This is a genomic window from Massilia sp. Root133 (assembly GCF_001426525.1).
Classification (GTDB): Bacteria; Pseudomonadota; Gammaproteobacteria; order Burkholderiales; family Burkholderiaceae_D; genus Telluria; species Telluria orientalis.
Map to the genome: position 1 here is coordinate 1 of NZ_LMEW01000007.1, position 112415 is coordinate 112415.

At 65.2% G+C, this 112415-nt stretch carries 106 protein-coding genes and 1 tRNA gene (1 of these 107 running past the window's edge); 55 read left to right on the forward strand and 52 right to left on the reverse strand.

What is annotated here, in order from left to right; genetic code table 11:
• Positions 1-113: 113 nt before the first annotated feature.
• Positions 114-797: a beta/gamma crystallin-related protein gene (locus tag ASD28_RS07475; RefSeq protein ID WP_156403914.1), complete on the reverse strand. Its 684-nt coding sequence runs from the start codon at positions 795-797 to the stop codon at positions 114-116.
• A 174-nt stretch (positions 798-971) separates the two neighbouring features.
• Entirely contained in the window at positions 972-1430 is a 459-nt protein-coding gene (locus ASD28_RS07480) for a MerR family transcriptional regulator (protein ID WP_371831757.1), read from the reverse strand.
• On the opposite strand from ASD28_RS07480, the gene ASD28_RS07485 reads away from it, so the two are divergent.
• Entirely contained in the window at positions 1429-1893 is a 465-nt protein-coding gene (locus ASD28_RS07485; RefSeq protein ID WP_056125951.1) for a hypothetical protein, read from the forward strand. The two genes, ASD28_RS07480 and ASD28_RS07485, sit on opposite strands and share 2 nt — an antisense overlap.
• Here ASD28_RS07485 and ASD28_RS07490 read toward each other — a convergent pair.
• A complete protein-coding gene (locus ASD28_RS07490; RefSeq protein ID WP_056125953.1) occupies positions 1818-2711 on the reverse strand; it encodes a LysR family transcriptional regulator ArgP in 894 nt (297 codons plus the stop codon). The two genes, ASD28_RS07485 and ASD28_RS07490, sit on opposite strands and share 76 nt — an antisense overlap.
• Positions 2712-2809: 98 nt before the next feature.
• Here ASD28_RS07490 and ASD28_RS07495 point away from each other — a divergent pair, with 98 nt between their 5' ends.
• A complete protein-coding gene (locus ASD28_RS07495; RefSeq protein WP_056125955.1) occupies positions 2810-3427 on the forward strand; it encodes a LysE/ArgO family amino acid transporter in 618 nt (205 codons plus the stop codon).
• Here the strand turns inward: ASD28_RS07495 and ASD28_RS07500 are convergent.
• Complete coding sequence (locus tag ASD28_RS07500) at positions 3424-4413, reverse strand: XdhC family protein (RefSeq protein WP_056125957.1); 990 nt, start codon at positions 4411-4413, stop codon at positions 3424-3426. The genes ASD28_RS07495 and ASD28_RS07500 overlap by 4 nt on opposite strands.
• A 180-nt stretch (positions 4414-4593) precedes the next feature.
• Between ASD28_RS07500 and ASD28_RS07505 the strand changes: the two genes are divergently transcribed.
• The gene (locus tag ASD28_RS07505) at positions 4594-5658 is read left to right on the forward strand and encodes a nitronate monooxygenase family protein (RefSeq protein WP_056125959.1); all 1065 of its coding nucleotides are present in this window, start codon (positions 4594-4596) and stop codon (positions 5656-5658) included.
• On the opposite strand, the gene ASD28_RS31685 is transcribed toward ASD28_RS07505, so the two are convergent.
• Positions 5643-6074: a hypothetical protein gene (locus tag ASD28_RS31685; protein ID WP_056125961.1), complete on the reverse strand. Its 432-nt coding sequence runs from the start codon at positions 6072-6074 to the stop codon at positions 5643-5645. The two genes, ASD28_RS07505 and ASD28_RS31685, sit on opposite strands and share 16 nt — an antisense overlap.
• 71 nt (positions 6075-6145) lie before the next feature.
• Here ASD28_RS31685 and ASD28_RS07515 point away from each other — a divergent pair, with 71 nt between their 5' ends.
• Positions 6146-6916 (forward strand): glutaminyl-peptide cyclotransferase, encoded by a 771-nt coding sequence (locus ASD28_RS07515; RefSeq protein ID WP_056125963.1) that lies wholly within the window; start codon positions 6146-6148, stop codon positions 6914-6916.
• Between the two features lie 3 nt (positions 6917-6919).
• Here the strand turns inward: ASD28_RS07515 and ASD28_RS07520 are convergent, their stop codons facing one another.
• The 3 genes from ASD28_RS07520 to ASD28_RS33165 all read right to left on the reverse strand — a co-directional run bounded on the left by ASD28_RS07520 (position 6920) and on the right by ASD28_RS33165 (position 9915).
• Positions 6920-7936, reverse strand: coding sequence for an NAD(P)-dependent alcohol dehydrogenase (locus ASD28_RS07520; RefSeq protein ID WP_056125965.1), 1017 nt, complete (start codon positions 7934-7936; stop codon positions 6920-6922).
• A gap of 115 nt (positions 7937-8051) precedes the next feature.
• Positions 8052-9806 carry a DUF885 domain-containing protein gene (locus ASD28_RS07525; RefSeq protein ID WP_156403915.1) on the reverse strand — a complete coding sequence of 585 codons (1755 nt, stop codon included), beginning with the start codon at positions 9804-9806 and terminating at the stop codon, positions 8052-8054.
• A gap of 37 nt (positions 9807-9843) precedes the next feature.
• On the reverse strand, positions 9844-9915 hold the full coding sequence (locus ASD28_RS33165; RefSeq protein ID WP_307167732.1) for a hypothetical protein: 72 nt from the start codon (positions 9913-9915) through the stop codon (positions 9844-9846).
• A gap of 14 nt (positions 9916-9929) precedes the next feature.
• Here ASD28_RS33165 and ASD28_RS33170 point away from each other — a divergent pair, with 14 nt between their 5' ends.
• Positions 9930-10142, forward strand: a complete 213-nt coding sequence (locus ASD28_RS33170; protein ID WP_162252924.1) for a hypothetical protein — start codon at positions 9930-9932, stop codon at positions 10140-10142.
• Between the two features lie 38 nt (positions 10143-10180).
• On the opposite strand, the gene ASD28_RS07530 is transcribed toward ASD28_RS33170, so the two are convergent.
• The 3 genes from ASD28_RS07530 to ASD28_RS07540 all read right to left on the reverse strand — a co-directional run bounded on the left by ASD28_RS07530 (position 10181) and on the right by ASD28_RS07540 (position 14618).
• Positions 10181-10819 (reverse strand): glutathione S-transferase family protein, encoded by a 639-nt coding sequence (locus ASD28_RS07530; RefSeq protein ID WP_056125966.1) that lies wholly within the window; start codon positions 10817-10819, stop codon positions 10181-10183.
• A gap of 68 nt (positions 10820-10887) precedes the next feature.
• The gene (locus tag ASD28_RS07535; protein WP_056125967.1) at positions 10888-13368 is read right to left on the reverse strand and encodes a TonB-dependent siderophore receptor; all 2481 of its coding nucleotides are present in this window, start codon (positions 13366-13368) and stop codon (positions 10888-10890) included.
• Between the two features lie 320 nt (positions 13369-13688).
• A complete protein-coding gene (locus ASD28_RS07540) occupies positions 13689-14618 on the reverse strand; it encodes a DUF808 domain-containing protein (protein WP_056125969.1) in 930 nt (309 codons plus the stop codon).
• A 200-nt stretch (positions 14619-14818) separates the two neighbouring features.
• On the opposite strand from ASD28_RS07540, the gene ASD28_RS07545 reads away from it, so the two are divergent.
• The 8 genes from ASD28_RS07545 to ASD28_RS07580 all read left to right on the forward strand — a co-directional run bounded on the left by ASD28_RS07545 (position 14819) and on the right by ASD28_RS07580 (position 22518).
• A complete protein-coding gene (locus tag ASD28_RS07545) occupies positions 14819-15028 on the forward strand; it encodes a BrnA antitoxin family protein (RefSeq protein WP_036239616.1) in 210 nt (69 codons plus the stop codon).
• Positions 15029-15135: 107 nt separating this feature from the next.
• Positions 15136-15420 (forward strand): HU family DNA-binding protein, encoded by a 285-nt coding sequence (locus ASD28_RS07550; protein ID WP_036239618.1) that lies wholly within the window; start codon positions 15136-15138, stop codon positions 15418-15420.
• 92 nt (positions 15421-15512) lie between these two features.
• Positions 15513-16148 (forward strand): LysE family transporter, encoded by a 636-nt coding sequence (locus ASD28_RS07555; RefSeq protein WP_056125972.1) that lies wholly within the window; start codon positions 15513-15515, stop codon positions 16146-16148.
• 130 nt (positions 16149-16278) lie between these two features.
• Positions 16279-18261: a DUF6600 domain-containing protein gene (locus ASD28_RS07560; RefSeq protein ID WP_056125974.1), complete on the forward strand. Its 1983-nt coding sequence runs from the start codon at positions 16279-16281 to the stop codon at positions 18259-18261.
• Between the two features lie 55 nt (positions 18262-18316).
• Positions 18317-18583 (forward strand): DUF493 family protein, encoded by a 267-nt coding sequence (locus ASD28_RS07565; RefSeq protein ID WP_056125976.1) that lies wholly within the window; start codon positions 18317-18319, stop codon positions 18581-18583.
• A 100-nt stretch (positions 18584-18683) separates the two neighbouring features.
• On the forward strand, positions 18684-19379 hold the full coding sequence (lipB, locus tag ASD28_RS07570; RefSeq protein WP_056125979.1) for a lipoyl(octanoyl) transferase LipB: 696 nt from the start codon (positions 18684-18686) through the stop codon (positions 19377-19379).
• A gap of 8 nt (positions 19380-19387) precedes the next feature.
• A complete protein-coding gene (gene lipA / locus ASD28_RS07575; protein ID WP_036239623.1) occupies positions 19388-20392 on the forward strand; it encodes a lipoyl synthase in 1005 nt (334 codons plus the stop codon).
• A gap of 137 nt (positions 20393-20529) precedes the next feature.
• Positions 20530-22518: a helicase-related protein gene (locus ASD28_RS07580; RefSeq protein WP_056125980.1), complete on the forward strand. Its 1989-nt coding sequence runs from the start codon at positions 20530-20532 to the stop codon at positions 22516-22518.
• A gap of 10 nt (positions 22519-22528) precedes the next feature.
• On the opposite strand, the gene ASD28_RS07585 is transcribed toward ASD28_RS07580, so the two are convergent.
• The 8 genes from ASD28_RS07585 to ASD28_RS07620 all read right to left on the reverse strand — a co-directional run bounded on the left by ASD28_RS07585 (position 22529) and on the right by ASD28_RS07620 (position 27662).
• Entirely contained in the window at positions 22529-22735 is a 207-nt protein-coding gene (locus ASD28_RS07585; protein WP_056125982.1) for a hypothetical protein, read from the reverse strand.
• A 26-nt stretch (positions 22736-22761) separates the two neighbouring features.
• Positions 22762-23463 (reverse strand): MgtC/SapB family protein, encoded by a 702-nt coding sequence (locus ASD28_RS07590; protein WP_056125984.1) that lies wholly within the window; start codon positions 23461-23463, stop codon positions 22762-22764.
• A gap of 66 nt (positions 23464-23529) precedes the next feature.
• Positions 23530-24162, reverse strand: a complete 633-nt coding sequence (locus ASD28_RS07595) for a hypothetical protein (RefSeq protein ID WP_056125986.1) — start codon at positions 24160-24162, stop codon at positions 23530-23532.
• A gap of 79 nt (positions 24163-24241) precedes the next feature.
• On the reverse strand, positions 24242-24754 hold the full coding sequence (locus tag ASD28_RS07600; RefSeq protein WP_056125988.1) for a peroxiredoxin: 513 nt from the start codon (positions 24752-24754) through the stop codon (positions 24242-24244).
• A 24-nt stretch (positions 24755-24778) separates the two neighbouring features.
• Positions 24779-25435 carry a BON domain-containing protein gene (locus ASD28_RS07605; protein ID WP_056125990.1) on the reverse strand — a complete coding sequence of 219 codons (657 nt, stop codon included), beginning with the start codon at positions 25433-25435 and terminating at the stop codon, positions 24779-24781.
• Entirely contained in the window at positions 25425-26021 is a 597-nt protein-coding gene (locus ASD28_RS07610) for a phosphoheptose isomerase (protein ID WP_056125992.1), read from the reverse strand. The genes ASD28_RS07605 and ASD28_RS07610 overlap by 11 nt, the downstream gene beginning before the upstream one ends.
• A gap of 56 nt (positions 26022-26077) precedes the next feature.
• A complete protein-coding gene (locus ASD28_RS07615; RefSeq protein WP_056125994.1) occupies positions 26078-26437 on the reverse strand; it encodes a YraN family protein in 360 nt (119 codons plus the stop codon).
• A 1-nt stretch (position 26438) separates the two neighbouring features.
• The gene (locus ASD28_RS07620; protein WP_162252925.1) at positions 26439-27662 is read right to left on the reverse strand and encodes a penicillin-binding protein activator; all 1224 of its coding nucleotides are present in this window, start codon (positions 27660-27662) and stop codon (positions 26439-26441) included.
• A 13-nt stretch (positions 27663-27675) separates the two neighbouring features.
• On the opposite strand from ASD28_RS07620, the gene rsmI reads away from it, so the two are divergent.
• Positions 27676-28584, forward strand: coding sequence for a 16S rRNA (cytidine(1402)-2'-O)-methyltransferase (gene rsmI, locus ASD28_RS07625; protein ID WP_056125999.1), 909 nt, complete (start codon positions 27676-27678; stop codon positions 28582-28584).
• Between the two features lie 132 nt (positions 28585-28716).
• On the opposite strand, the gene ASD28_RS07630 is transcribed toward rsmI, so the two are convergent.
• Positions 28717-29337 (reverse strand): hypothetical protein, encoded by a 621-nt coding sequence (locus tag ASD28_RS07630; protein WP_156403918.1) that lies wholly within the window; start codon positions 29335-29337, stop codon positions 28717-28719.
• Between the two features lie 80 nt (positions 29338-29417).
• On the opposite strand from ASD28_RS07630, the gene ASD28_RS07635 reads away from it, so the two are divergent.
• A tRNA-Pro gene (locus ASD28_RS07635) sits at positions 29418-29494 on the forward strand.
• 44 nt (positions 29495-29538) lie between these two features.
• Here the strand turns inward: ASD28_RS07635 and ASD28_RS07640 are convergent.
• The 10 genes from ASD28_RS07640 to ASD28_RS07685 form a co-directional block, all read right to left on the reverse strand.
• Positions 29539-30453, reverse strand: a complete 915-nt coding sequence (locus ASD28_RS07640) for a hydroxymethylglutaryl-CoA lyase (protein WP_056126002.1) — start codon at positions 30451-30453, stop codon at positions 29539-29541.
• Between the two features lie 9 nt (positions 30454-30462).
• Positions 30463-31404, reverse strand: a complete 942-nt coding sequence (locus tag ASD28_RS07645; RefSeq protein WP_056126004.1) for a glyoxylate/hydroxypyruvate reductase A — start codon at positions 31402-31404, stop codon at positions 30463-30465.
• Between the two features lie 82 nt (positions 31405-31486).
• On the reverse strand, positions 31487-33496 hold the full coding sequence (locus ASD28_RS07650) for an acetyl/propionyl/methylcrotonyl-CoA carboxylase subunit alpha (RefSeq protein ID WP_056126006.1): 2010 nt from the start codon (positions 33494-33496) through the stop codon (positions 31487-31489).
• 161 nt (positions 33497-33657) lie between these two features.
• On the reverse strand, positions 33658-34686 hold the full coding sequence (gene bioB / locus ASD28_RS07655) for a biotin synthase BioB (protein WP_056126007.1): 1029 nt from the start codon (positions 34684-34686) through the stop codon (positions 33658-33660).
• 19 nt (positions 34687-34705) lie between these two features.
• Positions 34706-35500: a dethiobiotin synthase gene (gene bioD / locus ASD28_RS07660; RefSeq protein ID WP_056126009.1), complete on the reverse strand. Its 795-nt coding sequence runs from the start codon at positions 35498-35500 to the stop codon at positions 34706-34708.
• Complete coding sequence (gene bioF, locus ASD28_RS07665; RefSeq protein WP_056126011.1) at positions 35497-36684, reverse strand: 8-amino-7-oxononanoate synthase; 1188 nt, start codon at positions 36682-36684, stop codon at positions 35497-35499. The genes bioD and bioF overlap by 4 nt, the downstream gene beginning before the upstream one ends.
• Positions 36685-36686: 2 nt before the next feature.
• Positions 36687-38030 (reverse strand): adenosylmethionine--8-amino-7-oxononanoate transaminase, encoded by a 1344-nt coding sequence (gene bioA, locus ASD28_RS07670; protein ID WP_056126012.1) that lies wholly within the window; start codon positions 38028-38030, stop codon positions 36687-36689.
• Between the two features lie 21 nt (positions 38031-38051).
• Complete coding sequence (locus ASD28_RS07675; RefSeq protein WP_056126015.1) at positions 38052-38837, reverse strand: enoyl-CoA hydratase/isomerase family protein; 786 nt, start codon at positions 38835-38837, stop codon at positions 38052-38054.
• A gap of 10 nt (positions 38838-38847) precedes the next feature.
• Complete coding sequence (locus ASD28_RS07680) at positions 38848-40455, reverse strand: carboxyl transferase domain-containing protein (RefSeq protein WP_056126017.1); 1608 nt, start codon at positions 40453-40455, stop codon at positions 38848-38850.
• 40 nt (positions 40456-40495) lie between these two features.
• Positions 40496-40939: a YchJ family protein gene (locus ASD28_RS07685; RefSeq protein ID WP_056126019.1), complete on the reverse strand. Its 444-nt coding sequence runs from the start codon at positions 40937-40939 to the stop codon at positions 40496-40498.
• A gap of 409 nt (positions 40940-41348) precedes the next feature.
• On the opposite strand from ASD28_RS07685, the gene ASD28_RS07690 reads away from it, so the two are divergent.
• From ASD28_RS07690 to ASD28_RS30930, 5 genes are all read left to right on the forward strand, one after another.
• Positions 41349-43886, forward strand: coding sequence for a type VI secretion system Vgr family protein (locus ASD28_RS07690; RefSeq protein ID WP_056126021.1), 2538 nt, complete (start codon positions 41349-41351; stop codon positions 43884-43886).
• Positions 43883-44803 (forward strand): DUF4123 domain-containing protein, encoded by a 921-nt coding sequence (locus ASD28_RS07695; RefSeq protein WP_056126023.1) that lies wholly within the window; start codon positions 43883-43885, stop codon positions 44801-44803. Before ASD28_RS07690 ends, ASD28_RS07695 begins: the two co-directional genes overlap by 4 nt.
• A 197-nt stretch (positions 44804-45000) precedes the next feature.
• A complete protein-coding gene (locus tag ASD28_RS31695; RefSeq protein WP_156403919.1) occupies positions 45001-45372 on the forward strand; it encodes a hypothetical protein in 372 nt (123 codons plus the stop codon).
• Entirely contained in the window at positions 45373-47418 is a 2046-nt protein-coding gene (locus ASD28_RS30925; RefSeq protein ID WP_082577516.1) for a DUF2235 domain-containing protein, read from the forward strand.
• Between the two features lie 2 nt (positions 47419-47420).
• Positions 47421-47687, forward strand: coding sequence for a PAAR domain-containing protein (locus ASD28_RS30930; RefSeq protein ID WP_082577517.1), 267 nt, complete (start codon positions 47421-47423; stop codon positions 47685-47687).
• 164 nt (positions 47688-47851) lie between these two features.
• Here the strand turns inward: ASD28_RS30930 and ASD28_RS07705 are convergent, their stop codons facing one another.
• Both ASD28_RS07705 and ASD28_RS07710 read right to left on the reverse strand, forming a co-directional pair.
• A complete protein-coding gene (locus ASD28_RS07705) occupies positions 47852-49084 on the reverse strand; it encodes a D-amino acid dehydrogenase (protein ID WP_056126027.1) in 1233 nt (410 codons plus the stop codon).
• A 99-nt stretch (positions 49085-49183) separates the two neighbouring features.
• Positions 49184-50467 (reverse strand): serine hydrolase domain-containing protein, encoded by a 1284-nt coding sequence (locus ASD28_RS07710; protein WP_229412231.1) that lies wholly within the window; start codon positions 50465-50467, stop codon positions 49184-49186.
• A gap of 175 nt (positions 50468-50642) precedes the next feature.
• Here ASD28_RS07710 and murQ point away from each other — a divergent pair, with 175 nt between their 5' ends.
• The 9 genes from murQ to ASD28_RS07755 all read left to right on the forward strand — a co-directional run bounded on the left by murQ (position 50643) and on the right by ASD28_RS07755 (position 59864).
• Complete coding sequence (gene murQ / locus ASD28_RS07715; protein ID WP_056126029.1) at positions 50643-51524, forward strand: N-acetylmuramic acid 6-phosphate etherase; 882 nt, start codon at positions 50643-50645, stop codon at positions 51522-51524.
• Between the two features lie 46 nt (positions 51525-51570).
• Positions 51571-52836, forward strand: a complete 1266-nt coding sequence (locus ASD28_RS07720) for an MFS transporter (RefSeq protein ID WP_056126031.1) — start codon at positions 51571-51573, stop codon at positions 52834-52836.
• Positions 52833-53969, forward strand: coding sequence for an acyltransferase family protein (locus tag ASD28_RS07725; RefSeq protein WP_056126033.1), 1137 nt, complete (start codon positions 52833-52835; stop codon positions 53967-53969). Before ASD28_RS07720 ends, ASD28_RS07725 begins: the two co-directional genes overlap by 4 nt.
• 69 nt (positions 53970-54038) lie before the next feature.
• The gene (locus ASD28_RS07730) at positions 54039-55571 is read left to right on the forward strand and encodes a family 10 glycosylhydrolase (RefSeq protein ID WP_082577519.1); all 1533 of its coding nucleotides are present in this window, start codon (positions 54039-54041) and stop codon (positions 55569-55571) included.
• Between the two features lie 73 nt (positions 55572-55644).
• Complete coding sequence (locus ASD28_RS07735) at positions 55645-56601, forward strand: N-acetylglucosamine kinase (RefSeq protein WP_056126039.1); 957 nt, start codon at positions 55645-55647, stop codon at positions 56599-56601.
• The gene (locus ASD28_RS07740) at positions 56598-57554 is read left to right on the forward strand and encodes an N-acetylmuramoyl-L-alanine amidase (RefSeq protein ID WP_056126042.1); all 957 of its coding nucleotides are present in this window, start codon (positions 56598-56600) and stop codon (positions 57552-57554) included. Before ASD28_RS07735 ends, ASD28_RS07740 begins: the two co-directional genes overlap by 4 nt.
• A gap of 10 nt (positions 57555-57564) precedes the next feature.
• Positions 57565-58473, forward strand: a complete 909-nt coding sequence (locus tag ASD28_RS07745) for a LysR family transcriptional regulator (RefSeq protein ID WP_229412232.1) — start codon at positions 57565-57567, stop codon at positions 58471-58473.
• Positions 58470-59078 carry a M15 family metallopeptidase gene (locus ASD28_RS07750; protein ID WP_056126206.1) on the forward strand — a complete coding sequence of 203 codons (609 nt, stop codon included), beginning with the start codon at positions 58470-58472 and terminating at the stop codon, positions 59076-59078. Before ASD28_RS07745 ends, ASD28_RS07750 begins: the two co-directional genes overlap by 4 nt.
• 126 nt (positions 59079-59204) lie before the next feature.
• Positions 59205-59864 (forward strand): hypothetical protein, encoded by a 660-nt coding sequence (locus tag ASD28_RS07755; protein WP_056126044.1) that lies wholly within the window; start codon positions 59205-59207, stop codon positions 59862-59864.
• A gap of 51 nt (positions 59865-59915) precedes the next feature.
• On the opposite strand, the gene dacB is transcribed toward ASD28_RS07755, so the two are convergent.
• A complete protein-coding gene (dacB, locus tag ASD28_RS07760) occupies positions 59916-61496 on the reverse strand; it encodes a D-alanyl-D-alanine carboxypeptidase/D-alanyl-D-alanine-endopeptidase (RefSeq protein ID WP_082577520.1) in 1581 nt (526 codons plus the stop codon).
• A gap of 29 nt (positions 61497-61525) precedes the next feature.
• Positions 61526-62764: a nucleoside recognition domain-containing protein gene (locus ASD28_RS07765; RefSeq protein ID WP_056126046.1), complete on the reverse strand. Its 1239-nt coding sequence runs from the start codon at positions 62762-62764 to the stop codon at positions 61526-61528.
• A 212-nt stretch (positions 62765-62976) separates the two neighbouring features.
• Here ASD28_RS07765 and ASD28_RS07770 point away from each other — a divergent pair, with 212 nt between their 5' ends.
• The 3 genes from ASD28_RS07770 to ASD28_RS07780 all read left to right on the forward strand — a co-directional run bounded on the left by ASD28_RS07770 (position 62977) and on the right by ASD28_RS07780 (position 68832).
• Positions 62977-64779 (forward strand): ABC transporter substrate-binding protein, encoded by a 1803-nt coding sequence (locus ASD28_RS07770; protein WP_056126047.1) that lies wholly within the window; start codon positions 62977-62979, stop codon positions 64777-64779.
• Between the two features lie 142 nt (positions 64780-64921).
• The gene (locus ASD28_RS07775; protein ID WP_056126049.1) at positions 64922-67684 is read left to right on the forward strand and encodes a TonB-dependent receptor; all 2763 of its coding nucleotides are present in this window, start codon (positions 64922-64924) and stop codon (positions 67682-67684) included.
• A gap of 191 nt (positions 67685-67875) precedes the next feature.
• The gene (locus ASD28_RS07780; protein ID WP_229412233.1) at positions 67876-68832 is read left to right on the forward strand and encodes an LD-carboxypeptidase; all 957 of its coding nucleotides are present in this window, start codon (positions 67876-67878) and stop codon (positions 68830-68832) included.
• A gap of 92 nt (positions 68833-68924) precedes the next feature.
• Here the strand turns inward: ASD28_RS07780 and ASD28_RS07785 are convergent, their stop codons facing one another.
• On the reverse strand, positions 68925-69827 hold the full coding sequence (locus tag ASD28_RS07785) for a LysR family transcriptional regulator (protein WP_056126052.1): 903 nt from the start codon (positions 69825-69827) through the stop codon (positions 68925-68927).
• A gap of 95 nt (positions 69828-69922) precedes the next feature.
• On the opposite strand from ASD28_RS07785, the gene ASD28_RS07790 reads away from it, so the two are divergent.
• Positions 69923-70444, forward strand: a complete 522-nt coding sequence (locus ASD28_RS07790; RefSeq protein WP_056126053.1) for an ester cyclase — start codon at positions 69923-69925, stop codon at positions 70442-70444.
• 10 nt (positions 70445-70454) lie between these two features.
• Complete coding sequence (locus ASD28_RS07795; protein WP_056126054.1) at positions 70455-71249, forward strand: SDR family NAD(P)-dependent oxidoreductase; 795 nt, start codon at positions 70455-70457, stop codon at positions 71247-71249.
• Between the two features lie 4 nt (positions 71250-71253).
• On the opposite strand, the gene ASD28_RS07800 is transcribed toward ASD28_RS07795, so the two are convergent.
• A complete protein-coding gene (locus tag ASD28_RS07800; RefSeq protein WP_056126056.1) occupies positions 71254-71853 on the reverse strand; it encodes an FMN-dependent NADH-azoreductase in 600 nt (199 codons plus the stop codon).
• 113 nt (positions 71854-71966) lie between these two features.
• Between ASD28_RS07800 and ASD28_RS07805 the strand changes: the two genes are divergently transcribed.
• Together ASD28_RS07805 and ASD28_RS07810 are read left to right on the forward strand one after the other, a co-directional pair.
• The gene (locus tag ASD28_RS07805) at positions 71967-72875 is read left to right on the forward strand and encodes a LysR family transcriptional regulator (RefSeq protein WP_056126059.1); all 909 of its coding nucleotides are present in this window, start codon (positions 71967-71969) and stop codon (positions 72873-72875) included.
• Between the two features lie 50 nt (positions 72876-72925).
• The gene (locus tag ASD28_RS07810; protein ID WP_056126060.1) at positions 72926-73351 is read left to right on the forward strand and encodes a MarR family winged helix-turn-helix transcriptional regulator; all 426 of its coding nucleotides are present in this window, start codon (positions 72926-72928) and stop codon (positions 73349-73351) included.
• Positions 73352-73379: 28 nt separating this feature from the next.
• Here ASD28_RS07810 and ASD28_RS07815 read toward each other — a convergent pair whose 3' ends face one another.
• Positions 73380-73922 carry a PaaI family thioesterase gene (locus ASD28_RS07815; RefSeq protein ID WP_056126062.1) on the reverse strand — a complete coding sequence of 181 codons (543 nt, stop codon included), beginning with the start codon at positions 73920-73922 and terminating at the stop codon, positions 73380-73382.
• Between the two features lie 131 nt (positions 73923-74053).
• Here ASD28_RS07815 and ASD28_RS07820 point away from each other — a divergent pair, with 131 nt between their 5' ends.
• Complete coding sequence (locus tag ASD28_RS07820) at positions 74054-74497, forward strand: MarR family winged helix-turn-helix transcriptional regulator (RefSeq protein ID WP_036233287.1); 444 nt, start codon at positions 74054-74056, stop codon at positions 74495-74497.
• A gap of 99 nt (positions 74498-74596) precedes the next feature.
• Positions 74597-75784, forward strand: a complete 1188-nt coding sequence (locus ASD28_RS07825; RefSeq protein WP_056126064.1) for an acetyl-CoA C-acyltransferase — start codon at positions 74597-74599, stop codon at positions 75782-75784.
• Between the two features lie 348 nt (positions 75785-76132).
• Here ASD28_RS07825 and ASD28_RS07830 read toward each other — a convergent pair whose 3' ends face one another.
• Complete coding sequence (locus ASD28_RS07830; RefSeq protein ID WP_200951819.1) at positions 76133-77032, reverse strand: LysR family transcriptional regulator; 900 nt, start codon at positions 77030-77032, stop codon at positions 76133-76135.
• Between the two features lie 95 nt (positions 77033-77127).
• On the opposite strand from ASD28_RS07830, the gene ASD28_RS07835 reads away from it, so the two are divergent.
• A complete protein-coding gene (locus ASD28_RS07835) occupies positions 77128-78141 on the forward strand; it encodes a zinc-binding alcohol dehydrogenase family protein (protein ID WP_056126068.1) in 1014 nt (337 codons plus the stop codon).
• Here ASD28_RS07835 and ASD28_RS07840 read toward each other — a convergent pair whose 3' ends face one another.
• From ASD28_RS07840 to ASD28_RS07875, 8 genes are all read right to left on the reverse strand, one after another.
• Positions 78142-79170 carry a hypothetical protein gene (locus tag ASD28_RS07840; protein WP_056126069.1) on the reverse strand — a complete coding sequence of 343 codons (1029 nt, stop codon included), beginning with the start codon at positions 79168-79170 and terminating at the stop codon, positions 78142-78144.
• Positions 79171-79215: 45 nt separating this feature from the next.
• Positions 79216-79779 (reverse strand): GNAT family N-acetyltransferase, encoded by a 564-nt coding sequence (locus ASD28_RS07845; protein WP_229412234.1) that lies wholly within the window; start codon positions 79777-79779, stop codon positions 79216-79218.
• Positions 79780-79783: 4 nt separating this feature from the next.
• The gene (locus ASD28_RS07850) at positions 79784-80911 is read right to left on the reverse strand and encodes an acyl-CoA dehydrogenase family protein (RefSeq protein ID WP_056126070.1); all 1128 of its coding nucleotides are present in this window, start codon (positions 80909-80911) and stop codon (positions 79784-79786) included.
• 29 nt (positions 80912-80940) lie between these two features.
• The gene (locus ASD28_RS07855; protein WP_056126071.1) at positions 80941-81609 is read right to left on the reverse strand and encodes an SDR family oxidoreductase; all 669 of its coding nucleotides are present in this window, start codon (positions 81607-81609) and stop codon (positions 80941-80943) included.
• Positions 81610-81700: 91 nt separating this feature from the next.
• On the reverse strand, positions 81701-82900 hold the full coding sequence (locus ASD28_RS07860; RefSeq protein WP_056126073.1) for an acetyl-CoA C-acyltransferase: 1200 nt from the start codon (positions 82898-82900) through the stop codon (positions 81701-81703).
• Positions 82893-84722 (reverse strand): bifunctional isocitrate dehydrogenase kinase/phosphatase, encoded by a 1830-nt coding sequence (aceK, locus tag ASD28_RS07865; protein WP_056126074.1) that lies wholly within the window; start codon positions 84720-84722, stop codon positions 82893-82895. Before aceK ends, ASD28_RS07860 begins: the two co-directional genes overlap by 8 nt.
• Positions 84723-84890: 168 nt before the next feature.
• Complete coding sequence (locus ASD28_RS07870; protein WP_056126077.1) at positions 84891-86075, reverse strand: isovaleryl-CoA dehydrogenase; 1185 nt, start codon at positions 86073-86075, stop codon at positions 84891-84893.
• A gap of 89 nt (positions 86076-86164) precedes the next feature.
• The gene (locus tag ASD28_RS07875; RefSeq protein ID WP_056126079.1) at positions 86165-86599 is read right to left on the reverse strand and encodes a MerR family DNA-binding transcriptional regulator; all 435 of its coding nucleotides are present in this window, start codon (positions 86597-86599) and stop codon (positions 86165-86167) included.
• A gap of 136 nt (positions 86600-86735) precedes the next feature.
• Between ASD28_RS07875 and ASD28_RS07880 the strand changes: the two genes are divergently transcribed.
• The 3 genes from ASD28_RS07880 to ASD28_RS32420 all read left to right on the forward strand — a co-directional run bounded on the left by ASD28_RS07880 (position 86736) and on the right by ASD28_RS32420 (position 88947).
• Positions 86736-87788 (forward strand): MBL fold metallo-hydrolase, encoded by a 1053-nt coding sequence (locus tag ASD28_RS07880; protein WP_056126081.1) that lies wholly within the window; start codon positions 86736-86738, stop codon positions 87786-87788.
• Between the two features lie 336 nt (positions 87789-88124).
• Complete coding sequence (locus tag ASD28_RS07885; protein ID WP_036233319.1) at positions 88125-88538, forward strand: transcriptional regulator; 414 nt, start codon at positions 88125-88127, stop codon at positions 88536-88538.
• A 235-nt stretch (positions 88539-88773) separates the two neighbouring features.
• The gene (locus ASD28_RS32420) at positions 88774-88947 is read left to right on the forward strand and encodes a hypothetical protein (protein WP_200948981.1); all 174 of its coding nucleotides are present in this window, start codon (positions 88774-88776) and stop codon (positions 88945-88947) included.
• On the opposite strand, the gene ASD28_RS07890 is transcribed toward ASD28_RS32420, so the two are convergent.
• The 3 genes from ASD28_RS07890 to ASD28_RS07900 all read right to left on the reverse strand — a co-directional run bounded on the left by ASD28_RS07890 (position 88948) and on the right by ASD28_RS07900 (position 92291).
• The gene (locus ASD28_RS07890; protein ID WP_056126082.1) at positions 88948-89541 is read right to left on the reverse strand and encodes a UbiX family flavin prenyltransferase; all 594 of its coding nucleotides are present in this window, start codon (positions 89539-89541) and stop codon (positions 88948-88950) included. It lies immediately after the preceding gene.
• The gene (grxD, locus tag ASD28_RS07895) at positions 89534-89851 is read right to left on the reverse strand and encodes a Grx4 family monothiol glutaredoxin (protein ID WP_056126084.1); all 318 of its coding nucleotides are present in this window, start codon (positions 89849-89851) and stop codon (positions 89534-89536) included. Before grxD ends, ASD28_RS07890 begins: the two co-directional genes overlap by 8 nt.
• Before the next feature lie 79 nt (positions 89852-89930).
• The gene (locus tag ASD28_RS07900) at positions 89931-92291 is read right to left on the reverse strand and encodes a Tex family protein (protein WP_056126087.1); all 2361 of its coding nucleotides are present in this window, start codon (positions 92289-92291) and stop codon (positions 89931-89933) included.
• A gap of 138 nt (positions 92292-92429) precedes the next feature.
• Between ASD28_RS07900 and ASD28_RS07905 the strand changes: the two genes are divergently transcribed.
• Positions 92430-92612, forward strand: coding sequence for a hypothetical protein (locus tag ASD28_RS07905; RefSeq protein ID WP_056126088.1), 183 nt, complete (start codon positions 92430-92432; stop codon positions 92610-92612).
• Positions 92613-92623: 11 nt separating this feature from the next.
• Here ASD28_RS07905 and ASD28_RS07910 read toward each other — a convergent pair whose 3' ends face one another.
• Entirely contained in the window at positions 92624-93379 is a 756-nt protein-coding gene (locus ASD28_RS07910; protein WP_056126209.1) for an SDR family oxidoreductase, read from the reverse strand.
• A 196-nt stretch (positions 93380-93575) separates the two neighbouring features.
• Here ASD28_RS07910 and ASD28_RS07915 point away from each other — a divergent pair, with 196 nt between their 5' ends.
• The 8 genes from ASD28_RS07915 (at position 93576) to ASD28_RS07950 (ending at position 108265) form a co-directional block, all read left to right on the forward strand.
• The gene (locus ASD28_RS07915; protein WP_056126090.1) at positions 93576-94493 is read left to right on the forward strand and encodes a LysR family transcriptional regulator; all 918 of its coding nucleotides are present in this window, start codon (positions 93576-93578) and stop codon (positions 94491-94493) included.
• Positions 94494-94670: 177 nt separating this feature from the next.
• Entirely contained in the window at positions 94671-97781 is a 3111-nt protein-coding gene (locus tag ASD28_RS07920; RefSeq protein WP_056126092.1) for a DEAD/DEAH box helicase, read from the forward strand.
• A gap of 182 nt (positions 97782-97963) precedes the next feature.
• Positions 97964-99109, forward strand: coding sequence for a PAS domain-containing sensor histidine kinase (locus ASD28_RS07925; RefSeq protein WP_056126094.1), 1146 nt, complete (start codon positions 97964-97966; stop codon positions 99107-99109).
• A 49-nt stretch (positions 99110-99158) separates the two neighbouring features.
• Positions 99159-99842, forward strand: a complete 684-nt coding sequence (locus ASD28_RS07930) for a response regulator transcription factor (RefSeq protein WP_056126096.1) — start codon at positions 99159-99161, stop codon at positions 99840-99842.
• 42 nt (positions 99843-99884) lie between these two features.
• Positions 99885-100583 (forward strand): transposase, encoded by a 699-nt coding sequence (locus tag ASD28_RS07935; protein ID WP_056126098.1) that lies wholly within the window; start codon positions 99885-99887, stop codon positions 100581-100583.
• A 339-nt stretch (positions 100584-100922) separates the two neighbouring features.
• On the forward strand, positions 100923-105638 hold the full coding sequence (locus ASD28_RS07940; RefSeq protein WP_056126101.1) for a glutamate synthase-related protein: 4716 nt from the start codon (positions 100923-100925) through the stop codon (positions 105636-105638).
• 176 nt (positions 105639-105814) lie between these two features.
• Positions 105815-107278: a glutamate synthase subunit beta gene (locus tag ASD28_RS07945; RefSeq protein WP_056126103.1), complete on the forward strand. Its 1464-nt coding sequence runs from the start codon at positions 105815-105817 to the stop codon at positions 107276-107278.
• A gap of 72 nt (positions 107279-107350) precedes the next feature.
• Entirely contained in the window at positions 107351-108265 is a 915-nt protein-coding gene (locus tag ASD28_RS07950; protein ID WP_056126105.1) for an NAD(P)-dependent oxidoreductase, read from the forward strand.
• Here ASD28_RS07950 and ASD28_RS07955 read toward each other — a convergent pair whose 3' ends face one another.
• Both ASD28_RS07955 and ASD28_RS07960 read right to left on the reverse strand, forming a co-directional pair.
• Positions 108266-109273 carry a CapA family protein gene (locus tag ASD28_RS07955; protein ID WP_056126107.1) on the reverse strand — a complete coding sequence of 336 codons (1008 nt, stop codon included), beginning with the start codon at positions 109271-109273 and terminating at the stop codon, positions 108266-108268. It abuts the gene before it with no gap.
• A complete protein-coding gene (locus tag ASD28_RS07960; RefSeq protein WP_056126109.1) occupies positions 109263-109907 on the reverse strand; it encodes a dienelactone hydrolase family protein in 645 nt (214 codons plus the stop codon). The genes ASD28_RS07955 and ASD28_RS07960 overlap by 11 nt, the downstream gene beginning before the upstream one ends.
• A 367-nt stretch (positions 109908-110274) precedes the next feature.
• Between ASD28_RS07960 and ASD28_RS07965 the strand changes: the two genes are divergently transcribed.
• The 4 genes in view from ASD28_RS07965 to ASD28_RS07980 are tightly spaced (at most 22 nt apart) and all read left to right on the forward strand, a layout consistent with a single transcriptional unit that may run on beyond the window.
• Positions 110275-111078, forward strand: coding sequence for an ABC transporter ATP-binding protein (locus ASD28_RS07965; protein WP_056126111.1), 804 nt, complete (start codon positions 110275-110277; stop codon positions 111076-111078).
• A complete protein-coding gene (mlaE, locus tag ASD28_RS07970; protein ID WP_056126113.1) occupies positions 111075-111854 on the forward strand; it encodes a lipid asymmetry maintenance ABC transporter permease subunit MlaE in 780 nt (259 codons plus the stop codon). The genes ASD28_RS07965 and mlaE overlap by 4 nt, the downstream gene beginning before the upstream one ends.
• Before the next feature lie 22 nt (positions 111855-111876).
• Positions 111877-112350 (forward strand): outer membrane lipid asymmetry maintenance protein MlaD, encoded by a 474-nt coding sequence (gene mlaD / locus ASD28_RS07975; protein WP_056126115.1) that lies wholly within the window; start codon positions 111877-111879, stop codon positions 112348-112350.
• Positions 112347-112415 carry the start of a VacJ family lipoprotein gene (locus tag ASD28_RS07980; RefSeq protein ID WP_082577524.1) on the forward strand. The gene runs 795 nt beyond the window's last position, so 69 of the gene's 864 nt are visible here — the first part of the coding sequence; its start codon is at positions 112347-112349; its stop codon lies beyond the right edge, outside the window. The genes mlaD and ASD28_RS07980 overlap by 4 nt, the downstream gene beginning before the upstream one ends.

The following is a 112415-nucleotide window of genomic DNA, read 5'->3' on the forward strand; positions in this document are numbered from 1 at the left end:
TGCGTACGACCTCAGTTGGATCACCACGCCTTCCAGCTCGCCCTACTTACACTGATCAATTTGGTGCAGGTTGTGAAAATTTGAGGGGAAGGGTCAGGCTCTGACCCCGGTTTTCAGCGCACGCGGCGCATCGACGAGATGCGGTTGTTCATGCGGTCGAGGACGTCGTAGCGGCCCGGCCCCAGGACGACGCATTCGCCGCGGAAGTCGGCGTGCTCGCAGAATTCCCAGCGGCCCTCGCGGATGATGAGCGAGGTGGCGCGGTCGTTGAAGCCGACGTCGCTCAGCGCGCGCACGTCCTGCGACAGTTCCACTTGCTGGCCTTCGAAGCGCTGGCCGGCGAACATCACGACGTCGGCACCGCCCCGGTCGCCGCGCCAGCCGCCGCGGTCTCCACGGTCGCCACGGTCGCCACGGTCGCCGCGGTCGTCACCGCGCCAGCCACCCCGGTTGTCGTCACGGTCGTGATCGCGCCAGCTGCCACGGCCGCCGCGGTCGACCTGGCGTGCGGAGGAGATGGCGTCGTTGAAACCCGGAAGCTCGCGGTATTCGCCCGGACCGAACTCCTGGCAGCGGCCGCCGAAGTTGGCGTGCTCGCACAGCAGCCACGTGCCCGAGCGGATGACGGCGCTCGACGCGCGGTCGTTAAAGTTGACATCGCCCAGACTGGCGGCGTCGCGGTCGATGGTCACGCGTTGGCCGCGGAAATTGCTATCCGAGAACAGCGTCAGTTCTCCGGCAAAGGCGGCGTGGGTGAAGGTGGCCAGCACGGCGGCGGCGGCAAGCAGGCGTTTCATGATCTCTCCATGGGTGTGCGCCATCCGTCGGCGCCTGTGCTGTTAACGCGGGCGCCGTACGGACGGCTGACAGTTTCCTTGTAACAAAATTTTACGCGAACGGCACGCGCATGGCTCGATGTCTTCGGCCCGCAGCAGGTCGGCGATCCGCCGGCCCAGGCCATCGAGACCTCCTCACGCGGCCGCTTGTTCCTCCAGCACGGGGCAGCCGAACCCTGGCCGCGCCAGTTCGCGCGCCAGATCGGCACGCAGGGCGGAGAGCCCCGCGATGCGTGCATCGATGTCCTCCAGCTTGCGCACGAGTGCATCGCGCAGCAGGGGCGCGGCGGCGGCCGGATCGTCCAGCAACGGCAGGCCGGTCTCGATCTCGGCCAGGGTAAAACCAAGCGCCTGGGCGGCGCGCAGGTAGCACAGCCATTGCACGGCCTCGGGGGGATAGTCGCGGTAGCCGTTGGCGAGGCGGCGCGACAACAGCAGCCCGCGTTTCTCGTAGAAGCGCAGGGTGTCCCGGGTGAGGCCGGTGGCGGCGGCGAGTTCTCCGATCTGCATGGCGGTGGCTGCGATAAATACCTTGACCTTGGAGTGTACTCCAGGGTCGATGATGCCGGAACCTTCATCCCGGGAGATTTCCATGCAACTCAGCCGATCCGCTTTTCTCACCGTCGTGCGCGCCAGCGCCGTGTACGACCTGCTGCTCACGGTGCCGTTCGCCACGCCGTGGACGTTCGCCCTCGCGCACGCGCAGCTCTCAAGCCTCAACCGCAGCCTGGGCGGCGATGCGTTGCCGGACTTCGGCCCGTTCCACGTGCTGTTCGCCTGCCTGATGGGCAGCATCGTGCTCGTGTGGTCCGTGCTGCGCCTGCGCGCCACCAGCGTCGCCCTGGGCCGCTACGATGGCGTCGGCCGCTTCCTGTTCTCCACCTGGATGGCGTGGGCACTCGCCGCCAGCGGCGCGCCCTTGCTGTGGCTGTTCCTCGTGCCGGAGTTCTGCTGGGGCGTCGCGCAGTGGCTGCCGGTTGCTCAGGGCGACGGCAGCAGCGCCGCGCGCGCGCCCTTCACCAGCGCCGCGCCCATGCGCTCCAGCCGCGGCGGCTGAATGCGCCAGGCGTGCCAGTACAGCGTCACGTCGACGAACAGATCCGGCGTCAGGTCGACGAGGGCGCCGCTGGCGAGCATGTCCGCACACTGTTCCAGCGGCAGCAGGCCGTAGCCGAGACCGAGGCGGATCGCCTGCACGTACGGATCGCTGGACGGCACATAGTGAAACGGGTACGCGCCTTCCGGCAGGCCGAAGTGCTGCAGCAGGAAGGCCGTCTGCAGGCGGTCGTTGCGGTCGAAGACCATCACCGGCGCCCGCCGCGCAGCGTCGCGCGTGATCCCGCCGGGGAACCAGCGCGCGGCGAAGGCGGGCGCCGCCACCATCCGGTAGCGCATCACGCCGAGCGGACTCACGGTGCAGCCGCGCATCGGTTCCGTCTCGCCCGACACGCAGGCGAGCGCAAGACCCTGTTCCAGCAGCGCGAACGTGTGCCTCTGGTCACCCGTGACGAATTCCACGAGCAGCCCTTCCTCGATCAGCACCGGTGCCAGCACGGGCAGCAGCCACGTCGCCAGCGTGTCGTTGTTGACGGCCAGCGCCACGCGCACCGGGCCCGGATCGGCCTGCTGCTCCGCGAAGAATTCGTCTTCGAGCAGCGCACGGCGGCGCAGGAATTGCAGCAACCGCATGCCGGGCGCCGTCGGCCGGCAGGGACGGGCGCGCACGAGCAGCGGCGTGCCCAGGTCGTGTTCCAGCGCGGCGATGCGTTGGGAGATGGCGGACGGCGTCACGTTCAGCAGCGCGGCTGCCTGCTCCAGGCTGCCGCTGTCGACGGCGGCGACGAACGCCTCGCTGCGGCGCGGATCGATGGTCATTGGATTAGTCCAGCTTAATGAACTTTAGAAGTCATTAATATAATTGATGTAGCCGCGCGTACAAGGCATGCTGCTCCGCAATAACAACAGGAGGTAGCATGTTTTCACAACCGATTTTCTTGCAAGGCCTCGGCATGGGCGCGAGCCTGATCATGCCGATCGGCGCCCAGAACGCGCATGTGATCCGCACGGGCGTCGCCGGCCGCCACGTCGTGCTGACGGTGCTCACGTGCGTGCTGATCGACGTCACCCTGATCGCGCTGGGCATGTCCGGCTTCGGCGCGCTGATCGAGCATTCCCCCGCACTGCTGCTGGCTGCCCGCTGGGGCGGCGCCGCGTTCCTGCTGTGGTACGGACTGCGGTGCCTGAAAAGCTGCCGGCAGGGCGCCGCGGCCCCGCATGCGGGCGAAGGGCAGGCGGCGGCGACGGCATCGCGCGCGCTGGGCATCGTGCTGGCGATGTCGCTGCTGAATCCGCACGTGTACCTGGATACCGTCGTGCTGCTGGGCGCCGTCGGCAGCAGCCTCGCGGCGCATCACCGCGTGTCGTTCGCGGCCGGCGCGATGACGGCGTCGCTGCTGTGGTTTTCCGCCCTGGGCCTGGGGGCGCGCCGCTGCGCGTTCGTGCTGGCGCGGCCCGCCGTCTGGCGCAGCATCGAAGGTTTTACCGGGACGACGATGCTCGTGCTGGCGGCCTTGCTGCTGCTCGAGAACTAGGCCGCGAGCGCCTTCCCGTGCTCGACCGACATCTGCGCCGGCAGCGCGACGCCGTTCTTCACCGCGGTCAGTTCGGCGAGGATGGAGACGGCGATCTCGTACGGCGTCTTGCTGCCGATGTACAGGCCGATGGGGCCGTGCAGCTTCGCGATCTGGTCTTCGGTGAGGTCGAATTCGCGCAGGCGCTCGCGCCGCCGCGCATTGTTGGCGCGCGAGCCGATGGCGCCGACGTAGAACGCGTCCGTCTTGAGCGCTTCCATCAGCGCGAGGTCATCCAGCTTGGGGTCGTGGGTGAGGGCGATGACGGCGCTGCGGCTGTCCAGCTTCATCTCCAGCACGAGATCGTCCGGCATCGCATGCACGACCTCCACGCCCGGCAGGCTCCAGCTTGCGCGGTATTCTTCTCGCGGGTCGCACACGGTCACCTGGTATTCCAGGCCGACGGCGATCTGCGCCAAAAACTGCGACAGCTGGCCGGCGCCGATGATCAGCATGCGCAGGCGCGGACCGTGGATCGTGACGAGCGCCTGGCCGTCCATGCGCAACTGCTCGTCGGCCTGGCCCTGCGCCAGTTCGACCGCGCCCGTCGTCAGGTCCAGCGTGCGCCGGGTCAGCACGCGGCGCTGGGCCAGCGCGAGCAGTTCGTCCATGCGGCTGTGCGCCCCGAGCGGTTCGACGACCAGCTGGATCGTGCCGCCGCAGGGCAGGCCGAAGCGGTGCGCTTCGTCGGCCGAGATGCCGTACGTGATGACTTCCGGCGCCGTACGTACAATGCCGTTTTCGCGCACGGCCGCGATCAGGTCGTCCTCGATGCAGCCGCCCGACACCGAGCCGACGACGACGCCGTCCGCGCGGATCGCCATCGTGGCGCCTTCCGGCCGCGGGCTCGATCCCCACGTCCGTACGACGGTCACGTACTCGCAGCGCCAGCCGGCGCGCAGCCACTGGTCGCAGGCGTGCAGCACTTCGAGGTCGATACTGTCCATTGCCTTCCTTTGTTGCCAATCGATAATTCTTGAGCCCACAGGGTAGCATGCATCCTAACGCAAAAACACGAACCGCGACGGGCTGCGGCACCCGGCAAGACTGCAGGGGGAAACGGTATAAATCGTTTCCGCGCCGGCGGCGCTATACTCGCCGGATCGCGACCCGTGTTGGAGACCATCATGAAGCCAGACCTGTTGTCCCTGCTGCGCATCGATCTTCCCATCGTCCAGGCCCCGATGGCCGGCGTCTCGACGGCCGCGCTGGCGGCGGCCGTGTCGCAGGCGGGGGCGCTCGGCTCGATCTCCGTCGGCGCGGGCGACGCCGCGCAGGGCCGCGCCGCGATCGCCGACGTGCGCCGCCTGACCGACCGGCCGTTCAACGTCAACGTGTTCTGCCACCGTCCCGCGCAGGCCGACGCCGCGCGCGAAGCGGCCTGGCTCGACTATCTGTCTCCACATTTCGCCGCCAGCGGGGCGCAGCCGCCGGCGTCTTTACGCGAAATCTATAAAAGCTTCCTCGACGACGATCCGATGCTGGACGTGCTGCTGGAGACGCGCCCTGCCGTCGTCAGCTTCCACTTCGGCCTGCCGGATGCGCGCCGCATCCAGGCGCTGAAGGACGCGGGCATCGTGCTGCTGGCCAGCGCGACGTCGGTCGATGAAGCGCGCCAGGTGGAGGCGGCCGGCATCGACGCCGTCGTCGCCCAGGGCTACGAGGCGGGCGGCCACCGCGGTGTGTTCGATCCGGAGCGGGGCGATCCCGCCATCGGCACGTTCGCGCTCATGCAAGGGGTGGCGCACGCCGTGCGCATTCCAGTGATCGCGGCCGGCGGCATCATGGACGGGAACGGCATCGCCGCCGCGCTGCGTCTCGGCGCCAGTGCCGCCCAGATGGGCACCGCGTTCATCCTGTGTCCGGAGTCGTCCGCGACACCGCACCACCGCGCGCTGATGCAGGCCGGGGAGGGCGTCATCACGGCCGTGACGGACGTCGTTTCCGGCCGGCCCGCGCGCGGCCTCGTGAACCGGCTGTTCAGCGAAATCGGCGCGCCCGGCCACCCGCCGCTGCCGGATTATCCGATCGCCTACGATGCCGTGAAGGCGCTGAACGCGGCGGCCACGAAGGCGGGCAACAACGATTTCACGGTCAACTGGGCCGGCCAGGGATTTGCGCTCGCGCGTGCGCTGCCGGCGGGAGAACTGGTGCGCCTGCTCGGCGCGGAACTGGCTCAGGCGTCCGCGTAAGCCGTCTCGATGGCTTCCTTGCGCGGCCTGGACGCGATGTGCACGACCAGCACCGCGTCGAGCGGCAGGGCAGGGTGCGCGGCGCGGTGCTTCGTGAACCAGAACACCTCGTCCACGTCCTCGTCGCCGGCATCGTGCGCGGTCGCGAGCACGCGCTGGTCCTCGGGCGCGTCCTCGTAGTCGACGGCTTCCAGCGCCGCGTCGTCCACGGCTTCGATCCAGGCCTCGGCATCCTTGCCCCAGGCCTGCACATAGCGGGCGCCGGACGCGACGAGCCAGCGCGCGACGTCCCACAGCCACATTTCCGCGACCTCGTCCTCGGCCAGCACGATGGCGAGGAAGGGCGGGCGCGCGCCCAGGTCGGGCAGGTCGGCGTCGGGCGGCAGGTGCAGATATGTAAGAGTCTTTCGTTGCATGGCGCTAGCTTACCATCCTGCGTTACTATCTTGCTCGCGCCGGGACGGTCCGGCCCGATCCGTGGAGTCCCATGAAAATCCTTGCTTCCCTCGCGCTTGCCGCCGTTTCAATCACGTCCGCCCACGCCGCCATTCCCGTGTACGGCTTCTTCGTCAAGAACACCTATCCGCACGACCCGCAGGCGTTCACGCAGGGGCTGTTCTTCAAGGACGGCCAGCTGTACGAATCCACGGGCCAGAAGGGACACTCGTCGCTGCGCAAGGTCGATCTGAAAACCGGCAAGGTACTGCAGAAGAAGGACCTGGCGGACGAATACTTCGGCGAAGGCTCCACGGCCATCGGCGACACCATCGTCGGCCTGACGTGGCAGTCGAACGTGGGCTTCCTGTTCGACGCGAAGACGTTCGCCCTGAAGGGCCGCTTCAACTACAAGGGCGAGGGCTGGGGCCTGGCCAGCGACGCGAAGCACGTCTACATGAGCGACGGCACCAACGAGATCCGCGTCCTCGAGCCGAAGACGCTCGACGAGCAGCGCCGCATCCGCGTGACGGCCGAGGGCAAGCCGATCACCCAGCTCAACGAACTCGAAATCGTCGACGGCCAGATCTTCGCCAACGTGTGGGGGACCGATGTCATCGCCCGCATCGATCCGGAGACCGGTAACGTCGTCGGCTGGATCGACTGCACGGGCCTGCTGCCGCCGGACCAGCGCGGGACGACGAATCCGGACGCGGTCCTGAACGGCATCGCGTACGAGCCCAAGCAGCACCGCCTGTACGTGACGGGCAAGCTGTGGCCGAAGCTGTTCGAGATCGAGCTGGTGCCGATCAAGCGCCCGTGACCGTCACGTCACGGTGATCACGACCTTGCCGAAGTGCGAGCCGGATTCCATGTGCCGGTACGCTTCGCGCGCCTGGTCGAACGTGAACACGCGGTCGACGACGGGCTGCAGCCCGGTCGCCTCGGCGAAGCGCACGACTTTTTCCAGCATCGCGCGGCTGCCGACGTAGACGCCCACGAGCCGCTTGGCGGTCGCCAGCAGGGTGGCCGGGTTGACTTCGCCGCCGAAGCCGCTGACGCCGCCGATGATGGCGATGCTGCCTCCCATCGCGGTGGACGCGATCGAGCGGTTGACCGTCCCCTGGCCGCCCACTTCCAGCACCACCTGTGCGCCCGCGCCGTCCGTCGCGCGCAGCACCTCTTCCTGCCATTCCGGCGTCGTGCGGTAGTTGATGACGTGGCGCGCGCCGAGCTCCTTCGCCCGCTGCAGCTTGGTGTCGCTGGACGACGTGATGATCGCGTTCAGCCCGGCGGCCCGGGCCAGCTGCAGGCCGAGGATGCTGACGCCGCCCGTCCCCAGCAGCAGCACGGTGTCGCCCGGGCGGACGGCGTTGCTGGATTCGAAGATCGCATTCCACGCCGTCACGCCCGCGCAGGGCAGGGTGGCCGCGTCGACGAAGCTCATCGCGTCCGGGATTTTCACCAGCGCGTCCTCGTCCAGCACGACTTCTTCCGCGAGCATGCCGTCGACGTCGCCGCCGAGCGCGTGACGGACTTTCTCGGGGCTGGTCGGGCCATCCTGCCAGTACGGGAAGAACGAGGCCGCGACGCGGTCGCCGGGCTGCACGCGCGTGACGCCGGGACCGGTGGCGACGACTTCGCCGGCGCCGTCCGAGCAGGGGATGATGGGGTCGTCGACGGTGACGAGGTAGTTGCCGCTGGCGACCATCAGGTCGCGGTAGTTCAGCGAGACGGCGTGCACGCGGATGCGCACTTCGCCATTGCCCAGTTCACGGTGAGGAAAATCCACGCATTGCAGCCCGTCGATGCCATCGCCGGGTAAGATCTGGTAAGCCCGCATCGCTGTCCTCCATCGGTTGGTCGGCCGCCCACGCCGGGCGGGACGATATTGTCGCCGCAAGACCGGCGCGCGTGGCGCACGCTTATCTGGCGCTTATTTGGCGCTTATTTGGCGCTTATCGGGCCGCCACCTTGCCCCGCTGGCTCGGGATGAACTCCTCCAGCACCGCCTGTTTCATCAGCGCCGGCGGCAGGATGCCCTGGGCGATGATGAAGTCATTGAAGGCCTTCAGGCTGAAGCGGTCGCCCAGCGCGATCTCGGCCTGCGTCTTCAGCGCGCGCAGCTTGACGTAGCCGTAGTAGTACGCGGTGGCCTGGCCCGGCATGCGGTACGAATAGCGGTCGACTTCCGACTGCGCGAACGGTTCAGACAGCACGACTTCGCGCATCAGGAAGTCCTTCGCCTGTTCCGGCGTCATGCGGCCCAGGTTGATCTGCGGGTCGAGCAGGGCGCGCGCCATGCGCAGCAAACGGGCCTGCAGCGAGACGAGCTGGCCTTCCGGCGGCATGTACGGCAGGATCATCGCCTCCGAATACAGGCCCCAGCCCTCGACGTTCGTGCTGTTGAAGGCGAACCGGGCGCGCGCCACCGACATGCCTTGCTCCACCATCGACGCGAACTGCAGCTCGTGGCCCGGGCGCGCCTCGTGTGCCGTCAGCGTCCAGGCCATCGCTGAAAAATCGAAGTCGTTCATCTTGTCCTTCGACTTCGCGTTCGGATTCGCCAGCGGGATCACGAACTCGCCATACTCTCCCGTGTTGCCGATCATGCGCGGTGGGCTCATGAACGGCGCCGGCGAGCGGGCCGCCTCGGCCGGCGTCGCGGTGCGGATGTTCGCCTCGCGCGACGGCAGGGTCACGAGATCGTGGGCGCGCACCATGCCTTCGATATCCTTTAAACGCTCGCGGTAGTACGGCATCAGCTGGTCGGGGGCGATCGAGGATTTCTTCAGCTCGCGGATCACGTCGCGGTAGTCGGACGACGGCAGCCGGTTGCGCGCGGCGATGATGCCCGCCACGACCTGCATCTCGTCGCGCACTTCCTGGAAGTCGAAGCCGGCGCGCTCGATCATCTGCTCCGGCGCGATGTCGACGCCGACGTTGGCGAGGCGGTTCACGTAGATCGCTTCCGGCAGGCGCACTTCCTTGCGCGTGCGCGGCATCAGGCGATTGCGCACCCAGTCGTCGTAGTCCTTCACCTGGGCCTTCAGCGCCGCGAAGTCGCTTTCCCAGCCGCTGATGTTCGCTTTCTTGAACAACTCCTCGATGCCGTCCAGGTAGGTCGCGTTGTTGTTCAGGCCTTCCTCGACCTCGCCCACGTACGGGCCGATCAGCGTCTTGCTGGCGAGGCGCTCCTCGCCGCGGGCGCGCGCCAGCGTGGCGATCGGAGCGTAGCCGGCTTCCTTGCCGGCGTAGCGCTTCAGGCGCACCAGCGCCAGCTTCTGGCGTTCCGGCTTGTTGCGCGGGTCGAGCAGGGCGCGCAGGCCGCCGTACACGACTTCGCCCACGTTGACGTACTCGAGCAGGTACTTGTGCTCCAGCTTCATCGTCGCGATCTTTTTTTCGCGCGAGTCGATCAGGATGTCGAGGTCCTGGCGCACCTTCACGTCCTGTTCCTGTGCGCGCTGGCGGCGCAGTTCCGTGAGGCGTTTTTCGGTGTCGGCCAGCTCGCGCTCCCAGACGCGCGGCTTGAAGTCGGCGACCTGGGTGTCGACACTTTCGTCGCCCAGTTCCGTGGATTCCTCGGGAACGTATTTACCGGTGTCCTTCAGGACCGGCTGGGTGTAGGCGTCGCTGCGCGCGACCCAGGCGGGTGCGGCTGCGCAGGCGGCGCCGGATGCGAACAGGAGGGCGAGGCCGAGACGGATCATGATGCTGCCTTTCAGTGGTGAAGCAGGCATTCTAGAGCTAGATCGGCTTCACCACCATGAACCAGAAGATGAAGACGAGCGCGATGAATGCGGGCACGCCGAGCGCCACCCATGTGCGCAAGTATGTCCAGTACAGGGCAGGAAGCGGCGTGCCGTGCGGCGTCCGCCGCCATGTCGCGCAGGCGCATCTGCAGCCACACGACCGACTACCCGCTGACGCCCCAGCGCTTCCAGCCCGGCTACGAGGTCCACCTGTCGAAGCCGTCGCTGGCGGTCGTCTACGGCGCGTTCGGCGTCGGGCTGGCGCTCGGTGCGATGCTCAGCCGCCGTTCCTGATTTCCTTCGAGTGTAAGCGAGGCGGCGACATCGTGGCGTCAGGGTGCATTCACGGCCAGCTGCGCCGCGAACGCGCGCTGGTAGGCGGGGCGCGCCTCGCCGCGCGCGACGTAGGCGGCCAGGACGGGGAATTCGTCGAGGATGCCGGACGGCCGCAGCCGGAGCAGCACCGACACCATCATGAGGTCGCCCGCGCTGAAGTCGCCGTCGAGCCAGTCGGCATCGCCCAGGCGCGCCGACAGCTGCTTCAGGCGGTCGCGCACGCGTTCCTCGACGAGCGGGATGCGTTCCTTGCTCCAGGGCTTGTCGCCTTCGAAGATCCGGGCCGTGACCAGTTCCAGGATGGGCGGTTCGACGGTGTTGAGCGCGGCAAACAGCCACGTGATGGCGCGTGCCCGCGCGTGGTCGTCGGCCGGCAGCAGGGCGCCGTGGTGCGTGGCGATATGAAAGACGATGGCGCCCGTCTCGAACAGCACGAGGCCGTCTTCCTCATACGTCGGGATCTGGCCGAACGGGTGCAGGGCCAGGTGCGCGGGCTCCTTCATCGCGCGGAACGACACGAGGCGGACGTCGTACGGCAGGCCCGCTTCTTCCAGCGCCCAGCGCACGCGCGTGTCGCGCGCGAGACCCTTGCCGCCGTCGGGCGAACGTTCGAAGGCGGTGATCGTGATCGTCATGGCGCGGCTCCAGGGAAAAACGGCGTACCGTGCAGTGTCACGGTACGCCGTCGTGAGGTCAAGCGTAATTAAAAGCTGTAGTTCGCGCGCGCATACACGTAGCGGCCATTGTTGCCGAACGGCGTGTAGTTCGAGAACGGCGTGTTGCTGGTCGTGTTCAGCGCCGGCGGCAGGGTTTCCGAGTACTGGTCGAACAGGTTGTCCGCGCCGACAGCCAGGCTGAACTGGCGAGTGAAGGCGTAGCGGGCTTCCAGGTCGACGATCGTCTTGGCCTTCAAGGTGAAGTCGAACGCTTCCGTCGTGCCCGGCGACAGCACTTCGCCGTAGCGCGTGGCGCGGGCCGTCACGCCCCACTGGTTCAGCTTCCAGTTGACGCTCGCCGTGATCTTGTTCTTCGGCTGGCCCTTTTCCAGCGTCAGCACGTTCACGCGGTCGAACAGCACGGGCGCCGGATTCAGCGCGGCCAGCTGGGCGGTGGTCGGGACCTTGGTCACGTCCGTGTGGTTGAAGTTGCCGGCCAGCGTGAAGTCGAAGCGGCCGGCGGCGCCCGCGTTCCACGGCATGCTCGCGACGATGTCGACGCCTTCCGTCTTCGTGTCGACGCCGTTGATGAAGAAGCGGCCGCCGCCGACGCCGATGAAGCCCTGCGACACGATGTAGTTGCGCACGGCCGTCGACAGCAGGTTCTCCGACAGCACGATGCGGTCGCGCACGTTGATGCGGTAGGCGTCCACTGTCAGGCTGACGGGGGCGAAGCGCATGACGGCGCCCAGCGAGAAGTTGGTCGACTTCTCGGCCTTCAGCGGCTTGGCGCCCAGCGCGACGGCGACCGGATCGTTCGGCGTGAACGTCGTGATCTCGTACGGGATGCCGTTGACGAAGTTGGTCGACGTCGACGTGAAGCTCTGCTGCTGCAGCGACGGCGCGCGGAAGCCGTTCTGCACGGCGCCGCGCAGCGCGAAGTTCTTCGTGAAGTCGTAGCGGCCCGCCAGCTTGCCGGACAGGTTGTTGCCGAAGTCGTTGTAATGCTCTTCGCGGATGGCGGCGGAGGCGAGCAGCTTGTCGGTGATGTTCGCTTCGACGTCGACGAACACGCCGATCGCGGTGCGCGACTTGTGCGACGCATTGGCCGGACGGAAGCCCGGGAATACCTGCGCGCCCGACGCGGCCGGGACGCCGCTCGGCAGGATCACGCCGCCGTTGCGCCAGGAATCCGGCTCGCCCGCATGCAGCTCATAGCCTTCGCGGCGCGCTTCGGTGCCGACCGCCACGTTCAGCGGCGACGCGAGACCGCCCACGTCGAACTTGCGCACGCCGGTGAGGTTGTACACGAGCTGGTTGTACGAGAAGCCGCCCGCATCGAAGTTCGTCTTGCTGGCCGGGCCGATCGACGCGTTCAGCGTGTTCTGCACGTCGTAGTTCATGCCGTTCTGGCCGTACACGAGCGACGTGTCCAGGTCCCAGTCACCGAGGGCCCAGGTCATGCCGGCGGCGGCGCTGAAGTCTTCGACGGTCGGGGCGATGATCGGCAGGAAGCCGTCCGGGTAGATCGACTGTACGTTGCGGCTGTCCTGCGGCATGCGGAAGTAGCCGGCCGAGCGCGCGTCGCGCAGCTGGTAGCTGCTCCAGCCGTAGACCTTCACGTCCGGGGACAGGTTGTTGCCCACGTTGACGAACACGGTCTTCTGCTGCATCTCCGGGTCGCCGTACCAGGCGTCGAAGCGGTTGATGGTCAGCTCGCGCGGATCGTAGGCGCCGTTCACTTTCGCGTACAGCTGGCGCATGTCGTAGCCACTGCGCTCGGTGTGGTTCTGGTCCTTGTATTCGGCCGCGATGGTGATGTAGCCCGTCTCGCCCAGCGGCAGGCCTTTCCAGGCGCTGACGGTCGTGGTCTGGCCGTCCGTGCGCTTGCGCGAGTTCGGACCGGTCCACGTGGCGCCGGCCGGCGGCGCGGCGTTCAGCAAGTCGTATTCCGAGATGTGCGTGCCGTAGGTGATCGTGCCTTCGCCGCCCGTGCGGTCCGTGCGCAGGCGGACGTTGACGACGCCCGAGATCGCGTCGGAACCGTATTGCGCGGCCGCGCCGTCGCGCAGCACCTCGATGCTTTTCACGATGGCGGACGGCACCGTGTTCAGGTCGACGGCGGCCGAGCCGCGGCCGATCGAGCCGTTCAGGTTCACCAGCGACGAGGTGTGGCGGCGCTTGGAGTTCACCAGCACGAGGCTCTGGTCCGGCGCCATGCCGCGCAGGGTGGCGGGGCGGACGGTGTCCGTGCCGTCCGTCAGCGTGGGACGCGGGAAGTTCAGCGACGGCAGCGCCACCGACAGGGCCTGGTTCAGTTCGGTCGAACCCGTCGTCTTGAGGGTGTCGGCCGAGATGATGTCGACGGGAGAGGCCGTGTCGAGCGCCGTGCGGTTGGCGACGCGGGTACCGGTCACGACGACGGTGGCGGTGCTGTCCTGGGACTGGGCCAGCAGCGGCGTGCCGGCGAACAGGGTGGCGATGGAGAGGGCGAGTACGGATTTTTGCGGCACGAATCGTTGTTGCATTCTCTTGATCCTTATTCTTGGTCTAGGCCCGCGGGGCGGCGGGTTGCGGATACAACGGGCAAGCGCATTGATACTGGCGCGCGCTTGTTATCGTTGTCAATTGTGCTAACCCGCATTAGATGTAAGGACGCAACAGTTGATCATGCGCGCTGCATGGCGCCCCAAGCCGTCATCCCCGCGCCTAAACCGTCATCCCCGCGCAAGCGGGGATCCATGCCGGGCAACAGGATGCGGTACGTTGGACGCATTTGCAGCGTATCCAACGACGTGACTTCGGAAGTCCAGCATGGGCCCCCGCCTTCGCGGGGACGACGGTCGGGTTACTTTCCGCGGATTTTCTGCACCAGCGTGACCACCGCCAGCACGACCGCGCCGACGACGACACCCGCCGCGGCATCGACGACGGCCGGTGCCACGGCCGCCAGCAGCCTGCCCACGACCGGGACGCCCGCCACCGCCGCAGCGGCGCTCTCGGCCAGATGGTGCAGCGGCTCGAACGCGTGGCCGATGATGCCGCCGCCGACCATGAACATGGCCACGGTGCCGATCACGGACAGCGACTTCATCAGGCGAGGCGCGGCCGCCAGCAGCAGGTTGCCGATGGCGCGCGCGGCACTGCTCGCGCGGCGGCTCAGGTACAGCCCGAGGTCGTCGATCTTGACGATGCCCGCGACGATACCGTAGACGCCGATCGTCATCGCGACCGCCACCGCGACGAGGGCCGCCACCTGCGCGCCGAACGACGCGCCCTGTTCGTTGACGACGCCCAGCGAGATCACGATGATTTCCGCCGACAGGATGAAATCGGTGCGGATCGCGCCCTTGATCTTGTCCTTTTCGACCGCGCGCATGTCGGCATTGGCCGCCAGCGCCGTCGCCAGTTCTTCTTCGTGCGCCGCATCCTCGGCGGCGCTGTGCAGCAGTTTATGGGCCACTTTCTCGAAGCCTTCGAAGCACAGGTAGGCGCCGCCCACCATCAGCATCGGCGTGATCGCCTGCGGCAGGAAGGCAGAGATGGCGAGCGCGGCCGGCACGAGGATCGCCTTGTTGCGCAGCGAGCCCATCGCCACCGCCCACACGACGGGCAGCTCGCGGTCGGCGTTCACGCCTGTCACCTGCTGGGCGTTGAGGGCGAGATCGTCGCCCAGCACGCCGGCCGTCTTCTTGGCGGCCACCTTGCTCATCAGGGCCACGTCGTCGAGCACGGTGGCAATGTCATCGATAAGTGCCAATAAACTTCCTGCAGCCATGTACCGCTCCCCAATATCAATATGCTCACATCTTAACCGAGACGACCCGTCGGTCCGGTACACGGTTCAGGCGCGTTTTCTGCGTTTCAAACCCGAAAATCTGCATCTCGTCGCTTTCCCGTGCAGCTCATCGCGGGCGATACGTATAGTGACAACATTGGCTGCGGTGCAGCAGCCTTTCCGACCTGAAGGAGATGCCCATGAACCAGAACCTCGACCTGCCGTCCGTTCCGCGCCGCCGTGCCCGTCCTCCGAAGCGCAAGACCCGTATCACCATCTACCTCGACGACGAGGTCCTGGACGAATTCCGCTCGCGCGCCGAGCGCACCGGCACCGGTTACCAGACGCTGATCAACGCGGCGCTGCGCCTGCGCCTGGCCAGCGGCGACGCGAATCCGGCCGCGGCCTGAGCAAAAAATCGCAGAAACCCCGCCAATACAGGGTGTATGACGTGTAAGAAGATTACGCGTAGCAATTAATTATGCTAATCTTCCGGCTCTTTCAACCCGGAGGATTTATGAAAAAAGGCGAACTGATCGCTGAATTTGCGAAGCGTACCGAGATGTCGGGCGCCGCTGCGAATGACGCAGTGAACACCATCATCGACATCATCACCGAGCGTCTGAAAAAAGGCGACACGGTGGGTATCACCGGCTTCGGCACGTTCTCGGTCACCAAGCGCGCTGCCCGCAAGGGCCGCAACCCGGCAACCGGCGAAGTGATCAAGATCGCTGCGTCGAAGACGCCGCGCTTCGCTGCCGGCGCGACCCTGAAGGCCGCCGTCAACCCGAAGAAGAAGTAAGCAGTACCCGCGGCTGGCCGCGGCCGTCCGGCAAGCGCCGGCGCCGTGCGCCATGCCCGCGTATCCTTCCTCTCCCCTTCCGCTTCCTTCCCATGAGCTTCGCCACCTGGATCACCTTCGTCATCGCAGGCTCGCTGATCGCCATTTCGCCCGGCTCCGGCGCCATCCTGTCGATGTCGCACGGCCTCGCCTACGGGCTGAAAAAGGCCAGCGCCACCGTGCTGGGCCTGCAACTGGGCCTCGTGCTCGTGCTGGTGATCGCCGGCGCCGGCGTCGGTTCGCTGCTGGTCGCGTCGGAAACCGCGTTCACCATCGTGAAGATCGTCGGCGCGCTGTACCTGATCTGGCTCGGCATCGCCCAGTGGCGCGCGAAGGCGGAAGTGTCGAACGTCTCGACGGCCGGCCTCGCGGCGCACCCGTCGTTCGGCCGCCGCGTATTGACCGGCTTCCTCACCAACGCGACCAATCCGAAGGGCATCATCTTCATGGTCGCCGTGCTGCCGCAATTCATCTCGAACGCGGCGCCCGTGCTGCCGCAGCTGGCGATCCTGGGCGTCACGATGGTCACCATCGACACCACGGTCATGCACGGCTACGCCCTGCTGGCAGCGACGATGCAGCGCTGGTTCCGCGACCCGCGCGCCGTCAAGGTCCAGAACCGGTTCTTTGGCGCCGTGCTGATGGCGGTCGGCGCGCTGATGTTCTTCGTCAAGCCTGCCCACGCCTGAGCGCGGAAACATTTCGCAACCATTTGTAATTCGTGTCGTCGTTTCGTACGCTCGTGCGTTGTAATGCAGGAGACGCAATCCGTCGCGTCTACCAACAAGAATACGAGCTCATTCCCGCCCTGGAGACATCATGCCGAACCGCGTCGCGCAAACCGCCGTCCTCCTCGCCTTCTCCACCCTGACGGCGCTCGCCGTGGCGGCCGATCCGCCGGCGCGCGTGGGCCGCGTCGCGCTGGCCCAGGGCCAGGTCACCATCGGCAGCGACATCGGCGCGGAGATGATGGCCGCGCAGGTCAACTGGCCAGTCACGTCGGGCAATACGGTCAGCACGGCGGCCGGCAGCCGCACGGAACTGCGCGTCGGTTCGACGTCGATCCGCCTGGACGGCGATTCGTCGCTGGAAGTGCTGCAGATGGACGACGATTCCCTGCGCCTGCGCCTGCACTACGGCAGCGCCAGCGTGCGCGTGCTGGGCGCGGATATCGTCGCCGGCTTCGAACTCGAGACCCCGCAGGCGCGCGTGCGCCTGCAGCAGCCCGGCCGCGTGCGCGTGGACGCGGAGCGCGTGCGCGACACCAGCTTCGTCACCGTGTTCGACGGCACGGCGCTCGTCGAGGACGGCGATTCGCAGCTGACCCTGCGCGCCGGGCGCCGCGCCGAGGTGGGCGATGCCGACGTGCGCACCATGGCCGCCGTGCGTGACGATTTCGACGAGTGGGCCCTCGTGCGCGACCGCTACGAGGACAATGCCGCATCAAGCCGCTACGTGACGACCGAGATGACGGGCTACGAAGACCTCGACCGCTACGGCAGCTGGCGCGAGGATCCGGAATACGGCCCGCTGTGGACCCCGACCGTGGCCTCCACGTGGGTGCCGTACCGCGACGGCAGCTGGACCTGGCTCGATCCGTGGGGCTGGACCTGGGTCGACAACGCGCCGTGGGGCTATGCGCCGTTCCACTACGGCCGCTGGGTGCATGTGCACAACCGCTGGGCCTGGGCGCCGGGCCGCCGTCACGAGCACCTGGTCTGGGCACCGGCGCTCGTCGGCTGGGTCGGCGGCGCCGGCTGGAACCTCACGTTCCGCGACCGCAACCGCCCGCTGCCCGCCGCCGGCTGGTATCCGCTGACGCCGCACGACCGCTACGTGCCCACGTGGCGCGCGCCCGACCACCATCTGCGCTGGCTGAACGAACACGTGCGCGACAACCCGCGCCGTCCGCGCGACTACCGCCCGCAAGGCCTCACGGTCCTCCCGCAGGACCGCTTCGACCGGCCGGGCCGCGTGAACGTCCCGCGCACGCCCATCACGACCGTGCCGCCCGTGCTGGTGCACAACGTCCCGACGGGCGCGCCGCCGGCCGCCCCGGTGAGGCCGAACCGGCCGAACCGCCCGGACCGTCCGGACCGTCCGGATCGCGACGGGGACGGCATCCGCGGCCCGGTCGCCATCGGCCGCATGGAGGGCCGCCACGCGGACCCGGGCCGCGAGCGCCGCATCGAGACGGCACGCGCCGAGCGGGCACGCGCCGAGCGCGACGGCTTTATCGCCCAGCGCCCGCAAGGCCAGGTGATCACGGCGCCGCCGGTCAATTCGGCACCAGCACAGGGGTTGCCGGTCACGAGTCCGACGCCACACCTGCCGCCGCAGCCGCTGAGCACCGTGACGAGCCCGACGCCGCACCTGCCGCCGCAAGCGCTGTCGACGGCCAGCCCGACGATCCAGCAGCCGCAGGCGAGGCCGCCGGCGGGCGTCCCCGGCGCCTGGCAGCGCGACCGCATCGACCGCGAGCGCGACCGGATGGAGCGCGACGCCCGCCGCGACGAACGCCGCGAACAACTGGAAGAATGGCGCCGCAACCGCCAGCCGGCGCAGCAGGCCCAGCCGCAGCCCCAGCCGCAGCCGCAGCCGCAGCCACGCATCGAGCGTCCGGCCCCGCCGCCTGTGCAAATGGCGCCGCGTCCGGCACCCGCCCCTGCGCCGGCCCCGCCGCCCGTGCAGATGGCCCCGCGTCCGGCACCCGTCGCGGCACCGGCCCCGGCACCCGCGCCGGCCAGGTCCGAGGAACGGCGCCACGTCGACCAGCGCGGCCGGGACCAGAAAGAGCGTTGATCCGGGCGGAAACGGGGCGGTTTGGCTACAATGCTGTTTTACAAAAGGAGTGGCCATGGACCCGAAAGATTCCCTCATCGAATACCCGAGCGATTTCCCGATCAAGGTCATGGGCCCGACGCACGACGAGTTCGCCAACACGATCGTCGAAGTCGTCACCATCCACGATCCGACTTTCCATGCCGGCAAGATGGAAGTGCGGCCGTCGGCCAAGGGCGCCTATACGGGCCTGACCGTGATCGTGCGCGCCACCAGCCGCGAAATGCTCGACAACCTGTACCGCGAACTGTCGTCGCATCCGATGGTCAAGATCGTTCTGTAAACCTGGTGTTGCTTCCGGCCCGTCGGCCGGAAGGGGTTTATAACGCCAGCCATCAGGCTGGCTTATAATGACGGGTACTCTCTCTTCACAGACCCTATCCATGCAAGCGAACCAGCCGGCTATCCGTGAGCTTGGCCGCGCCGACTACGAACCCGTTTTTGCCGCGATGCGCACCTTCACGGATGCGCGCACGCCCGACACGCCCGACGAGTTGTGGATCGTCGAGCATCCGCCCGTGTTCACGCTCGGGCTGGGCGCCGACCGCGGCCACCTGCTGAGCGTCGGCGCGCACGACGTGCCCGTCGTGCAGACCGACCGCGGCGGCGAAGTCACGTACCACGGTCCCGGCCAGGTCGTGATCTATCTGCTGATGGACCTGCGCCGCAACAAGCCCGGCGGCAAGTTGTATGCGCGGCAATTTGTCCACAAGATCGAGCAGGCCGTGATCGATGTGCTGGCGGCGTATAATCTTGCCGGTGAACGCGTCGAAGGCGCGCCCGGCATCTATATCGCCGACGGTCCGCGCAAGGGCGCCAAGATCGCCGCGCTGGGCCTGAAGGTACGCGGCAACGGCTGCACCTACCACGGCGTCTCGCTGAACGTGGCGATGGATCTGGCGCCGTTCACCTGGATCAACCCGTGCGGCTATTCCGGCCTGGCCACGGTGGACATGAAAACGATGGGCGTCGACGTGCCGCTGGCCGACGTACAGCAAGCCCTCGCTGCCGCGCTGATCGACCATCTGTCCACGGCACCCTCTTCAACCGCAGCGGTCGCGCAGGCCGCAACCAACTGACTACGCACATGACTTCTCCAATCGACACCGGCACCGCAGCAGCAGAATCCGCAGCAAATGCGTACAACGCGAGCGAAAAGCAGAAAGGCGCGAGCAAGACGTCGCGCATCCCGATCAAGATCGTGCCGCTCGAACAACACGAGCGCCTGAAGAAGCCGGACTGGATCCGTGTAAAAGCCGCAAGCCCGTCGTCGCGCTTCTACGAGATCAAGGACATCCTGCGCGCCAACAACCTCGTCACCGTGTGCGAGGAAGCGAGCTGCCCGAATATCGGCGAATGCTTCGGCAAGGGCACCGCGACCTTCATGATCATGGGCGACAAGTGCACGCGCCGCTGCCCGTTCTGCGACGTGGGCCACGGCCGCCCGGACCCGCTCGACGTCAACGAGCCGGGGAATCTCGCCAAGACCATCGCCGACCTGCGCCTGTCGTACGTCGTGATCACCTCGGTCGACCGCGACGACCTGCGTGACGGCGGCGCCGGCCACTTCGTCGAGTGCATCCAGAAGACCCGTGCGCTGTCGCCGAACACGAAGATCGAAGTGCTCGTGCCGGACTTCCGCGGCCGCCTGGAAAAAGCGTTGAACATCTTCGCCGACGGCCTGCCGGACGTGATGAACCACAACCTGGAAACCGTGCCGCGCCTGTACAAGGAAGCGCGTCCGGGCGCCGACTACCAGCACTCGCTGGTGCTGCTGCGCGACTTCAAGAAGATGTACCCGAACGCCGTCACGAAGTCCGGCCTGATGGTCGGCCTGGGCGAAACCGACGAGGAAATCCTGGAAGTCATGCGCGACATGCGCGCGCACGACATCGACATGCTGACCATCGGCCAGTACCTGGCCCCGTCGAACTCGCACCTGCCGGTGCGCCGCTACGTCCACCCCGACACGTTTAAAATGTTCGAGGAGAAGGCGTACGAGATGGGCTTCGTGCACGCGGCCGTCGGCGCGATGGTGCGTTCGTCGTATCACGCGGACCAGCAGGCGCATGAGGCAGGCGTAGCAGCGTAAGCCGAAGTCCGCAGCAGTAACCCGTCGTCCCCGCGCAGGCGGGGATCCAAGTTCTTGGCGTTTCGTCAGCGCAAGCAAATTGGGTCCCCGCCTCCGCGGGGACGACGTTTTTATGCTACCCGCGCTATATTGGACACATGAGCGAACACCACCCCCGTTTGACCCCTTCCGACGACAACACCCAGGACGACGACGCGTTCCTCGAACGCGAGCTGGGGCTGCACGCCCGCGGTGTCGAGCTGGTCCGCATGGAAGGCCGCGTCTTCCTGCGCTTTGCCGGCGCCGTGCGCGTGGACGGCCTGCACGTCGAGTATCGCCTCGTGCCGTCGCGCGGCGTGCTGGCCAAGCCGAGCAAGTGGCGCAAGATGGACCTGCTGGCCCGGCGCGCGCTCGTCGAGGAGCGGGCCACGCGCGACGCCGTCGACGACCTGAACCAGGAGGTCGAGGAATTCGTGCGCGAAATCGCCGACCAGGCCGACGAGTTCGGCTTCGACCCGATGCTGTTCCTGCACGTGCTGGAGGAGCTGGAAACGTCCGAGCCGGCCGAGTTCGTGTTCGACCGCATCCGCCAGCGCCTGCTGCACGCCGGCGAGCGCGAGCAGGAAGAGCGCCACGCCGCGCGCACCAAGGAAAGCATCAACCTGGCCGAGTATCCGGCGTCGTTCGACGTGGCCAACAAGATGGCGCGCCGCTTCATCGCGCTGCTGGGCCCGACCAATTCCGGCAAGACGCACCGCGCGATGGAACACCTGGCGCAGGCCGACAGCGGCGTCTACCTCGCGCCGCTGCGTCTGCTCGCGCTGGAAAACTACGAGCGCCTGCAGAACACGGTCGATGCGGATGGCGAACCCATCAAGGTCAGCCTGATCACGGGCGAGGAACGCCGCCTGGCGGAAGGGGCGACGCACGTAGCGAGCACCGTCGAGATGCTGGACACGAAGACGCCCGTGCAGGTCGCCGTCATCGACGAGATCCAGATGCTGGCCGACCGCGACCGCGGCGCTGCCTGGACGGCCGCCGTGTGCGGTGCGCCGGCGTCGACTGTGTACCTCGTCGGCGCGCCGGAAGCGCGGCGCGCGATCGAGGCGCTGGCCGAGCGCCTGGAGTGTCCGCTCGAAGTCCACGTGCTGAAACGCAAGGCGCCGCTGTCGATGGAACCCGGCGCCGTGCGCAAGCTGAGGAACCTGAAGCGGGGCGACGCCGTCATCGCGTTCTCGCGGCGCGAGGTGCTGATGTGGCGCGACATGATCACGGAAATGGGCCTGTCCGTCGCAACCGTCTACGGTAATCTGTCTCCGGAAGTGCGGCGCGCGCAGGCCGAGCGGTTCCGCGAAGGGCAGGCCGACATCGTCGTCGGCACGGACGCCCTCGCGATGGGTTTGAACATGCCGATCCAGCGCATCGTGATGACAACGGCCGTCAAGTACAACGGTGTCGAGGAAGAAGAAATCTCGGCCGCGCTCGCCAAGCAGATCGCCGGCCGCGCGGGCCGCTACGGCGTGCACGAGGAAGGATTCGTGGCCGGTTATGACGACGACACGCACGAGGTCATGCGCTCGTTGATGAAGGAAAAGATCCCGCCCGTGCCGGCCAGCGGTTTCGCGGTCGCCCCGTCGCTGGAGCAATTGCACCGCATCTCGTCGGTGACGGGCGAGACGTCGCTGGTGAAATTGCTGAAACGCTTCGTGCACAACATCGACGTGCCGGACGGCTTTTTCTACCCGCGCATCACGGAAGAACAGAACGAGCGCGCGGAGTGGCTCGATACGCTGGACCTGAGCGTGGCGGAGAAATTCACGATGTCGCTCGTGCCCATTTCGACCAGGGTGCCGACCTTGGAAAGCGCGTGGTCGCACTGGGCGCAGTCGCTGGCGAAGCGGAAGGTCTGCAAGCTCCAGCCCCATCCGCAGGAATTGTTCTGGCAAAACCTGCAGGAAGTCGAGGACACGTGCCGCATGTACTCGGCCTATGCCTGGCTCGGCTATCGGATGCCGGAATTCTTCCCCAGCATCGAGGAAGCGCAGACGCTGGCGCGCGAAGCGTCCGAGCGTGTCGATGCGCTGTTGCAGCAGCAGAACGCGGCGACGCGCAAGCGGCAGGCCAAGAAGGAGCGGGGGCGCTGGTAAGCAGCCCGGTTCATGGCAGCTGCCGGGCCCGCCCGACGGCTTCCAGCCACTCTTCCCACAAGGCCGGATCGCTCGTCCGGCCGTCTTCATCCAGCCGGTAGCCGGCCAGCAGGTCGGCCAGGTCGCTCGATTCCGTCAGGGCGACTTCGCGTTCGAGAAAGGCGAGCATGGCGCGGTAGGCCTGCTCGACCGTCAATGGTTGGTTGTTCGCATCCATGGTCGTCTCCGTGTCATGACGCCAGCTTACGCCGATGTGCGCCGGTCGGGGCGACTCTTCACTTCGACCCGGTGCACGCCCGGGATGGCGCGCAGGCGGTCGAGCAACGCGTGGAATTCCGCCTCGGACATGCGCGAGAACGCGATGAGGACGTCGTCCAGGTTCCCCGTCTCCTCGCTCTGCTGGACGATGAACGTGCCGATGCGGTTCGTCACCGGACCGAGTTCCTTCTCCAGCACGTGCAGCGTGAGCCGGCCCCGCTCGGCCGACAGCACCAGTTCGCGCTTTTGCCTGGACGAGAAATAGCGTTGCTCCAACGGTTTCATCGCGGCCAGGATGAACAGGATGATGGTCGTGCCCGCGACTGCCGCCACGTACAGGCCGCCGCCCACCGCCAGGCCGACGGCCGCCACCGACCACAGGCTGGCGGCCGTCGTGAGGCCGCGCACGACGTCGCCGCGCAGCAGGATCGATCCCGCCCCCAGGAAGCCGATGCCGGACACGACCTGGGCTGCCACGCGCGACGGGTCGAGCGAAATATGGTCGTGGTTCAATACGTCGTTGAAGCCATAGGCCGAAACGATCATGATCAGGCAGGAACTGACGCAGACCAGCATGTGTGTCCGCAACCCCGCCGCCCAGGACAGGCGCTCGCGCTCGAACCCGATGGCCCCGCCCAGCAGGGCCGCAAGGCACAGGCGCGCGACGAGTTCGGCTTCCGGCAGCATGGTGGATGTGTTGATGAGATCCAAAGAGCCATCTTAGCACCGGGCCCGGCTGGCCGGCGCACACCGTCACGGCAGGCAGCGCGCGGCAATGCCCGGACCGCCAGGGCCGGCGTTTGCGATGTCGGCGGGCGGATAGCCATTGCCCAGTGCCAGTGTCTGTCCGCCTTCGTAGCGCAGGCGTAACTGGTCGCCGGAATAGTCGGGCAGCGCGCGCGGCACGTAGACGGCGAAGCGGTAATGCAGCTGCGCGTAATAGCCGTGCCGGAAGACCTGGCTCGACGGCCCGCGCTGGAGTTCGGCCGCGATCGCATCCGCGAGGGCGCCGGTGTCGAAGCGGCTGTTGATGTCGGCCGTGTCTTCCAGCCGCAGCGTGTACGGCCGCAGCGGTCCGTAGCGCTGGTCGCCGTATTGCACGCGCAGGCGGTCGGCGTCGAAATAAAAACTCGGAATGTTGGCGCCCGTGACGTCCAGGTCGCACAGCAGGAACACGGCCCAGAATCCGTGCGAATCCAGCGGCAGCACGAACTGGACGGGCGCGCGGTTCGGCAGCGCGACGGGCGTGGTGAAATCGATCCGGTGAACGTTGGCGACGTGCTGGTAATGCAACACCACGGTGTTGCGCAGACCGGTGTCCATGCTGCTGCAGCCTGCTGCCGTCAGCAGGCCCGCAACGAGCACGTACGTGATCAGCTTGCGCATCGCCTTCTCCTTTGCCGGCATCAAGCTTGGGCCGAACAGGACCTCGGCGTTTGCGGGAGGTCAGCGGTGCGCGGGAACGTCAGGACTTCAGGGATTTCTGCAGCAATGCGTGCAGCGATGCAAAATCCGGCTCGCCCAGGTAGCGCTTGAGGATCTTGCCATCCTTGCCGATGACGAAAGTGGTCGGCGTCATGTTGACGTCACCAAACTGCTTGGCCAGGTCGCCGCCGGAATCGAGGGCCACCTTGAACGGCAGCTTGCGCGTCTCGGTATAGTTCAACACATAGTCCGGCCGATCGTAACTCATCGCCACGGCGACGAATTCCAGGCCGTCCTGCTTGAACTTGTTGTACGTCTCGACCATCTGCGGCATTTCTTTCACGCAGGTGGCGCACGACGTCGCCCAGAAATTGACCATGACAACCTTGCCCCGCAGCTCCTGCGAGCTGATCTTCTGGCCGGCGATGGTGATGAACGTGACGTCGGGCGCCTGCTGCTGCTGGCTGAACGTGGCGTAACCGATGCCCGCGAGCGCCAGTACGGCCGCGCCGATGGCGGCTGGCTTGATCCAGGTGCGTTGTGAGGTGGTCATGGTCTCATCCCATCATCCGGTGTGTTACGACGTGCCCCGCGGCTCGGGTTGCTGCTGTTGCGGCGGCGACATCGAGCGCAGGTCTTCTTCGCTGATGTACTCGAACATTTTAACCACGCGCATGACGCCCGACACGCCCTGGGCAACATCGGCGGCGATATTGCCTTCGCGCTGAGTCACGAGACCCATCAGGTAGACGGTGCCGCCCTCCGTCACGACCTGGAACGAGGTGGCCGACACGGTCTTCTTGTCCGCGAGGCTGAGCTTGACCTTGCTGGTGATAAGGGCGTCGCTGGCGCGCGACGTGTAGCTGGACGGGCCGGCGATCTGCAGTTCGTTGATGACGTTATCGACATTGGTAATGCCGCGCACTTCGTTTTCCACTGCGCGCTTCATCGCCTCGTCCTTCACCTCGCCGGTCAGCAGCACCTTGCGGTTGTAGCTGTTGATGTTGACGTGGCCGGCGTCGCCGACGATGTTGCCCATGCGGGCCGCGGCTTTCAGTTCGATGCCCTTGTCCTCGGTCTGCGCGCCCAGTGTGCGGCGGTCGGCCGTCGCGACGGCGCCGCTGACGGCGGCACCTGCCACGACCGCGACGCAGCCTTGCAGGGACGACAGCAGGGCCACGCACAGCACGGCCTTCGACAGGGGACGCAGCACGGCGCCGGCGTTAATTTGCATCTTCTTCTCCGAACAGGGCGACGTCGAGACCGTCGCAGATACTGTGGATCGCGACCAGGTGGACTTCCTGGATGCGGGCGGTGCGGGAATGCGGCACGTTGATGTGGACGTCGGCGTCGGTCAGCATCTGGGCGATCTTGCCGCCGTCCTTGCCGGTCAGGGCGACGACGCGCATCTCGCGCTCCAGCGCGGCTTCGACGGCGGCCAGCACGTTGCCCGAGTTGCCCGACGTGGAAATCGCCAGCAGGATGTCGCCGGCCTGGCCGAACGCCTGCACCTGCTTGCTGAAGATTTCGTTGAAACTGTAGTCGTTGCCGACGGCCGTGATGATCGACGTGTCGGTGGTGAGCGCGATCGCCGGCAGCGGGAAGCGTTCGCGCTCGAAGCGGCCGACCAGTTCGGCGGCGAAGTGCTGCGAGTCGCCGGCCGAGCCGCCGTTGCCGCATGAGAGGATTTTGTTGCCGTTGGAAAGCGCATTGAACATCAGCTCAATCGCTTGAGAAATCGGTTGTGCAAGGAGATTCGCCGACTTCATCTTGAGTTCGGCGCTTTCCTGGAAGTGGGCGAGGATGCGTTGAGTATTCATGGTCAAAGATTATAGTGCAGTGGCAATGCCCGGCGATCAAGGCCAGCAAAAAATGCTTACACTTCAATGGCGTTCCTTAACCATTCGACATGGTTACCATCGATGGCGACGACGTCGATGCGGCAGGGCGGCAGGCGATTGAAGCGTTGTAGATAAAACTGGGCGGCGCGGATGATGCGGCGGATTTTCGCCGGACCGATGCTTTCCGCCGCGCTGACCGGAGCCCCGGCCGCGCGCTGGCGTACTTCGACGAACACGAGCGTGGCGCCGTCGCGCAGGATCAGGTCGATTTCTCCCAGCTTGCACTGGAAATTCGCTTCCACCAGCACGAGGCCGTGGCGCTCGAGATGGGCCAGGGCCACGTCTTCCCACGCGCGTCCCTGCTCCTGCTTGCGCGACAGCCGGGTCGGCCACATGTCAGCGGCCTTTGACGGGCTCGAATGCGCCGCCGCGGACCACGACGGCCGCCTCGACCCGCTGCAGTTGCAATTGCCCGTCGGGGCCGGCGACCACGTCGAGCCGGCCTGTGACGCCATCGATGTTGAACGGCGCGCCATCCCGCAGTGCCAGTTCGCGCGCGACGCGGAAGGCGTCGATGCCGAGGGCATATAAACGGTCCATGTCGAGCGGCTGTTCCGTATCCAGCGGGCGCGGGTAGACCATCACGGCCGGGTGGTCGGGCAGCACGATCCACGGCAGGTCGAGGATGCGTACGCCGTCGAGGCCGGGCGCATCCGGCGCCGTCGACCGCCCCGGATTCGCCGCGCCGCCGCCATAGCAGGGGATCGCGGCGGCCAGCGCACGCACGGGGCGCAGCGCGGCGCTGTCGAGTGCGGCGAACAGCAGGTCGGGCGGGTCGATCTCCAGTTTCTGCTTCAGTTCCCCGATGGCAGCCTTGCCCCCTTCGCCGGACGGGATCGCGAAACGCTGGTTCGTGTGGCCCAGCCGGACCCAGCGCGCCTCGAACGCGCTGGCCGCCCGCTGCGCCCAGGCCGCGCCGCCCGTGAGGACCAGGGCACGGCCGTGCGGATGCTCGCGCGCGGCCCATTCCGCCACCTCGCGCGCCTCGTCCTCGATCGACAGGCCGGCCACGAGCATCCCCCGTGGCACACTGGATCGGCCTTCCGGCACGCTCAGCACGACGGTCGGCCGCGTGACGGCATCGCTGTCGGCCAGCGCCGCCACGGCGGAACGCGCGAGCGGACCGACGATGATGTCGCTGGCCACCGCCGCGCGCGCGTACGCGTCGAGCACGTCGCGCGGTGCGTCGCCCGTCGAGACGACCTCGGCCTTGAAGCCAGTGCCGTCCCGTTCCATGCTCGCCATGAAGCCGGCGCGAACCGCTTCGGCGGCCGTTGCCAGCGTGCTGGATCGCATCGGCAGCAGCAGGGCGATGCGGATGGGGGCGGCGGACGGTGGCGGCGGTGGCGCGGGTTCGTTCGGTGGCGGCCGGGCCGGGCGCGGCTGGATGGCGGGATCCAGCATCGCGAGGAGGGGCGCGTGCGCACTTGTGTTAGTGTCCACGGACGCGCACAATCGCTGCGGCCCGGCACATGGCGTGCCGGCAAGGGCGTGGCCACCGACACTCATCATGATGAGCAGCCAGGCCAGCCGGGCGCACAGTGCCTCGAGAATCTTCATCCGTATCCCCAACATGACAGAAACCCAGTCCAGCCAGATCGCCCAACTGCCCGTCATGGGCGAGGCCGCCCAGCAGTCCTATCCTACCGCAACGCTTTACGTGGTGGCCACACCCATCGGCAACGTCACCGACATCACCCTTCGGGCGCTGCACGTGCTGCTGCTGGCCGACGTCGTCGCCTGCGAGGACACGCGCAAGACCGGTACGCTGCTGACCCGTTTCGGCCTGAACAAGCAGATGATCGCCGCGCACCAGCACAACGAACGCGAGGTTGCCGAGAAACTCGTCACGCGCCTGCGCGCGGGCGAGCGCGTGGCGCTCGTGTCGGATGCGGGCACGCCGGCCGTGTCCGACCCGGGCGCACGCATCGTCGACGCCGTGCGCGACGCCGGCCTGCACGTCGTGCCCGTGCCCGGCTCGTCGGCTGCCGTCGCGGCGCTGTCGGCGAGTGGCCTCGTGAACGACCGCTTCTATTTTGTCGGCTTCCTGCCCGCGAAGACGAAGCAGCGCGAATCGGAACTGGCCACGCTCAAGGCCGTGCCGGCGACGCTCGTGTTCTATGAGGCACCGCATCGCATCACGGACTGTGTGGAATCTCTCGTCGCCGCATTCGAGCCGACGCGCCAGGTGGTCTTTGCACGCGAGCTGACGAAATTGTTCGAGGAAATCCACCGCTGCCCGCTTGCCGACGCGCTGGCCTGGGTGAAGGCCGACGCGAACCGCGAGCGCGGCGAATTTGTCGTGCTGGTCGAAGGCGCGCAGACGGAGGACGACGAAGGCGACGTCGAAGCGGAGCGCGTGCTGCGCATCCTGCTGGAAGAGTGTTCGGTGAAACAGGCTGCCGCGCTGGCGGCGCAGATTACCGGGAAGAAGAAGAACGCGTTGTACGAGCGGGCGTTGCAGATCAAGGGCGCGGACTGACAGCGCTAATTAACCGTCGTTCCCGCGCAGGCGGGAACCTAATTTAAGCTAGCGTATCGCCAAAAACTTGGATTCCCGCCTGCGCGGGAATGACGTGCTTGGTTTAGCGATGCTGTCACTTGTGCGGTTCGCCTACCATTTACATCCACTATCCTTCTTGTCCATCGCCAGGAAGATCGGTGCCAGCAAGCCCCCGGGCACGCCATCCTTGCAATCCGGCCGCTTGGCCTGCTTGATCGCCCGTTCGAACTTGCTTTCCGTTTGCAGCGCCGGTTTCGGCAGGCGTTCGAGCGCCGTGCCGACCTTGTCCGGATCGGGTTCGTTGGCCAGCTTCGTCGCCATGCCGCGCGCCATGCTGCGGGCCGCGTCGATGTCGAAATGCCGCGTCGTCGTCGCGGGTTCCGGCGGCGGCGCGGGCGTGTCCGGTGCCGGTTTCACGGCATAGGTTTCCTCGGTCGACTGGCGTTTTTCCACAGGCACGGCGATCACGGGGCGGGTTTTCCTTGCGGGCGGCTGCGCGTGTGGGATCGGTTTCGGCGGCTCCTCGGCCGGTTGCACTTGCACGGGCGGCGCGGCTTGCAGGCGGATCGTGAGCCGTTCCGGCGGCGCGGCGGGCAAGGTCGCGGCAGGCTGGCTATGGAACGCGAGCAGCAGCGCGTGCGCGAGCACCGACAGCGCGATGCCGGCCGCGATGCGGTTCATTTGCTTGCGGTCGGGGAGGGCGCCGTCGATGTTGTCGATTGCAAACGTCACGTCTTCACCTGTACGGAAAACCACGGATTCACGGGCTTTCCTTGACCTGGACAGTACCCGGACGGTATGATGGCTGTCTTCGGAGTGTAGCGCAGCCCGGTAGCGCATCTGGTTTGGGACCAGAGGGTCCAAGGTTCGAATCCTTGTACTCCGACCAGTATAGCAAGAGGCCGACGAGAGATCGTCGGCCTTTTTCATTTGTTACAACGTTCTCTTCGCCAACAATGCATTGCCGGCCCGGCTCGCGCCCTTGCGGCCGAGATGCTGCGAAATGAACGCGCCCGCCTCCACGACGATATCCAGGGCTATGCCCGTCTCGATCCCTAGTCCATTCAGCATGTAGACCACGTCCTCGGTCGCCACGTTGCCCGTCGCGCCCTTCGCATACGGGCAGCCGCCCAGGCCCGACACGGACGAGTGGAAGATCGTGACGCCCAGTTCCAGGCTGGCGTAGATGTTGGCGAGCGCCTGGCCGTAGGTGTCGTGGAAGTGGCCGGAGATGCGGTCCAGCGCGAAGGCGCGCGCCGCCGTCTCCATCACGGCCTGCGTCTTGCGCGGGGTCGAGACGCCGATCGTGTCGGCGATGTCGATCTCGTCGCAGCCCAGGTCGCGCATGCGGCCCACGACGTCCGCGACCGCATCCAGCGGTACGTCGCCCTGGTACGGGCAGCCGAACGCGCAGCTGATGCTGCCGCGCAGGCGCAGGCCGTTGTCCTTCGCCGCCTTCGCCACGGGTTCGAAACGGGCGATGGATTCCGCGATCGAGCAGTTGATGTTCCGCTGCGAGAACGCTTCCGACGCGGAACCGAAGATCACGACTTCATCGGCCTGCGCGGCGAGCGCCGCCTCGAAGCCCTGCATGTTCGGCGTCAGCGCGGAATACAGCGTGCCGGGACGGCGCGCGATGCCGGCCATGACCTCGGCACTCGTCGCCATCTGCGGCACCCATTTCGGCGAGACGAACGACGCCGCCTCGATGTTGGTGAAACCGGCGCGCGACAGGCGGTCGACCAGTTCGATCTTGACCGCGGCGGACACCGCTTCTTTTTCGTTCTGCAGCCCGTCGCGCGGGCCGACTTCGACGATCTTGACGTGTTTCGGCAGTTGGTTGTGCATGATGATTTCCTAATAGCCGCGGGCGCGGTCGACGATGTCGTCGATGGCCTCGCCCCGTTCCAGCTTGCCGATCTTGGCGGCGATCTGGCGTACGGCTTCCTCGCGCAGGGTGAGCGCGGAGATGTGCGGCGTGATGGTGATGCGCGGTTCGTTCCAGAACGGATGCGGCGCCGGCAGCGGTTCGTTGCGGAACACGTCCAGCGTGGCGCCCGCGATGTGGCCGGCGCGGATCAGCGCCAGCAGATCCGGCTCGGCCAGCAGCGCGCCGCGCGCCACGTTGATCACGTAGGCGCCTTCGGGCAGCTGCGACAGGTGCGCGCGGTCGAGCAGGTTCGTCGTCTCGGGCGTAAGCGGCAGCATGCAGACGAGGACCTGCGTGCCGGACAGGAAGTCGCCCAGTTCGTCCATGCCGGCAAAGCACGGCACGCCCGGCACGTCTTTCGGCGACCGGCTCCAGCCGCGCACGGGAAAGCCGAGCTGGCGCAAGGTGCGCAGCACGGGCATCCCGAGCTTGCCGAGGCCCAGCACGCCGACCGTGAAGTCGGCCTTGCGGCGGCGCGTTTCCAGCGGATTCCAGATGCCCTGGCGCGCCTGCTGCTCGTAGTCGTCGAAGCGGCGGAAGTAGCGCAACGTTGCATATGCGACGTACTCCGCCATCTGCTCGGCCATGCCCGCATCGCCGAGGCGGACGATGGGGACGTGCGGCAGCGCGTCGCCGAACTTCAGCAGCGCGTCCACGCCGGCGCCCATCAGGAAGATCGCCTTGACGTGGGCCAGCTGGTCGAGCAGCTGCGGCGTCGGCGCCCACACGACGGCGTAGTCGCAAGGCGGTTGCGACGCCAGCGACATGTTCTCGCGCCACACGACGGTCTCCGCGTGCGGCAATGCAGCGGCAAAATCACGGGCCCACGGTTCGATGACGCCGTCGCCCCGGTACAGCAGTATCCGCATGTCTTGTCTCCTGATTGTTATGGATGTTTGCGTTTGCTGTCTCGTTGGTAGGTCTGCGCCGCGGTCTCCGCCACGGCGTTGATTACGCTGCCGTCTTGAAGGCCAGCAGCGGTGCTCCATCCGCGACCTGGTCGCCGACCTGGTACAACACTTCCTCGACCAGGCCGTCGCTCGGTGCGGCAATCGTGTGTTCCATCTTCATCGCTTCCATGATCACGAGCGGCTCGCCTTTCTTGACGAGCTGTCCGCTGGACGCGATCACGGCCACCACCTTGCCCGGCATCGGTGCCGTCAGGCGGCCGTCCGCCGTCTCGTGCTCGCCGGCATGCGCGAGCGGATCGTGCCAATCCAGCACGTGGTGCAGGCCGCCCGTGAACACGTGCAGCGTTTCGCCGTCGCGCCGCACCGTGCCCTGGATCGCCTGGCCGTCCAGGCGGATCGCGTAGCGGCTGTCATGTTGCGAGACCAGCGCCAGCGGATGGGCCTTGCCGTCCGCTTCGAACGTCCAGCCATGCGCATGATAGGCCATGTCGATTGCATAGACCTTGGCCTGGGTCGTGGCCGCGTACTCGTCGCCGAACGCCAGCCGGCGGCGATACGTGCCGTTCATGCGCCAGCCGTGGGTGCTGGTCCACGGGTCGGCCGGGTTGCTGCTTGCGGGAGTTTCCGCCGCGACGAGGGCCACGGCCGCCAGCGCCAGCGCGGACAAGGGCGCCGGTCCTGCCGGCGGGAACAGCGTGGCCGTGTTTCGCTCGATCAGGCCCGTGTCCAGGTCGGCATGCGCAAAGGCATCGCCTTCGACGAGGCGTTTCAGGAACGCGATATTGGTCGCGAGGCCGACGATGTGGAATTCGGACAGCGCCTGCGCCATGCGCGCCAGCGCCTGCGCGCGGTCCGCGCCCCACACGATCAGCTTCGCGATCATCGGATCGTAGAACGGAGAAATCGCATCGCCCGCGCGCACGCCGGAATCGATGCGCACATCGCCCAGTTCGAACGCGACATGGCTTGGGGTGTCCATGCAGAGGAGTGTCCCGATCGAGGGCAGGAAACCCTTCTCCGGATTTTCCGCGTACACGCGCGCCTCGATCGCGTGGCCGTGGATCGCGAGTTCTTGCTGCTGCTTCGGCAGCGGCTGGCCGGCGGCCACCCGCAACTGCCATTCGACGAGGTCTGTCCCCGTGATCATCTCGGTGACGGGGTGCTCGACCTGCAGGCGCGTGTTCATCTCCATGAAGTAGAACGAGCCGTCCTGGTTGGCGATGAATTCGACGGTGCCCGCGCCCACATAGCCCACGGCACGTGCCGCCGCGACGGCCGCTTCGCCCATCGCGGCGCGGCGCTCCGGCGGCATGCCCGGCGCCGGCGCTTCTTCCAGCACCTTCTGGTGACGGCGCTGCACGGAACAGTCGCGCTCGTGCAGGTAGACGCAGTTGCCGTGCGTGTCCGCGAACACCTGGATCTCGATGTGGCGCGGCCGCGTGAGGTATTTTTCGACGAGCACCTTGTCGTCGCCGAACGACGAAATGGCTTCGCGCTTGCACGACGCGAGCGCGGCCTGGAAATCCTCGGACCGTTCCACGACGCGCATGCCCTTGCCGCCGCCACCCGCGCTGGCTTTCAGCAGCACCGGATAGCCGATGCGGTTCGCTTCCGATTGCAGCAGTTCCGGGTCCTGCGCATCGCCGTGGTAGCCCGGCACGAGCGGCACGCCCGCGCCTTCCATCAACTGCTTGGCGGCGGACTTCGATCCCATCGCGCGCATCGACGATCCTGGAGGACCGATGAACACGAGGCCCGCGGCCGCGCAGGCTTCCGCGAATTCGGCGTTCTCGGACAGGAAGCCGTAGCCCGGGTGGATCGCCTGCGCGCCGGTGGCTTTCGCGGCGGCGATAATCTTGTCGCCGCGCAGGTAGCTGTCCTTGGCGGCGGCGGGGCCGAGCAGGATCGCTTCATCGCAGACCGCCACGTGTTTCGCGCCGGCGTCGGCTTCCGAATAGACGGCAACGGTCTTGATGCCGAGGCGGCGCGCGGTGGCGGCGACCCGGCAGGCGATTTCGCCACGGTTGGCGATGAGGATCTTCGTGAACATGGTGTCTCGTCTGTTTTAAGTTTTGTAAACGTTAGCTTCAAACGTCGTCCCCGCGGAGGCGGGGACCCATGCTGAGCCACGGATCACGCGGCGTATGGATTCCCGCTTTCGCGGGAATGACGGGTCTTTTTGCTGAACAGGTCGAACGCGTTTTTTCGGCTTCAGCAGCCGCAGCTTTCCTTCTGCACCGACTCCAGCATCGCCGAGCGCGTTTTCAGGCCCAGCTTTTCCAGCAGCTTGCGGTCGTCGTCCGCTTCCGGATTGTCCGTGGTGAGCAGCTTGTCGCCGTAGAAGATGGAATTGGCACCGGCCATGAAGCACATCGCCTGCACGGCTTCGCCCAGCTCGCGCCGGCCGGCCGACAGACGCACGCGCGCCTTCGGCATCGTGATGCGGGCGACGGCGATCGTGCGCACGAATTCGATCGGGTCCAGCGGCGGCAGGCCGTGCATCGGCGTGCCTTCCACCTGCACCAGGTGGTTGATGGGCACCGATTCCGGATACGGGTTCATGTTGGCCAGCTGCGCGATCAGGCCGGCGCGCTGGGCACGCGTCTCGCCCATGCCGACGATGCCGCCGCAGCAGATCTTCAGGCCGGCCGTGCGTACGCGGCCCAGCGTGTCCAGGCGGTCGCGGTATTCGCGCGTGGAGATCACGTCGCCGTAGAAATCCGGCGAGGTGTCGATGTTGTGGTTGTAGTAGTCCAGGCCCGCCTGCTTCAGTTGCTCGGCCTGGCCTTCTTCCAGCATGCCGAGGGTCGCGCAGGTTTCCATGCCCAGCGCCTTCACGCCGCGCACCATGGCTTCCACTTTCTCCATGTCGCGCTCTTTCGGGCTGCGCCAGGCGGCGCCCATGCAGAAGCGGGTTGCGCCCTTGGCCTTCGCTTCGCGGGCGGCGTCCAGCACGGTGTCGAGGTCGAGGATCTTCTTCGCCTCGACGCCGGTGTCGTAGCGCGCGGCCTGCGGGCAGTAGCCGCAGTCTTCCTCGCAGCCGCCGGTCTTGATCGACAGCAGGGTCGCGAGTTCGACGTCGCCGTCGGGGAACTCGGCACGGTGGGCCTGCTGGGCGCGGAACATCAGGTCCGGCAGCGGCAGTTCGAACAGCGCGAGCACGTCTTCGAGGGGCCAGGTGGCGTCTTTCGGCAGGGAGGCCGGCGTGACCGGCGGGTGGAGAGTAACGACTTGGGTCATTTCGGATTCCTTGTTTTGGTCAGGCTCGCTTGGCCGGCCATCCGGGCAGGCTCGCGAGTTCGAGGTAAGTGGAGGCCTTGGCGGCCGTCGGTTCGTCCAGGCGCGGCACGCGGCCGAGCAGCGGGGCGGGCAGGCGGCGTTCGAGCTCCGCGACGTTGTCGATCGCGAAGCGCATGTCCGGGTCCACCTGGTTGGCGACCCAGCCCGCAAGCACGAGGCCGCGCGCGATGATCGCCTCGGCCGTCAGTAAAGCATGATTGATGCAGCCCAGGCGCATACCGACGACGAGGACGACGGGCAACCCCAATTGTACGGCCAGATCGGCGCTGTCGAAATCTTCGGAGAACGGCACGCAGAAACCGCCCACGCCTTCGACGACGGTCGCGTCGGACGCGCCCAGGATCTCGGCATACGCCGTCAGGATAGGCACCGGTTCGATGGTCACGCCTTCCAGCGCGGCCGCGATGTGCGGGGCGCACGGTTCGCGCAGCATGTAGGGCGTCGTGATCGATTGCGGCAGCAGCACGTTGCCGGCCGCGCGCAGCATGGCCGCGTCGTCGTTGTGCAATTCGCCGTCGCGTTCCTCGGCACCGGCCGCGATGGGCTTCATGCCGCACGCACGCACGCCCTGGCGCACGAGTTTATGGAGGATGGCGCTGGAGATCAGCGTCTTGCCGATTTCCGTGTCCGTGCCGGTCACGAAGCAGGCGAAGCGCGTCGGCACGCCTTCCGCGGCGAGCGCCGCGGGGATGGTCAGCGGCACCGCGGCCGGTTCGGCCATGCCGACGGATTGTTCGGGCTCGTTCAGACTCATGCCCAGGTCCTTTCCAGCTGGTTGAGCGCAGTAATCAACTGCGCGACGTCTTGTTCGGTATGCGCGGCGGACAGTGTGACGCGCAGGCGCGCCGTGCCCACCGCCACGGTCGGCGGACGGATCGCCGGCACCCACAGCCCCTGCTCGTGCAGGCGGGCCGCGGCGGCCATCGCCTCGTCGTTGGCGCCGATGATGATGGGCTGGATCGCCGTCGTCGACACGGGACGCTGCCAGCGTTCCAGGCGCAGGCCGGCGTCCAGTTGCGCGATGCGCGCACGCAGGCCGGCGCGGCGTTTTTCACCTTCATCGCCCTCGATGATATCCACACTCGCGAGCAGCGCGTGCGCGAGCGCGGGCGCGGCGGCCGTCGTGTAGATGTACGGACGCGCGCGCTGGATCATCAGCTCGATCACGTCCTCGTGCGCCGCGATGAACGCGCCGCCCACGCCCGCGGCCTTGCCCAGCGTGCCGATGTAGACGAGGTGCGGCGAGCGCAGGTCGAAATGCTCCAGCGCGCCGCGGCCGTTATCTCCCAGGACGCCGAAGCCGTGCGCATCGTCGACGACGAGCCACGCGCCATAACGTTCGCACAGCGCGAGCAGCGCGGGCAGCGGGGCGAGGTCGCCGTCCATGCTGAACACGCTGTCCGTGACGACGATTTTGGTGGGCGCAGCGCTCGCCGCGAGCTTCTCTTCCAGCGCGGCCACGTCGCCGTGCGGGTACACGGTCACGCCCGCGCGCGCGAGGCGGGCGCCGTCGATCAGCGAGGCGTGGTTCAGCGCTTCCGAAAAGATCATCGCGTCAAGCGTGCTGCCGAGCCCCGTCAGCACGGCGAGGTTCGCCATGTAGCCGGTGCAGAAGTACAGCGCGCGTGCGGATTCGAGGTGCGGCGCTTCGAACGCGGCGAGTCTCTCTTCCAGCAGGGCGTGCGCGCGGCTGTGGCCCGACACGAGGTGCGACGCGCCGCTGCCGGCGCCGTACAGGCTCGCACCTTCGCGCAGCGCTTCCACGACGCGCGGGTGGGCGGCGAGGCCCAGGTAATCGTTGCTGCAGAACGCGAGCAGGTCGCGGCCGTCGACGACCTGGCGCGGCGCGCAGGGCGTCTCCGCCGTGCGCCGGTGGCGGGTCAGGCTGTGGTTTGCCAGCTCGTCCAGCTGGGCGCGGACTTTATCCATCAAGTTCATCGTCACTCCGCGATCACCGATTCGAACACCTTGCGCGTGCGCGCGGCGAGGCCCACGATCTCTTCCTCGTCCAGCACGTACGGCGGCATCATGTACACGGTGCGTCCGATGGGCCGCAGCAGTAACTCGTTTTCCACGGCGCTCGTGAAGAAGCGGCGTGCGAAGGTCGAGGCGCGCTGCGTGTCCGGCTCGACCGCGTCGAACGCGAGAATCATGCCGCGCTGGCGGAAGTTGGTCACGCGCTTGTGGTCCAGCAGCGGCGCCAGTTCCAGCATCAGGCGCGTGGCCGTCTCGCGGTTCTTGTTCAATACGTCGTCGTCCCGGAAGATCTGCAGCGTGGCCAGCGCGGCGCGGCAGGCCAGCGCGTTGCCCGTGTACGAGTGCGAGTGCAGGAAGCCGCGCGTGATGTCCTCGCTGTAGAACGCCTCATAGACCTTGTCGGTGGTGAGGACGAGCGACAGCGGCAGATAGCCGCCGCTGATGCCCTTCGACAGGCACATGAAGTCCGGCCAGATCGCCGCCTGTTCGCATGCGAAGAACGTGCCGGTGCGGCCGCAGCCGACCGCGATCTCGTCGGCGATCAGGTGCACGTGGTATTTATCGCACAGCTCGCGCAGGCGCTGCAGGTACAGCGGGTCGTGCATCGCCATGCCCGTCGCGCACTGCACGAGCGGTTCGACGATGATGGCGGCGATCTTGTCGCCCTGTTCCGCGAACAGCGCTTCGACATCCTTCGCGGCACGCAGCGCGACATCCTGCGCGGACTCGCCGTCGACGGCGTTGCGCGCATCGGGCGACGACACGGTCCGCGCGGCGCGCAGCAGCGGGCCGTACGCATCCTTGAACAGCGCGACGTCCGTCACGCCCAGCGCGCCGACGGTCTCGCCGTGATAGGAGCCCTGCAGGCAGACGAATTCCTGCTTGCCCGCATAGCCGGCGTTGCGCCAGTAATGGAAGCTCATTTTCAGCGCGATCTCGACGGCCGATGCGCCGTCGGATGCGTAGAACGCGTGGCCCAGCTGCTGGCCCGTCAGCGCGGCCAGTTGTTCCGACAGCTCGATCACCGGTTCATGCGTAAAACCCGCGAGCATCGCGTGTTCGAGCTTGTCCAGCTGGTCTTTCAACGCCGCGTTGATGCGCGGGTTGGCGTGGCCGAACAAATTGACCCACCACGAACTGATGCCGTCCAGGTAGCGCCGGCCTTCATGGTCGTACAGCCATGGCCCCTTGGCGTGGCTGACGGCGATCAGCGGCACCTCTTCGTGGTGCTGCATTTGCGTGCATGGATGCCAGACGCTGCGCAGGCTGCGCGCGATCCAGTCGGAGGAGGTGGTGGTGGGTTTCAATCTACGTCCTGTTTGGTCTAGCTAGTCCAGCCATGAAGGCCGGCGTTTTTCGAGAAATGAGGCGACGCCCTCGCGCCCTTCGAGCGACGCGCGGATGACCGCGATGCGGTTGGCCGTGTCTTCCAGCAGCGCCTCCGTGACGGGTTCGCCCGCGATCTCGCGCACGAGCTTTTTCGCTTCGCGCACGGCGTTCGGGCTGTTGTTGGCCAGCGCCTGCACGATGCCGGCGACCTTCGTGTCGAGATCGGCGGCCGGCACGATCTCGTGCACGAAGCCGATGCCGTGGGCTTCCTTCGCGTCGAAGCGTTCGGCCGTGAGGAAGTACCGGCGCGCGGCCTGCTCGCCCATCGCCTTGATCACGTACGGCGAGATCGTCGCCGGGATCAGCCCGAGTTTTACCTCGGACAGGCAGAAGTTCGCCGTGTCGACGGCCACGACGACATCGCATGCGGCCACCAGGCCCATGCCGCCGGCGTAGCAGTCGCCCTGCACCTTCGCCACGACGGGCTTCGGGCACGTATACATCGTGCGCAGCATGTCGGCGAGGCGCATGGCGTCGGCGCGGTTTTCGCTGTCCGAATAACCGGCCATCTTCTTCATCCAGTTCAGGTCCGCGCCGGCGCAGAACGCGGGGCCGTTCGCGGCGAGCACGATGGCGCGCACGAGTTCATTGCGTCCCAGTTCGTCGAAGGCGAGGGCCAGCTCCGCGATGCTTTGTTCGTTGAACGCGTTGCGCAGGTCGGGGCGGTTCAGCGTGACGTGGCCGATGCGGTCCGTGATGGTGACAGTCAGCGTTTGATAGTCCATGTCCGTCTCCTCACATGCGGAACACGCCGAACTTCGTGTCCTCGATCGGCGCGTTCAGCGCGCTTGACAAGCCCAGGCCCAGCACCATGCGCGTATCGGCCGGATCGATCACGCCGTCGTCCCACAGGCGCGCGGTGGCGTAATACGGGTGGCCCTGGTGTTCGTACTGTTCCTTGATCGGCTGCTTGAATGCGGCTTCCTCGTCCGCACTCCACTGGCCGCCGCGTGCCTCGATGCCGTCGCGCTTGACGGTCGCCAGCACCGACGCCGCCTGGTCGCCGCCCATCACGGAGATGCGCGCATTGGGCCACATCCACAGGAAGCGCGGCGAGAAGGCGCGGCCGCACATGCCGTAGTTACCGGCGCCGAACGAGCCGCCGATGATCACGGTGAACTTGGGCACCGACGCCGTCGCGACCGCGGTGACCATCTTCGCGCCGTTGCGGGCAATGCCTTCGTTTTCGTATTTGCGGCCGACCATGAAGCCGGTGATGTTCTGCAGGAAGACGAGCGGGATTTTTCTCTGGCAGCACAGCTCGATGAAGTGCGTGCCCTTCAGCGCGGATTCCGAGAACAGGATGCCGTTGTTGGCGATGATTCCGACCTTCATGCCGAAGATGTGGGCAAAGCCGCAAACGAGCGTCGTGCCGTATCTCGCCTTGAATTCGTCGAACTCGCTGCCGTCGACAATGCGCGCGATGACTTCGCGCACGTCGAACGGTTTGCGGGTGTCGACAGGAATGACGCCGTACAGCTCTTCCGGCGCGTATTTCGGCTCGGTGCTTTGACGCAGCGCACCCTGCCGGGGCTTGGTGCGGTTCAGGTTCGAGACAATGGTTCTCGCGAGCGCCAGCGCGTGCGTATCGTCCTGCGCGAGGTGGTCGGCCACGCCGGACAGGCGCGTGTGGACATCGCCGCCGCCGAGGTCTTCGGCCGTAACGACTTCGCCCGTCGCCGCCTTCACGAGCGGGGGGCCGCCCAGGAAGATCGTGCCCTGTTCCTTGACGATGATGGATTCGTCGCTCATCGCCGGCACGTACGCGCCGCCCGCCGTGCAGGAGCCCATCACGACGGCGATCTGCGGGATGCCTTTCGATGACAGGTTGGCCTGGTTATAGAAGATGCGGCCGAAGTGGTCACGGTCGGGGAACACGTCGTCCTGGTTCGGCAGGTTGGCGCCGCCCGAGTCGACGAGGTAGATGCAGGGCAGGTTGTTCTGCTCGGCGATCTCCTGCGCGCGCAGGTGCTTTTTGACCGTCATCGGGTAGTACGTGCCGCCCTTGACGGTGGCGTCGTTACAGACGATCACGCATTCCTGGCCAGCGACGCGGCCGATGCCCGTGATGATGCCGGCGGCAGGGGCCGCATCGTCGTACATGGCGTACGCGGCCATCTGGGAGAATTCGAGGAACGGGGTGCCCGGATCGAGCAGCATCTGCACGCGCTCGCGCGGCAGCAGCTTGCCGCGCGCGACATGCTTGGCGCACGCGGCCTCGCCGCCGCCCTTGGCGACCTGCGCCACCTTGGCGCGCAAGTCGTCGACGAGGGTTTGCATGGCGGCGGCGTTGGCTTTGAAATCTTCGCTGCGCGGGTTGAGTTTCGTGTCGATCTGGGGCATCGGATCCTGTCTCCTGCTGTTCGCGGCTTGTGGCGCGGTTTTATTCAGGGAAACTGCCGTCCACATAGAACCACCGCATCTTGCCACCCACGGCAGGGTCCGGCTCGCGCAGGAACCGGCTGACTTCATGCAACCGGTGGGCGCGGCCGTGGACCTTGAAGCGGGCGACGAATTCGACGGTGTCTTCGTTGGGTTGTTCCGGCAGGTCTGCTTTACGTTGACGTAAACGTAAAGCAGATTTTATCTCAAGTCCGAGCCACTGCACCTTTTGGTTTTGGTCGATGATCGGTTCCGTTGGCCGCGTGCTGGGGTGCCAGGTCGCGCGCAGATAGGCCTCGTCCCGCATCACGAAGGCCGTGTAGCGGGAACGCATCAATGCCTCGGCCGTCGGCGGCATTTCCGCGCCGGCGATGAAGGGACCGCAGCAGCGCATGATCGACGGGCCGCCGCAAGGACAGGGGAGAGGCTTCGCAGGAGTAGACATGGCGGCAATTATCCGCCATTTCCGGGGGCTGGGTGGGCGGGGCTTTTATACGGGATAGCAGCAGATGAGCTGCGTTTGATGCATCTGCGCAGATCTTTTGCCGAAAATAAATGAACTGCTCATTAAGTGGGCGAAGAAATTTTTTGTTTCTGGGGACCTACGGTGGCTGTTCTATAACTTTTCCCTGCAATTATGTCGAAAACTGATGCAGGAATGACACGAACTGTCTGGATGATTACATATTGATAACATTCTGATAAACCGACATTCATGTAAGCGGTTTAGACAAAGGTAGCTTTGTGCCGGAAAAAATTGTTACTGAAAGACACGTTCTTTTCAATAAGTTTAAACTGCAAGGTATCATTGTCGACCATGTATTAACCCATTGAGCTAGATGGAATCGAATCCCATGAGTGAAGTGAGCCAGGTAAAAGGTGTTTTGTTTGGGAAACTCGGTCAGGACAGACGGCTGTTGAAGTTGGATACCTCCCTCGGCTCCGATACCTTGTTGCCGCAACGGGCGCATGGGGTCGACCGCATCAGCGAAGGATTCGATTACACGGTTGACTTGTTGTCGCTCGACGCCGATATCGAACTCAAGCAACTGATCGCACAGGAAGTCACTCTTTGGATACTGCAGACCGACGCGACCTATTTACCTGTCCATGGCTATGTTCACACGGCCAAAAAATTGGGCAGCGACGGGCAACTCTCGGCGTACCAGATCCAATTCTCGGGTTGTATCCACTTTCTCAGGTTCCGCAAGGATGCGCGCATCTGGCAGGATAAAAATGCCGAGGACATCATCGCCGACGTATTGAACGGCCATCCCCAGTGCCAAGGACGATTCAGGTTCGAACTGACGCAGCCAGCCCGACCTCGTTCTTACTGCACCCAGTATGAAACGGACTGGCACTTCGTCATGCGCATGATGGAGAGCGAAGGATGGTATGCGTACTTTGAACAGGCGTCCGACGGCAGTGGCCATCAATGGATCATCACCGATTCCGTGGGAAACCTGAAGTCGCGTCATCCCGAAGACATCGCTTTCCATCGCGCCGGTACCAACGATGAAGTCGACAAAATTGTTCAGTGGGGCACCACCCGAACGCTTTTGAACAGCCAACTTTCAACAAAGACGTTCGACTACAAGGCGCCGCGCAATATCAGCGAAACCGGCATGCAAATTCTTCCGGATCACGGAAGCATCCCAGCGCAGCTGGAGGTTTACGAATATACCGGTGCCTATACGAACTCGGGTGTCGAGCATGGGACGGACCAGTCTCGCGTGCGCGTGCAGGAATGGGAGTCTCGCGCCAAGCGGTTTTTTGGCACGTCGGGTGTCCGCCATTTGCCGGTGGGCCGGTGGTTCACGCTCACCCATCATCCGGCACATGATGAAGTCGCCGATGAAGACCGCCAGTTCGTGGTGTTGAATGTCGAATGGGCTATCGAAAACAATTTGCCTCTTTCCAAGACACAGAAGGCGTTTTCGGGGAGCCTGAGAGGCCATCTACTCAAATTTGCTGCGGATGCGGGCTTGTCCGGTGTCGATAACGAGGTTCCTGGCGCTGAGAGCAGCCGCACGGGTCACTGCTTCAACCGTTTCGAGGTACAACGGCGCACCGTGGAATACCGCAGCCCGTTCAACCATGTCAAGCCGTCGATGCATGCGCAGACGGCGACCGTGGTCGGGCCTGCCGATGAAGAAATCTATACCGATAACCTGAACCGGGTGAAAGTGCGCTTTCATTGGGACCGGCTCAACCCAGGCGATGAAAAGGCATCCTGCTGGGTACGGGTCAGCTATCCGAACGCGGGTGAAGGATGGGGCGCCGTCCATGTGCCGCGCATCGGCCAGGAAGTGATCATCACCTTTCTCGATGGGGACGCAGACCGGCCGATCATCACAGGACGTATCTACAATGGCGAGCAGGCGCCGCATTGGCATAGCGACGGCCGCCTGTCCGGCTACAAATCGAAAGAATACAAAGGCGCCGGGTTCAATCAGCTGGTCATGGATGACACATCCGAACAGAGCCGGGCGCAGCTGTTCAGCAGTCACGCGAATGCGCAGCTCACTCTCGGCTATCTGATTGGTCAGCAGGGGAACAATCGTGCCGGTTTTTATGGCTCCGGTTTTGCACTCAATTCGGACGCGTACGGCGCCATTACAACGCAACAGGGGCTGTATATCAGCACCTATGGCAGGCCAGGGCCGAAAGGTTCGCAACTGGACGTCCGCGAGGCACGTGACCAATTGAAGGAAGCGCAGGAGCTGACGAAAAACCTGTCGGACGTCGCCGAGAAGTCCAGTGCCGAGGCGCTGCCAGGACAAGAGGCCCTCCAGGAATTCGTCGACGCTACCCAGGCGCAGTATAACGGGCCTGGCCAAGAGGAGGCCAACCGTTTTGCCGATCCTCTGCTGCTGATTGCCTCTCCCGCTGGTATCGGGTTGAGTACGCCCAAAAGCACGCACATTCATAGCAGCGACCAGATGACGATGTCGTCGGGTGCCGACACCAATCTGGCCGTAGGCAAGAGTCTGATTGCCAGCATCAAGGAAAAAATCAGCCTGTTCGCCTACAACGCGGGTATCAAGCTGTTTGCCGCCAAGGGGAAAGTCGAAGTGCAAGCCCAGAATGGCGACATCGACATTATCGCGGAGAAGGTGTTGCGACTATTGTCGGCTACCGACCGGATCGAAATCTTCGCCAAGAAAGAGGTAGTGATCGGCGCCGACGGCTCCGCGATCAAGATCAATGGCTCGGGAATCACCGACATGACGAGTGGTAAGCGCATCATCCACACGTCCGAGCTTTCCGTACCAGGGCCGCAGACGACAGCGTATTCGCTACCCACGCTTCCCAAGGAAGTTTGCCTTGAATGCCTGAAAAAGCGCGCGAAGCAGCGTAGCGCGTTCGTGAACAAAGGAGCGCAGCAATGAAGATTGCGCCGTTGGAAGTCTCCACTTTCGAGTCGAACCTGGCGACTGCTTTCGATAACCAGAACCTTACCTGCTACGCGATCATCGACAAGGCACAGGACAAGACGCTGCTTGAGAAATTCGAAAAAGGTGGGATTGGTGTGCGTGGTAAGTGCATGCTGCCGGCGGCGCTGGATTCCGAAGCGGAAGACTATGCGCCGTATCTGCTGGAGCTGTCGCCGCTTGCAGCGGATTCGGAAATCTGGCCTTCCATTCTTCGTGCAGGCGCTGAGCATCCAGCCAGCTTTACCTTACTGGCGAGCCGATTTTCCTTCGATACGCTGTGGGAGCATCTCGCGGCGTTTACTGAAATCCTGCTGCCCGACGATACCGACATGATCTTCGCGTTCTGGGATCCCGCCGTGCTCGGAACCCTGACCGGGCAGGCAAGCGATCTCACGTTGCACGTCCCAGCGCCGGTGCTGAGCGAGCGCCAGCGAGCGCGTCTGTTGCTGGGCATCTCGGTGTGGTGGTATTGGGACCGGGACGGAAATCCTCAACAGATTCTGCCCAGGACCAATGCCGAGGCAGCCGCTGCGCATCTGGTCAGTTTGCCGCTCAAGCTTACTCAAGTGCAGGTAGACATGTTGGTAGAAGCTGGCGTGCCTGATCAATTGTTATCAATGGTCATGGAAAACCAGCCTCAATTACTTTGGGATATTCCTGTTTCGCAGCGCTACCGAGTAATTGAGCAGCATTTGCTCGATGCGCGAAAACTAAAAATATTCGGAATGCGTGACATTTTGAACTACACATGCTCGGCGTTGATTTATGCGGATGCGCTCCACACCGACGTAAATATCGTCGCATTGCTAGAGCAAGTTAAGGATGGAAAAATCAGTTTTGATAAGGCAATGGAGCAGTTCCCGAGAACCTAGCGGAAGATTGCTTGGACCGTTTTTGTTCAGTTTAAAAAATCGCCAGTTAAGTGAAAGATTAAGAGCCTACTATGCGTGAGCTGAGGAAAAAATCTGACGGACCTGAACTTTTATTTCCTCGTAGGCGTGTTGCGCTTAAGGTAATTATGTCAGGTCTTTTAATGCCGCTAGCAGCGTGCGGGCAAGGAGTAAAAAATATGCAGGACTACACCGTATTAGACGTAGAGGCGTTTTCAAATCTTGATCGACCGATAAGCGATATTATGTTTAACGGTGAAGATCTTGGGGTTATGAATAAATATGGTGGCACTGGTCTAATTACAGGCGTACGTATTCCTTTTGGCGTACAGACCCTAACTTGGACGCTAGGGGGGCCAGAAGGCACTCCGCGAAATGGAGAGCACATGAAAATAAAGAATACGTTAATTATTTCGCCTGAGCAAATTCCAGCGGGAACCAAGTATTTAGGGCTGCATCTCTACCCGGACGATACTGCCGAGGTTACATTTTCGGATTCTATGCCGGAAAGGACCGCTCGCGGGAAAAAAATAAAAGCCGCGAGAAAGTAAATGGAGAAGCACGACAAATTAATCGCTGCTCAGAGTTCGAACCGCGACGCACCTGATGCGAAGCCAAGTCCCAAACAGAACTGCTCGGATGTAGTTAATATTAGCGTGTTCTTTGATGGAACTGGAAATAACAAATCCGTTGACGAACCCTTAATGAGATGGAGTAATCCTGCTCGTCTATGGCGAGCAACGCAATATCTTGTCGATGACGACGATAGTTCTAACTATGCAATCTATGTGTCTGGAGTTGGAACTCCTTTTAATGGCACGGCAACCGACTGGATAGATAAGAAATTGATGAAAATCCAGGACGGGGATGTAGCAGGTCTCGGCGCTGGTGCTGGCGGAACACGTCGAACGGATTATGGCGAGGCAAGAGTCAATGATCGCCTACGCAAAGTACTATCGCAAAGCGCTGCAAAATTGAATCTTTCCTTGCAACCCTATATTGAAAAAGGCAAACCTGCAAATATCAAGGAGCTTGCCAAGGCTCTAGAGGCGCACGGTCTCATCACTATAATTAACCTTTCAATTTTTGGCTTCTCGCGTGGGGCGGCGCTGGCGCGTGCTTTTAGCAACGAAATGTTAAAACAAACAGCCCGTGGTCCGGACGGAGTCCTTCGTTATAACGGTGTGCCGATTCGGTTCAATTTTATGGGGTTATTCGATACGGTCGCATCATTCGGGGCACCAGCAAAAAATGCCGACATGCCATTTGATGAGAAGAATCTTGTCGTTCCACAGGCAATCGAGCGCTGTGTTCATTTTGTCGCTGCGCACGAGTTGCGCTTTTCCTTTCCTGTCGATCTTATTCGCAAAGATGGCAAGCTCATGCCAAATTGGACGGAAACGGCTTATCCTGGCGCCCACTCCGATGTTGGAGGGGGGTATGAGCCTGTCTGCCAAGGAATCTCGAATAATTATGCACGCATTCCCATGCGGGATATGATGCACGAAGCCGTAAAAAGCGGAGTCCGGTTGGTTGACTATGACGATATCAAGAAAATTGACGCCGTAGTTTTTCGCTCGCGTTTTGAGATCATGCCTGATACTCTTAATGCCTATGCGAAATATATGAATTTAATAGGATCGCATGCGACCGTGGAGCAATCTGTAACGGCTCATATGAAAGCACTATATTCTGCGTGGGGTACGATGACTCGGCGAAAAATAAAGACACCCGATCTGATTGAGGCAGAGAGTCGAAGCGGCACCTTCAAAAAAGTCGGCCATCCGGGTATCGCTGCCGAAGCCGATGCATTTTTGGCTACAGAGGCGATTGAGCAAAAAATTCAAAATAAATCGCCACTAAGTCCTCTGCCGCGCGCAATGAATGTAGAGTACAGATTAAATGGTTTTGTGGTCCTTCCTGCAAAATGGCGGCTCGACGCCTGGCAGGCGACTGCGGCCGAACCAACGCTTAATTTTATACAGTTCTATGTGCACGACTCAAAGGCCGGCTTTCTGCATGCTCTTGAACCATTCAGCTACTTTACTGCGCGCGGAATGGCTGAATCGTCACGGAACGTGTTGGCGCGGGGGCTGGACTGGATGGACGATACTCTGACCGCTATTAAGAATGGCGTGGTCAAGGTGTATCATCGCGCCGAGGGTGTCGTTGTCGAAACCTGGGAAGAAGGCAAGCTGATCGCCACACACACTTATCGAGTTGGCGAGAAGTTCGTCGTCGATACCGTCCGCGCCGGCGTCAATTACACGGTCGAGGTTTATCAGACCAGCAAGCAGGTGATTATTTCAACAGTCAAGCGGGGCCAGCAAATGGTGATCACGTCGATCGACATGGCCAAGAAACAGGCCAGTGCCGCAACAGAGGCGACTCAGAAAAAAGCGGCCGAGTTGGCGGATGCCACCCAGCGAAAGGTCGGGGAATTTGCGGATGCAACGCAAAAAATGGCTAATGAAGTCGGTAATCAGATATACAACGGCGCAGCGGGCGCGGCCAGAAGCGTGGGAGAGGCTGTAGATACGGGCATGCAAGCAGTGGAAGAAGGTTGGCATTCCGTGCGTTCGGCGATTGGTATCTAGAAATGGCCCTTGCAATTGTCCGGCTTGGAGACAAGACGACACATGGCGGTGTTGTGATTACTGCATCGCCGGTGCATACGTTGCGCGGTATTGGCATCGCTCGCAAGGGAGACATGGTTTCATGCCCACTACCGGGGCACGGGATGAATGAGATCGTTGAAGGTTGCCTTGTGTTCAGTGTCGGTGGCCGCAGCGTGGCGCTGCACGGCCACAAAACCGCATGCGGCTGCTCGCTGATTGCCAGCGCTATCGATGCAACCCAAGGGTAATGTAGCGTTAGCCGTGAAAAAAACCGTTGCACGCTTTTACGGTTTCCCCATTCTTGCGCGCATCGCGGGCTTGCTACCGATGGCGGTGGCACTTGCGACTTTGCCAGCAATAAATTACTTCTTTGCAGATTCGTATCGGGCATAACTGCCCGCGTTTCCGTACGTTAGCCCAGCATCAACCCATCCAACCCAAACGGCGGCGCCTTCCCCCGCATGAGATCCGCGAGCAGGCTCGCCGTCCCACAAGCAAACGTGAACCCGAGCGGCCCATGCCCCACGTTCAGCCATAGATTCGAATACGGCGTGGCCCCGATGATCGGCGCACTGTTCGGCGTCGCCGGCCGCAGCCCGGCCCACGGCGTGATCTGCGTATAGTCCGCCGCGCGCGGCATCGTTTCCTTCACCTGGCGCGTGAGACTGTCCAGCCGATGAGCGTTCAGGCTCAGGTCTTCGCCGACCATGTCGACCATGGCCGCCACCCGCAGCTTGTCGCCGATGCGCGCATACAGGACCTTGCGTTCGAAGTCGGTGACGCTGATCTCGGGCGCGACATCGTCCAGGCGGATGGGTGCCGTCAGGCTATAGCCTTTCAGCGGATAAATCGGCAATGACAGCCCCGCCGATTCCCCAAGCATGCGGCTCTGCATGCCGGCCGCCAGCACATACGCGTCGGCCGACAGTACCCCGTCCGATGTCTGCACGCCGGCGATCCGGCCGCCGCCAGTGACGAAGCGCAAAGCCTCGCCATGCACGAACCCCGAGAAGCGCGGATGCGCCGCGATACGTTCGGCCAGCGCAACGCAGAACGCGTAGCAATCCGCCACCGCTTCGCCGCCGTTGTAGATCCCGCCCGCGAGCTTGTTTTCCATCGCGGCCAGCGCGGGTTCGTGCGCGACGCATTCGGAAGCATCCCACACGGCGCCGGCATTCGGTTTCGCGGCCGCCGCGTCGAAAGCGGCGCGCGTGCGGTAGACGACGAGCTTGCCCGCGTCGCGCCATGCGAACGCGTCCAGCGGCACGACGGGTGCCAGCGCGGCCATTGCCTGGCGCGACAGTTCGCCCAGTTGCAGCAGCTTGTTCGTCGTCTTGCGGTTCAGGTCGGCGCGGCAGTTGGCGAGGAAGGCAGCCAGCCAGCGCCACTGGTGCGCGTCGAATTGCGGACGAAAGCGCAGCGGGCCATGTTCCTGGAACAGCCATTTCACGGCCTTCAGCGGCACGCCCGCATCCGCCAGTGGCGACACGTAGCGGTAGCTCAGTTGCCCGCCATTGCTGTAGCTCGTGCCGGTGCCCACGCCCGGTGCGCGTTCCAGCAGCGTGACCCGGTAGCCGGCTTCGAGAAGCCACCACGCCGAGGTCAGGCCGACGACGCCGCCGCCGATGACGATTACTTGTTGCATCCGTGCACGCTTTTGATCATGGACATGCGAAGAAGCTTAGGGGCTGGCCTTGCGCTCGGCTAATGAATGTAGAGCGGCAGGGCATAACCGGTGTTCATGTTATGCACTGTTGTTGGGCATGATCGCGCCCCGATACAGGGCGGTCAGGATGCATTCCTGGAACCGCGCCAGCGATGAATACTTGCCCTTGTTGGCGAGCGCGAACGGATCGGTCGACGTACCGCCCACCAGCACGATCATCCCATTCCGCCGCTTCGGATCGAACGCGAACACGGACATCAGCCCGTATGCATCTCCCAGGTGCCCGACGGCCGGGAAGCCGCCACCTTCGACGAGACGTATCCCCGTTTCGTCAGGGAACTGTTCGTTGCCAAGCCCCCAGCAATGAAACAGCCCATCCGATGTGTCGCCGTTGCGGCCGTCATACGTCCATTGCCGGCTGAACATCAGCGACAGCGTGGCCGGCTTCAACAGCTGCGGGCCTTGCCCCATCAGCATGCGCATCACGACCCCCATGTCGCGCGCGCTGATGCGCAGGCCGCCGGTCGGACTGAACGGCGTGGCGTTCGTACCGATGACGTAACGGTCGATGGCAACAGGCGGCTTGACGCTGTAATCGTCGACCTGGGCGATCCACGGGCCGGCCGGATCCCACACCTCCGTGTCGACCGTGCGCTTGCGGTACAGCGTGGCCAGATTGGCCAGCGCCTTGGGCGGTAGTTCTGAAGGGAGATAGCCAGCCTGTAAGCCCAGCGGCTCGACCAGCAGGCGCTGCATCAGGCGGTCGAAGCGTTCGCCCGTCACACGTTCCATCACGGTGCCGATGACGCCCCAGCCGAGGTTGCAGTACGTGAAGTAGGCGCCCGGGCCCGCGTTGGCCGCAAACATCCGGGCGTCGATCACATCCTTCAGCGCGACGTCCGCGCCCCACGAATAGCCGGCATCGTCGCGCAGCGAGGACGTGTGCGTGAGCAGGTGGCGCAGGGTGATTGACTGGCCGGGGAAATGCGGATTGCGCAAGGTAAAGCCGAGGTAGCCGGAGACGTCCGCGTCCAGGCTGACCTTGCCGTCTTCGAGCAGGCGCATCAGCCCGAGCGTCGTCATCATCTTCGAGATCGACGCGATACGGAACAATGTATCAGGGCCAACGTTCTTGTCCGGCAGGCCGTCGTGCCCGATGAAGCGCCGGCCGCACTGATAAGCGTAACTGACCTGTCCGGCGCGGATCGCCAGCACGGACAGGCTCGCCAGCTCGCAGGCCGGATCCGCGGCAATGGCGGCGAGTTCCCCGTCCAGCCGGCGCGGCGGCGCCGCCAGCAACGGTCCGGTGGCACCGAGCAAGCCCATGCCAAGCAACAAACGCCGCGCTCTGTTCATCGTCATCCCCATTTCACCGATATGCAGGCGAGAATACGGACTGATCCCGCGCCGGGCAAATACTGCGATGTCAATCCCGCATAACTTTTCGGAATGACAACGGCCGATCCTTTCATGACAGCCCCGGCGGCATCGGTATTACACTGGTCATGTCCGCACATCCAGGTCGAACAACAACGCGATGCTGAACACCGAAACCCCCGCCCCGCAACACGCGTCCCTCGATCAATATCCCACCGCCGAGCTGGTCAACGTGCTCGTCGACGACCAGTACAAGGCCGTCGATGCCGTGCGTGCCGCCGCGCCGCGCATCGCCGCGGCCGTCACCGCTGCGCAGCCCCGGATGGAGCGGGGCGGGCGCCTCGTGTATGTGGGCGCCGGAACGTCCGGCCGGCTGGGCGTGCTGGACAGTATCGAGCTGTACCCGACCTTCTCCTGGCCGCACGACCGGGCCGTCGCGCTGCTGGCCGGCGGGACGGATGCGATGTTCGTCGCCGTCGAAGGTGCCGAGGACGATGTGGACCAGGGTGCGGCCGATATCCGCAACGCGAACGTGGGGCCGGACGACGTCGTGCTGGCCCTCGCCGCATCGGGCGCGACGCCGTATGTGCTGGGCGCCCTGCGCGCCGCGCGCGCGGCCGGGGCGCTGACGATCGGCTTCGCCAACAATCCGGAGGCGCCCGTCGCCGGCGAGGCCGAGATCGGGGTCACCCTGGACACGGGCCCGGAAGCCATCTCGGGCAGCACGCGTTTAAAAGCGGGCACGTCGCAGAAGATCGCGCTGAACACCTTCTCCAGCGCTTTGATGGTGCGTTTGAACAAGGTTTATGGCAACCTGATGGTAGACTTGAAGGCGACCAATGCCAAGCTGGTCCGCCGAGCCATCCGCCTGACGTCGTTCGCGACCGGGGCCGACGAGGAGGCGGCCCGCGCGGTGCTGGCGCAGTGCGACTTCCATGTCAAGGTCGCGATCGTGGCCTTGTCCAAGAACATCCCTGTCGAGCAGGCGCGTGCCCTGCTGGAGAGCGCGCGCGGCAGCGTGCGCGCCGCCCTGGCCGGCTGACGCGGCGCGGGCCCCAGCAACGCCCGCCGGCCGACGACGAAAGAACATGCAGACTACGCAATCCAAGAACCCGTGGCTGTGGGTGCCCTCGCTGTATTTCGGCCAGGCCATCCCCTACATCGTCGCCAACAGCCTGTCCGTCATCATGTACAAGGACATGGGGCTGTCCAACACCGACATCGCCTTTTATACGAGCCTGCTGTACCTGCCCTGGGTGATCAAGCCGCTGTGGTCGCCGGTCGTCGACCTGTTCGGCACCAAGCGCGGCTGGACGGTGTCTCTGCAACTGGTGCTGGCCGCCGCGTTGGGGGCCGTCGGCGGGACACTCCACCTACCGTCGTTCTTCATGATCAGCCTGGCGGTCATGTGGGTGATGGCATTCGCATCCGCCACGCACGACATTTCCGCCGACGGCTTTTATATGCTGGGCCTGCGCCAGCAACAGCAGGCCGCTTATGTCGGCGTGCGCTCGACGTTTTACCGGCTTGCCACCCTGGCCGCGCAGGGACCGCTCGTGATCCTGGCCGGCCATCTCTCGACATCGCTGGGCGACGTGCACCAGGCGTGGAGCATCGTGTTCTTCGTGCTGTGCGGGCTGTTCTTCGCGCTCTGCGCATGGCACCAGGCCGTGCTGCCGCGGCCTGATACGGATCACCGGGCGGCAGAAGGGACCAATCCCGTCGCCAGCTTCTTCGCCACCTTCGCCAGCTTTTTCCGCAAGCGCGACATCTGGCTGATCCTCGGTTTCATTCTGACGTTCCGCCTGGGCGAATCGCAGCTGCTGAAGCTCGTCGCGCCGTTCCTCAAGGACCCGGTGAGCGCGGGCGGCCTGGGCCTCACGACCGAGCAGTACGGCACCGCGTACGGCACCATCGGCATCATCGCGCTGACCATCGGCGGCCTGTTCGGCGGTTATCTGATCTCGCGCCTCGGCCTGAAACGCTGCCTGTGGCTGATGGTCCTGGCCGTGCACTTGCCGGACCTCGTGTTCGTGTACCTGTCGTCCGCGCAGCCGCAGAATTTCGGCGTCATCTGCGGCTTCCTCGCGATCGAGCAGTTCGGCTACGGCTTTGGTTTCACCGCCATGCTGATGTACATGATCATGGTGTCGGAAGGCCCGTACAAGACGGCCCATTACGCGATCTGCACGGGCCTGATGGCGCTCGGCATGATGGTGCCGGGCATGTGGAGCGGCAAGCTGCAGGAGATGATCGGCTACCAGCATTTCTTCGTCTGGACCTGCCTCGCGACGATCCCCGCCTTCGCGATGGCGGCATTGGTAAAAATCGATCCGGAGTTCGGCAAGAAGTGAACCATCAACGCCTCGTGTCGCTCGACGCCTTCCGCGGTTTTACCATTGCCGCGATGGTGCTGGTCAATAATCCGGGCGACTGGGGCCATCTGTACGGACCGCTGGAACACGCCAGGTGGAACGGCTGGACTTTTACGGACTGCATCTTCCCGTTCTTCCTGTTCATCGGCGGCGTGGCGATGGCCCTGTCGCTGGGCCGCCTGGCAGCAGCCGGTGCCGACCGTCCGCGCCTGCTCGCCAAGCTGGCCAGGCGCGCGCTGCTGATCTTCCTGATCGGCTTCCTGCTGAACTTCATGCCCTACTTCAATATCGACAAAGTGCGCATCCCCGGCGTGCTGCAGCGGATCGCGCTGTGCACCTTGCTGGCCGCACCCATCGTCGTGTACTGCGGCTGGCGCGCGCAACTGGCCATCATCGCCGGCGTGCTGGCGCTGTACAGCGTGCTGATGCTCTACGTTCCCGTGCCGGGCATCGGCGCCGGCGTGCTGGAGCCGGGACAGGACTTCGGCGCGTGGGTCGACCGCACGCTGCTGGGCAAGCACTTGTGGGTGCAGGCTAAGACGTGGGATCCGGAAGGCATCGTGTCGACCTTGCCCGCGCTGTGCAGCCAGCTGTTCGGCGTGCTGGCCGGGCGCTGGCTCGCGTCGAACGTGGACCGCACGCGGCAGGTGGCCGGCCTGGTGGTCGCCGGCATCGCGTGCGTCGCGATTGGGATGTTTCTCGATATCATTCTCATGCCGATCAACAAGAGCCTGTGGACACCGTCGTACTGCTTCCTGATGACCGGCCTGGCCTGCCTGGCATTTTCCGCATTCTATTGGCCGCTGGACGTGAGTCCGTCGTCCCGTGTACGTACGCTGGCGGCGCGCTGGACTCTTCCGTTCGTCATCTACGGCATGAACGCGCTGTTCATCTTTGCATTTTCCGGATTTGTCGCGAAAATGCTGGGTTATGTAAAATTCGCGCAGCCGGACGGCAGCCAGCACACGCTGGGGCAGGTGTTGTATGCGCCGATCGCCGCGTTGACGATCGGCGCCGTCAATACGTCGCTGCTGCATGCCGTGTTGTTCGACGCGTGCATGTTCCTCGTCGCGTGGGGCATGTGGCGCAAACGGTGGTTCGTCAAAGTCTAGGAGTTGGTGTTGCAACCTGATCAAAAACGACGCGCATTCGCGTTCGCGGGAGTCGCCGGTGCGCTGGCGATGGGAGGCCTCATGTCGGGCTGCAGTTCGACGCCTCCGCTGGTGAGCAACGTCCCCGCCGGCGATGAGCCGCCGCCCGCCCCGCGTGAATTCCGGGCCGCGTGGGTGTCGACCGTCGCCAACATCGACTGGCCCAGCAAGCCGAACCTCTCCGCCGACAAGCAGCAGGCCGAAGCCATCGCCATCCTCGACCGCGCCAAGGCGCTGAACCTGAACGCCATCGTGCTGCAGGTGCGCCCGTCCGCGGACGCCATCTATCCGTCCAAGCTGGAACCGTGGTCGGAATATCTGACGGGCCTGCAGGGCCAGGCGCCGCAACCATGGTACGACCCGCTGAAATTCTGGGTCACGCAGGCGCACGCGCGCGGGCTCGAGCTGCACGCGTGGTTCAACCCGTACCGCGCCCGCCACAACGGCGCCCGCTCGCCGGCCGCGCCGAACCACATCACGCGCACGAATCCTGCCGCCGTCAAGACCTACGGTAAATACCAGTGGATGGACCCGGGCGAGGAGGCCGCCGTCAAGCAGACGCTGGACGTCGTGCTCGACGTCGTGCGCCGCTACGACATCGACGGCGTCCACATCGACGATTATTTTTATCCGTACCCGATCGAGGCCCCGACGGCGACCGGCGCGGAAGGCGCCGCGCTGGAAGGCCGCACCGCGAAGGCCGAGCTGGATTTTCCGGACGAACCGGCGTGGCAGCGCTACCTGGCCGGCGGCGGGCGGCTCGATCGCGCGTCGTGGCGGCGCCAGAACGTCAACCGCCTGATCGAGGCCATGTACGAGGGCATCCACCGCGAGAAGAGCTGGGTGCGCTTCGGCATCAGCCCGTTCGGCCTGGGCCGGCCGGACCGCCGCCCGCGCGGCATCGTCGGCTTTTCGCAGTACGACAAGCTGTATGCGGACGCCGAGACGTGGCTGCAAAATGGCTGGCTCGATTATTTCTCGCCGCAGTTGTACTGGGGCATCCGCCAGCCGGGCCAGGCGTACGACGTGCTGCTGGACTACTGGCTGACGCAGAATCCAAAAGGCCGCCACGTGTGGCCGGGCCTGTTCACGAGCCGCATCGGCGCGCCGACGAAGGAGTATCCGCCGCAGGAAATCCTCGACCAGATCGACCACACGCGATCTCGTCCGAGCGCGAATGGCCACGTGCACTTCAGCATGGCGCCGCTGATGGAAAACCGCAAAGGGATCAGCGACCAGCTGCGCGCCGTGTCCTATCCGGGACCCGCGCTCGTGCCCGCCACACCATGGCTCGGCAACGAAGGGCCGGGCGCGCCCTCCGTCGCGGCCGTGCGCAAGGGCCCGTCCGTGTACCTGAAACTCGCGGCCGGCAAGGCCAATGCGATGTACGCGATCTGGTCGCGCTTCGGCAACCAGTGGCGCTTCGCCGTGGCGCCCGCGTCACGCGTGGACTGGGCCGTGCCGGACGATGCGAAGCTGGGCGCGGCGGATGCCGTCGTCGTCAGCGCCGTCGACCGCCTGGGCAACGAGAGTCCCAGGATCGAAGCCTGGCGCAAGGCATAACCTTGGGTCATGCATCGCCCGCCACCATTCATTCGCCCGATGAGCGCCTGACGGCGTACACTGGCGGGTGATCATGATCGATTCGCAACCCGAACCTATACCGCCGAGTCCGGCTGGCAGCCTGGGACTCGGCATCGACGCCGGCGGCACCGAGACGCGCTGGGCCCTTGCCGCGCCCGGCGGCGCCATCGTGGCCGAGGGCCGCGTCGCCGGCCTGTCCGCGCTGCAGATGGGTACGCCGCACGGCCGCGACGCGGTCCGCGCCACCTTCGCCGAACTGGCGACGCAAGCCCTCGTGCACGGCGTGCCGGGCCGGGTCGAAGCGGGCCTGACGGGCTTCGGTGGCGACAGCGAACTGCTGCAGCGCTGGCTGGCGGAAGAGCTGCACCTCGATCCGGCCCGCATCCACTTCTGCAGCGACATGGAGATCGCCTACCGCGCCAGCTTCGCGCCGGGCGAAGGCTATCTCGTGTACGCGGGCACGGGCTCCATCGGCGCCTTCGTCGACGTACACGGCCAGTTCCACCGTGCGGGCGGCCGCGGCGTCGTGCTGGACGATGGCGGCGGCGGCTTCTGGATCGCGAAGGAAGCGCTGCGCCACATCTGGCGCCTCGAAGACGAGCGGCCCGGCAGCTGGGAATCGTCGCCGCTGGCGCAGGCCGTGTTCGACTACGTCGGCGGCGCCGATTGGGCATATTCGCGCCAGTTCATCTATGGCCAGGAACGGGGCGCCGTCGGCAAGCTGGCGCTCGCGGTGGCGGCGACGGCCGATAAGGATCCCGTCTCAGCCGACATCCTGCGCGCGGCCGGCCGCGAACTCGCGCGCCTCGCGCTGGCGCTGACGGGGCGCTTCGGACCGCGTCCCGTCGCCGTGTCCGGGCGGGCGGCGGAGCTGCATCCGCTGATCGTCGACACCATGCGCGCGACGCTGCCCGGCATCGCCTTGACACAGACCCCGGGCCAGGCCCATCACGCGGCGGCGCGCATGGCGCTCGCTGCCGATCCACTCAACCCCATGACATCGACATGAAGACACTCGTCGCGACCCTGCTTCTCGCCCTGCTGGCCGGCTGCGCCACGCCGCCTCCGTCCGGACCGCAATACGACCACACGTACACGGCCAAGGGCCAGGCCAGCCGCGTACGTTTCCTCGTGCTGCACTACACCGCCCAGAACTTCCCGGAATCGCTCAGGATCCTGACCCAGCAGGAAGTCAGTGCCCATTACCTCGTGACCGCCGACCCAGTCCCCGTCATCTACAACCTCGTCGATGAAAAGAATGCGGCCTGGCATGCGGGCAACTCGAGCTGGAAGAATTTCACGCAGCTGAACAACAGCTCGATCGGCATCGAGATCGTCAACCTGGGCTGGAAGGACACGCCGACCGGCCGCGTCTATGCACCGTTCCCGCAAGCGCAGATCGACGCGCTGATCCCGCTCGTGCGCGACATCGTCACGCGCCACCACATCGCGCCGGAAAACGTGCTGGGCCACTCCGACATCGCCCCACTGCGCAAGCAGGACCCGGGCCCGATGTTCCCGTGGCGGCAGCTCGCGGCCGCCGGCCTCGTCGCGTGGCCAAATGCCGACCGCGTCGCCATGCTCGTGCCGATCTTCCAGGTGCAATTGCCGGACATCGCGTGGTACCAGAAGAAGCTGGCGACGTGGGGCTATGGCCTCGTGCAGTCGGGCGTGCTCGACGAGCAGACGCGTACCGTGCTGTCGGCGTTCCAGATGAAATACCGTCCGGCCAACATCGACGGCAATCCGGACGTCGAGACGGCCGCGCTGCTGGAAGCGCTGACGAACCCGACCGGTCCGCTGCCGCAGCCGTTGCCGGCGCCGGTCATCACGGCGCCCGTCATCACTCCGGATGTGACGCCGATACCGCCCGCGCCGCCTGCACCTCCGGAACCGCCGCAACCGCCGCAACCGCCGGTGCCGCCGCAGCCGGCGGTGCCGCCTGCGCCTGTGCAGCAGTGATCAGGGCTTGATGATGCGCCTGCGCCATATCGAAGTCTTCCACGCCATCATGCAGGTCGGCACCATCAGCGGCGCCGCGCAGGTCCTGCACATTTCGCAGCCGGCCGTGACGAAAGTCCTGCAGCACGCCGAACTGCAGCTGGGCATGCCGCTGTTCGAGCGCGTGCGCGGCAAGCTGATCCCGAAGCCGGAAGCGCACCGCCTGTTCGCCGAGACGGAAAAGCTGAACCGCGACCTGCAGGGCATCCGCCGCCTGGCCGCGAGCCTGAAAAACCGCGCCGAGGAAACCGTGCGGCTCGTCTCCACGCCGACGATCGCCGTCTCCGTGCTGCCCGCCGCGCTGACCGTGTGGCGCCGCGACTTCGCGCAGACCCGCTGCGAGCTCGCCACGTTCCACACGAACGAGATCGTGAACGCGTTGCGCCTCGGCGAGGCCGACCTGGCGCTGTCGCTGCAGGACCCGCGCCACCCCGGCATCGAAGCGGAGCCGATCGCGCAGGGCGCGCTGATGGTGATGGCGCCGGCCGGCACGTGGACCGACGCGGAGTGCGCGCAAGCGATCACGCCGTCCGGCCTCAGCGGCGAGTTGATCGGCCTGGCCGACCGCGACCCGCTCGGCGAGATGGTCGTGGCCGCGTGCGAGGCGCAGGACGTGCACCCGGTGTTTCGCACCGTCGTGCAGACGTACCAGATCGCGAGATCTCTCGTCGAGGCGGGTGCGGGCACGGCGGTGCTCGATCCGTTCACGGCCGCGTCCGCCGCGCCGGGCAAGGTGCAGTGCCGCCCGTGGGCACCGACGATCCCCGTCCAGCTGTACCTGCTGACGGCCAGCCACGCGCCGCTGTCGCACGGCGCGCGCGAACTGGCCATGTGCATCGGCGCCACGGCGCGCAATCTGTTGGATAAGGGATGTTCATGAATACCATCGCCAGCGAGGACATCGCCGGCCACCCGGAGTTCCGCCACCTGTCGACCATCGCCGGCATCGCCGTCGACCTGCGCTACGCGACCCCGGACAATTTCGTCGGCCGCGATTTGTACTCTCCCTACGATTGCGCCTGGCTGCACCGCGACGCGGCGTTTGCGCTGGAGCGCGTCGTCGCGTGGCTGAAGGCCCGACGTCCCGGCTGCACGCCGCTCGTCCTCGATGCGCTGCGTCCGCAGCGTGTGCAGCAGCAACTGTGGGATGCGCTGGCCGGTACCGATCTGCAGATGTATCTCGCGCATCCGCAGCGGGGTTCGATCCACTCGTTCGGGATGGCGCTGGACATCACCATCCTCGACGAGGACGGCCGCGAACTCGACATGGGCACGGGCTTCGACGACATGACGGAACTGTCGCATCCCGCGCTGGAAGCCCGCTTCCTGGCCAGCGGTGAATTGTCGGCGGAGCAGGTGGCCAACCGGCAATTGCTGCGCGACGCCATGTTCCAGGCCGGTTTCGTCGGCATCAACACGGAGTGGTGGCATTTCGATTGCGGCGACCGCAACCTCGTGCGCCAGACTTTCCGCCGCGTGCTCTGACCCCGTCGCACGGTGCTGTCGCGCCACGCTGACGGCACCCGTGCACGCTTGAGCAAGCTCATTCTCCTGCATTTCTCAGCCGGGACAATCGGTCCACTGACCCACGCCCACGCGAAGGAGAAAGAGATGAAGAGTTCGTTGTTGTCCGGTTTTATCCTGCTGATCATGGCCGCGCTGGCCGGTTGCGGCACCGACGCCGGCAGCCGGTTCGCCGCGCGCGACACGACGGTCGAGTACTACCGCGTATTCGACATCAAAACCGACGCCGCACGCGAGGCCATGGCCAGTGCCGCCACCGAAGGCCTCAACCGCAACGTGAAGGAAGCCTCCATCGCGACGCCGGCCGCCGAGGCCACCGATCTACCGGGCCACTTCAAGATGGCCGACCCGACGAGCGCCGCGCCCGGCACCGCCGTCGACAAGAGCCCGAGCTGCGAAGGCGCCGCCTGGACCGCCAAGGCTGCCCCGCAAGTACGCGGCGGCGACAACATGAACATGGTCGCCTGCCTGTTCCCGTACAAGAACGGCTACCACCTCGACATGTACGCCGTCTTCACGAAGCCCGAAGGCGGCTGGCTGTCCTGGCCGCGCCGGGTTGGAGGCATGATGCTCGGCACACCGGAAAAATTCACCGAGACCACGATGCTGGACATCGTGCGCACGATCCGCGCGAACACGAAGGCGCAGGTGTCGCTGGTGGAAGCGAAGCCCAATCTGCCGGGAACGCCGTGGCTGGACGGTGGCGATGCGCCGCTCGCCGCAGCCGGACAGGTCAGCAAGCCGTAGGGTGGGCGGCGATACGCGACGGCGGCACCGTCGAGACCGCCATCGGCACCGTTACGGCGTCGCAGCGCCGTTCGCCGAGTTCGTAACTGCAGGCACGGCCGACGGCGTCCCATCCAGCCGCGCAACCCAGTTGACGAGCGCATCGAGCACGGCCCGGCCGCGCCCATTGCCGACCCGGTCGCTGTTGACGAAGGCGACGAGCACGCACTGCCTGCCGTCCGCATCCGGCACGTAACCGGCCAGCGCGACGACGTTGGACAGCGTGCCCGTTTTCAGGCGCGCGCGGCTGGCGGCGGGGCTGTCGTGCAGGCGGCGGCGCATCGTGCCGTCCACGGCCGCGATCGGCATGCTGGCCTGGAGTTCCGGCGCCCAGTTGCTGCGCAGGCCAGCCTGCAGCAGGCCCGCCATCTGGACAGGCGTGATGCTTTCGATGCGCGACAGGCCGGAGCCGTTTTCCACGACGAAGCCAGTGTCGTCGATGCCGTGCGTGCGCATCCAGGCGCGCACGACCGCCTCGCTGCGGGCAAGCGTCGTAAGGGTCGTGCCGGATGTGTTGGGCTGCGGATGGCTGCCCAGCACGGGGTCGGGCTCGAGTGCGCCCAGGCTCAGGAAGAGCAGGCGGGCGAGGGTGTTGTCGGAGGGCTTGTTGATGTCGCGGATGACTTCCGGCAGCGGGCGCGACACGTGCTCGGCCAGCAGGCGCGCACCCGGCGGCGTGGCGCCTTCGACGGCCGTGCCCGTGATGGTGCCGCCCAGCGTCTTCCACTGGCGGCGCACGAGGCGGGCGACGTATTCCTGGCGGTCGATCACGTTGATCGACTCGCTGGCCACGCAGTTTTTCGGGAAGGTGCCGTGCAGCACGACCTTGATGCCGCCGCCCGGACGCGGCAAGGCTTCCGGCAGCTTCCACCCGTTTTCCCAGGTGGCGCAGTCGGCATCGATGAGCTTCATGTCCGTGTCGACGGTGACGCCGTCGAGCTCGGGCTGCATCGCGACGCGCACGCGCGTGGCCGGCTTGCCGTCCGGGCGCGGCGTCGAGCGGATGTCCAGTTGCAGCATGTTGCGGTTGACGAACAGCGCGTCCGGGATGGCGTTGTAGTAGGCCTCCGGCGACTCGTCGAACGGCGGCACGCCGACGTCCGCGCGCGCCGGATTGAACAGCGTGCGGTCGACGATCAGGTTGCCGTCGATCCGGCGGATGCCCTGGTAGCGCAGGGCGCGCAGCATGGTCGTCAACGTCTCGGTGGACAGGTCGACGTCGGCGCCGCCGCGCAGCACGAGGTCGCCGTGCAGCACGTCGCCCTTGACCTGGCCGGTCGTGCGCATTTCGGTGCGGCCGCGGAACACGGGGCCCAGCTGCTCGAGGGCGACCAGGGTCGTGACGAGTTTCATCGTCGACGCGGGATGCAGCGGATGGTCGGCCAGGTGCGACAACACCGTCTTGTCGCCGCGCAGGACGAGCGCGCTCACGGCATCCTCGGGAATCGCCGCCGCGCGCAGGGCGTCCGTGACGGGGACCGGCAGCGCGGCCGTCATCGACGCCGGCGGCGACGGTTGCAGTTGGGCCGCGGCCGGCATGCCGATGCCCAGCAGCGCGGCGGAGAGAAGAGTCAGTGCGTGACGACGAAGCATGCCTGTCCTTTTTGTTCTTGCTATAGCCATTATCCGAAGAACACGTAGGCCACCGAGATGGCCGCGATGATGCCCGCAAAGTCGGCGATCAGCCCGCAGGAAATCGCATAGCGCGTCTTGCGCACGCCGACGGAGCCGAAGTACAGCGCGACGATGTAGAACGTGGTGTCCGCCGAGCCCTGGAAGATGCAGGCCAGGCGGCCGACGAACGAATCGACGCCATACGTCTTCATGGCGTCGATCATCAGCGCGCGCGACCCGCTGCCGGACAGCGGCTTCATGAGCGCGGTGGGCAGGGCGGGCGTGAACGCGGTGTCGAGGCCGGCCATGCGGATGAGCCATTCCAGGCCTTGCACGACGAAGCCGAGCACGCCGGCATTGCGGATCACGGAGATGGCGACGAGCATGCCGACGAGATAGGGGATGATCGTGAGCGACGTCTGGATGCCGCCCTTGGCGCCTTCGATGAACGCCTCGTACACATTGACGCGCCGAATCATCGCGCCGACGATGAACACAACGATGATGGAGAACAGGATCAAATTGCTCGCGACCTTGGAGACGGTCTCGATTTCCGGCTTGGTGAGGTATTGCGTGAAGTACCAGATCAGCGTGGCGATCGCGGCCGTCATGCCGCCCAGCCAGCCCAGCACGACGCCGTTCAGCAGGTTGATGCGCTGGCGGATCGACACGGCGATGATGCCGGCGACCGTGGCGACATAGGTCGCGATCATGCACGGGATAAAGATGTCGGACGGGTCTTTCGCGCCGAGGATCGCGCGCTGCGCCATGATCGCGAGCGGAATCAGGGTAAGGCCCGACGTGTGCAGCACGAGGAACATGATCTGTGCGTTGCTGGCCGTGTCCTTGTTCGGATTCAGCGTCTGCAGGCTTTCCATCGCCTTCAGGCCGAACGGCGTCGCGGCATTGTCCAGGCCCAGCAGGTTGGCGGAAAAATTCATCACCATGTGGCCCGTAGCCGGGTGGTCCTTCGGCACTTCCGGGAAGATGCGCGAAAAGAAGGGAGAAATCACTTTCGCCAGCCAGCCGACGGCGCCGGCCTTTTCGCCGATGTTCATGATGCCCAGCCACAGGGTCATCACGCCGGCCAGCGGCAGGGCGATGTCCATCACGCCCATTTTGGCCGCGTCGAAGGTGCCGTCGATGATGCGCTTGAAGATCTCGGTGTCTCCGAGGAAGATCCATTGGGCCAGTGCCGCGACGAAGCCGACGAGGAAGAAGCCGATCCAGATGTAATTTAAAGCCATGGGTGTCGTAGTTTCGGCGGCTCATGCCGCCTGAGCTCGATTGTGCAGCGGAGAGTATAGGCGCTGAGCAAGCTGCACTGATGAAAGTATGGGCTAGGGATATGTAAAAAAGTTATGCGCCTCTGGAAAGCTTGGCGTTCTGTTATCGCGCTGCCGTATTGCCTGGGTCCAAAGCCTGAGCCTATGATACGCAACGCTTCCAGGACCTCGCCATGCCGACTCGCCGCTCCTTCCTCGCTTCCCTGCTGTTCACCGCTCTCGCCCCATTCGCCGCCGCGCAAGGCCCGCAACCCAAGGTCCTGCACATGTTCCTGTCGACGAGCGAGACAGGCATGGACCCGGCCGTCGCGTCCGACATCGCCACGTTGTCCCTGCTGGAAAACCTGTTCGATCCGCTGCTGCGCTACGACTACCTCGCGCGCCCCGTCAAACTGCAGGGCAATGGCGCGAAGGACCTGCCCGAGATCTCCGCCGACGGCCTGACGTACACGTTCCACATCCGCCCCGGCATGCGTTTTACGCCCGACCCGGCCTTTAAAGGTCCGCCGCGCGAGGTGACGGCGGCCGACTATGTCTACAGCATCCAGCGCCTGTATGACCCGACGCTGAAATCGCCGTGGTCGTTCATGTTCGAGGGAAAACTGCTGGGCGATGCGGCGTGGAAGGACCGTTTCAGCTACGCGACGAACATCCCGGGCCTGCAGGCCGTCGACCGGTACACGCTGCGCATCCGTCTTTCCGAGCCGGATAACAATTTCCTGTTTTACCTGGCCACGCCGGCGACCGGTGTCGTCGCGCGTGAAGTGATCGAGGCGTATCCGGGCCAGGCCGGCAATCACCCCGTCGGCACGGGACCGTTCATGCTGGGGGACTGGAAGCGCAGCGACCGCATCGTCCTCGTCGCCAATCCCGCGTCGACGTCCGTCTTTCACTCCGGCGTGACGACGGACCCGGCCGCCGATCCCGCCGACCGCGCCATCGCCCGCGCGCTCGAAGGCCAGAAGCTGCCGCGCGTGGACAAGGTCGACATCAAGATCGCGGAAGAATTCCAGGGCCGCATGCTGGGCTTCCTGAACGGCGAATACGACTACCTGGAGCAGGTGCCGGAATCGATGACGGACATGGTCATCAGGAACGGCAAGCTGAAACCCGAGCTCACCGCGCGCGGCATGCAGCTGTACCGCTTCCCCGTGCTGCAGACCTACTACATGTGGATGAACATGGAGGATCCGGTGCTGGGCGGTTATTCGAAGGAGAGGGTGGCGCTGCGCCGTGCGATTTCGCTCAGCTACAACAGCGCCGAGGACATCGCGCTGCTGAAACAAGGGTTCGCGATCAAGGCCGAATCGCCGCTGCCGCCGGGCGTGCTGGGCTATGACCCGAACTACCGCAGCCCCGTCCCGTACGATCCGGCGATGGCGAACGCGCTGCTGGACCGCTTCGGCTACGACAAGCGCGACCCCGACGGGTTTCGGCGCCAGCCGAAGGCGGGTGGCGGCACGGAACCGCTCACGCTGCAGATGAGCAGCGAAGCCACGGTCGGCGGCCGCCTGCGCGACGAACTGTGGCGCAAATGCCTGAATGCCGTCGGCCTGCGCGTCGTGTTCAAGTCGGACAAGAAGACCGAGATCATCAAGGCATCGCGCCTCGGCAAGGTGCAAATGTTCGAGAGTAACTGGATCGCCGACTTCCCCGACGGCGACAATTTTTACCAGCTGCTGTACGGCCCCAACGCGGGCCGCGCCAACTACGCCCGTTTCAATCTGCCGGCCTACAACGAACGCTACGAGCAGGCGCACGCGCTCAAGGACGGTCCCGAGCGCCAGAAGCTGTACTTCGAGATGAACCAGCTGATCCACGCCTATAACCCGTGGGTGCCGCTGACGCATGTGCTCTCGGCAGATATCCGACAACCGTGGCTGAAAAACTACAAACGCCACCCTGTCGAATTCACGCAATGGCGTTATCTGGATGTCGATGTTGCGGAAAGGACACGTGCTGCACGAGGGAAGTGATAGTTTTTGCTAGATTGACTACGTGAAATATTCCCTGCAGTTATAGTCAGCGCCGGAATTTTCATTGGCTGGGCGCGCGCCAGTGCGCTTACCTTTGAATCAACAATTCATGCCAACGTCATCGTGCACCAAGGAGAGCCACGTGAAGTTAAAGAAGCTAGCGACCATGATCGCCGTGATCGGTACCGCAGCCCCGGCCGTCGCGCAGCAAGCGCAAACGGACAAGCCGATCCAACGCGTCGAAATCACGGGTTCCAGCATCAAGCGCATCGCCACCGAAGGCGCGCTGCCGGTACAGACGATCACGATGGACCAGCTGGACAAGCAGGGCGTCACGAACGCGGAACAGCTGATGCGCCTGATTTCGGCCAACGGCACGGGCGCCGACAATATGACTTCAGGTAATAACGTGTTCGGCGCGGATGCCGACCGCGTCAGCGGCGGCGGCTCGTTCGCGTCGCTGCGCGGCCTGGGCCCGACCGGCACCCTCGTGCTGATCAACGGCCGCCGCATTTCGGGCTACGGCCTGTCCGGCAAGGCGGTCGACCTGAACACGATCCCGCTGGCGGCCGTCGCCCGCATCGAAGTGCTGAAGGATGGCGCGTCCGCGATCTACGGCACGGACGCCGTCGGCGGCGTCATCAACTTCATCCTCAAGACAAATTACGAAGGCGTGCAGGCGAATGCCACCGGCAACTGGACGGAGCACGGTGGCGGCGCCACCCGCCGGCTGCAGGTGGTGGCCGGCCACGGCAACCTGGACACCGACCGCTTCAACGTCATGGTGGCCGTCGGCTACGACCGGAACAACGAACTCGATTCGCACCAGCGCTCGTTCGCCAACGGCTACCAGCCGGCGCGCGGCCTGTCGCCGGACACCACCGGCACCCCGGTCGCCAACCAGCTGACGGGCGCCGGCACCGCGCTGGGCTCGAATTTCCAGATGCCGGGCGATCCGAACAAATACCTGCAGGCCGGTCTCCTCTCCCTGCAGGGCAAGTGCGACAGCGTGCAGGGCATGAACCAGTACGCGACGGCGCTGTGGAAGGACGTGACGTCGCCGCTGCGCTCGACCTATTCCTGCGCCTACGACTACGGCGGCGACTACGTGATGCAGCTGCCGACGGAGCGCACGAACGGCGTCGCCCGCGCCACGTTCCAGGTCAACCCGGATCACCGCGTGTTCGCCGAAGCCATCGCCGCGCACACGAATTCGCTGGCGATCCTGACGCCGGCGCAGATTTCCACGTCGCTCGCGAACGGCAACGCGTATCCGGTGGGCGGCCCGTACTACCAGGACCTGTCGCCGTACATCGCGTCGTTCGACAAGACCAAGCCGATCATCTACAAATGGCGCGCCTGGCCGCTGGGTAACCGCACGCAGAACTACACGACCGACACCGTGCGCCTGATGACGGGCGCCGAGGGCGTCCTCGCCGGCAAGTGGGACTACAAGATCGACCTGTCGCACAGCGAGAGCCACACCAAGACGGACCTCGTCGACGGCTATGCCTACACGAGCGCGCTGTACCAGGTGTTGGGCAGCGGCGTCGTGAACCCGTTCGCCGCGCCGTCGCAGGGCCAGAGCGCCGCCGCGATGCAGGCGCTGGAAGGCACCAAGTTCTACGGCCGCCTCCAGCACGGCAAGACGACGCTCACGCAGTTCAATGCCTCGATCTCGGGCGAGATCTGGCAACTGCCGGCCGGCCCGCTGCAGGGTGCGATCGGCACCGACCTGCGCCGCGAAGGCTATGGCTTCGCGCAGGACGTCGACGCGACCAAGATCCTGCTGGCGCCCGGTAACGCGAACCAGGACACGGTCAACCGCAACGTCAAGGCGATCTACACCGAGCTCGTGGTCCCGGTCATGAAGAACCTGGAACTGCAGCTGGCGCTGCGCCGCGACGACTACAGCCTGATCGGCGCGACGACGAATCCGAAGATCGCGTTCAGCTATCGTCCCACGAGCTGGCTGATGCTGCGCGGTTCGGCCAACAAGGGCTTCCTGGCGCCGAGCTTCGCGCAGCTGTATTCCGGCCGCCTGGACCAGGAACTGCCGAACGGCGTGTCCGATCCGGTCGGCTGCGCGTCCCACCCGGGCGACCCGCGCTACTGCGCGATCGAGCGCCTGAACTACTTCAGCGGCGGCAACCCGAACCTGCGTCCGGAGACGTCCAAGCAGGGCACCCTGGGCTTCATCGTCGAGCCGAACGCGAACTTCTCGATGTCGGTCGACTACTGGGCGATCAACGTCAAGGACCGCATCCTGAACCGCACGCCGCAAGTCGTGCTGGCCAATGCGGCTGCGCTGGGCGAGTACATCCACCGCAATGCGGACGGCACCATCGATTATGTCGACGCGGGCTGGATCAACGCGGCCGGCCTCAAGACGCGCGGCGCCGACGTGGGCCTGCGCGGCCGCGGCAACCTGCCGGACGGCTGGCGCTGGAACGCGACCCTCGACGGCACCTGGACGCAGAGCTACCAGTTCGCCGAGTTCGAAGGCCAGCCGTACGTCGAATACGTCGGCAACTTCTACACGCGCGACATCTACCTGCGCTGGAAGCACAACGCCACGTTCAGCGTGAACAAGGGCGCGTGGAGCTTCCTGCTCAGTAACCTGTACCGCGACGGCTACAAGGACCAGGTGCCGAACGGCGGCAAGGGCACGCCGCCGGCCGGCTTCAATCCGCACGTCGCCAGCTATACGACGTGGGGCCTGTCGACGACGTACACGGGCTTGAAAAACACGACGGTCACCGTCGGCATCCAGAACCTGTTCGACCGCGACCCGCCGTTCACGGCGCACAACGTGGACGAAGTCGTGGGCGCCGGCTGGGATCCGCGCGTGGCCGACCCGCGCGGCCGCTCGCTGAGTTTCGACGTCAAATACCGCTTCTTCTAATCGGTAGCGCCAGTATCCTTGGCACGACCTGCGGCCCGCGACCCTGGAAGCCACAAGCTTCCGCGGCGCGGGCCGTTTTACTTGAACCTCATTCCATGAACGACAGGCGCAGATTCAACAAGATGATGGCGGCGGCATTGTTGCTGCGCTTCACGTCTCTTCCTGCGCCTGCACGGTCCGCATCGAGAAAAATGACACCACTGATCAAACCACCGCGCCTGCGCCGCGGCGACGTCGTCGGCCTCATTGCGCCGGGCGGCTACACCAGCGACGCCTCGATCGAGAAGGCCGTGCAGCACATCGAGGCGCTGGGCTTCCGCGTCAAGCCGGGCACGTACCTGCGCGACGTGTGGGGCAATTACGGCGGCACGGTCGCGGCGCGTATCGCCGACCTGCACGCGATGTTCCGCGATCCCGAGGTGAAAGCCATCTGGGCGATCCGCGGCGGCTCCGGCTGCATCTCGCTGCTGCGGCACCTGGACTACCGCCTGATCCGCACGCATCCGAAGGTCTTGCTGGGTTACTCCGACATCACCGCGCTGCACCTCGCCATCCACCGCCACGCGGGCCTCGTGACGTTCCACGGCCCGGTCGCATCGAGCACGCCGTCCGGGTATTCGACGGAGCACTTGCTGGCCGTGCTGATGGAGCCGAGAGACGCCTACACGATCCCGATGTCGGCGGAGAACGACCGCCGCGCGCTGGAAGAGCCGTGGTACGCGGCGCGCACCGTGCACGGAGGCGTCGCCGAAGGCCCGCTCATCGGCGGCAATCTGTCGCTCGTGAGCGCACTGGCGGGCACGCCGTACGCGGCGGATTTCACGGGCGGCCTGCTGTTCCTCGAAGAGGTGAACGAGGAGCCGTACCGCATCGACCGCTGGATGACGCAGCTCGACCTTGCCGCCGGTTTCGACAAGGCGGCCGGCGTCATGATCGGCATCTGCGAGAACTGCGGGCCGCAGGGCGACGGGCCGTCGCTGACCTTGGACGAGACGTTCGACGTGCACCTGCAGCCGCTGCGCGTGCCGGCGGTGACGGGGTATTCGTTCGGGCATATCCGCAACCAGTTCACGATGCCGGTCGGGATCCTGGGCAGGCTGGATACGGAGGCGCGGACGGTGACGTTGCTGGAGGCGGCCGTCAGCTGAAGACCGTCGTTCCCGCGGAAGCGGGAACCCATGCTGAGCGTCCGTAGCGTACTCAGTATGGATTCACGCGTGCGCGGGAATGACGTTGGTTGTTACCACCTCCACGCTTCCTGTAGTCTTTCCTTTAAATACCCCACGAACACCCTCACCCGCGGCGCCAGATTCCTCTGGTGCGGATACACCGCATGCAGCGGCGCCGCCGCCATCGCGTGGTTCGGAAGCACACGCCGCAACCGGCCGGCTGCCAGGTCATCCCCCACGTCCCAGATCGATTTCAGCGCGATGCCGCTGCCGGCCAGCGCCAGCTGCTGCGCGGCGCCGCCGTCGTTCGTGAGGAAGGCGGCGTCCACGCGCACGGGCGCGGTCTCGTCGCCGTCGAATTTCCAGTCCGTGCGGCGTTGATCGCCGATCACGATGCAGCGGTGGCCCGCCAGTTCGGCCGGCGTGCGCGGTTCGCCGTGGCGCTGCAGGTACGCCGGCGACGCGCACAGCACGCGGTAGTTCGGCGCCAGCGCGCGCGCGACGAGCGAGGAATCGGCCAGCGCGCCGTAGCGCACGCCGAGGTCATGGCCGCTGTCCAGCAGGTCGACGACGGCATCCAGGAGCTCCAGCTGGATCGTCACCTGCGGATGCAGTTCCTGGAACGCGGCCGCGATCGGCGCCAGCCAGCGCCGCCCGAATTCGCCCGGCGCCGTGATGCGCAACAGGCCGTGCACGCCGTCGCGGCGCTGCGCGAGCAGGGCTTCGGCCTGCTCGACCTCGTCCAGGATGCGCAGCACGCGCGCGTGGAACAGCCGGCCTTCGTCCGTCAGCGTCTGGCGCCGCGTCGTGCGCTGCAGGAGGCGCGTGCCCAGGCTCGCTTCCAGCAAGGACAAGCGCTTGCTGACGACGGACACGGGCACGTCCAGCTCGCGCGCGGCGGCGGACAGGCTGCCGGCCGAGACGATCCGCGCGAATGCGACGAGGGCAGGGAAGTTGTTGGCGAGCGTGTCCATCTTGCGCTTTTTGGAAATAATGATTTCGTATTCTGCCGCTATTTTTCGTTCAGCGTGAAATCTATGATGGACTCATCGAATCAAGGAGCTCGAACATGAAATCCATCCCCATCCTCGCTGCCATGCTGGTCGCGCTGCCGGCCAGTGCGGACGAACCACTCGTCAGCGCCCGGCAAGTCATCGTCGACCCGTCGCTGCCGCCGGCCCGGCGTGACGCGGACATGCAGGCGGCGCGCCGCTACGCCACGTTCTGGCACACTGGCGATGAACGCTTTGCCCGCGCCGCGCTCGCAGCCGATTTCACGGACCGCACGCTGCCGCCGGGCCGCGCGCAAGGCGTGCCGGGGCCGTTGGCCGCGTCGAAATTCGTGCGCACGGCGATCCCGGACCTGCAGGCCGACCTGCGGCAGATGATCGTCGCGGGCGACCGCGTTACCGTGCACTACCGCTTCCACGGCCATTTCACGGGACGGTGGGGCACCACGCAGGGACAAGGGCAGGCGGTCGACTTCATCGCCACCGACATCTATCGCATCGCGGACGGGAAGATCGCCGACAACTGGCACATCGAAGACAATCTCACACTAATGCAGCAACTGGGCCTCGTCGCCCGCTGAAAGGGACATCATGCACATCGATTTGACCGGCAAGACCGCACTCGTTTCCGCTTCCACCGCCGGCATCGGCCTGGCGACCGCCATCGGGCTCGCCGACGCGGGCGCCACCGTCATCCTCAACGGGCGCTCCAGCGATGCCATCGAACGTGCCCGCGCGGCCGTGCTGGCGCGGGTGCCGGGCGCGCAATTGCGTGGCGTCGCCGCCGACCTTGCGACGGCCGAAGGCGCCGCGGCGCTACTCAACGCCGAGCCGCACGTGGACATCCTCGTCAACAACGCGGGCACGTACGGGCCGCAGGATTTCTTCGAGATCGACGACGCCACGTGGGAGCATTTTTTCCAACTGAACGTGATGTCGGGCGTGCGCCTCGCGCGGCACTACCTGAAGGGGATGCTGGAGCGGGACTGGGGCCGCGTCGTGTTCATCTCGTCGGAATCGGGGCTGAACATCCCGGCCGACATGATCCATTACGGGATGACGAAGACGGCGCAGCTGGCCATCTCGCGCGGGCTGGCGAAGCTGGCGGCCGGCAGCGGCGTCACCGTCAACGCGGTGCTGCCGGGGCCGACGCTGTCGGAAGGGGTGCGCGCCATGCTGGAAGGCGCGGCGAAAGAAGCCGATACGTCGGTCGAGCAGGCGGCGACGGACTTCGTGCGCACGCACCGCCCCAGCTCCATCCTGCGCCGCGCGGCGAGCGTGGACGAGGTGGCGAACATGATCGTCTACGTCTGTTCGCCGCAGGCGTCGGCCACGACGGGCGCGGCGCTGCGGGTGGATGGTGGCGTGGTCGATACGATCGCGTAGACGTTTACGCGACCACCTCGTCGATCTGCGTGGCCACTTCGTCGAAGGCGGCAGTGGCGCGGTCCTCGCCCATGTTCACGCCTTCGGCGTAGATGAACTCGACGTCCGTCATGCCCATCAGGCCCAGCACGCCCTTCAGGTACGGCACTTGCGAGTCGCGCTCGGTGTCGCGGTAGATGCCGCCGCGGGCCAGGCCAACATAGACTTTCTTGCCGGTGACGAGGCCTTCCGGACCGTTCGCCGTGTAGCGGAAGGTCTGGCCGGCGCGGGCGACGGCGTCGATCCACGATTTGATTTGCACGGACACGCTGAAGTTATACATCGGCACGCCCAGCACGATCACGTCGGCGCGTTTCAGTTGCGCGATCAGCGCGTCGTCCAGCGCCACGCGGGCGCTTTGCTCCGGCGTGCGTTGCTCGGCGGGCGTGAACAGCGCGGACAGCGCGGCTTCGTCCAGCACGGGGTGCGGGTCGCGCGCCAGGTCGCGCAGCTCGACCGCCGCTTCCGGATGACGTGCCTTCAGGCGCGCCGTGATCGCGTCGGCGACGCGGGTGGAGTTCGAACCGTTGGCACGGGCGCTACCGTTGATTTGCAGGATGTTCATCGTGTTCTCCAGAAGTGTTGGGTCGATGGAGAACATTGTATTGAGACTCTGCGACGGGATTAAGCCGGGTTTCCGGATATCATTGTTCCATTTATGGGACGGGAGTCTGGGCCATGGTGGATGCAAACGATCTGATCCTGTTCGTGCGGGTCCTCGACGCGGGCAGTTTTTCGCAGGCGGCCGAGCGGGCCCACCTGCCGAAGTCGACGCTGTCGCGCCGCCTGACCCTGCTGGAAGAAGCGCTGGGCGAAAAGCTGTTCGTGCGCAGCACGCGGCGCGTGGCGATCACGGCGTTCGGCGAGCGCATCCTGGAGCATGCGCGCCGCCTCGTCGACGAAACGGAGGAAGTCGCGGCGCTGGCCCAGCACCGGCAGGAAACGCCGCACGGCGACTTGCGCGTGTCGATGCCGCCCGACCTCATCGAATTCGACTTCGTCGCCTTCTGCCAGGCGTTCCAGGCGCGCTATCCGGCCGTCCGGCTGCGCATCGACCTGTCCCCGCGCCGCGTGGACCTCCTGAGCGAACGTTTCGACGTGGCCGTGCGCGCCGCCCAGCACCTGCCCGACGATGCGACGCTCGTCGCGCGCAAGCTGTTCGACGTGGGCCAGGGTTTGTTTGCCAGCCCGGATTACCTGGCCGAACACGGCACACCGGCGACGCCCGATGACCTTGTCGAGCATGCCTGTCTTGCCTACGCCGGACACGACGGTACGACGCTGCCGTGGGTGCTGGCGCGCGGCGACGCGCGCTGGGAGCAGGTCGTGCAGGGACCGCTCGTATGCAATTCGCCCCGGTTGCAGCGCGAGATGGCGTACCGCGGCGCAGGCATCGCCGCGCTGCCGATCGACGCCGCCCTGCGCGACTGGATCGGCAACGGCCGCCTGCGCCGCGTCTTGCCCGACTGGTCGCTGCCGACGGCCAGCCTGTGGTGCGTGATGCCGGGACGGCGTTTGATGCCGGCGCGCACGCGCGTGTTCGTCGACATGTTGCAGGCGCACATGGATGCCCTCATGAACGGGTAATTTCTGTGAAAACGCTTGACACATGTGCGTACGCACATAAAACTATGCCCATGACCGCTTCCGAACGACTCATTGCCTGCAACTGCTTCGCCTCCCGCAAGGCGGCGCGTCTGATTACGAAGATGTATGAAGACCACCTGTCGCGCGTGAACCTGACGAGCACGCAGTTCTCGATCCTGGTCTACGTCGACGAGGTCAAAGAGGCCTCGATGAAGGACCTCGTCGAGGCGATGGTGATGGAGCGCACGAGCGTGATCCGCGCGCTGCAGCCTTTGGCCCGCGACGGCCTCGTGGCCATCGGACCGCATGAGGAAGACGCGCGCCGCAACGTCGTGCGCCTCACCGACGCGGGCCGCGCCAGGTTGGCGGAAGCGATGTCCGTGTGGCAGACGGCGCAGGCGGAATTCGAGAGCAAGTTCGGCGCAGGGCTGGCCGGGGAATTGCGCCAGTCGTTGTCGACGCTGGCGTCCGCATGAATCCAGGGGTGGGCACGGCGTGCCCACCCTACCGGGCTTCGAATACCAAACACGTGGTCGTCGCATGCGCATACAGCCGGCCCTGCGCATCGACGATCTTCCCTTCCGCCGTCGCGAGCTGGCGGCCGCAATGGAGCACCGTGCCGATCGCGCGCAGCGGCCCGCCGTCGAGCCGCGCGCCGCGCACGAGGTTCACGCTCAGCTCCGCCGTCGTGTAGGCGTATCCCGGTTCGAGCGCCGTCTGCACGGCGCAGCCGACGGCCGAGTCGAGCAGGGTCGCGTACCAGCCGCCGTGCACGGTCCCCATCGGATTCAGGTGTTTTGCCTGCGGCGTGCCCTGGAACGTGGCCTTGCCCTTCTCGACCTCGACGAGGAAGAAGTCGAGCGTCTCGGCGATGGGCGCATACGGGAAGCGGCCGTCGAGCAGCGCTTCCATGATGGCCAGGCCCGTCATCCCGCGCGCTTCCTGCGCCGGCACGACGCCCGGACGTCCGCCGCCCCGCTCGATGCGCGCACGCACCGCGCGCAGTTGTTCTTCCCATTGTTGTGCCACCGTCGGCTGCGTCTCCATGCGATCCTCCTGTCGTGTGATTGGGTGTATATGCAAGGCTCCGGGCGGATTATGCACGGGTTCCGGCATCCCCGGGGTTATACTCGCTAGAGGGACGGCACTAACGCCATCCCGGCAATGGAATACGGTACATGACATCGAACGACCCCCTGTGCAACTGCCTCGCCCTGCGCCAGGCGTCGCGTTACATCACCGGCGTGTACGACCAGGTGCTGAGCGAGGCCGGCCTGCGCGTCACGCAGTTCTCCATCCTGTACAAGCTGCTGGGGCTCGGGCCGATGACGGTCAACCAGATGTCCGCCGAACTGGTCATGGACCGCACGACCCTCACCCGCAACCTCAAACCGCTCGAGCGCGATGCCCTCGTGACGACCGGTCCCAGCGAGCACGACAAGCGCGAGCGCGTGATCGTCCTCACGCCGGCCGGCAAGGCAAAGGTAAAAGCCGTGCTGCCGCTGTGGCGCCGCGCCCAGCAGACCTTCGAACAGAACTTCGGCAGCGAACGCGCACTCGAACTGCGCATGCTGCTGCGCGCCGTCGTCGAGACGGGCATCCACGAGCCCGAAGTCAAATAAATCCGCTCGCCGGCAGGCCGCACGTCATGCGCCTTTCAAAATACGTGTATATACTCCTATTTGCGTGATCCCGCCATCCACCCCGAAAGGAGAGTCATCATGTCTGCCCGCGACATCGTCCTGTGTGCCCCCGTGCGTACCGCCATCGGCGCGTTCAACGGTTCCCTGAAATCCATCCCCGCCGTCGAACTGGGCGCGGCCGCCGTGCGCGCCGCCGTCGAGCGCGCGGGCATCGCGCCGGACGCCATCGACGCGGTCCTGATGGGCAACGTGATCCAGGCGGGCAACCGCATGAACCCGGCGCGCCAGGCCGCGGTCCACGGCGGCATTCCCGTCAGCGTGCCCGCGATGACGCTGAACCGCGTGTGCGGCTCGGGCGCGCAAGCCATCGCGTCGGCCGCGCACGAGATCCTCGCGGGAGACGCCCATGTCGTGCTGGCCGGCGGCATGGAAAACATGGACCAGGCGCCGTACCTGATGCCGCAGGCCCGCTGGGGCGCGCGCATGGGCCACGCGCAGATCTACGACAGCCTGCTGCACGACGGCCTGAACGACGCGTTCTCCGCGCAGCACTCGGGCTGGCACACGGAGGACTTGGTAAAAGACGTGGATATCACCCGTGCCGCGCAGGACCGCTGGGCCGAGCGCTCGCAGCGCCGCTTCTCGGACGCCCAGGCGGCCGGCGCGTTCGAGGATGAAATCGTGGCGATCGAGATCGCGGGCAAGCGCGGCGTGCAGCTGTTCGACACCGACGAAGCGAACCGCCCGGACACCACGCTGGAGACGCTGGCGAAACTGAAACCGGCATTCCGGCCGGACGGCACGATCACGGCCGGCAATGCGCCGGGCCTGAACAGCGGCGCGGCCGCCGTCATCGTCGCCGACCGCGCGACGGCCGAGCGCCTGGGGCTGCAGCCGATCGCGCGCCTCGTCGCCTCGGGCGTGGCGGCCGTGGAGCCGGGCATGTTCGGTCTCGGTCCGGTGCCGGCCGTGCAGAAAGCCCTCGCACGCGCGGGGTGGAGCGTCGGCGACGTCGACCGCTACGAAATCAACGAAGCGTTCGCCGCCGTGCCGCTGGCGGTGGCCAGAAAACTGTCGCTGGCGGAAGACGTCATCAATGTCGAAGGGGGCGCGGTGGCGCACGGTCACCCGATCGGCGCGACGGGGGCCGTGCTCACGGTGCGGCTGCTGCATGCGATGCGGCGCGGGCTGGCGCGGCGTGGCGTCGTCACGCTGTGCATCGGAGGCGGGCAGGGGATTGCGCTGGCGCTGGAGCAGATCGCATGAACACGCGGACGCTACACATTACGCGAACGTAAAACGGCGTCGTCCCCGAGCAGGCGCACTGCTGTCCGGAATAATTTTTACCGTCGAAAATAGGCCCGCCATAGGGAAAAACCGTCGTTCCCGGCATTGCCGGAAACGACTTCCCGCGAAACGAGGTGGAAATGAAGAACGTAGTCAGCATATTCAACATGGATTCCCGCTTGCGCGGGAATGACGATGCTATTTCTGACGGTTTTTGAAAACAATATTCCGGACACTAGTGCGCGCAGGCGGGGATCCAATTTTCAAGCATTACGTTGACGCATGCAGAACTTGGGCCCCCGCCGGCGCCGGCGCGGGGGCGACGGATTACGCCGCCACCATCTCCCGCATCCGCTCCACCAAAAACTCCCTGAGCACCCTGACGGCCGGCGACACCTGCCGCCGGTTCGCCAGCACCATGTACAGCGGCTGGTTGTTGCCCTCCCAGTCCGCGCACACGATGCGCAATGCGCCGCTTGCGAGATCGGCCTGCACGTCGATGCGCGAGCGGTAGCACAGCCCCAGGCCGTCCAGTGCCCAGCGCCGCACGATCTCGGAATCGTCGGCCACGCGGTCGCCGCGCACCGTCACCTCGATCTCCGCGCCGTCCTGGTAGAAGCGCCAGCGGTCGTTGACCGCCTCGTCCAGCATGAAGCACAGGCAGTTGTGCGCGGATAGATCGTGCGGCGTCTCCGGCGCGCCGTGCCGCGCCAGATACGCAGGCGACGCGCACAGCACGCGGCGGTTCGTTTCCAGCAGCGGCAGTGCCACCATGCTGGACTCTCTCGGCTTGCCGAAGCGGAGCGCGATGTCGACGGGCTCGCGATAAATGTCGGCCAGCCGGTCCGTCAGCTGCAGCTTCAGGCGCACGGCCGGATGCCGTTCCTGGAACGCGTTCAGCCACGGCAGCACGACGTGGCGGCCGAGGTCGGACGGCATCGAGATCTGCAATTGACCCTCGATCGTGTTTTCTCCCGCACGCACTTCCGCCTCGGCGTCGCGCAGGCCGTCCAGCAGCGGGCGGCAGCGGGCCAGCAGGCGTTCGCCGGCCACCGTCAGGCGCATGCTGCGCGTCGTGCGCACGAACAGCGCCGTGCCGAGATCCGCCTCCAGCCGCTTCAGGCTCGCGCTGGCGACGGCAGGCGATAAATCCAGCGCGCGCGCGGCCGCGGAGAGGCCGCCTTGCTCGGCCGTGGTGACGAACAGTTCGAGGTCGCGCAGATTCATTTTCAAATAAAAATTGAAATTGATTTCGTAATTGCGCAGTTTATCAAAAAGATCGAAGCGCCCAGAATGATCACATCGATCACCAAGGAGCCACCATGAAAGCCATCGCCTACCAGAACAACCTGCCCATCGCTCACGTCGATGCCCTCGTCGACATCACCCTGCCGGACCCGGTCGCGACCGGCCACGACCTGCTCGTCGAGGTGCGGGCCGTGTCCGTGAACCCCGTCGACGTGAAGGTGCGCGCCGACTCGCAACCGGCCGACGGCGAGTGGAAAGTGCTGGGCTGGGATGCCGCCGGCATCGTGAAGGCCGTCGGGCCGGACGTGACGCTGTTCCGTCCGGGCGACCGCGTCTGGTACGCCGGCTCCATCGCCCGCGCCGGCAGCAACAGCGAGCTGCAACTGGTCGACGAGCGCATCGTCGGCAGGATGCCGCAGTCGCTGGACTTCGGCGCCGCCGCCGCGCTTCCGCTGACGAGCCTCACGGCGTGGGAACTGCTGTTCGACCGTCTGGAAGTGCCGACCGACGAGCGCGGCGAAGGCAAGACGTTATTGGTGATCGGTGCGGCGGGCGGCGTCGGCTCGATCCTCGTGCAGCTGGCGCGCCGGCTGACCCGCCTGACGGTCGTCGGCACGGCATCGCGTCCCGCAACGCGCGACTGGGTGCTGCAGCACGGCGCCCACCACGTGATCGACCACGGCAAGCCGCTCGCCGACGAGATCCAGCGTGCGGGCCTGGGCGCGCCGGACTACGTGATCAGCCTCACGCACACGGAGCAGCACTTCGACCAGATCGTCGAGATCATCGCGCCGCAGGGCAAATTCGGCCTGATCGACGATCCGGCCCCGATCGACGTCCGCAAGTTCAAGCGCAAGGCCGTGTCGCTGCACTGGGAACTGATGTTCACGCGCGCGCTGTTCTCGACGCCGGACATGATCCGCCAGCACGAGATCCTGAACCGCGTGGCGGACCTGATCGACGCGGGCACGATCCGCTCGACGGCCAACGAGAATGTTGGGCGCATCGATGCGGCGAACCTCAAGCGTGCGCACGCGCTGATCGAGTCGAACCGCGCGCAGGGCAAGATCGTGCTGGCGGGGTTCTGATTACAGGCGCCGCGTGAATTCCATCGCGATCGGATACACCATCTCGCACGGCTGCCCGTGGCAGACGGCGGGCTTGTAGCGCATGGCCATCGCGGCGCTCGCGACGTAGCGGATCACGTCGTCGTCGAAGCTGCCCACCTTGCGCACCTCCTTCGCCTTGCCGTCGGCGCCCACGAGCACGTGCAGGCGCAGCAGGCCGCGCGCGTCGTACTTGCCGGCGACAGCCACCGCGAGCCGGTTGAATTCGACGGTGCCGTTCTGCGGATACGGCGGATCGTCGCCCGGCTCCAGCGCCGGATAACCGTTGCGGACGATGTCCTTCTGTTCGGGCGTGAGGCCGTCCCAGCCGACGTTGGTCGGCAGCGGCGAGCGCACGTCCGTCTTCGCCAGCAGCGTGCCCGTGTCCGGCTCGGCCTGGCGCTGCTGGAACGTGTTCTCCGCCTTGGGACGGGCCAGCGCCGCGTTGCGGGCGGCAGCATCGAGCGTGCCGGCGCGGCCGCTGCCCGCATACGTGATGCGGTCGCCGTCGACTGGACGGCCGTCGCGGAACTCGCCTTCGACCATGCCGCCGAGGGCATACGTGAGGCGTCCCTGGCCGTTCGGCCGGTCGGCGTGGAATTCGCCCTGGTAGACGTCGCCGTTCGGATAGATCTGCACGCCCTTGCCCTCGCGCCGCATCATCTTGAGGCCGCCTTCGTAGCGCAGCTCGCTGGCAAAGCGCAGGTAACCCTCGCCGTCCGGCACGCCGTCGGTCAGCGAGCCGATGTACGTGAATTTGTCGCCCGCCTTCAGCTTCGCTTCGCCGCTGACGGCGCCGTGCGCGAGCGTGCCTTCGATGCGGCGCGTGATGCCGTCCTTCGTCGTCCATTCGAGCACGCCCTTGCCGTCTGCATAGCCATCCTTGCAGGGGCCGGTCCAGTGCACGGACTGGTCGGTGGGTGCCGGGAGAAGTTTGCCGACCTGGCAGTCGCCGGCGTGGGCCGCTTGTGCGATGCAGGCAGCGAGGAGGAGAGGCAGGGCGGTTTTCATCGTACAACTCTAGCATGCAGATATGGCACGCATGCTCACCGATTCTCACCCCTGGCGCAACCTGACCGTCATGTAACTCAGGTCATGGCTGCCCCCCGCGATCCGGAGCATGTCCGCCACGCGCGCGACGGTGGTAAAACCGGCGCGCGCATACAGCTCGACGGCCGGCTGGTTGTCGGACAAGACCTCGAGGTCGATCCAGTCGACGTCCGTCTCGGCCCGCGCCCACTGGGCCGCCGTTTCGAGCAGACGCCGCCCGAGCCCGCGCCGCCGCCACACGCGGTGCACGCCCATGCCGAGCATGGCGCGGTGCGCCGCGGCCGGTTCGGGACGGCCGCGCAGGTCGACGTGGCCGGCGATGTCGCCGTACGCGTCGATGGCCAGCCACAGGCGGCGCCAGCCCGGCTGGCCGATGGGGATGTCGATGCCCTTGATGAACGCGATGCGCAGCCCGGCGGGCAGGCGCGGCTGGCCCGGCGCGATCGGCTGGAACAACGGCGTGCCGTCGGCGCCGTTGTCGCGCAGGTGGTCGTCCAGGTAGGCGAAGAACGGCGCCAGGTCGGCTTCACCGGCCGGGCGGATCGTCAATGTCGCGGCGCCGTCCATCATGCGTTCACAGGGCCCGTGCGATCAGGATTTTCTGGATGTCGCTTGTGCCTTCGTAGATCTGGCACACGCGCACGTCGCGGTAGATGCGCTCGACGGGGAAGTCGGCCACGTAGCCGTAGCCCCCGAACACCTGCATCGCGGAGGAGACTACGCGCTCGGCCATCTCGGACGCGAACAGCTTGGCCATCGCGGCTTCCTTCAGGCAGGGCAGGCCGGCATCCTTCATAGCCGCGGCGTGCAGGATCAGCTGGCGCGCGGCCTCGATCTGCATCGCCATCTCGGCCAGGCGGAACTGCACCGCCTGGTGGTCGAAGATCGGCGTGCCGAAGCTTTCGCGCTCCTTCGCATACGCCAGCGCCGCCTCGAACGCGGCGCGCGCCATGCCCACCGATTGCGATGCGATGCCGATGCGTCCACCCTCCAGGCCCGACAGCGCGATCTTGTAGCCTTGTCCTTCTTCGCCGATCAGGTTTTCAACCGGGACGCGGCAGTTGTCGAACACGATCTGCGCCGTGTCCGACGAATGCTGGCCCATCTTCTGTTCGATGCCGGCGACGATGTAGCCGGGCGTATCGGTCGGCACCCAGAACGCGCTGATGCCCTTCTTGCCGGCCGCCTTGCTTGTTACGGCCATGACGATCGCGACGTCGCCGTGCTTGCCGCTCGTGATGAATTGCTTCGTGCCGTTCAGGACGTAGTGGTCGCCATCGCGCACGGCCGTCGTGCGCAGGGCGGCGGCGTCGCTGCCCGTGTGCGGTTCCGTCAGCGCGAACGCGCCCAGCAGATCGCCCTGCGCGAGCGGACGCAGCCAGCGTTCCTTCTGCGCCGCGTTCGCGTACGTCATCGCGATCGAGCACACGGGGCAGTTGTTGACCGAAATGATGGTGGAGGTGCCGCCGTCGCCGGCCGCGATCTCTTCCAGCACCAGCGCCAGCGCGACGTAGTCGAGGCCCGCGCCGCCGTACTGCTCGGGCACGGCCACGCCGAACGCGCCCAGCTGGGCCAGTTCCTTCAGCTCGTCCTTCGGAAAATGGTGCTCGCGGTCCCAGCGCGCCGCGTTGGGCGCCAGGCGTTCCTGCGCGAAGGTGCGCAGGGCGTCGCGGATCATCTGGTGTTCTTCGGTCAGAATCATTTGTCTCGTCTATCGTTATCCTGGACGGCTCACCATGGGATGGGCGTGCCGTCGTAATTGAGGAAGGCGCCGTTCTGCGCCGGTGTCGCCCTGGCCAGGGTGGCGCGCAGCCCGGCCGCGCTCTGCTCGACGGTGAGCGTGGCGCTCGCGCCGCCCATGTCGGTCTGCACCCAGCCGGGATGGAACGTCAGGCACGTCGCGCCCTGCGGGCCATACGTCAGCGCGGCGTCGGCCAGCACGGAATTCAGCGCGGCCTTGCTGGCGCGGTACAGCGACCCCTGGTTGCTCGTGCGCGCGCCGATGGAACCCATGCGCGACGAGATCACGGCCACCTTGCCGCGCGTGGCAGTCACCAGCGGCGCGACGATGGGCAGCAGGCGCATCGCGGCCAGCACGTTCGTGTGCATGACGTCATCGAACTCCTTCGCCGTCGGGAAGCCGGCGTGATCGGGGCCGTACACGCCCGCGACGAGCCAGGCGGCGTCGATCTTTTCGTCGTCCAGCTTCCAGCCCAGGCCGCCGATCGATTCGGCGTTGGTGACATCGACCTGGTGCGCTTCCGCGCCCAGCCGGCGCAGCGCCTCGCAATCCGCCGGCTTGCGCGCGGTGGCGATGACGCGCCAGCCGTCGGCGCGGTATTGACGGGCCAGTTCGAGGCCGATGCCGCGCGAGGCGCCGATGATGAGGGCTGTGGACATGGGATGCTCCTTCACGGTATGGATGACAATGACAGTCCGTCACCATACCGTGTTTTAAAAACGCGTGCGTGGCGCGTGCTACGCCCGTGTGTTACACCATCTCGATCGCCATCGCGGTCGCTTCGCCGCCGCCGATGCACAGCGACGCCACGCCGCGCTTGCCGCCCGTCTTCTTCAGCGCGCCCAGCAGGGTGACGATGATGCGTGCGCCCGACGCGCCGATCGGGTGGCCCAGCGCGCACGCGCCGCCGTGGACGTTGACCTTCGAATGCGGGATGTCCAGCTCGTGCATCGCGGCCATCGGCACGGCGGCGAATGCTTCGTTGATCTCGAAGAGGTCGACGTCTTTCGGCGTCCAGCCGGTCTTCTTGAACAGCTTTTGCAGCGAGCCGATCGGTGCGGTCGCGAACTGGTCCGGTTCCTGCGCGTGCGTCGTGTGCGCGACGATGCGGGCGAGCGGCGTCACGCCCAGTTCCTTCGCCGTCGATTCGCGCATCATGACGAGGGCCGCGGCGCCGTCGTTGATCGACGACGACGACGCCGCCGTGATGACGCCATCCTTTTTGAAGGCCGGACGCAGGGTCGGGATCTTGTCGACCTTCGCCTTGACGGGGCCTTCGTCCTTCTCGACGATCGTTTCGCCCAGGCGGTTCGCGACGGTCACCGGTGCGATCTCCCACTGGAAATCGCCGGACTCGGTGGCGTTCTGCGCGCGCTTGACGGATTCGATCGCGAACGCGTCCAGCTGCTCGCGCGAGAAGCCGTATTTCGCGACGCACTCCTCCGCGAACGTGCCCATCGAGCGGCCTTCGCCCGTCTTCTCGTTGCGCGAATATGCGTCTTCCAGGCCGTCCATCATCATGTGGTCGAACATGACGCCATGGCCGAGGCGATAGCCGCCGCGCGCCTTCGGGATCAGGTACGGGGCATTGGTCATCGACTCCATGCCGCCCGCCACGACGACGTCCGCGCTGCCGGCCTTGAGCACGTCGTGCGCGAAGATCGCGGCCTGCATCGCGGAGCCGCACATCTTCGACAGCGTGACGGCACCGGTCGACAGCGGCAGGCCCGCCTTGATCAGTGCCTGGCGCGCCGGCGCCTGGCCCTGGCCGGCCATCAGGCAGTTGCCGAAGTAGACGTGTTCGACGAGGCTCGCGTCGACGCCGGCGCGCTCGACCGCCGCCTTGATCGCCACGGCGCCCAGGTCGCTCGCGGATTTCGAAGAGAAGTCGCCCTGGAAGGCGCCCATCGGGGTACGGGCGGCGCCGACGATAACGATTGGATCATTCATTGTGTAAGGTCTCCAAGTAATGGGGTTGCGGCGAGGGTGTCGCCGGGTTCGTTGGGTCCGCGAGATGGAACCGGATGTGCTGCGGATACGGAAAAATGTCTTCGAGCTCGCCTGCGAGGATGCGGTCCTTGTGCGACTGCCACCAGACGCGCGTCAATAGTGCGGCATGGTGTTTCATGAACGCGGCGCGTATCTTTGGGTTCGCGAGCAGGAAGCGCGCGAATTGTTCGGGAAAGACGTCGTGCTTGCCGATGGGATACCAGGGCTCGGCGGCCATTTCGTCTTCCTCGTTACGCGGCTGCGGGATGTCGCGGAAGTTGCAGTCGGTGAGGTATTCGATCTCGTCGTAGTCGTAGAACACGACGCGGCCATGTCGGGTCACGCCGAAGTTTTTGTACAGCATATCGCCCGGAAAAATATTCGCGGCGACGAGGTCGCGGATCGCATTGCCGTACTCGAACACGCCGTGTTCGATGAGGTCGTCGTCGCCGCTGCGCTGTGCACGGTCCAGGTAGATATTCAGCGGCACCATGCGCCGCTCGATGTACAGGTGCTTGATGACGATGTGGTCGCCTTCGATGTCGACGAGCGAAGGTGCGAACCGGCGCAGTTCGGCCAGCAGCTCCTCGTCGAAGCGGGACAGCGGAAAGGCCACGTCCGAGTACTCCAGCGTGTCCGCCATGCGGCCCACGCGGTCGTGGTGTTTCACCAGCAGGTATTTTTCCTTGATGCGCGCCCGTGTCGTCTCTTTCGGCGGCGGATAGAAATCCTTGATCACCTTGAACACGTACGGGAAGGAGGGCAGTTCGAACACGAGCATCACGAGTCCGCGGATGCCGGGCGCGATACGGAAGGCGTCGGAGCTGTGCTTCAAGTGCTGCAGGAAGTCGCGGTAGAACAGCGTCTTGCCCTGTTTTTGCAGGCCGAGGATCGTATAGATCTCGCTGCGCGGCTTTTTCGGCATCAGGCTGCGCAGGAATTGCACGAATGCCGACGGCACCTCCATGTCGACCATGAAATAGGCGCGCGTGAACGAGAACAGCAGGATCACCTGCTCGGGGTCGGTCAGCACCGCATCGAGGACGAGCCGGCCGGCGCGGTCGTGCAGGATCGGCACGACGAACGGATGCTCGCGGGCGCCGTTGATGGCGCGGCCGACGATGTAGGCGGCCTTGTTGCGGAAGAACAGGCTCGACAGCACGTGCAGCTGCTGGTTCGGCTCGCGCTCGTGCAAGCCGAAATGCTCGACCATGCGTGCTTCGACGAGGGCGATGTCGCGGTCGAGGTCGGCGAACGCGCAGTCGAGCTGGAAATTCGTCACCATGCGCCGCAACGAGAAGCGCAGGCCGTCCGCCGCCGGGTAGTACACGCGGTAGGTCGGGGCCGGCTCGTCCGTCTCGATGTATTCCGTCGAGACGGCCGGGCGCACGAAGATGAAATCGTTGCGGTAATAGCTGCGGTGCAGGATGTGGCAGCAGACGGAATTGAAGAAGCTTTCCGCCAGTTCGGGGCGCTTGTGGTCCGTCAGCAGGCCGATGTAATGAAGCTTTGTTTCGCGCCAGGTGTCGTCGTCGAGGTCTTCCGGCGCGTATTCGTCTTCCAGCGCATGCACGCATTCCTGCACGCGCTTGTCGTAGAAATCGATGCGCTTGCGCGCGGCCTGCTGGGCCGTCGTCCAGTCGGCACGCTCGAACCAGGTCTTGGCCGTCTTGCTGGCCTGGCGGAACAGCGTGTAGTGGCGGTCGAAGCCGTCCAGGATGGTGTGCGCGATATCGAAGGCGATCTGGGACGACAGCAGCTTGGGGAAAGTGGCCTGGGTCATCGAGCGGCTCGCGCGGTGGGGAACGTTATTGTTATTGTATTACCCGATCCGTCGTTCCCGCCTGTGGGGCGGGAACGACGTTCGTGGTTTTCGGGCTACGTGGAGTGTTGTTGTTTAGCCGGCTCTTGCCGATCTTCTTGTTCGCCCGGTCTCCTCTTCTCCACAAACTTACATCGTCTCGCCGAACAGCTCGCGCCCGATCAGCATGCGCCGGATTTCGCTCGTACCGGCGCCGATCTCGTACAGCTTGGCGTCGCGCCACAGACGGCCCACGGGATATTCGTTGATGTAGCCGTTGCCGCCCAGCGTCTGGATCGCTTCGCCGGCCATCCACGTCGCCTTTTCCGCGCTGTACAGGATGGCGCCGGCCGCGTCCTTGCGCAGGGCGCGGACCTGTTCCGGGTTCGATGCGCGGTCGCAAGCCTGGCCGACCGCGTAGACGTACGCGCGGCATGCCATCATCGTCGAATACATATCGGCGATCTTGCCCTGCATCAGTTGGAACTCACCAATTGCCTGGCCAAATTGCTTGCGCTCGTGAATATACGGGACGACGACGTCCATGCAGGCCGACATGATGCCCAGCGGGCCGCCGGAGAGCACGGTGCGTTCGAAATCCAGGCCCGACATCAGCACGTTGACGCCCTTGCCCACGCCGCCCAGCACGTTTTCGACGGGCACTTCGCAATCCTGGAACACCAGCTCGCCCGTGTGCGAACCGCGCATGCCCAGCTTGTCCAGTTTTTGGGCGATCGAGAAACCTTTAAAACCCTTCTCGATGAGGAACGCGGTCATGCCGCGCGGGCCGGCCTCGATGTCGGTCTTGGCGTAGACGACGAGCGTGTCGGCGTCCGGACCGTTCGTGATCCACATCTTGGTGCCGTTCAGCACGTAGCGGTCGCCCTTCAGCTCGGCGCGCAGCTTCATGCTGACGACGTCGGAGCCGGCGTTCGGTTCGGACATGGCCAATGCACCGACGTGCTCGCCCGAGATCAGCTTCGGCAGGTATTTGCGCTTCTGCTCTTCGTTGCCGTTGCGCTTGATCTGGTTGACGCACAGGTTCGAGTGGGCGCCGTACGACAGGCCGACGGAGGCCGAGGCGCGCGAAATTTCTTCCATGGCAACGATGTGCGCCAGGTACCCCATATTGGCGCCGCCGTATTCCTCGCCGACGGTAATGCCGAGCAGGCCCAGTTCGCCCATCTTTTTCCACAGGTCCATCGGGAACTGGTCGGTGCGGTCGATCTCGGCCGCGCGGGGGGCAATTTCGCTCGTGGCGAACTGTTGTACGGCTTCGCGCAGGGCAGCGATGTCTTCGCCGTGGTCAAAGGTCAAGCCAGGGAGATGCAGCATGTCGTCCTCGTTCTCGTCGTCTAGTGGATGGCTGATGGCCAGGCTAGATGATAGCGCGGAGTGACGTTAACGTAAACGTCAAGCGAGGATCAGGCTGCGTCCTTTTCGCCGGCGTCCTCGTCCAGCAGCGTGCCGGCAGCACCCGATTCCGCCAGCAGCCGCCGGCATTCTTCTTCATGGACCGAAATTTCCGCCAGCGACATTTCGATATCCGCCCGCTGCTGCTCCAGCGTCTCGCGCTGGTGCGCCAGCACGCCCAGGAAACGATTGATCTGGGCCACCGTGTCCTTCGGCGTCTCGTACATGTCGATGATGCTTTTGATCTCGGACAAGGTCAGGCCGAGGCGCTTGCCGCGCAGCGTCAGTTTCAGCCGGGTACGGTCGCGCGGCGTGTAGACACGGTTGCGTCCGCCCTGGCCCTCGCGCATCGGGCTCAGCAGCCCCTGGTCTTCGTAGAAGCGGATCGCACGTGCGGTGATGTCGAATTCGCGTGCCAATTCGGCAATGGTGTAGGTGGTGGCCATGGTGTTCTGCGGGTCAAAAGTGGCGCGGTCCGGAATCGCTTAGAATCACAGCCTGCGCCTTCCGTTTACGTTTACGTCAAAGCGTTTGCGGCATTGTAACGCGCCTGCGCCCTGCAACCATACGAAAGTCCATTGCATGAATCCCCTCGAAGCCCAGCTCAGCTATCCATTCGGCGATGCCATCCCCCCGCTCGGCACGGTCACGGACGTGGCGCCCGGCCTGTCGTGGCTGCGCATGCCGCTGCCGTTCGCCCTCGACCATATCAATCTGTGGCTGCTGGACGATGCCGCGGAAGGCAAGCGCGGCTGGTCCCTCGTCGACTGCGGCGCCGGCACCGATGCGACCCGGGCCGCCTGGGAACAGCTGTTCACAGACGCGATGGAAAACCGGCCGCTGCTGCGCGTGTTCGCCACCCACTGTCACCCGGACCACGTCGGTTTGTCCGGCTGGCTGTGCGACCGGTTCGACGCCCCGTTCTGGATCAGTACGGGCGAGTTCGGCTTCGCGCGCATGATGGCCGCCGCGCTGCCGGGCGTCGACGGTCCGTCGGCGATCCCGCATTTCCAGCGTCATGGTCTCGTCGACGCCGGCATGCTCGAGCAGATGCAGAGCCGCAAGAATTACTACCCGTCGCTCGTGCCGGCCGTGCCGGCGGCATACACCCGCCTGCAGGATGGCCAGCGGGTCGTCATTGGCGCGCGGGAATGGCGCGTGATCACCGGTTTCGGTCACTCGCCAGAACATGTCTCCTTGTACGATGAACAAGACCGCATCCTGATCTCGGGCGACATGGTGCTGCCGCGCATTTCGACGAACGTTTCCGTGTTCGCCGTCGAGCCGGAAGGCAACCCGCTGCAGCTGTACCTGGATTCGCTGGACAAGTTCGCCGACCTGCCCGACGACACGCTCGTCCTGCCCGCGCACGGCAAACCGTTCCGCGGCTTGCACACCCGCATCGCGCAGTTGCGCGCGCACCATGCGGCGCGGCTGGACGAAGTCCGCGCCGTCTGCGCCGAGCCGAAATCCGCAGTTGACATTGTCCCGTTGATGTTCAAGCGACAACTCGATGCGCACCAGCTCAGTTTTGCGATCGGCGAGGCCTTGGCCCATCTTCATTATCTTTGGTACAACGGTAACCTCGCACGTGTAACCGGCGACGATGGCATCGTGCGTTTTAAGTTGACTTAAAACAACATATTGAGGCCGATGGGTGTCGCAAAAATCACGACAATCTAACCGGACTTCTCGCTACTTTGTTGACTCTTGGCATCTTTTGTCGTGCCAAGAGGAAGAAATGTTCTAATTTCTAGTAGGAAATTGAACGAGCAAACGTTTTCCTTTTCCTGTAGGATATTTTTCACACATATCTCACGGCATGCTGAATACAACGGGAATTGCTGGACAGCACTGTGAGAATTGATCAATACTCACCTATTTGTTACCTACAGCCTCTCCTGCCGTCACAGACGGTCTGGTCAACGGAGCGACCTAATGACGGCTTTGCATGAACCCTTAGTGCCACCCATGAATTCGACTAACGAACGGGAGAGCTTCAGCGAGCGCCTGCAGCAAGCCCTGAAAAACGCCCACTATTCTCCGGACAGTCCCACCCGGCTCGCGCGGGAATTTAACATTCGCTTCGAGGGCCGTCCGATTACGGTCCACGCGGCACGTAAATGGCTGGTCGGAGAGGCGATCCCGACCCAAGAAAAACTGCGCATGATCGCGCAGTGGCTGGGCGTGCCGGCCGACTGGCTGCGCTTCGGCGGTTCGGAGAATGCCGCCGCCAATGGCGACGGCGCCGACGGCAGCACCCGGTTCGAATCGGCCGACGTCAAGCTGATCGCGGACCTGCAACGCCTGGACGAGCACCACAAGCAGCTGGCGCGCGAATTCATCCGCATGCTCGTGCGCATGAATCACCAGCAGCAGAAATAATCCTTCCTGATCGCCATCAGATTCACGATGGCCGAATCCCATGACGCGGCGTCCGGCAAGCTCCGGGCGTCGCGTCATGCACTTCTGTACTGCAATTTTTTTCTGCGATTAGTCCGCACAAACCGCCGAGTCTCGCGCATAATCGGTAACGCTAACGGAACGTCGCAACGGTCGAGTTCGCGTTCCTGCCTGGCGTCCGCCAGTGTTATCGGTCATATAAGGATGCAGTCGCCTCATGATTAATAACTACAGCAACACCGCGCAGTTGAAGGACCTCATGACAGCACCGCCGATGACGGCGGCCCAGCACGCAGAAATCATGCGCAAGCGTAACGAGCAGCGCAGAAAAATCGAAGACGCAAGAGAACAGCAACGGGCCGAACGCGACCCGTACGGCGACCACGCCTGATCAGGGCGTATCGTCGTTCATGCCGCCCCAGCGCGGGGCGAGATCGTTCGTCACGCCCAGCAGGTCCATGACGCGCGCCACCGTGTGGTCGACCATCTCGGCTATCGTGGCGGGGCGGTGATAAAAGCTCGGCAGCGGCGGGAAGACGATGCCGCCCATTTCCGTGACCGCCGTCATGTTGCGCAGGTGCGCCAGGTTGAACGGCGTTTCGCGCACCATCAGGATCAGGCGCCGGCGTTCTTTTAAAACGACGTCAGCTGCGCGCGCGATCAGGTTGTCCGACAAGCCATGCGCGACCGCGGCCAGCGTCTTCATCGAACAGGGGGCGATCACCATGCCGGCCGTCTGGAACGAGCCGCTGGCGATCGCGGCGCCGATCTCGCGGTTGCGGTGCACCACATGGGCGAGCGCTTCCACGTCGCGCCGTTGCAGGCCGACTTCCTGGTGCAGGGTGAGGGTGGCGGCGTCGGAAATGACGAGGTGCGTCTCGACGCCGGGTACGGCGGCCAGCCGCCGCAGCAGCTGCACGCCATAGATCGCGCCGGTCGCGCCGGTGATGGCGACGACGATCCGGCGCGGGCCGGGATCAGCCATTCTTCTTGAGCAGGGCCTGCAGTTCGCCGGACTCGTACATTTCCGTCATGATGTCCGAACCGCCAACGAATTCGCCGTTCACGTACAGCTGCGGAATGGTCGGCCAGTTCGAGTATTCCTTGATGCCCTGGCGGACTTCCGCGTCTTCCAGCACGTTCACGGTGGCGATGTTATCGACGCCGCAAGCCTTCAGGATTTGGATCGCGCGGCCCGAAAAACCGCATTGCGGGAACTGGGCGGTGCCCTTCATGAACAGCACGACAGGCGTGGCGGTCACGGTCTCTTTGATCCAGGATTGTACGTCGCTCATTTGGTTCTGCCTTTGGTGAGAATTTGAGTAGATGACGGCATTTTATAAGAAAACCGGGACGGGTGTCCCGGCCGTCGCTTCAACGCTTCAACTTGGCAAACGCCGCCGCCATCGCGCCGCCGCTCGGCGCCGAACGCTCCTGTTTCTGATGCTTGTTCTGGTGATCCGCCATGCGCTTGCGGTCATCGCGATCCGCACGCTGCTGAGGCTGCGACCCCGCCTGCGGCGCGCTGTCCGACAAGCGCATCGTCAGCGCGATGCGCTTGCGCTTGACGTCCACTTCCAGCACTTTCACCTTCACGACCTGGCCCGCCTTGACGACCGTGTGCGGATCCTTCACGAACGTGTTCGACAGCGCCGAGATGTGCACGAGGCCATCCTGGTGCACGCCGATGTCGACGAATGCGCCGAACGCCGCGACGTTCGTGACGACGCCTTCCAGGATCATGTCCGGGCGCAGGTCCGAGATCTCCTCGACGCCTTCCTTGAACGTGGCCGTCGTGAATTCCGGACGCGGATCGCGGCCCGGCTTTTCCAGCTCTTTCAGAATATCGGTCACGGTCGGCACGCCGAATTTGTCATCCGCATACTTGGCCGGATTCAGGCGTTTGACGAGCGCGCTGTCGCCGATCACCGATTTGATGTCCTTCTGGATATCGGCCAGGATCTTCTCGACGACCGGGTACGATTCCGGGTGCACCGCCGATGCGTCCAGCGGATTGTCGCCGTTCACGATGCGCAGGAAACCCGCGGCCAGTTCGAACGTCTTGTCGCCCAGGCGCGGCACCTTCTTCAGCGCCGCGCGCGAGGCGAACGCGCCTTGCTGGTCGCGGTAGTTGACGATGCTCTGCGCGACGCTGCTCGACAGGCCCGACACGCGCGCGAGCAGCGGCGCCGATGCCGTGTTGACGTCCACGCCGACCGCGTTCACGCAGTCCTCGACGACGGCGTCGAGCTGGCGCGCGAGCTGCGTCTGCGAGACGTCGTGCTGGTACTGGCCCACGCCGATCGACTTCGGATCGATTTTCACGAGTTCCGCGAGCGGATCCTGCAGGCGGCGCGCGATCGAGACGGCGCCGCGCAGCGACACGTCCAGCTCCGGCAGTTCGCGCGACGCGAATTCCGACGCCGAGTACACCGACGCGCCGGCTTCCGACACGACGATCTTCGTCAGTTTCAGCTCCGGGTTCTGCTTGATCAGGTCCTGCGCGAGTTTATCGGTCTCGCGCGATGCCGTGCCGTTGCCGATCGAGATCAGGGACACGTTGTGCTTCGCGGCGAGCTTGGCCAGCGTGTGCAGCGAACCGTCCCAGTCGTTGCGCGGCGCGTGCGGGTAGATGGTCGACGTGTCGACCACCTTGCCGGTCGCGTCGACGACGGCGACTTTCACGCCCGTGCGCAGGCCCGGGTCGAGGCCCATCGTCGCGCGCGGGCCCGCGGGTGCCGCGAGCAGCAGGTCCTTCAGGTTGCGCGCGAAGACCTGGATCGCATCGCCTTCCGCCTTTTCGCGCAGAAGCCCCATCAGCTCCGTCTCGATGTACATGAAGCTTTTTACGCGCCACGTCCAGCGCGCCGTGTCGAGCAGCCATTTGTCGGCCGGGCGGCCCGCGCCCTTGATGCCGAAGCGCGCCGCGATGCGGCTTTCGCACGGGTTGTGCGGCGCGTCCCATTTTGGTTTTTCCGGCTCGGAATCGAGGCGCAAGGTCACGTCCAATATACCCTCGCGGCGGCCGCGCATCAGCGCCAGCGCGCGGTGCGACGGCACGGTCGCCAGCGTTTCCGAGTAATCGAAATAGTCGGCGAATTTCTCGCCTTCTTCCTGCTTGCCGTCGACGACCTTCGATTCGACGACGCCGTGTTCCTGCACGTATTCGCGCAGCGATTGCAGCAGTTCCGCGTCTTCCGCGAAGCGCTCCATCAGGATCTGGCGCGCGCCGTCCAGCGCGGCCTTCGTGTCGGCCACGCCGGGGTTCGCGACGCCGTCCGCGTTGGTGAATCCTTCACGCAGATATGTCGCGGCTTCGGCTTCCGGATCGCGCGCCGGGTCGTTGAGGAGGTCGTCGGCCAGCGGCTTCAGGCCGGCCTCGATCGCGATCTGGGCCTTCGTGCGGCGCTTCTGCTTGTACGGCAGGTACAGGTCTTCCAGCCGCGTCTTGTCTTCCGCGAGCGAAATCGCCTGCAGCAGCTCCGGCGTCATCTTGTTCTGTTCCGTGATGGACGAGATGATCGCGGCGCGGCGGTCTTCCAGTTCGCGCAGGTAGCGCAGGCGTTCTTCCAGCAGGCGCAGCTGGATGTCGTCGAGGCCGCCCGTGGCTTCCTTGCGGTAGCGGGCGATGAAGGGGACGGTCGCGCCTTCGTCGAGCAGGGCGACGGCGGCGGCCACCTGTGCGGGTTTGGCGGACAGTTCTTGAGCGAGGCGTTGTTCGATCGAAGGGAGCATGAGTTCGGGTCAGTCGGTGAATCGAACGGGCAATGATACGCAATCGCGGGCGATGCGCCAGTCTTGACAGGGGCGGCGATCTGCGGTGGCGTGGGAAAGGGTGAATTTTCCAGAGAGGAATGCTGCTACGCTGCTGTCATGAAAAAATTCTTACCGACCGCGTTTGGCGCCGCGCTGGGCACGCTGATCTACACGCGCTGGCTGGGCAGCGCGCATGCCTTCGACTGGGAGCGTGCCATCTTCGTGGGCGTCGTGTGCGGGATCGCCGCCGCCGTCTGGCCGGACAAGCGTGCCGACAAGGCCAGCGGCGACGGACGATAGCCGGTCAAACATCAGATCTGCGCCTGGCCGCCATCGACGAACAGCTCGGTGCCGTTGACGAAGCTGGCGTCGTCGGACGCGAGGAACACGGCGGCTTTCGCGATCTCGTCCGGCTCGCCGACGCGGCCCAGCGGGATCTGCGCGGCCAGGTAGTCGACGAGGCCCTGTTGCGCGGCGGCGTCGTTGCCGGCCAGTTCGACGAGGCCGGGGGTGCGGGTGGCGCCCGGGCTGATCGTGTTGACGCGGATGCCGCGGTCCTTCAGGTCCAGGATCCAGTTGCGGGCGAAAGCGCGGACGGCGGCCTTGCTGGCGGCGTAGACACTGAACGCCGGGGTGCCCGAGCTGCCGGCCGTCGAGCCGGTCAGGATCACCGAGGCGCCTTTCGACAGCAGCGGCAGCGCTTTCTGCACGGTGAACAGCGTGCCTTTCACGTTGCGGCCGAAAGTGTCGTCGAACTGTTCTTCCGTGATGTCGCCCAGCGGAAGCATCGAGCCGCCGCCGGCATTGGCGTACAGGACGTCCAGGCGGCCGAAGCGGGCGCGGATCTCTTCATACAGGCCGTCCAGCGCGGTCAGGTCGCTGGAGTCGACGCGTAATCCGATCGCGTCGTGGCCGATGCTGTTTACCGCGGCGTCCAGTTCGGCCTGGCGGCGGCCGGTGACGATCACTTGTGCGCCTTCGAGGGCGAAGCGTTGGGCGGTGGCCAGGCCGATGCCGCTGGTGGCGCCGGTGACGAGAGCGATTTTGTTGGCGAGTTTGGCAGTCATGATGTTCTCCGTTTGATTGATGTCGAAGTCGACGGAAACCATCGTACCGGGGTCAACTACACATTAAAATAGCATTGATCGCAAACTATCTTTGCATTTTTGTCGTGCATACTTCGGAAGGCCGATAGGCACCGGCGCCGGGATGCCGTAACATGTCGGGTTCGATAACTCATCGGTTCCCCGCCGACGACGAACGATGTCCCTGTTGCCCGATTTCGAAGGTCTCGCGATGTTCGCCAAGGTGGCCGAGGAACGCTCGTTCGCCGGGGCCGCGCGTGCGCTCGGGGTGTCGGTGGCGACCGTGTCGCGGGCCGTCGCGCGGCTCGAGGAGCGGCTCGGTGCGCGGCTCTTGAACCGGACGTCGCGCCAGTTGGCGCTGACGGAATTCGGCCGCACCATCGCGGACAGCGCATTGAAGATTTATCGCGAAGCCGAAGAGGCCGAACATGCCGCGCGCGAGATGTCGGCGCGGCCGCGCGGGCTCGTGCGGCTGGCCGTGCCGATGTCGTTCGGGGTGCGCTGGGTCGCGCCGCTGATGCCCGCGTTCTTCCGTGAATACCCCGACGTGCAGATCGACCTGCACCTGTCCGATGCCACCGTCGATCTCGTGGGCCAGGGCTTCGATGCCGCCCTGCGCATCGCCGTGCTGCCCGATTCGTCGCTGGTGGCGCGCAAGCTGTGTCCGGTGGCGCAGATCATCGTCGCCTCGCCCGAGTATCTGGCAACGCGGGGAACGCCGCGGCATCCGTCCGAACTCGCGGATCATCCCTGCCTCGGCTATACCTATCGCGCGCGCATCGACGTGTGGCGCTTCACCAACGCGGACGGGGAGGAAGTCGTCATCAAGCCGGAAGGACCGCTGCGGGTGACGAATTCGGATGCGCTGCTGCCCACCGTATTGGAGGGCCTGGCGATTGCCGAGTTCCCTGAATTTATTGCGGCAGATCACGTGCGCGCCGGGCGGCTTGTCCCCATACTGGAGGGCTGGCAGATGGCGCGGGGTGGCCTGTACTTCGTCACGCCATCGGCACGCACGCGGCCGGCCAAGGTGGAAGCCCTGGCCGAGTTCTTCATGAAGCACCTGAGTGCGCCGGACTGGCGCCTCGTGTCATGACGCACTCGCAAAAAAATGCGTGATGGGGGCTGGCAAAGCGAGGCGCCAGAGTGTAACTTCTACTCTTTTCGTCTCGTAAAGTTTTACCCGCTACGTGCGATCCTTAACAAAGCTGTTCGGGTCGCATGACGGATAATAGGTATTGTTGTTTTTTCAAATTAAAGACTCGTGAGACCCATGCACACAGTTGATTTTCATCGCGACGACACCAGCGACGCACCGCCGGCTCGAGCACCTGCACGCGCTCCGGCCCTGCCCGCACCGGTGTTAAGCTGGCTGCAAAGGGTCGAGGCGGCAGCACATCCCCAGCCGAAGCTGACCGCGGAAGTCACTGACCCCAAGGCCGTCCAGTACAAATTCGTTTATGTCATGGCCCCGACCAGCGGCGGCCGCCACGTCGCGATCTGCCTGTGCAAGGCGCGCCTGCGCCCGAACGGCGACGTGGCCGCGGCCAGCCCGGTGAGCGAAGTGTTCTCGCTGCTGTCGGCGCCGCCCGCCTACCTCGAAGGCGACGACGAGGACCTGGTGCGTTTCTTCATCGCCATGCGCAGCGGCTCCAACCAGAGCACGAGCGCGACCGAGCCCAAGGGCAAGGTCGGTGCCATCCTGCTGCAGCAACTGCTCGCGCAAGGGAAACTGCTGTGGGCGAACTCGTGGTCCGACATGACCAATGGCCTGCTGTATCCGCTGCAGGCGGGGCCTGTGCGCAAGGCCAATCTCACGTGGCGCGACGAAGGCCGCGCGGCCAAGCTCGGCTGGTCGGTGGAACCGGCCAAGGGCGCGACGCACGCCGGCGCCGACCTCGTCGACTACATGCTGCCGACGGATCCGCCGTGGTACATCGACAACCTGTCGTGCGGCCCGCTGGACCTGAACCGCGGCGGCATCGACATCTCGCTGGCCGACCTGCAGGCACTCGTGTCGCAGGCGCCGGCGCTGGCCGGCAACGACAAGAAACGCGTGTCGCAACTGCTGCTGGCGCATGGCCTGCAACAGCTGATGCCGCTGCCGCAGCCGCTCACGCAGCGCATCCGCACCGACGTGAAACCGCAGCCGCACCTGCTGCTGGACGCCATCCCGCAGGCCGAGGGTAACGGCCAGCGCTGGCAGGACTTCGCCGTGCTGTCGTTCGACTACGACGGCCAGCGCATCTCGTTCGACCCGGCCCAGCGCGTCGTGCGCCAGATCGGCGACGTCACCGAAGTCATCGAGCGCGACGACGCGCTGGAAGCGGTCGCGCTGGACACCCTGAACAAGCTGGGCTTCCGCAAGCCGGCCACGACGCCGCTGTCGGCCCTGTCCGGCGCGCTGCTGCTGGACGGCCAGGCGCACTGGCTGCGCTTCGCCGAAAACGACCTCGACGCGCTGTCCGACCTCGGCTGGCACGTGCAGAAGTCGCCGAAATACCGCTACGACGTCGTGCCGGTCGAAGAGTGGTATGCCGACATCGACGAGCCGCCCGAGGCCGGCAACGCGTGGTTCGAGCTGGAGCTGGGCATCGTCGTCAACCGCAAGCGCATGCCGCTGCTGCCCGTGCTGGTGCAACTCATTCGCACGGCGCCGCTGGACTTCAATCCGGACGTGCTGGCCGCGCACGCGGAAGCCGACCAGATGCTGGCGACCCTGCCGGACGGCGTGCGCGTGGCGCTGCCGTGGGGCCGCGTGAAACCCATCCTGTCGACGCTGGGCGAGCTGTATTTCAACGACAAGATCAAGAACAAGGTCCGGCTGTCGACGCTGGATGCGGCGCGCCTGGAAGAACTCGCGAAAGGCACCGAACTGACCTGGACGGGCGGCGAGCGACTGCGCGAAACGGGCCGCAAGCTGAGCCAGTTCGGCAAGGTGAAAAAGGTCGATGCGCCGAAAGGCCTGCAGGCCACGCTGCGCGATTACCAGCTCGACGGTCTCGCATGGATGCAGTTCCTGCGCGAATACGACCTGGGCGGCATCCTCGCCGACGACATGGGTCTCGGTAAAACCGTGCAGACGATCGCCCACATCCTGACGGAAAAGGAAGCGGGCCGCCTGACGAACCCGGCGCTGGTCATCGCGCCGACGAGCCTCATGATGAACTGGATGGAAGAAGCCGCGCGCTTCGCCCCGGACCTGAAGGTGCTGCTGTTGCAGGGCAAGGAGCGCATGGATCTGTTCGACCAGATCGATGGCGCCGACATCGTGCTGACGACGTACGCGCTGCTGCCGCGCGACGAGGAAAAGCTGCGCGAGCACGAGTACCACCTCGTGATCCTGGACGAATCGCACTACATCAAGAACACGCGCTCGAAGGCGGCGCAGACGGCCGGCTCGCTGAACGCGCGCCACCGCCTGTGCCTGTCCGGCACGCCGCTGGAAAACCACCTGGGCGAGCTGTGGTCGCAATTCCACTTCCTGCTGCCGGGCCTGCTCGGCGACGAGAAGACCTTCAATACGCAGTTCCGTCACCCGATCGAGCGCCAGGACGACCCGGTGCGCCGCATGCTGCTGAACCGCCGCATCAAGCCGTTCCTGCTGCGCCGCACGAAGGACCACGTGGCGAAAGAGCTGCCGGAAAAGACGGAGATGATCCGCCGCATCGAGATCACGGGCCCGCAGCGCGACCTGTACGAGACCGTGCGCCTGGCGATGGACAAGAAGGTGCGCGACGAGATCGACCGCAAGGGCGTGGCGCGCAGCCAGATCGTCATCCTGGAAGCGCTGCTGAAACTGCGCCAGGTCTGCTGCGACCCGCGTCTGGTGAAGGCGATGCCGGGCAAGAAGAACACGGCGGCCGTGTCGGCCAAGCTCATCGACCTGATGCAGATGGTCGACGACCTGCTGGGAGAAGGCCGCAAGATCCTCGTGTTCTCGCAGTTCACGAGCATGCTGGGCCTCATCGAAGAAGAACTCGATGCGCGCAAGATCCCGTACGCGATTCTCACCGGCGAGACGCGCGACCGTTCCGCGCAGGTGGCGGCATTCCAGCAGGGCGCCGTGCCGATCTTCCTGATCAGCCTCAAGGCCGGCGGCGTGGGCCTGAACCTGACCGCGGCCGACACGGTCATCCACTACGACCCGTGGTGGAACCCGGCGGCCGAGAACCAGGCGACGGACCGTGCATGGCGCATCGGGCAGGACAAACCGGTGTTCGTCTACAAGCTCATCGCGAAGGGCACGCTGGAAGAAAAGATCCAGCTGCTGCAGCAAAAGAAATCCGAGCTGGCGGCGTCGATCCTGGCCGAAGGCGAATCGCAGAAGATGGCGCTCACGCAGGAAGACCTGCAGGCGATCTTCGCGCCGCTGGACGAGTAAACGCGGCAGCGTCGTGGTCAAGAGGGCAAGCCTGTGCGGCTTGCCCTTTTTATTTGCGCATGCATATATTGCTTATCTTCGTATTCTGCGTGTTTGACGCAACGGCGGCCCCAGGTTATCTATGCAAAGCGTTATATCGGGCACTATACTTATTGTCTGGAATCATTCTCATTAAGGCCATCATGACGCGCAGCGCATCCGTCTCGGCGGACATCTCCACGGCGGACGCCTTTCGCACGATTGCCGAACTGGGCGGTGACCTGGCCTTCATCCTCGATTGCACCACCGGTGTGCCGGCGTATGTCAGCCCCGGCGTCGACGACATGCTCGGCTATTCCATCGCCGACATCCGCGCGCAGATGGACAAGGGCGGCGACGGCCCGCTGGCGGCCTTGTGCGCCGGCCTGCCGGAGCGGCTGCGCCGGTTTGCCGCCGGCGACGGCTCGCGCCTGCGCGTGATGCGCGAGTTCGACCTGCGCCGGCCGGATGGGAGCGAGGTGGCCGTCGAGGTGATTTCGACCCTGGCGCTGGACGACGCCGGCCAGCCGCGGGCGCTGCTGGGCCTCGTGCGCGACGTGTCCGCGCGGCGCGAGCGGGAGCGCGAGAGAAAGCGGTTTGCCAGCATGCTGAACCATGAATTCCGCACGCCGCTGTCGACGATCGACGGCGCGATCCAGCGCCTCGAAGCACTGGGCACGAAGGCGGATGAGGCGACGCGCGAGCGCTACCGCAAGATCGCCACCGCGACGGACCGCCTGATCGCGATGCTGGACGACTATCTGTCCCCCGAGCGCATGGCCGCGCTCGGCAGCCAGCGCCGCGAGAACAAGGTGGGGCCGAAGCTGCTGCTGGAAGAACTGGTGGCACAGGCGCGCGCGGCCGGACGTCCCGTGACCCTGCAAGCCAGCGACCTGCCGGCCGCGCTGCGAGGCGAACCGTCCGGCCTGCGCCTGGCGCTCAAGGTGTTATTGGACAATGCGCTGCGCTATACACCGGCCGGCACCGCGCTGCACGTGGCGGGACGGCGGGTCGACGGCGGCGTCGAGCTGGCGCTGCGCGACGAGGGACATGGCGTGCCGGCGGACGACGTCGCACGCATCTTCGACAAGGGTTACCGCGGCGCGAATGTCGAGGGTGTCGCGGGCAGCGGGCTCGGACTGTACATGGCGCGCTCCGTGGTGGAAGTGCACGGCGGTAGTTTGACATATGCATGTCCTCCAGAGGGCGGCGCCGAGTTCAGACTATGGCTGCCGGCACAGGCGAGCGGGGCAAAAAGTCTTGCTTCCGGAATGACCAGCAGTGATAATCGGCATGGCGACCGGGGTTAGCCGCCCGACAACGAAGCCGGGAATACGAAACAAGGAATTGGCAAAACCCATGACGCAAATATTGATTGTTGAAGACAATGGCGAATACGCAGGCGATATGGCCGATTTCCTCAAGGAACTCGGCCACGACGTCACGATCGCGACCACCGCCAGCGATATGTGGGCCGCGCTGACGCGCACGCCGGCGGCCGTGGTCGTGCTCGACCTGGGCCTGCCCGACGAGGACGGCTTCAACGTGATTCCACGAATGCGCCAGCTGTATCCCGAGATCGGGCTGCTGGTGCTGACGGGCCGCGTGGCCTTCGACAACCGCATCCTCGGCCTGCGCCTCGGCGCCGACCACTATCTCACCAAGCCGATCAAGTTCCCGGAACTGGCCGCCCACATCGAGGCGCTGGACCGCCGCGTGCGGCCGTCGTCCGAGCCGGCGCCCGCGCCGAGCAAGTGGACCCTGCGCGTCTCGGCCCGCCAGCTCGAGCTGATGGGCAAGGTGATCGACCTGACGGAAAAAGAGTGCAACTTCCTGCACCTGCTGACCATCAACACCCGGCCCGTCCCACGCCAGGTGATCGTGGCCGGCATGGGTGGCGACGATCCGGATGCCAGCCGCCGCGTCGACATGCTCGTCTACCGCCTGCGCAAGAAGGCCCGCACCGGCCTCGGCCAGGATCTGCCGCTGCGCAGCGCCTATGGCGAGGGCTACAGCCTGTCCGCCGGGTTCACGCTGGCCTGATTAATTGGGGACAGAGCGGGGCGATTGCGTTAGAATGACGCCATGGCCCGCCAACCCCGACTGATCCTGCCGAACCAGCCGCATCTGATCATCCAGCGCGGCAACGACAACCAACTGATCTTCCGCGACGACGAAGACCACCGCCGCTTCCTGGAATGGCTGCGCGAGAGCGCGAAGTTCTACCGCGTGGCCATCCACGCGTACGTCCTGATGCCGAACCACCTGCATGTGCTGGCGACGCCGTCCGACGAGGACGGCCTGGCGGCGATGATGCAGAAGGTGGGGCGGTTATACGTTCCCTGGTTCAACAACAAATACGGCCGCTCCGGCACCCTGTTCCAGGGCCGCTTCCGCACGTCCGTGATCGACCCGGACGCGTATTTCCTCGCCTGTATCCGCTACATCGAATTGAACCCGCTGCGCAGCCAGCTGGCGTTCGATCCGCTCGACTATCCGTGGTCGAGCTACGCGCATCACGCCGGCGTGCGGCCAGATCCGCTCATTACCGACCACGCCAAGTACTGGGAACTCGGCAATACGCCGTTCCAGCGCGAAGCGGCGTTCATCGAGCTGGCGCAGCAGGGCATGTCGGGGCAGGAACTGGACACGATCAATGCGGCGGTGCTGAAGGGGGCGCCGCTCGGGACGCATGCGTTCAAGGTCGAGCTGGAGCACAAGACCAAGCGGCAGATCCTGCCGGCGAAGCGGGGGAGGCCGTTCAAGGTCAAGGCTGCGGAATAGATTTGTGCGCAGCGTCATTGCAACAAATACAGAGGGGAGGCCATTGCCTCCCTTTTTTTATGCCCGTCATTCCCGCGCAAGCGGGAATCCATACTGAATATCTAAGGCCAGCTCAGCATGGGTTCCCGCTTCCGCGGGAACGACGGTTTTTCGTATAACTATATGATTTTATTAATGGAATAAGCGAACTGAACAATTTTGCTCACTATGTCCCCATTTAATTTGCGACCAAAAAACTCGGCATTTAATTCGACTCCGACCCTAATTATTGCTATTGATGTTTACCGAAGTCTGCTCTATCCTCGGCCTTCAATATCTTCAAAATGCTGCGGAGCCCCCATGATTGCCCAAGGTTTGTACGATCCCGCCAATGAACACGACGCCTGTGGCGTCGGTTTCGTCGCCCATATCAAGGGCAACAAGAGCCACTCCATTATTGAACAGGGTCTGCTGATCCTGAAAAACCTGGACCACCGGGGCGCCGTCGGTGCCGATGCCCTGATGGGCGACGGTGCCGGTATCCTGATCCAGATCCCTGACCAGTTCTACCGCGACGAGATGGCCAAGCAGGGCATCGAACTGCCGCCGCCGGGCGAATATGGCGTCGGCATGATCTTCCTGCCGAAGGAACACGCTTCGCGCATCGCCTGCGAACAGGAAATCGAGCGCGCCGTGCGCGCCGAAGGCCAGGTCGTGCTGGGCTGGCGCAACGTGCCGGTGGACGACACGATGCCGATGTCGCCGACCGTCCGCACGAAAGAGCCGGTGATCCGCCAGATCTTCATCGGCCGCGGCCCGGACGTGATGGTCACGGACGCGCTCGAGCGCAAGCTGTACGTCATCCGCAAATCGTCGGGCCACGCGATCCAGGCCCTGAAACTCATCCACGGCAAGGAATTCTTCGTGCCGTCGATGTCCGCCCGTACCGTCGTCTACAAGGGCCTGCTGCTGGCGGACCAGGTCGGCGTGTACTACAAGGACCTGCAGGACCCGCGCTGCGTCTCCGCGCTGGCCATGGTGCACCAGCGCTTCTCGACGAACACGTTCCCGGAGTGGCCGCTGGCCCACCCGTACCGCCTGCTGGCGCACAACGGCGAGATCAACACCGTCAAGGGCAACTTCAACTGGACCCGCGCCCGCGAAGGCGTCATGAAGTCGGCCGTGCTGGGCGACGACCTGCAGAAACTGTTCCCGCTGATCTATGAAGGCCAGTCGGACACCGCCTGCTTCGACAACGCGCTCGAACTGCTGGTCATGGCCGGCTACCCGATCGCCCAGGCGATGATGATGATGATCCCGGAAGCCTGGGAAAACCACGCGACGATGGACGAGAACCGCCGCGCGTTCTACGAATACCACGCCGCGATGATGGAACCGTGGGACGGCCCGGCCGCCATGGCCTTCACCGACGGCCGCCACATCGGCGGTACGCTGGACCGCAACGGCCTGCGTCCGGCCCGCTACATCGTCACGGACGACGACCTGGTCGTCATGGCCTCGGAATCGGGCACGCTGCCGATCCCGGAATCGCGCATCGTCAAGAAATGGCGTCTGCAGCCGGGCAAGATGTTCCTCATCGACCTGGAAGCCGGCCGCATCATCGACGACAAGGAACTGAAGGACACCTACTCGAACGCCAAGCCCTATAAAGCATGGATCAAGTCGGTGCGCATCAAGCTCAACGAAATCAAGCTGTCGGAAAGCCAGCTGTCGCAGAACCGTGCCAAGGATGCGCAAGGCGAGAAAGCCGCTATTTCTCTGCTGGACCGCCAGCAGGCATTCGGCTACACCCAGGAAGACCTGAAGTTCCTGATGGCCCCGATGGCCGTGCTGGGCGAAGAAGCCACCGGCTCGATGGGTAACGACTCGCCGCTGGCCGTCATGTCGAACAAGCTGAAGCCGCTGTACTCGTACTTCAAGCAGCTGTTCGCCCAGGTCACGAACCCGCCGATCGACCCGATCCGCGAAGCGATGGTGATGTCGCTCGTGTCGTTCATCGGTCCGAAGCCGAACCTGCTGGACACGAACAACGTCAACCCGCCGATGCGCCTCGAAGTGTCGCAGCCGGTGATCGGGTTCGACGACATGGCCCGCCTGCGCAGCATCAGCCTGCACACCGGCGGCAAGTTCAAGTCGTATGAACTGAACATCTGCTATCCGGTCTCGTGGGGCAAGGAAGGCATCGAAGCGTCGCTGGCCTCGCTGTGCGCGGAAGCCGTCGATGCCGTCAAGTCGGGCCACAACATCCTGATCGTCTCGGACCGCAACGTCAACGCCGACCAGGTCGCGATCCCCGCGCTGCTGGCGACGTCCGCGATCCACCAGCACCTCGTCCAGCGCGGCCTGCGCGCATCGACGGGCCTCGTCGTGGAAACCGGCTCGTGCCGCGAGACGCACCACTTCGCCCTGCTGGCCGGCTATGGCGCGGAAGCCGTGCACCCGTACCTGGCGCTGGAAACGCTGGTCGACCTGGCGCACACGCTGCCGCACGAGATGGCTGCAGATAAAGCCATCTACAACTACACCAAGGCAGTCGGCAAGGGCCTCATGAAGGTCATGTCGAAGATGGGCATCTCGACCTACATGTCGTACTGCGGCGCCCAGATCTTCGAAGCCATCGGCCTGAACAAGTCGCTGGTCGACAAGTACTTCCGCGGCACGTCGTCGACGGTGGAAGGCATCGGCCTGTTCGAAGTGGCCGAGGAAGCCCTGCGCCTGCACGGCCTGGCCTTCGGCAAGGATCCCCTGCTGGCCAACGCGCTGGACGTCGGCGGCGAATACGCCTACCGCGTGCGCGGCGAAGACCACCTGTGGACGCCGGACGCGATCGCCAAGCTGCAGCACTCGACCCGTGCCAACAACTACAGCACGTATAAAGAGTACGCGCAGCTCATCAACGACCAGACCCGCCGTCACCTGACCCTGCGCGGCCTGTTCGAATTCAAGATCGATCCGACCAAGGCGATCCCGCTGGACGAAGTCGAGCCGGCAAAAGAGATCGTCAAGCGCTTCGCCACCGGCGCGATGTCGCTGGGCTCGATCTCGACCGAAGCCCACGCCACGCTGGCCATCGCCATGAACCGTATCGGCGGCAAGTCGAACACGGGCGAAGGCGGTGAAGATCCGGCGCGCTACATGGGCGAGTTCAAGGGCATCAAGATCGCCAAGGGCGAGACCCTGGCCTCGATCCTGGGCAAGGACCGCGTCGTCGCCGACATCCCGCTGGTCGAAGGCGATTCGCTGCGTTCGAAGATCAAGCAGGTGGCATCGGGCCGCTTCGGTGTGACCGCCGAATACCTGGCGTCCGCCGACCAGATCCAGATCAAGATGGCGCAGGGCGCCAAGCCGGGCGAAGGCGGCCAGCTGCCGGGCCACAAAGTGTCCGAGTACATCGCGTCGCTGCGCTTCTCGGTGCCGGGCGTGGGCCTGATCTCGCCGCCGCCGCACCACGACATCTACTCGATCGAAGACCTGGCGCAGCTGATCCACGACCTGAAAAACGTGAACCCGCACGCGTCGATCTCCGTGAAGCTGGTGTCGGAAGTCGGTATCGGTACGGTCGCCGCCGGTGTGTCGAAGGCGAAGGCCGACCACGTCGTCGTCGCCGGCCATGACGGCGGTACGGGCGCATCGCCGCTGTCGTCGGTCAAGCACGCCGGCACGCCGTGGGAACTGGGCCTCGCCGAGACCCAGCAGACCCTCGTGCTGAACGGCCTGCGCAGCCGTATCCGCGTCCAGGCCGACGGCCAGATGCGTACCGGCCGCGACGTCGTCATCGCCGCCCTGCTGGGCGCGGACGAAGTGGGCTTCGCGACGGCACCGCTGGTCGTCGAAGGCTGCATCATGATGCGTAAGTGCCACCTGAACACCTGCCCGGTGGGCGTGGCCACGCAGGATCCGGAACTGCGCGCCAAGTTCTCGGGCAAGCCGGAACACGTCGTGAACTACTTCTTCTTCGTCGCCGAAGAAGCGCGCCAGATCATGGCCCAGCTGGGCATCCGCACGTTCGACGAACTGATCGGCCGTTCCGACCTGCTGGACAAGTCGAAGGCCGTCGGCCACTGGAAGGCACAGGGCCTGGACTTCTCGAACATCTTCTACCAGCCGAAGGTCGACGACAAACGCCAGCTGCTGCACTCGGACGGCCAGGACCACGGCCTGGACAAGGCCCTGGACCACAAGCTGATCGCACAGGCCAAGGCCGCGCTGGAGAAAGGCGAGCGCGTCTCGTTCATCTCGCCGGTGAAGAACGTCAACCGCACGGTCGGCGCGATGCTGTCGGGCGAAGTCGCCAAGCGCTACGGCCATGCCGGCCTGCCGGACGACACGATCCACATCCAGCTGCAGGGCACCGCGGGCCAGTCGGCCGGCGCGTTCCTGGCACACGGCATCACGCTGGACCTGGTCGGCGAAGGTAACGACTACGTCGGTAAAGGCCTGTCGGGCGGCCGCATCATCGTGCGTCCGAACACGGAGTTCCGCGGCTGGGCCGTCGACAACATCATCGTCGGCAACACGGTGCTGTACGGCGCGATCGCCGGTGAAGCGTTCCTGAACGGCGTGGCCGGCGAGCGTTTCGCGGTGCGTAACTCGGGTGCGACCGCGATCGTCGAAGGCGTGGGCGACCACGGTTGCGAATACATGACCGGCGGTACCGTCGTCGTGCTGGGCGACACCGGCCGCAACTTCGCGGCGGGCATGTCGGGTGGCGTGGCGTATGTCTACGATCCGAAGGGCGACTTCGAGCAGAAGTGCAACACCGCGATGGTGGCACTGGAGAGCGTGCAGTCGACCAAGGAACAGAGCGACAAGGCCAGCTGGCATGCACAGACCCGCAACGGCGAGCGCGAGTCGGACGAAGCGATCCTGAAGCGCCTGATCGAGCGTCACTTCAAGCACACGGGTTCGACCCGTGCGCGCAACCTGCTGGACGACTGGGCCAACAGCCGCAGCAAGTTCGTCAAGGTCTTCCCGACCGAGTACAAGCGCGCACTGGAAGAGATGCACAACAGCAGCATGGAAGAAGCCAACGACAAGATCGAACTGGCTGCCTGATGCTGCAAGGGCCGCGTGCCTGTTGAACTTGGGCCCCCGCCTGCGCGGGGGCGACGGAACAACCGTTAGCAGTGAAACGTCGTCCCCGCGAAGGCGGGGATCCAAGCTTAGCAGCCGAAGTCGCGTGGCCCGCATCTCCTCGAACCGAACAGAACACGACATACCAAGGAATACAAATGGGTAAGATCACCGGCTTCATGGAATTTCAGCGCCAGGAAGAAGACCACCTGGAACCCGCTGCCCGTCTCAAGAATTACAAGGAATTTTCGATCACCCTGACCGACGCGCAAGCGAAGGTGCAAGGTGCGCGCTGCATGGATTGCGGCATCCCGTTCTGCAACACCGGCTGCCCCGTCAACAACCAGATCCCCGACTGGAACGACCTGGTTTACCACGGCAACTACCGCTACGCCGTCGACAACCTTCACTCGACGAACAACTTCCCGGAATTCACGGGCCGCATCTGCCCGGCGCCGTGCGAAGCCGCCTGCACGCTGGGCATCAACAATGAGCCGGTCGGCATCAAGTCGATCGAGCGCAAGATCGCCGACGCCGGCTGGGAACACGGCTGGATCGTCCCGCAACCGGCCGCCGTCAAGACCGGCAAGAAGGTCGCGATCATCGGTTCCGGCCCCGCAGGCCTGGCCGCGGCCCAGCAGCTGGGCCGCGCCGGTCACGACGTGACGGTGTTCGAGAAGAACGACCGCGTCGGCGGCCTGCTGCGCTACGGCATCCCCGACTTCAAGATGGAGAAAGACCTGATCGACCGTCGCGTCGAACAGATGAAGGCCGAAGGCGTCACCTTCCGTACGTCGACCCTGATCGGCAAGGATTTCCCGACCACCGTCAGCAACATGGCGCGCGACACCATCTTCCCGGAAGACCTGGTGAAGGATTACGACGCCGTGATCATGGCCGGCGGCGCCGAGGCACCGCGTGACCTGCCGGTCCCGGGCCGCGACCTGAAGGGCGTGCACTTCGCGATGGACTTCCTGCCGCAGCAGAACCGCGTCAACGCCGGCGACAAAGTCAAGGACCAGATCAAGGCCACGGGCAAGCACGTGATCGTGATCGGCGGCGGCGATACCGGCTCCGACTGCGTGGGCACGTCGAACCGCCACGGCGCCGCATCGGTGACCCAGTTCGAACTGATGCCGATGCCGCCGGAACAGGAAAACAAGCCGCTCGTGTGGCCGTACTGGCCGACCAAGCTGCGCACCTCGTCGTCGCACGAAGAAGGCTGCGAGCGCGACTTCGCCGTCGCCACCAAGCGCTTCGAAGGCAAGGGCGGTAAAGTGGAAAAAATCATCGCCTGCCGCGTCGAGTGGAAAGACGGCAAGATGACGGAAGTGGCCAACTCGGAATTCGAACTGAAGGCCGACCTCGTGCTGCTGGCCATGGGTTTCGTCTCGCCGGTGCAGCAGGTGCTGGACGCGTTCGGCGTGCAAAAGGATGCCCGCGGCAACGCGCGCGCCACGACCGATGGCGATGTCTGCTACCAGACGTCGGTGCCGAAAGTCTTCACCGCCGGCGATATGCGCCGCGGCCAGTCCCTCGTCGTGTGGGCGATCCGCGAAGGCCGCCAGTGCGCGCGCGCCGTCGATGAATTCCTGATGGGTTCGTCGGTACTGCCGCGCTGATCTGCCAGCGCCTGTTTGGATGAACGGCCCGGGTGTGCAGCCCGGGCCGTTTTTTTTACGCGAACTGCTAGCATGCAGATTCTGACAATCACGGAGAACAATATGGAGATCGGCTACGTCGGCCTGGGCGGCATGGGACATGCCATGGCAAGCAACCTCATTAGTAAGGGCCATACGCTCCGCGTGTGGAACCGCTCGCCCGGCAAGGCGGCCGACCTCGTCGCCCAGGGCGCCACGCTGGTCGAGCATCCGGGCCAGGCCGCGGCCGGCGACGGCGTCGTGTTCACGATGGTGGCCGATGACGCGGCGCTGGAGCAGGTCGTCGGCGGGCCGGACGGCATCGCGGCAAAACTGGGTCCGGGCGGCATCCACGTGTCGATGAGCACGGTGTCGCCGGAGACGACGCAGCGCATCGCCGCCCTGCACGCCGAACGCGGCGCCGCCTTCGTCGCCGCCCCCGTGTTCGGCCGCCCGACCGCCGCGGCCGCCGCCATGCTGTTCATCCTGGTCGCGGGTGAAGCCGGCGCGCGCGACAAGATCATGCCGCTGCTGGAAACGATGGGCCAGCGCGTGTTCCCGCTGGGCGACGACCCCGTCGCCGCCAGCATCGTCAAGCTGAGTGGTAACTTCATGATCATGGGCGTCATCGAGGCGATGGCGGAAGCGGCGACCCTGTGCGAGAAATACGGCGTCGAGCGCTCGGCCATGATGGACGTGATGACCCAATCGATCTTCGCCACGCCGCTGTACGTCAATTACGGCAAGCTGATCGCGCAGCACGACTACGCCAACCCCGGCTTCAAGCTGTCGCTGGGTTTCAAGGATGCGGATCTCGTGATGGCGGCCGCGCGCAAGGCCCACGTGCCGATGCCGCTGGCCAGCATGATGCACGACCGCTTCCTGTCCGCGCTGGCGAAGGACCGCGGCGAGCTCGACTGGACTGCGGCGGCGCTGAACGTGTCGGAAGACGCCGGTCTGCGAAGCTGATCACTCGTGCGGCGTGGTGGCACCCGGCTCAATGACGAGCAGGCCGCCGTCCAGCCGCGCTGTCGTGCCGAGATCGCGGCACAGCGCCTGCATGCGCGTATAGATCCAGGTGCGTTGCGTGTGGTCGGCCGGCAACGCGCGGCCGTGGCGGATGAACACCGGGTGCAGCACGATGCGGCGCAGCGCGTCCTCGCCCAGGTGCACCTCGAACAGCAGTTGATGGTCGTTGCGCAGGTCCGCGTCGACGGCGTAGTCGTCGACGAGGTCGCCAGTCGCGTACAGGATCGGCCAGCCCCGGTACAGCTCGATGCCGTGGAAGATGTGCGCGCTGTGGCCGTAGACGATCTTCCAGCCGACGTCGATCGCGGCGTGCGCGAGGCGGCGCAGGTGCGGTGCGGGCGCCGTCACCCTGTTCGGACCCCAGTGCAGCGACAACACCGGCCAGCGCACGCCGGCCGCGCGCAGGGGCGCGAGCGCGCGGGCGAAGGCGTCGGTGGCGGCCGTCTCGTCGTGCAGGCCGAGCCAGGCGATGCCGGGGTGATCGTCCGTCGCGGCGAAATCGGCCTGGTGGTCGCAGAATGCCGCCATCCCGACCAGCACCTCGCCGCACGCCACGACGGCCGGAGACAGCGCCCATGCGAGGTCCGGGCCGGCGCCGGTGTGGGCGATGCCGTGTGCGTCCAGCGTGCGCAGCGTGTCGGCCAGGCCTTGCGCGTCGTAGTCGAGGCTGTGGTTGTTCGCGAGGCTCACCATGCGGATGCCGGCATCGGCCAGCGCCTGGCCGGCCGCCGGCGGCGCGGCGAAATAAAAGACCTTGGGGACGCCGTGCCAGCGCTCCAGGCTGTCAGTGAGTGCACACTCAAGGTTGACGATGGCCGCGTCGGCCGCACGCAGCAACGGAGAGACGGCTTCCAGTGGTGCGTGGATGCCGTCGCGCAGCATGACGTCGCGGACGTGGCGGCCCAGCATGACGTCGCCGCCGAACACGAGGCGCAGGTCAGGGCTCATGGGTGAAGTAAGTCGTGAACCATTCGGCTGCCAGCCACGCCACCTCTTCCAGCGTGCCAGGTTCCTCGAACAAATGCGTCGCACCGGGTACGAGCGCCAGCCGTTTTACGCAGCCCAGCTCGCCATAGGCCTGCCGGTTCAGCGCGATGACGGGTTCGTCGGCACCGCCCACGATGAGGAGTGTCGGCGCCTCGACGGCGCGCAGGGCGTCGCTGCCGGCGAGATCCGGCCGCCCGCCGCGCGACACGACGGCCGCGATGGGCACCGCCGGGTCGGCCGCCAGCTGCAGCGCGGCGGCCGCGCCCGTGCTGGCGCCGAACAGGCCCAGCGGCAACGGGGCCGTCGCGTCCTGCGCGCCCAGCCAGCTTGCTGCCGCGCGCAGGCGGCCCGTCAGCAGGGAGATATCGAATCGGTTATGGTATTGACGGTCTTCGTGCGGCGTGAGCAGGTCCAGCAACAGCGTACCGATGCCGGCGTCGCGCAGCACGTGCGCCACGTGGTTGTTGCGCGGGCTCAAACGGCTGCTTCCGCTGCCGTGCGCGAACAGCACGACCCCGGAGGGAGTGTCGGGCAGCTCGAGCATGCCTTCCATCGTCGCCGCGCCGCTGTCGATGTGGACCAGGGCTTTTGTCATGATCGTTAGACCATCTGGCAGGGGCAAAGATTCGGCATCCGATTGTTAAATGGGGAGTGACCGAAAGTCCGGCATTTGCCCGTTCCCAACGTCCGGGACAGGACGTCGGATCGCGATGTAGTGGATCTTCAGGATGTCCCCGTAAAAGGGTTTCTTTCAGGCATTTGTAAAGATTGTTTACTGATGTGAAACAATGTGTTGTATGCATAAGTTATTAAAAACAAGCACTTAGGTTCTAAAATAGCTGACTCGTGATTTAGTAATGTTGTAATATCACGTCGATAACATGCCAGGAATTGGGCCGTGTCCTGCAGGCCTTGCCGTTTCTGCACTACAATACGAGATTCTCCAAATACCAATATCCACTGTGTCCAACCTCGTCGAAATTCGCGATCTGCATTTTTCGTATGGCGATCGCCCGATCCTGCAGAACCTGAGCATGGACTTCCCGCGCGGCAAGCTGATTGCCGTGATGGGCGGCTCCGGCTCGGGCAAGACGACGGTCCTGCGCCTGATCGGCGGCCAGATCAAGCCGCAGCGCGGCACCGTCGCCGTGAATGGCGAGGTGGTGAGCCAGCTCGACACCGAAGGCCTGTACAGGTTGCGGCGCAAGATGGGCATGCTGTTCCAGTTCGGCGCGCTGTTCACCGACCTGACCGTGTTCGAGAACGTGGCCTTTCCGCTGCGCGAGCACACGGAACTGCCGGAAGAACTGATCCGCGACCTGGTGCTGATGCGCCTGAATGCCGTCGGCCTGCGCAATGCCGCGGACCTGAAGCCGAACGAGATCTCGGGCGGCATGGCGCGCCGCGTGGCGCTCGCCCGTGCCGTCGCGCTCGACCCGGCGCTGGTCATGTACGACGAACCGTTCGCCGGCCTCGATCCGATCTCGATGGGCGTGACCGCCAACCTGATCCGCAACCTGAACGATGCGCTCGGCTCGACGTCCATCCTCGTCTCGCACGACGTGAACGAAACTTTCTTGATCGCCGATTACGTGTATTTCCTGTCCGCGGGCCGGATCGTCGCCTCGGGCACGCCGGACGAGATGCGCCGCTCGACCGATCCGTACGTCAAACAATTCGTGAACGCCGAGCCGGACGGCCCCGTGCCGTTCCACTATCCCGGCAAATCGCTGGCCGAGGACCTGGGCCTGGGAGGCAAGCGATGACCAATCCTCTCGCACTCATCGGGGGCTTCGTCCTCGACACTTTCGCCCGCGTCGGCTTCGTCACGCGTTCGTTCGGCGGCCTGCTCGGCAAGGCCCCGGGCGCGCTGCGCCGTCCGACCCTGATCTCGGAACAGGTCCACTTCATCGGCAATTACTCCTTGCTGATCATCACCGTGTCCGGCCTGTTCGTCGGCATGGTGCTAGGTCTGCAGGGCTATTACACGCTGAGCCAGTTCGGCGCCGAGGAAAAGCTGGGCCAGCTGGTGGCGCTGTCGCTGCTGCGCGAGCTGGGCCCGGTCGTGACGGCGCTGCTGTTCGCGGGCCGTGCCGGTACGTCCCTCACGGCGGAAATCGGCCTCATGAAGGCCGGCGAGCAACTGACCGCGATGGAAATGATGGCCGTCAACCCGATCCAGCGCGTGCTGGCGCCCCGGTTCTGGGCGGGCCTGATCGCCATGCCGGTGCTGGCGGCCGTGTTCTCCGCCATCGGCGTGGTCGGCGGCTATCTGGTCGGCGTGCAGCTGATCGGCGTGGACGAAGGCGCGTTCTGGTCGCAGATGCAGGCGAACATCGACGTGCGCCGCGACATCATGAATGGTGTCATCAAGAGCTTTGTATTCGGCATGGCCGTGACGTTCACGGCCCTGTTCCAGGGCTATGAAGCGCAGCCGACGCCGGAAGGCGTGTCGCGCGCCACCACGCGCACCGTCGTGATCGCGTCGCTGATGGTGCTGGCGCTGGACTTCGTCATGACCGCCTTGATGTTCAACAAGTAATCTGAAGAGTTGGGAAAAACTTATGCATCGTAAATCCATTGACGTCTGGGTCGGCCTTTTTGTCCTGTTGGGTGCGTTAGCGCTCCTTTTCCTGGCACTCAAGGCCGGTAACATGAGCACGATTTCGTTCAGCAAGACGTACGCCATCACGGGCAAGTTCGACAACATCGGCGGCCTGAAGCCGCAATCGCCCGTCAAGAGCGCGGGCGTGGTCGTGGGCCGCGTGGGCGACATTGCGTTCGACGATAAAAGTTTCCAGGCCATCGTCCGCCTCGATCTGAATCCTGCTTACAAGTTCCCGAAGGACAGCTCTCTGAAGATCCTGACCTCGGGCCTGCTCGGTGAGCAATACATCGGCATCGAGGCCGGTGGCGACATGAACAATCTCGTCGAAGGCGACCGCATCACCCGTACGCAATCGGCCGCAGTGCTCGAAGACTTGATTAATCAATTTATCTATAGCAAGGCAGCCGAAGGAAAGGACAGTAGCAAATGACGAACCGCAATGACTCCGCCTCGCCGCGTACCCGCACTGGCCTGGCGCTGACACTCGGTGCAGCC

What these genes read in the sequence shown, in the direction of transcription:
- ASD28_RS07475 (WP_156403914.1), bottom strand. Translation starts at nt 797, where the DNA reads ATGAAACGCCTGCTTGCCGCCGCCGCCGTGCTGGCCACCTTCACCCAC.
- ASD28_RS07485 (WP_056125951.1), top strand. Translation starts at nt 1,429, where the DNA reads ATGCAACTCAGCCGATCCGCTTTTCTCACCGTCGTGCGCGCCAGCGCC.
- ASD28_RS07480 (WP_371831757.1), bottom strand. Translation starts at nt 1,430, where the DNA reads ATGGAAATCTCCCGGGATGAAGGTTCCGGCATCATCGACCCTGGAGTA.
- ASD28_RS07490 (WP_056125953.1), bottom strand. Translation starts at nt 2,711, where the DNA reads ATGACCATCGATCCGCGCCGCAGCGAGGCGTTCGTCGCCGCCGTCGAC.
- ASD28_RS07495 (WP_056125955.1), top strand. Translation starts at nt 2,810, where the DNA reads ATGTTTTCACAACCGATTTTCTTGCAAGGCCTCGGCATGGGCGCGAGC.
- ASD28_RS07500 (WP_056125957.1), bottom strand. Translation starts at nt 4,413, where the DNA reads ATGGACAGTATCGACCTCGAAGTGCTGCACGCCTGCGACCAGTGGCTG.
- ASD28_RS07505 (WP_056125959.1), top strand. Translation starts at nt 4,594, where the DNA reads ATGAAGCCAGACCTGTTGTCCCTGCTGCGCATCGATCTTCCCATCGTC.
- ASD28_RS31685 (WP_056125961.1), bottom strand. Translation starts at nt 6,074, where the DNA reads ATGCAACGAAAGACTCTTACATATCTGCACCTGCCGCCCGACGCCGAC.
- ASD28_RS07515 (WP_056125963.1), top strand. Translation starts at nt 6,146, where the DNA reads ATGAAAATCCTTGCTTCCCTCGCGCTTGCCGCCGTTTCAATCACGTCC.
- ASD28_RS07520 (WP_056125965.1), bottom strand. Translation starts at nt 7,936, where the DNA reads ATGCGGGCTTACCAGATCTTACCCGGCGATGGCATCGACGGGCTGCAA.
- ASD28_RS07525 (WP_156403915.1), bottom strand. Translation starts at nt 9,806, where the DNA reads ATGATCCGTCTCGGCCTCGCCCTCCTGTTCGCATCCGGCGCCGCCTGC.
- ASD28_RS33170 (WP_162252924.1), top strand. Translation starts at nt 9,930, where the DNA reads ATGTCCAGTACAGGGCAGGAAGCGGCGTGCCGTGCGGCGTCCGCCGCC.
- ASD28_RS07530 (WP_056125966.1), bottom strand. Translation starts at nt 10,819, where the DNA reads ATGACGATCACGATCACCGCCTTCGAACGTTCGCCCGACGGCGGCAAG.
- ASD28_RS07535 (WP_056125967.1), bottom strand. Translation starts at nt 13,368, where the DNA reads ATGCAACAACGATTCGTGCCGCAAAAATCCGTACTCGCCCTCTCCATC.
- ASD28_RS07540 (WP_056125969.1), bottom strand. Translation starts at nt 14,618, where the DNA reads ATGGCTGCAGGAAGTTTATTGGCACTTATCGATGACATTGCCACCGTG.
- ASD28_RS07545 (WP_036239616.1), top strand. Translation starts at nt 14,819, where the DNA reads ATGAACCAGAACCTCGACCTGCCGTCCGTTCCGCGCCGCCGTGCCCGT.
- ASD28_RS07550 (WP_036239618.1), top strand. Translation starts at nt 15,136, where the DNA reads ATGAAAAAAGGCGAACTGATCGCTGAATTTGCGAAGCGTACCGAGATG.
- ASD28_RS07555 (WP_056125972.1), top strand. Translation starts at nt 15,513, where the DNA reads ATGAGCTTCGCCACCTGGATCACCTTCGTCATCGCAGGCTCGCTGATC.
- ASD28_RS07560 (WP_056125974.1), top strand. Translation starts at nt 16,279, where the DNA reads ATGCCGAACCGCGTCGCGCAAACCGCCGTCCTCCTCGCCTTCTCCACC.
- ASD28_RS07565 (WP_056125976.1), top strand. Translation starts at nt 18,317, where the DNA reads ATGGACCCGAAAGATTCCCTCATCGAATACCCGAGCGATTTCCCGATC.
- lipB (WP_056125979.1), top strand. Translation starts at nt 18,684, where the DNA reads ATGCAAGCGAACCAGCCGGCTATCCGTGAGCTTGGCCGCGCCGACTAC.
- lipA (WP_036239623.1), top strand. Translation starts at nt 19,388, where the DNA reads ATGACTTCTCCAATCGACACCGGCACCGCAGCAGCAGAATCCGCAGCA.
- ASD28_RS07580 (WP_056125980.1), top strand. Translation starts at nt 20,530, where the DNA reads ATGAGCGAACACCACCCCCGTTTGACCCCTTCCGACGACAACACCCAG.
- ASD28_RS07585 (WP_056125982.1), bottom strand. Translation starts at nt 22,735, where the DNA reads ATGGATGCGAACAACCAACCATTGACGGTCGAGCAGGCCTACCGCGCC.
- ASD28_RS07590 (WP_056125984.1), bottom strand. Translation starts at nt 23,463, where the DNA reads ATGCTGCCGGAAGCCGAACTCGTCGCGCGCCTGTGCCTTGCGGCCCTG.
- ASD28_RS07595 (WP_056125986.1), bottom strand. Translation starts at nt 24,162, where the DNA reads ATGCGCAAGCTGATCACGTACGTGCTCGTTGCGGGCCTGCTGACGGCA.
- ASD28_RS07600 (WP_056125988.1), bottom strand. Translation starts at nt 24,754, where the DNA reads ATGACCACCTCACAACGCACCTGGATCAAGCCAGCCGCCATCGGCGCG.
- ASD28_RS07605 (WP_056125990.1), bottom strand. Translation starts at nt 25,435, where the DNA reads ATGCAAATTAACGCCGGCGCCGTGCTGCGTCCCCTGTCGAAGGCCGTG.
- ASD28_RS07610 (WP_056125992.1), bottom strand. Translation starts at nt 26,021, where the DNA reads ATGAATACTCAACGCATCCTCGCCCACTTCCAGGAAAGCGCCGAACTC.
- ASD28_RS07615 (WP_056125994.1), bottom strand. Translation starts at nt 26,437, where the DNA reads ATGTGGCCGACCCGGCTGTCGCGCAAGCAGGAGCAGGGACGCGCGTGG.
- ASD28_RS07620 (WP_162252925.1), bottom strand. Translation starts at nt 27,662, where the DNA reads ATGAAGATTCTCGAGGCACTGTGCGCCCGGCTGGCCTGGCTGCTCATC.
- rsmI (WP_056125999.1), top strand. Translation starts at nt 27,676, where the DNA reads ATGACAGAAACCCAGTCCAGCCAGATCGCCCAACTGCCCGTCATGGGC.
- ASD28_RS07640 (WP_056126002.1), bottom strand. Translation starts at nt 30,453, where the DNA reads ATGCACAACCAACTGCCGAAACACGTCAAGATCGTCGAAGTCGGCCCG.
- ASD28_RS07645 (WP_056126004.1), bottom strand. Translation starts at nt 31,404, where the DNA reads ATGCGGATACTGCTGTACCGGGGCGACGGCGTCATCGAACCGTGGGCC.
- ASD28_RS07650 (WP_056126006.1), bottom strand. Translation starts at nt 33,496, where the DNA reads ATGTTCACGAAGATCCTCATCGCCAACCGTGGCGAAATCGCCTGCCGG.
- bioB (WP_056126007.1), bottom strand. Translation starts at nt 34,686, where the DNA reads ATGACCCAAGTCGTTACTCTCCACCCGCCGGTCACGCCGGCCTCCCTG.
- bioD (WP_056126009.1), bottom strand. Translation starts at nt 35,500, where the DNA reads ATGAGTCTGAACGAGCCCGAACAATCCGTCGGCATGGCCGAACCGGCC.
- bioF (WP_056126011.1), bottom strand. Translation starts at nt 36,684, where the DNA reads ATGAACTTGATGGATAAAGTCCGCGCCCAGCTGGACGAGCTGGCAAAC.
- ASD28_RS07675 (WP_056126015.1), bottom strand. Translation starts at nt 38,837, where the DNA reads ATGGACTATCAAACGCTGACTGTCACCATCACGGACCGCATCGGCCAC.
- ASD28_RS07680 (WP_056126017.1), bottom strand. Translation starts at nt 40,455, where the DNA reads ATGCCCCAGATCGACACGAAACTCAACCCGCGCAGCGAAGATTTCAAA.
- ASD28_RS07685 (WP_056126019.1), bottom strand. Translation starts at nt 40,939, where the DNA reads ATGTCTACTCCTGCGAAGCCTCTCCCCTGTCCTTGCGGCGGCCCGTCG.
- ASD28_RS07690 (WP_056126021.1), top strand. Translation starts at nt 41,349, where the DNA reads ATGAGTGAAGTGAGCCAGGTAAAAGGTGTTTTGTTTGGGAAACTCGGT.
- ASD28_RS07695 (WP_056126023.1), top strand. Translation starts at nt 43,883, where the DNA reads ATGAAGATTGCGCCGTTGGAAGTCTCCACTTTCGAGTCGAACCTGGCG.
- ASD28_RS31695 (WP_156403919.1), top strand. Translation starts at nt 45,001, where the DNA reads ATGCAGGACTACACCGTATTAGACGTAGAGGCGTTTTCAAATCTTGAT.
- ASD28_RS30925 (WP_082577516.1), top strand. Translation starts at nt 45,373, where the DNA reads ATGGAGAAGCACGACAAATTAATCGCTGCTCAGAGTTCGAACCGCGAC.
- ASD28_RS30930 (WP_082577517.1), top strand. Translation starts at nt 47,421, where the DNA reads ATGGCCCTTGCAATTGTCCGGCTTGGAGACAAGACGACACATGGCGGT.
- ASD28_RS07705 (WP_056126027.1), bottom strand. Translation starts at nt 49,084, where the DNA reads ATGCAACAAGTAATCGTCATCGGCGGCGGCGTCGTCGGCCTGACCTCG.
- ASD28_RS07710 (WP_229412231.1), bottom strand. Translation starts at nt 50,467, where the DNA reads ATGACGATGAACAGAGCGCGGCGTTTGTTGCTTGGCATGGGCTTGCTC.
- murQ (WP_056126029.1), top strand. Translation starts at nt 50,643, where the DNA reads ATGCTGAACACCGAAACCCCCGCCCCGCAACACGCGTCCCTCGATCAA.
- ASD28_RS07720 (WP_056126031.1), top strand. Translation starts at nt 51,571, where the DNA reads ATGCAGACTACGCAATCCAAGAACCCGTGGCTGTGGGTGCCCTCGCTG.
- ASD28_RS07730 (WP_082577519.1), top strand. Translation starts at nt 54,039, where the DNA reads ATGGGAGGCCTCATGTCGGGCTGCAGTTCGACGCCTCCGCTGGTGAGC.
- ASD28_RS07735 (WP_056126039.1), top strand. Translation starts at nt 55,645, where the DNA reads ATGATCGATTCGCAACCCGAACCTATACCGCCGAGTCCGGCTGGCAGC.
- ASD28_RS07740 (WP_056126042.1), top strand. Translation starts at nt 56,598, where the DNA reads ATGAAGACACTCGTCGCGACCCTGCTTCTCGCCCTGCTGGCCGGCTGC.
- ASD28_RS07745 (WP_229412232.1), top strand. Translation starts at nt 57,565, where the DNA reads ATGATGCGCCTGCGCCATATCGAAGTCTTCCACGCCATCATGCAGGTC.
- ASD28_RS07750 (WP_056126206.1), top strand. Translation starts at nt 58,470, where the DNA reads ATGAATACCATCGCCAGCGAGGACATCGCCGGCCACCCGGAGTTCCGC.
- ASD28_RS07755 (WP_056126044.1), top strand. Translation starts at nt 59,205, where the DNA reads ATGAAGAGTTCGTTGTTGTCCGGTTTTATCCTGCTGATCATGGCCGCG.
- dacB (WP_082577520.1), bottom strand. Translation starts at nt 61,496, where the DNA reads ATGCTTCGTCGTCACGCACTGACTCTTCTCTCCGCCGCGCTGCTGGGC.
- ASD28_RS07765 (WP_056126046.1), bottom strand. Translation starts at nt 62,764, where the DNA reads ATGGCTTTAAATTACATCTGGATCGGCTTCTTCCTCGTCGGCTTCGTC.
- ASD28_RS07770 (WP_056126047.1), top strand. Translation starts at nt 62,977, where the DNA reads ATGCCGACTCGCCGCTCCTTCCTCGCTTCCCTGCTGTTCACCGCTCTC.
- ASD28_RS07780 (WP_229412233.1), top strand. Translation starts at nt 67,876, where the DNA reads ATGACACCACTGATCAAACCACCGCGCCTGCGCCGCGGCGACGTCGTC.
- ASD28_RS07785 (WP_056126052.1), bottom strand. Translation starts at nt 69,827, where the DNA reads ATGGACACGCTCGCCAACAACTTCCCTGCCCTCGTCGCATTCGCGCGG.
- ASD28_RS07790 (WP_056126053.1), top strand. Translation starts at nt 69,923, where the DNA reads ATGAAATCCATCCCCATCCTCGCTGCCATGCTGGTCGCGCTGCCGGCC.
- ASD28_RS07795 (WP_056126054.1), top strand. Translation starts at nt 70,455, where the DNA reads ATGCACATCGATTTGACCGGCAAGACCGCACTCGTTTCCGCTTCCACC.
- ASD28_RS07800 (WP_056126056.1), bottom strand. Translation starts at nt 71,853, where the DNA reads ATGAACATCCTGCAAATCAACGGTAGCGCCCGTGCCAACGGTTCGAAC.
- ASD28_RS07805 (WP_056126059.1), top strand. Translation starts at nt 71,967, where the DNA reads ATGGTGGATGCAAACGATCTGATCCTGTTCGTGCGGGTCCTCGACGCG.
- ASD28_RS07810 (WP_056126060.1), top strand. Translation starts at nt 72,926, where the DNA reads ATGACCGCTTCCGAACGACTCATTGCCTGCAACTGCTTCGCCTCCCGC.
- ASD28_RS07815 (WP_056126062.1), bottom strand. Translation starts at nt 73,922, where the DNA reads ATGGAGACGCAGCCGACGGTGGCACAACAATGGGAAGAACAACTGCGC.
- ASD28_RS07820 (WP_036233287.1), top strand. Translation starts at nt 74,054, where the DNA reads ATGACATCGAACGACCCCCTGTGCAACTGCCTCGCCCTGCGCCAGGCG.
- ASD28_RS07825 (WP_056126064.1), top strand. Translation starts at nt 74,597, where the DNA reads ATGTCTGCCCGCGACATCGTCCTGTGTGCCCCCGTGCGTACCGCCATC.
- ASD28_RS07830 (WP_200951819.1), bottom strand. Translation starts at nt 77,032, where the DNA reads ATGAATCTGCGCGACCTCGAACTGTTCGTCACCACGGCCGAGCAAGGC.
- ASD28_RS07835 (WP_056126068.1), top strand. Translation starts at nt 77,128, where the DNA reads ATGAAAGCCATCGCCTACCAGAACAACCTGCCCATCGCTCACGTCGAT.
- ASD28_RS07840 (WP_056126069.1), bottom strand. Translation starts at nt 79,170, where the DNA reads ATGAAAACCGCCCTGCCTCTCCTCCTCGCTGCCTGCATCGCACAAGCG.
- ASD28_RS07845 (WP_229412234.1), bottom strand. Translation starts at nt 79,779, where the DNA reads ATGATGGACGGCGCCGCGACATTGACGATCCGCCCGGCCGGTGAAGCC.
- ASD28_RS07850 (WP_056126070.1), bottom strand. Translation starts at nt 80,911, where the DNA reads ATGATTCTGACCGAAGAACACCAGATGATCCGCGACGCCCTGCGCACC.
- ASD28_RS07855 (WP_056126071.1), bottom strand. Translation starts at nt 81,609, where the DNA reads ATGTCCACAGCCCTCATCATCGGCGCCTCGCGCGGCATCGGCCTCGAA.
- ASD28_RS07860 (WP_056126073.1), bottom strand. Translation starts at nt 82,900, where the DNA reads ATGAATGATCCAATCGTTATCGTCGGCGCCGCCCGTACCCCGATGGGC.
- aceK (WP_056126074.1), bottom strand. Translation starts at nt 84,722, where the DNA reads ATGACCCAGGCCACTTTCCCCAAGCTGCTGTCGTCCCAGATCGCCTTC.
- ASD28_RS07870 (WP_056126077.1), bottom strand. Translation starts at nt 86,075, where the DNA reads ATGCTGCATCTCCCTGGCTTGACCTTTGACCACGGCGAAGACATCGCT.
- ASD28_RS07875 (WP_056126079.1), bottom strand. Translation starts at nt 86,599, where the DNA reads ATGGCCACCACCTACACCATTGCCGAATTGGCACGCGAATTCGACATC.
- ASD28_RS07880 (WP_056126081.1), top strand. Translation starts at nt 86,736, where the DNA reads ATGAATCCCCTCGAAGCCCAGCTCAGCTATCCATTCGGCGATGCCATC.
- ASD28_RS07885 (WP_036233319.1), top strand. Translation starts at nt 88,125, where the DNA reads ATGAATTCGACTAACGAACGGGAGAGCTTCAGCGAGCGCCTGCAGCAA.
- ASD28_RS32420 (WP_200948981.1), top strand. Translation starts at nt 88,774, where the DNA reads ATGATTAATAACTACAGCAACACCGCGCAGTTGAAGGACCTCATGACA.
- ASD28_RS07890 (WP_056126082.1), bottom strand. Translation starts at nt 89,541, where the DNA reads ATGGCTGATCCCGGCCCGCGCCGGATCGTCGTCGCCATCACCGGCGCG.
- grxD (WP_056126084.1), bottom strand. Translation starts at nt 89,851, where the DNA reads ATGAGCGACGTACAATCCTGGATCAAAGAGACCGTGACCGCCACGCCT.
- ASD28_RS07900 (WP_056126087.1), bottom strand. Translation starts at nt 92,291, where the DNA reads ATGCTCCCTTCGATCGAACAACGCCTCGCTCAAGAACTGTCCGCCAAA.
- ASD28_RS07905 (WP_056126088.1), top strand. Translation starts at nt 92,430, where the DNA reads ATGAAAAAATTCTTACCGACCGCGTTTGGCGCCGCGCTGGGCACGCTG.
- ASD28_RS07910 (WP_056126209.1), bottom strand. Translation starts at nt 93,379, where the DNA reads ATGACTGCCAAACTCGCCAACAAAATCGCTCTCGTCACCGGCGCCACC.
- ASD28_RS07915 (WP_056126090.1), top strand. Translation starts at nt 93,576, where the DNA reads ATGTCCCTGTTGCCCGATTTCGAAGGTCTCGCGATGTTCGCCAAGGTG.
- ASD28_RS07920 (WP_056126092.1), top strand. Translation starts at nt 94,671, where the DNA reads ATGCACACAGTTGATTTTCATCGCGACGACACCAGCGACGCACCGCCG.
- ASD28_RS07925 (WP_056126094.1), top strand. Translation starts at nt 97,964, where the DNA reads ATGACGCGCAGCGCATCCGTCTCGGCGGACATCTCCACGGCGGACGCC.
- ASD28_RS07930 (WP_056126096.1), top strand. Translation starts at nt 99,159, where the DNA reads ATGACGCAAATATTGATTGTTGAAGACAATGGCGAATACGCAGGCGAT.
- ASD28_RS07935 (WP_056126098.1), top strand. Translation starts at nt 99,885, where the DNA reads ATGGCCCGCCAACCCCGACTGATCCTGCCGAACCAGCCGCATCTGATC.
- ASD28_RS07940 (WP_056126101.1), top strand. Translation starts at nt 100,923, where the DNA reads ATGATTGCCCAAGGTTTGTACGATCCCGCCAATGAACACGACGCCTGT.
- ASD28_RS07945 (WP_056126103.1), top strand. Translation starts at nt 105,815, where the DNA reads ATGGGTAAGATCACCGGCTTCATGGAATTTCAGCGCCAGGAAGAAGAC.
- ASD28_RS07950 (WP_056126105.1), top strand. Translation starts at nt 107,351, where the DNA reads ATGCAGATTCTGACAATCACGGAGAACAATATGGAGATCGGCTACGTC.
- ASD28_RS07955 (WP_056126107.1), bottom strand. Translation starts at nt 109,273, where the DNA reads ATGAGCCCTGACCTGCGCCTCGTGTTCGGCGGCGACGTCATGCTGGGC.
- ASD28_RS07960 (WP_056126109.1), bottom strand. Translation starts at nt 109,907, where the DNA reads ATGACAAAAGCCCTGGTCCACATCGACAGCGGCGCGGCGACGATGGAA.
- mlaE (WP_056126113.1), top strand. Translation starts at nt 111,075, where the DNA reads ATGACCAATCCTCTCGCACTCATCGGGGGCTTCGTCCTCGACACTTTC.
- mlaD (WP_056126115.1), top strand. Translation starts at nt 111,877, where the DNA reads ATGCATCGTAAATCCATTGACGTCTGGGTCGGCCTTTTTGTCCTGTTG.